This is a genomic window from Micromonospora sp. NPDC050980, from assembly GCF_040653835.1.
Lineage (GTDB): Bacteria > Actinomycetota > Actinomycetes > Mycobacteriales > Micromonosporaceae > Micromonospora.
The window spans coordinates 1-112,224 of record NZ_JBFAGS010000001.1 but is presented as its reverse complement, the minus strand read 5'-3'; the positions used below and the strand labels follow the sequence as shown (position 1 = coordinate 112,224).

Here is a 112,224-nt window from a genome sequence, read left to right as displayed (position 1 = left end):
GGGCCGGCCCGCTTGCCGCGGATGCTCTCGGCCGCGTCGATCAGCAGGGTCCGCACCGCGGCATGGCCCCGCGGCGGCGGTGCGGGCGCCGGACCGGCCAGCTCGTCCAGCTCCGCGCCCAGGGCCGCCACCCGCCGCTCGGCGCGGTCGGTGAGGCCGTCGATGACGTACGTGCGGACCTGCGTGCTGGGGTTCAGCCCGCGTTCCAGGCCGAGGATCCGGCCGGCCGCAACGTTCGTGGTCAGGAAGTTGAGCACGTCCACCACCGCGCCGGGGTGGCGGGTGCCGCGGAAGCCGGCCCAGAACATCGACGCCCGCGGCCACTGGGCGGCCGGCGTGCCGGGAAACGCGACGGCGCCCAGCTCGTCGTCGGTCAGGCGTTGCAGCTCCGGCAACTGGTGTGACCAGGCGAAGGAGGCCGCGGTGTGCCCGGTGACCACGAGTTGGCGGGCCAGCTCGCCGGTGTCCGCCTGCTCCACCAGGGCGGCGCTCGGGGTGGCCCCGTCGAAGCGGGCGACCTCCCAGAACTCGAGCCAGGCGAGCAGCTCGGCGGAGCTGAAGCCGAGCTGCCGTCCCTGGTACAACTCCCGGCCCTGGCCGCGCAGCCAGAGCCAGAGCGCCCGGTAGTCGCCGGAGGGGTCCATGGTGCCGGCCACCCGGTAGCCGGAGGCCCGGGTGACGCGGCCGGCCCAGCGGGCGTACTCCTTCCAGGACCAGCCGGTGCGCGGCTCGGGTTGGCCCAGCCGGCGCAGCAGGTCCCGGTTGAAGACCAGCGCCGCGTTGGTCTGCGCGGCGGGCACCGCAACGGTCCGCTCGTCCACCCGGCCGTAGCGGGCCAGTTGCGGCGGCAGGTCGGCCAGGTCGAGCCGGTCGTCGGCGGTGTAGCGGGTGAGGTCGAGCAGGATCTCCCGGCGGTCGTACTCGGTCAGCAGGGTGTCGTCGATCTGGAACAGGTCCGGCACGTTGCCGCCGGTGGCCTGGGTGGCGAGGCGGTCGTAGTAGCCGGCCAGCCCCTGCCAGGTGATCCGGAAGCTGACCCGGGGGTTCTGCTGGGTGTAGAGACGCAGCGCCTGCTCGGTGGCCTGGGCGCGGCGGTTGCCGCCCCACCAGAACACCGACAGCTCGATCGGGCCGTCGTCCGCCCCGCCGTCGTCCGCCGCCGGGCGGCAACCGGCCAGCCCGCCGGCGAGCAGCGGCAGGCCGGTGAGCGCGCCGAGGAACCGTCGCCGGTCGAGGCCGGGACGGGGTACGGGCCGCTGAGCGCGCACGCTTCTCTCCGATGCTGGGCTGGACGGATCATTCCACCGGCCCCGGCCGGGGGTGTCAACGGCAGGTGGGACGGCCGGCGGGCGCACCGAATGGCGGATCCCGGTCATGGTGTACTTACCGCCGTGGAACTTCTGCACTCGGGCAAGGTCCGGGACGTCTACGCCGACGGCGCGGACCTGATCCTGGTCGCCTCCGACCGCGTCTCCATCTACGACGTGGTGCTGCCGACCCCGGTCCCGGACAAGGGCCGCCTGCTCACCGCGCTCTCGCTGTGGTGGTTCGAGCAGTTGTCGGACCTGGTGCCGAACCACGTCGTCTCCGCCACGGACGTGCCGGCGGAGTTCGCCGGCCGGGCGATCCGGTGCCGGCGGTTGGAGATGGTGCCGGTCGAGTGCGTGGCCCGGGGCTACCTGGCCGGCGGTGGCCTCGCGGAGTACGAGCGCACCGGCTCGGTCTCCGGCGTGCCGCTCCCCCGGGGGCTGGTGGAGGCGTCGATCCTGCCCGAGCCGATCTTCACCCCGTCGACCAAGGCGCCGAAGGGCGAGCACGACGAGCCGATCACCTACGACCAGGTGGTCGACAAGGTCGGCCCGGAGACGGCGGAGCGGCTGCGGGAGATCACCATCGACGTCTACCGGCGAGGCGCGGAGATCGCCGCCGACCGGGGCATCCTGATCGCCGACACCAAGCTGGAGCTGGGCTGGACGCCGGAGGGCACGCTGGTCCTCGGCGACGAGCTGCTCACCTCCGACTCGTCCCGGTTCTGGCCGGCCGAGTCCTACCAGCCCGGCCGCGCCCAGTTCTCCTTCGACAAGCAGTACGTGCGGGACTGGGCCGTGGAGAGCGGCTGGGACAAGCGTCCGCCGGCGCCGGAGGTGCCGGCAGAGGTGATCGAGGCGACTCGGGCGCGCTACGTCGAGGCGTACGAGAAGTTGACCGGCAACCGCTGGGACTGACCGCGACACCGCCATCCGGCCGTACCTGCTGTGAACACTGCCTCCACCCCCGGTGGCGCGTGTCGAGCCGGTCCGGCAACGGCGGCGACACCTGCGTCGAGGTGGCCGACAACCTGCCCGGCCGGGTGCTGGTGCGCGACTCCAAGGACCGCTCCGGCGGCACCCTCGGCTTCGCCCCGGCCGTCTGGCGGGCCTTCGTCGCGCAGGTCAAGGTCGTCTAGTCTCGTCGGCATGGCGACGAGGCTCGTGCAGATCAACATGAAGGCCCGCGACGATGCCGCGCTCGGCGACTTCTGGGCGAAGGTGCTGGGCTGGGGGATCTCCAGCGAGGGGCCGGGCGTGACCAACCTCGAACCCGAGGGCTTCGTCTATCCCAACCCGGTCGCCGTCTGCGTCGACCTCGTCGTCTCCACCGAACCCAAGGTGGGCAAGAACCGGGTGCACGTCGACCTGGCCACCACGTCGGCGGAGCATCAGGCGGAGCTGGTCGCGCGGCTGACCGAGTGGGGCGCGACGCCCGCCGACATCGGCCAGGGCGACGTCCCGTGGACGGTGCTGGCCGACCCGGAGGGCAACGAGTTCTGCGTGCTGGAGCCGCGCCCGATCTACCGGGACACCGGCGTGATGGCGGCGGTCGTCGTCGACTGCGCGGACCCGCGCGAGATGGCCCGCTTCTGGGGCGAGGCGACGGACTGGACCGTGCACGAGGTGACCGACCGGCACGCGAGGCTGCGGTCCGCCCAGGGCGTCGGCCCCTACCTGGAGTTCGTCCGCACCTCCGAGCCGAAGACCGGGTGGAACCGGGTCCACCTCGACGTCCGCCCCTACCCGGGCGGCGAGCTGGCGGCCGAGGCGGCCCGCCTGGAGACGCTCGGCGCCACCCGCGTCGATCTGGGTGGCAGCGCTGTGCCGTGGACGGTCATGGCCGATCCCGAGGGCAACGAGTTCTGCGTGCTCACCCCCGCCTGACCGTCCGGGGAGGGGATCAGTCCTCCCAGTTCAAGGTGCGCTGCACGGCCTTGTGCCACTGGCGCAGCTCGCGGCGGCGGTGGGCCGGGTCCATCGCCGGCTCCCACTGCGCGTCGGAGCGCCACTTGTCCCGCAGCGTGGACAGGTCGGGCCAGAAGCCGACCGCCAGGCCGGCCGCGTACGCGGCGCCGAGGCAGGTGGTCTCGGTGATCCGGGAGCGCACCACCGGCACGTCGAGCACGTCGGCGAGGAACTGCATCAGCAGCGCGTTGCCGGTCATCCCGCCGTCCACCCGCAGCCGGCGCAACGCCACGTCGGAGTCGGCGTTCATCGCGTCGACCACCTCGCGGGTCTGGAACGCGGACGCCTCCAGCACCGCCCGGGCCAGGTGCCCCTTGGTGATGTAGCCGGTCAGGCCGGCGATCACACCCCGGGCGTCGCTGCGCCAGTGCGGCGCGAACAGGCCGGAGAAGGCCGGCACCACGTAGCAGCCGCCGTTGTCGTCGACGGTGCGGGCCAGTTCTTCGACCTCCGGGGCGGTGGAGATCAGGCCGAGGTTGTCGCGCAGCCACTGCACCAGCGAGCCGGTGACCGCTATCGCGCCCTCCAGCGCGTACGTGGCCGGCTGCCCCTCGATCCGGTAGGCCACGGTGGTGAGCAGGCCGTGCCGCGACGGCACCGGGCTCGCGCCGGTGTTGAGCAGCAGGAAGCTGCCGGTGCCGTAGGTGCACTTGGCCTCGCCGGGCCGGAAGCAGGTCTGCCCGAACAGCGCGGCCTGCTGGTCGCCGAGCGCGCTGGCCACCGGCACCCCGGCGAGGACACCCCCGGCGGTGCCGTAGACCTCGGCCGAGCAGCGGATCTCGGGCAGCATCGCGGCCGGGACGCGCAGCGCGTCGAGCAGCTCCGGCGCCCAGTCGAGGGTTTCCAGGTCCATCAGCAGGGTGCGGCTGGCGTTCGTCACGTCGGTGACGTGCCGCCCGGTCAGCTTCCAGATGAGCCAACTGTCCATGGTGCCGAACAGCACCTCGCCCCGCTCGGCCCGCTCGCGCAGCCCGTCGACGTGGTCGAGCAGCCAGCGCAGCTTCGGCCCGGCGAAGTAGGTGGCCAGGGTCAGGCCGGTGCGGGCCCGCAGCCGGTCGGCGTCGTACGTCTCGGCCAGCTCCCGCAGCAGCGGGCCGGTGCGGGTGTCCTGCCAGACGATGGCGTTGGCCACCGGCCGGCCGGTGGCCCGGTCCCAGACCACAGTGGTCTCCCGCTGGTTGGTGATGCCCACCGCGGCGATCCGCTCCGGGCCGATGTCGGCGTTCGCCATCGCCTCGCGCACCACGTGCTCGACGTTCGTCCAGATCTCCTCCGCGTCGTGCTCGACCCAGCCGGGGCGCGGGAAGATCTGCCGGTGCTCGCGCTGGGCCACCGCGACGATCTCGCCGGCACGGTCGAAGACGAGGCACCGCGAGGAGGTGGTGCCCTGGTCGATGGCGGCGACGAACTCTCCGGTCACGCAGGCACCGTACCCGCCGGGCGCGTCCCCCGTCTCCCACCGGCCGGCCCGTACGATCAACAGACGTGCGTGACATTGCCGTGTTCAGCGGGACCGCCCACCCGGACCTCGCCGCCGAGATCTGCGCCCACCTCGCCGTTCCGCTGCACCCGGTGCGGGTGTCCCGGTTCGCCAACGACTGCCTTGAGGTGCAGTTGCAGGCGAACTGCCGGGAGCGGGACGTCTTCCTCATCCAGCCGCTGGTGCCGCCGGTGCAGGAGCACCTGGTCGAGCTGCTGCTCATGATCGACGCCGCCCGGGGCGCCTCGGCCGCCCGGATCACCGTGGTGCTGCCGCACTACGCGTACGCCCGGTCGGACAAGAAGGACGCGCCGCGGATCTCCATCGGCGGTCGACTCGTCGCCGACCTGCTCACCTCGGCCGGCGCGCACCGGGTGCTGGCGATGACGCTGCACTCCCCGCAGGTGCACGGCTTCTTCAGCGTCCCGGTCGACCACCTGCACGCGCTGCGCGAGCTGGCCGCCCACTTCAAGGGCTACGACCTGGGCAACACGGTGGTCGTCTCGCCGGACCTGGGCAACGCCAAGGAAGCCGCGGCGTTCGCCCGGATGCTCGGCACCCCGGTGGCGGCCGGCGCGAAACAGCGGTTCAGCGACGACCGGGTGCAGATCAGCACCATCATCGGGGACGTGGCGGACCGGGACGTGATCGTGCTGGACGACGAGATCGCCAAGGGCAGCACGGTGGTCGAGCTGATCTCGCACCTGCGCCAGCGGCAGGTCCGCTCGATCCGGCTGGCGTGCACGCACGGGCTCTTCTCCAGCGGCGCGCTGGAGCGGTTGAGCGCGCAGGACGGCGTGTTGGAGATCGTCTGCACCAACACGGTGCCGATCCCGGCGGCGAAGCGGGTGCCGAAGTTGCAAGTGCTCTCCGTGGCGCCGGCCCTGGCCGAGGCGATGCGCCGGATCCACAACGGCGAGTCGGTGAGCGCGCTGTTCGGCTGAGCGCCGGGCCGCGGGGCGTCAGCCGTCCAGCGGGCGGCCGGCGGGCCGCCGGGCGCTCAACGCCGCGGTGATCCGGACGACCGTGCCGGCGTCGCCGGTCTCGACCTCCATCGTGTCGCTCAGCTCCCGGGCCAGCCACAGGCCCCAGCCGCCAGCGGTCTCCGGGGCCGGCCGGCCGCGGTCGCGCAGCCGCCGTGCGCTGATCCCCGGCCCGTGGTCGGCGACCTCGCAGACCACGTCGCCGCCGCGCCGCCAGAGCCGCAGCCGACCCTGCCCGCCGCCGTGCCGGACCGCGTTGGTGATCAGCTCGTTGACCGCCAGCACGAAGTCGTCCAGCCGCTGGCCGGCCAGCCCCACCGCGTGCGCGCAGGAGGTGACCGAGTGCCGCAGCTCGGTCACCTGGGCCTGGTCGAAGGCCTCGGCGATCAGGAGGGAAGGTTCGATGGGCACAACCGTACGCGGTGCGGGGAGTTCTGCGTTGGTCATGGCCCCGTCCCGGCCTCGGCTCTCGACAACTTTCGCGGCTTTTCCACCGTACGTCAGGGTTTCCGGGACCGCACCCGGCGGCCCCGGCGTGACGGGCTGTGGCAGGGTGACGCCCATGCCGTCGACCTCCGGCCTGGAAGGCCCCTTCTGGCGGTCCATCGCGGTGTTCCGGTTCGCCTCGCTCGGGTACGTCGGGGTGCTCGTGCTGCGCGACGGCGGCGAGTACGCGCACCCGGTGGCGGCCGGCGGCGTCCTGCTGGGCATGCTGGCCTGGAGCGGGGTGACGGCGGCTGGTTACCGCCGTCCGGCCGGGCGGCGCTGGCCGCTGCTCCTGGCCGACCTCGGCGTGGTGCTGGCGATCATCCTGGTCACCCCGTGGGTGGTCGGCCGCCCGGCGCTCGCCGCCGGCGTGCCGGTCCTGACCTCGGCCTGGCTGGCCGGGCCGGTGCTGGCCTGGGCGGTCTCCGGCGGTCGGCGGCGCGGCACGGTCGCCGCGCTGGTGCTCGGCGGCGCCGACCTGGCCACCCGGGACCCGATCAACCCGTCCGCGTTCACCGGCGCGATCCTGCTGCTGCTCGCCGGCCTGGTGGTCGGGCACGTGGCCCGGCTGGCCGTCGAGGCGGAGGCCCGGTTGCAGCGGGCGGTGGAGCTGGAGGCCGCCACCCGGGAGCGGGAACGACTGGCCCGGGACATCCACGACTCGGTGCTCCAGGTGCTCGCGCTGGTCCGGCGGCGCGGCGCGGACCTGGACGGCGAGGCGGCCGAGCTGGCCCGCCTCGCCGGGGAGCAGGAGGCCGCGTTGCGGTCGCTGATCGGCCGGGTGGACGCCGAGCCGGAGCGGTCCGGCGCCGACCGGGACCTGCGCGACCTGCTCGACCGCTACGCCTCGACGGCGGTGCAGGTGGCCGCGCCGGCCACCCCGGTGCCGCTGCCCGCCCGGGCGGCCGGCGAGTTGGCCGCGGCGGTCGGCGCGGCGCTGGACAACGTGACCCGGCACGCCGGCGGGCGGGCCTGGGTGCTGATCGAGGACGAGGAGGAGACGGTGACCGTCTCGGTACGCGACGAGGGGCCGGGGATCCCGGACGGGCGGCTCGCGGAGGCCGCGGCGCAGGGCCGGCTCGGGGTGGCCCAGTCCATCCGGGGCCGGGTGGCGGACCTGGGCGGCGAGGTGCGGATCGTCTCCACCCCGGGCACCGGGACCGAGATCGAGCTGACCGTGCCGAGGAGCCGGCGGCGGTGAGCATCCGGGTGATGGTGGTCGACGACCACCCGATGTGGCGCGAGGGCGTGGCCCGGGACCTCACCGAGGCCGGCCTCGACGTGGTGGCGACCAGCGGCGAGGGCCGGCAGGCGGTCCGGGTGGCCGCGGCGGCCCGTCCCGACCTGGTCGTGCTCGACCTGCAACTGCCGGACGTCTCCGGCGTCGAGGTGGTCCGGGGGCTGCGCGCCGCGCTGCCCGAGGTGCGGGTGCTCATGCTCTCGGCCAGTGGCGAGCCGCAGAGCGTGCTGGACGCGGTCAAAGCCGGCGCCACCGGCTACCTGGTCAAGTCCGCCGCCCCGGCCGAGTTCCTCGACGCGGTCCGGCGCACCGCGGCCGGCGAGCCGGTGTTCACGCCGGGACTCGCCGGGCTGGTGCTGGGCGAATATCGCCGGCTGGCCGCCGCGCCGCCGGCCCCGCACGACGACGCGCCCCGGCTCACCGACCGGGAGACCGAGGTGCTGCGGTTGGTCGCCAAGGGGCTGTCCTACAAGCAGATCGCCGAGCGGCTCCGGCTGTCCCACCGGACCGTGCAGAACCACGTGCAGAACACCCTGGGCAAGCTGCAGTTGCACAACCGGGTCGAGCTGACCCGGTACGCCATCGAGCGGGGCCTGGACGAGTGAGTCAGCGCGCCTCGGGCGGCTGGGTCTCGTGCACCGCCAACTCCTCGGCGGCGGCTCCGCCCCCGGCGGCGCCCGCATCGTAGGCGACGTTGTCCGTCTCCTGGTCGGTGTGCGCGCCCTCGTCCGGTTCGACCAGCCGGCCCACCTCGTGGTCGGCGACGGTGCCGAGTTGGCCGTGGTCGTAGATCGAGACCGGGGAGTGCGGGTCGGACGTCGGCCCGGGGTCGATCACGTCCGCGTCGAGTTGGGCCTGCGCGGCGGCCTCCTCGCTGTCCGCCTCGGCCGCGATCGCCGGGTCGACGGTGCCGGCGAGCGGATCGTCCGCGGGGCGCTCGTACTGCTCGCGGTCGAGCTTGTAGTCGAGCGACTCGCCGTCGAGCTGCTCCTCGGCCGTGGTGCCGTACCCGTCGACGGCGACCGGCGTGCGGTCGCCGGGAATCTGGGCCGGCTCCGGGCCGTCCGCCTCGCGCCCGGTCAGCACGTCGTCGTTGGCGGTCGAGTCGTCGTCGGCGGTGTCGGGCAGACCCTCCGCCTCGGGGTCGGACACGGGGGTGGGGTACTCGTCGTCGCGCATGCCGATGAACTACCCACTGCCCTTGCCGCATTAACCGCGAGCGGCAGGATAGATCGGGAGGAAAGCGGCGAAATCCCGGCTCAGTTGCGGAAGGCGGTCTCGTCCTCGGCGTACAGCACGCACCAGACCACCTTGCCGTCGGGCAGCGACGTGCTGCCCCAGCGTCGGGCCACGGTGTCGATGAGCAACAGCCCACGGCCGCCGACCGAGTCGACCGGGGCCGGCCCGGCGTACGCCGGCCGCCCGGCGGCGTGATCGCGCACGGCCGCGTGCAGGGCGTCGCCGCGCGGCGCGAGCCGGAGCGTCATCGAGGTCACCGCGTGCGCGACCACGTTGTTGACCATCTCGGTCACCGCGATGCGGGCGGGCTCGACCAGCTCCGGCAGGCCCCAACGGGCGCATCCCTCGGCGATCAGCGACCGGGCCTCGCGCGCGGCCTCCACCACCGGGGGCAGCTCGGCCTCGATCAGCTCGGGCGGCGCCTCCGCCGGTCGGGGCGCCGGCGTGCCCGCCGGGTCGAACCGCAGCTCGGCGGCCGGCCAGTCGGCGACCTCGCGGCGGATGTCGTCGAGCGCGTCGCGGGCGGCCGGCTCGTGGATGCGCACCCCGGACAGGTCGACGAGCACCGGGCCCGGCCGCTGCCAGAGGTGGGCGAGCAGCGCGCCGCGCACGGCCCCGGACCCGGCCCGGTCGAGCACACCTGTCAACCTGACCGTCGCGGAGGATTCGTCGGTCTCGACCAGGCAACGCGCGTACGTCGGCATGATCGTCCCATTGTGCACGCCGACTGCGGCGCGCGCATCGGTCCGGTCGGCGGGACTCATGACCGGGTCCCCCGCGAGCGCCGGTTGATCGCCGCGACGGTGCCGACCGCGGTGCCGGCGGCGGCCAGCCCGAAGGCGGCCCCCAGCCGCAGCAACTGGCCGCGCCGGCCGGACCAGCCGTCGGTCCGCGCTCCCGTCGAGTCGGGCGTGAAGACGTTGCCGGTGGCGTCCAGGCGGACGCCGGGGCCGAACTGGGTCCGCGCGGTGTACCAGCCGAGGGTCCGCTCGGCCAGCGCCGGGGCGAGCCGCCACTGGAGGCCCATCAGCCGGGCCGCGCCGCCCGCGTACGCCTCGCGTCGCGGCCGGCGCAGCAGCCGGACCATCGTCTCGGCCACCATCTCCGGCGGGTAGACCGGGGGCGGCGGGGTCAGCTCCCGCCCGGTGTGGTTGGCCGCGTGCCGGAAGAACGGGGTGTCGATGCTGGCCGGCAGCACGGTGCAGAGCGAGATGTTCCGGCGGCCGGTCACCCGCAGTTCCTGTCGCAGCGTGTCGGTCAGCCCACGGATCGCGTGCTTGGTGGCGTTGTACGCCGACTGGTACGGCATCGCCACCTCGGCCAGCACGGACGCATTGTTGATCAGCACGCCGCCGCCGGCGGCGGTGAGCCACGGCAGCGCGGCCCGGGTCCCGTGCACGGTGCCGAGCAGGTTCACCTCGACCACCCGGCGGAACTCGGCGACCGGGATCTCGTCGAACAACCCCACCGTGCCGACGGCCGCGTTGTTGATCCAGGCGTCGATCCGGCCGAACTCGTCCGCCGCCCGGGCCGCGAGCAGTTCCACCGCGTCCGGATCGGTCACGTCGGTGGGCACCACGAGGGCCTGCCCGCCCCGTTCCCGGCAGCGCTCGGCGACGCGCTGCAACGCCGCCTCGCTCCGGGCGGCCAGCACCACCGTGACCCCCCGGCCGGCCAGCGCATATGCGGTGGCCGCGCCGATGCCGCTGGAGGCGCCGGTGATGACGACGGTGGCGTCGGGGAGACCGCGGGTGAGTGCCATCACCCGGCGGTACCCCGGGTCCGGCCGGTCATGCCGGCGCGACCGCACTGATCGGGTTCGGTCGCACCCGCTGTCCCGTGAACGGGACGGCGGTCCCGAGGGCGATCTGCCAGGTTTGGGGCCGGTGACCTCAGGTTAATGGGACGCTCTACCGGGACACCCAGCTACCGAGCAACGCATGGAGGTGCACCATGCGCGTCGGCCTTGTTTGCGCGCACGCCGGCTCGTCCACCGACGGTCCCACCGTCGGGACTCAGGAGCACGTTGCGCGCGTGGCGGCTGAACTCGCCGCCCGGGGTCACGAGGTCCGCGTGTACGAGCGCCGCGACGCGGCCGCCCAGCCCGCCCTGATCGAGCAGGACGGCTACCGCCTGGAGCGGGTGCCGGTCGGCCCGCCCGACCCGCTGCCCACCGGCGAACTGGTGCCCTACGTGGCCGAGTTCGGCCGCTGGCTGGCCGGCGAATGGGCCGGCGAATGGGCGCCCGAGGTGGTGCACGGGCACTACTGGGTGGGCGGGCTGGCCGCCGCGCACGCGGTCCGCGCCACCGACATCCCGGTCGTGCAGACCTTCCACTCGCTCGGCGTCGAGCAACTGCGCCACCTCGGCCGCGGTTACGCCGGGCCGGGCCAGCGGATCCCGCTGGAACGGGCGCTGACCCGCGCCGTGGACGTCGCGGTCGCCCAGTGCAACGACGAGGTCGACGAACTGACTCGGATGGGCCTGCAACGGACCTCGGTGGCGATGGTGCCGACCGGGGTGGACACCGCCTATTTCCACCCGGACGGCGAGGCGGCCCCCCGCGACCAACGCCCGCGGATCCTCTCCGTGGGCGGGCTCGCCCCCGGGCACGGGCAGGACGACCTGATCCGGGCGATGCGCCTGGTCGGCGACGCGGAGCTGGTGATCGCCGGTGGCCCGCCGGTCGAGCGACTCGCCGGGCACGCGGAGGCCCGCCGGCTGCGCGAGCTGGCCGAGCGGGCCGGGGTCGCGGAACGGATCCACCTCGTCGGCGCGGTGCCGCACGACCAGATGGCCACCTGGTACCGCTCGGCGGACGTGGTCGCCTGCACCCCGCACTACTCCTCCGCCGGCCGGGTCTCCCTGGAGGCGATGGCCTGCGGCGTGCCGGTGGTCGGCTACGCCATGGGCGGCATCGCCGACGCGGTGGTCGACGAGGTGACCGGCAAGCTGGTGCCGCCCGGTGACGTGCGCACGCTCGGGGTCACCCTGCGCCGGATGCTCACCGACAACGCCGGCCGGTTCGCGTACGGGCACGCGGCGGTGGACCGGGTGCGGTGCAGCTACACCTGGGAGCGGACCGCCGCCGCCCTGGAGCGGCTCTACGAGCGGGTGATCGGCCGCCGCCGCCCGGCCATGCCGGAGCCGACACCGCCGGCCATGCCGGGAGAGCCGACAGCGCCCGCCGAGGCGGTCGTGGTCTCCGAACGCGGGCCGGTCGAGGCGGCCTGAGCCGGCACCACCCCGACGCCGATCATCGCCGGCTCGCGGTCCGCGGCCCGCACGTGGTGGTGCTGTGGCTCGGCGTACCGGGTCAGGCCCACCACGGCCGCGAGCGTGACCAGGAAGCCGAGCCCGGCCAGCCACTCCCGGCCGGGCCAGATCTTGTCGTTGAGCAGCAGCAACCCGACGACCGCGGCGGGCACCGCGCCGGCCGCGTCCATCGCGGCCACCGCCGCCGTGGTCGACCCGCGCTGCATGGCCAGGCCGAGCAGCAACTGACCGACCACCGAGTGGACGATCAGCAGGTAGAGCAGCGGATCCTGGGCGAACGCCTCCGCCGACCCGGCGGAGGCGAGCGGGCGGGCCGCCACCGCCGCGGCGGAGAACGCCATCCCGGCCAGCGACCCGAGAACCACCGACCCGAGCGCGCCGTGCAACCGGGCGGCGAAGAAGCCCGACCCGGCGATCAGGCCGAGCGCCGCCACCAGGCCGACCAGCCCGGCGGTGCCGAGCTGCCGCGACGGCGCCGGCTCGGCCGACAGCACCAGCGCGGTGATCCCGCCGAACAGCAGCACCAACAGCACCACCTCGGCGGCCGGCAGGCGCCACTTGAGCACCAGCACGCCCAACACGGCGGTCACCCCGAGCCCGGCCGCCACGGACGCCTGGACCAGGAACAGCGGCAGGTCCCGGCGGGCCAGGAACGCCAGCACGAAGCCGACGACCTGGCAGGCCAACCCGATCAGGTACGTCCGGTGGCCGGCCAGCCGCAGCAGCAGCCCCGGGTCGAACGTGTGGTGCACAGTGGTCCGCGCGGCGGCCACCGACTGCAGGAGGTTGGCGAAGCCGTACGCGACGATCATCGCCGCCAGGAAGCACCAACCGGAGGAGACCACCTGGCGAGGATAGAGGCTCCGGCCCGCTCAGCGCTCGGCCGGCCGGCCGAGCCGGCCCAGGATGTCCTGGTGCAGCGGGCCGTTGCTGGCCACGGCGCTGATGTCGGCGGAGTCGGCGCCGGCCGGCGCGGGCCGCCCGGCCAGGTCGGTGAACCGGCCACCGGCCTCGGTGACGATCGGCACCAGCGCGGCGACGTCCCACAGCGACAGCTCCGGCTCCACCATCACGTCCACCGCCCCCTCGGCCAGCAGCATGTAACCGTAGAAGTCGCCGTACGCCCGGCTGCGCCAGGTGTCCCGCATGAGCTGGAGCATCGCATCCAGCCGACCGGCCTGTTCCCAACCGGTCAGCGAGGAGTAGCAGACGCTCGCGTCGGCCAGCGCCGCGACCCCCGACACCCGGATCGGCGTGCCGTCGGCCGGGCCGGCGCCGGCGAACGCGCCCGCGCCGAGCGCGCCCCACCAGCGCCGGCCCAGCGCCGGCGCGGAGACCAAGCCGAGCACCGGCCGGTCGTGCTCCAGCAGCGCGATCAGCGTGGCCCACACCGGTACGCCCCGGACGAAGTTCTTCGTGCCGTCGATCGGGTCGACCACCCAGCGCCGCCCGTCCGGACCGGCCGGGGGCTGCTCGCCGTACTCCTCGCCGAGCAGGCCGTCGGCGGGACGGTGCGCGGCCAGCAGCGCGCGGATCTCCCGCTCGACCGCGGTGTCCGCGTCGGAGACCGGTGTGAGGTCCGGCTTCGACTCCACCCGCAGGTCGAGCGCGCGGAACCGGGCCGACGAGACGGCGTCCGCGGCGTCGGCGAGCAGGTGGGCGAGGGCGAGGTCGTCGGCGTACCCGGTCATGGCCGACACGCTAGCGCCGAGCCGGCGGCCGGCGGCGGCGGGTGCCCGCCGGCCCGCCGGTCAGGACCCGGCGAGCGGGTCGCCCGGGTTGCGCTCGGGTTCGCGGGCGTCCCCCTCGCCGCTGCGGGAGGCCAGCAGCCGACGGTACGAGGCGAGCCGGCGCGGATCGGCCCGGCCGGCCGCCACCCAGGCGTCCAGCGCGCAGGTCGTCTCGTCGGCGGTGTGCGGACAGTTGGCCGGGCAGTCGACGGTGGCCTCTACTAGGTCCGGGAAGCCGTGCAGCAGGCTCTCCGCGGAGACGTGCGCCAGCCCGAAGCTGCGCACGCCGGGGGTGTCGACGATCCAGCCCGGGTCCGCGCCGCCGTCCGGACCGGGTGGCGGGGGAAGTCGCAGCGCCACCGCGCTGGTCGAGGTGTGCCGGCCCCGGCCGATGGCGCTGACCGTGCCCACCGCCCGCTCCGCCTCCGGGACCAGGCGGTTGACGAGCGTCGACTTGCCGACGCCGGAGTGACCGACCAGCACCGAGACGCGGCCGGCGAGCAGCGTGCGCAGCTCGGCCAGCTCGGAGCCCGGCCGGATCAGCACGTACGGCAGCTCCAGCTCGGTGTAGTAGCCGAGCACCTCCTGCGGGCCGGCCAGGTCGGCCTTGGTGAGGCAGAGCAGCGGCTCGATGTCGGCGTCGTACGCGGCCACCAGGCAGCGGTCGATGAACCCGGTGCGCGGCGGCGGGTCGGCCAGCGCGCTGACGATCACCAGTTGGTCGGCGTTCGCCACCACCACCCGCTCCAGCCGGCCCTCGGCGGTGGTGTCGTCGTCGTCGGCGGTGCGCCGCAGCACGGAGGTGCGCTCGGCGATCCGCACGATGCGGGCCAGCGCGCCGGGCGCGCCGGAGACGTCACCGACCAGACCCACCCGGTCGCCCACCACCACCGACTTGCGGCCCAGTTCGCGGGCGCGCATCGCGGTGACGACCGGGTCGTCCAGGCCCGCGTCGGGTCGGACGCAGGTGTAGCGGCCTCGGTCCACCGCGACCACGAAGCCGTCGACCGCGTCGGCGTGCCGGGGTCGGGTGCGGGTACGGGGGCGCGACGACCGGCCTGGACGCACCCGGACGTCGTCCTCGTCGTAGTCGCGCCGCCTGGTCGCCAGGGCGTACCTCCGCTGTCAGTTCTTGCCGGTCACCACTGCCGACCATAGTGCCGGGAACTCCGGCATGGTCTTGGAGGTGCACGTCACGTCGTCGACCTCGATGCCGGGGACGGCCAGCCCGGTGACCGCCGCGGCGTGCGCCATCCGGTGGTCGGCGTACGTCCGGAAGGTCCCGCCGCGCAGCGGGCGTGGCCGGATCTCCAGGCCGTCGCGGCTCTCGGTGATGTCGGCGCCCAGCGCGGTGAACTCCTTGGCCAGCGCGGCGACCCGGTCGGTCTCGTGACCCCGGATGTGACCGATCCCGGTCAGCCGGGACGGCGTGTCGGCCAGCAGGGTGAGCGCGGTCAGCACCGGGGTCAGCTCGCCGACGTCGGAGAGGTCGGCGTCCAGCCCGCGCACCGCGCCGGTGCCCCGCACGCGCAGCCCGTCGGTGCCGAGCGTCACCTCGCCGCCCATCCGGTGCAGCAGCTCGCGCAGCCGCTCCACCGGTTGAAGGCTGCTGCGTGACCAGCCCTGGAGGGTGACCTCACCGCCGGTGACCAGGGCGGCGGCGAAGAACGGCGCGGCGCCGGAGAGGTCCGGTTCGATCTCCCAGCCGCGCCCGGTGAGGGGGCCGGGCTCGACCGCCCAGGCGTCGGGGGTGGTGTCGTCCACCGCCGCCCCGGCGGCGCGCAGCATCTGCACGGTCATCCGCACGTGCGGCGCGGACGGCACCGGCGGACCCTGGTGCCGGACCACCACACCCCGGTCGAAGCGGGGCCCGGCCAGCAGCAGCCCGGAGACGAGCTGGCTGGACGCGGAGGCGTCGATGACGACCTCGCCGCCGGTCACCCGCCCGGCGCCCTGCACGACGAGCGGCAGGCTGCCGGCCGGCGGGGCGTCGATGCGTACGCCGAGCGCGCGCAGCGCGCCGATCAGCGGGCCGAGCGGGCGGGTGCGGGCGTGCGGGTCGCCGTCGAACGTGACCCGCCCGGCGGCCAGCCCGGCCACCGGGGGCAGGAAGCGCATCACGGTGCCGGCCAGGCCGACGTCGACGTGCGCCGGGCCGACCGGCGGGTGCGGCCGGACCAGCCAGCGGTCGTCGTCGGAGATCGACATGTGCGAGCCCAGCTCACGCAGGCCGCCGGCCATCAGCTCGGTGTCCCGGGCGCGCAGTGGCCGGTCGAGCGTCGACGGCCCACTGGCCAGCGCGGCGAGCACCAGGGCCCGGGCGGTCATCGACTTGGAGCCGGGCAGGCGCAGCGTCGCGGCGACCGGGTCGCTCGCGGTCGGCGCGGTCCACGGCTGCGGCGGGCGCGTAGCGGTCAGATTCCCCACGCTCACATTCTGCCAACCGGCGAAGGTGATGGGACCGGTCATCTGGCCTGCTCCCGGTGGGCGGGACAGCCGAAGGGCCCCGGTGGGGCTAGCGTGGGCGCCATGTGCGGGAGGTACGCGACGACCCGGAGCGCGGGCGACCTGAGCGCGTTGTTCGAGTCGGCCGACCCGGCCGGCGAGGTCGGGCCCGACTTCAACGTCGCGCCGACGGATCCCGCGCCGCTGGTCCGGCTCTCGCCTGAGGGGCGCCGGTTGCTGTCCCTCGGCCGCTGGGGGTTGCTCCCACCCTGGTCCCGCGGCGCGAGCGGCGCCGCCCGGATGATCAACGCACGGGCCGAGACGGTCGCCACCAGCCGGGCGTACGCCCCGTCGTTCGCCCGCCGCCGCTGCCTGGTCCCGGCCGACGGGTGGTACGAGTGGGTCCGTCGGCCCGACGGCGGCCGGCAGCCCTACTTCATGACCCCGCGCGACGGTTCGGTGCTGGCCTTCGCGGGCATCTGGTCGGTCTGGGAGGCCGCCGGGTCGGCCCGGCTCACGTTCAGCGTGCTGACCACCGCGGCGCTCGGCGAGCTGGCCGAGGTGCACGACCGGATGCCGCTGCTGCTGCCCCCGGAGCGCTGGGCCTCCTGGCTCGGCCCGACCGACGAGCCCGCCGCGTTGCTCGTCCCGCCCGACGCCGGGCAGCTCGCCGGGTTGGAGATCCGGCCGGTGTCGCCGGCGGTGGGCGACGTCCGCAACGACGGGCCGGAGCTGATCGCCCGGGTGGTTCCGGCGGGCGTGGCCGCCGACTCCGCGCCGACGCTGTTCTGATCACGCTCAGCACATTGTCGAGTGCTGATTTGCCGGGGTTGCGCCTGAAACGTCGCCCGGCCGTTTAGTCATCTTTACCGAACCCTCTTGTCCCGGCGGACGCGAGTGCGATAGAACACAGCGCCGGTGGTGGGGTCCGTTCGCACGGGGCGAATGACACTCATCGATCTTTGAGCAAGATCTTCGCCGGTCCCACGGGGGAGGTGGGTGTATTGACACGGGCACGCATGCCGCGCCCGCACGAGGTGGCCGCGGCGCGGCGCGATCCGCGACTGCTGCGGGCCTTGCGCGAACGGCGCCAGGACGAGGCGTGGCGCACCAGGGGAACCTGCCAGAGCGTCGATCCGGAGACGTTCTTCCCGGCGCCCAACGAGCCGGCCGACGCGGCGGTGGCGCTCTGCCGCACCTGCGACGTCCAGGGCTCCTGTCTGGCCTGGGCGCTGGAGGTGGGCGACTGCCACGGCGTCTGGGGCGCCACCACCCCGCGAGAACGCCGGGCCATGCTGGTCGCCTGGCGCAGCGAGGTGCAACCCGACCCGGACGCGGTCGACGAGCCGGGTCCGCCGGTGCGCGACCGGCTGCTCACCCTGGTGCCGTTGAGCTGACGCCGCCGCCGGCGGCCCGGTCGGCCGGGCTGCGGGCCGGCCGGTCCGCGCTGAACCGTCGGGGCGGTGGCGGTGCCGGGCCGTCGCGGCGGTTCGGGCGTCTCCTGTGCCGGGCCGTCGGGCGTCTCCTGTGCCGGGCCGTACGCGGCGATGGGGTGTCTCCGCGCCGGGTCGACCGGCGGTTGGCGCGTTCGCAGGTCCGGCCGTCGCCGGGCGCTCCGCCGTGCGCAGAATGGGCCGGTGGCGCACGACGACGAGATCGACACACCGCGCGGGCCGGCCCGGGTCCGGCTCGACCCACCGACCGCTGCCGGGGGCACCGTGCTGGTGCTGGGGCACGGCGCGGGCGGTGACGTCGACGCACCTGATCTGGTGGCGGTCCGTGACGCGGTCCGCGGCGCCGGGGCGGGGGTGGCGTTGGTGACCCAGCCCTACCGGGTCGCCGGTCGGCGCGCGCCCGCGCCCGCCGGGCATCTCGACGAAGCCTGGACGGCGGTGCTGGCCGAGCTGCGTCGGCGGCTGCCGGACGTCACCCGCTGGGTGGTCGGTGGCCGGTCCAGTGGCGCTCGGGTGGCCTGCCGGACCGCCGGTGCCGTCGGGGCGGTGGGCGTGGTGGCGTTGGCGTTCCCGCTGCACCCGCCCGGGCGGCCGGAGCGCTCGCGGGCCGACGAGTTGGGCACCGGCCTGCCGACGCTCGTGGTCAACGGCGACCGGGATCCGTTCGGAGTGCCCGGGCCCGGGCCCGGCGTCGAGGTGGTGGTCCGGCCGGGGGAGCGGCACGACCTGCGCAGGGATCCGGCCGGCACGGCGGAGGTGGTGCTGGAGTGGCTCGCGGCCCGTGGCTGGCTGGTGTGACCCCGGTCGCTCGGGCGGCGGCTGCGCGGGCCGGCGCGTGCCCGGCGCCGGGGCCGGCCACCCGGCGGTGCGCGCCGGCCGGGAGCGGCGCCGGGCCTGGCACCCGCGCCCGGCGGGCCCGCGTGACCGTCCCCGGTGGGCGGTCGTTGCACCGGTTGGCGCCGGCCCGCCCGCACGGGCGCGATCGGCGTCACCTCCCAGGCCCTTCCTGGTCCCAGCGTCGGTCGCGGCCGAGGCTGGGGCCGGGATCGGGATCGTCTGCCGGCCCTATCAAGATCTTCCTTGTTGGCCGCGGCCCGGTCCCGGCGGTCCTGCCGGGAGCGAGGCGGAATGCCGAGGGCCGGGGACCGCGTTGACCCCCTTTGGAACGACATTGCCAGCGTGAGGGGGGTGACCGGTGCCGATCGAGACACGGAGCCGGGAGCGGGACGAACGGGACGAACGGCAGCTCCGACGGCTGCTCGACGCGCCGGAGTGGCCCGCGGCGGCGTCGGCCGTGGTGAGCACCGGCACACACGCGGGAAGTGAATCTGCCGGCAGTCGGGTACGCGTATCCTCGGCGGGAAAGCATCCGACGCGAGGGGATGTGCGGTTGACCACCGAGAAGACGGACGAGCGCAGGGCCCGCTTCGAGCGGGACGCGATGCCCTTCGTCGACCAGCTCTACGCTGCCGGGCTGCGGATGACCCGCAACCCGGCGGATGCCGAGGACCTGGTCCAGGAGACCTACCTGAAGGCGTACGCCGCCTTCCACCAGTTCGAGCAGGGCACCAACCTGAAGGCCTGGTTGTACCGGATCCTGACCAACACCTACATCAACTCCTACCGGAAGCGGCAGCGCCAGCCGGTTCAGGCGCCGACCGACGAGATCACCGACTGGCAGCTCGCCGAGGCGGAGTCGCACACGTCCAGCGGTCTGCGTTCGGCCGAGACCGAGGCGCTCGACCGGCTGCCGGACAGCGACGTCAAGGAGGCCCTCCAGCAGCTGCCGGAGGAGTTCCGCCTGGCGGTCTACCTGACCGATGTCGAGGGCTTCTCCTACAAGGAGGTCGCCGACATCATGGGCACGCCGATCGGCACCGTGATGTCCCGCCTGCACCGCGGCCGACGCAATCTGCGCAAGCTCCTGGAGCGATACGCGGCGGAGCGCGGGTTCAGCGCCGCGCCGTCGAAGGGTTCGACCGCCGCCGCCGGCCGGGAGGTGTGACCGTGAGCTGTGGACGACCGCACGAGACGGACTGCCGCGAGGTGCTCGCCGAGGTCTACCTCTACCTCGACCTGGAGTGCGCCGAGGAGCGTCGGGTGCTGATCCGGCACCACCTGGACGAGTGCGGGCCGTGCCTGCGCGAGTACGGCATCGAGCAGGAGGTCAAGGCGCTTGTCGCCCGGTGCTGTGGCAACGAGGCGGCACCCGAGAAGCTGCGCGAGCGGCTGCGGCTGCGGCTGACCGAGCTGGTGGTCTTCGAGCCCAGCGAGTCCCGCGAGCTGGCCGACTGACGTCGCCGACCGAACACACACCGGTGGCCCGGGTCCGCGTGGACCCGGGCCACCGGTGTCCCGGCCGCGCGGCCGGGGTTCGCTGATCGGTGATCAGGAGTTGGGGCGCTTGCCGTGGTTGGCGGCGCTCTTCTTCCGGGCCTTCTTCTTCCGGGCCTTCTTCGCCATGCTCTGCCTCCTTGTGCTGGTCACGGTCCGGCCGCGGGCGAGCGCGGCGGAGGTCGCGTGCGGCCGGCGGATCGCCGGGCGCCGACCCGCACGATGCTAGTGCCGCCGGTCGCGCGCCGGGCGCGGTGGGGCGTGGCGGGCCGGTGGTCAGCGGGCCGGCGTGACCGGGGTCATGGTTGGATACGTTCGCAGGACCGTCGGACTTGAGGGAGGGCCGGGAGATGGCCGAGGAGATCCGCGCCGAGATGGTGGCGAACGTCTGGAAGGTCGTCGCGTCGGCCGGGGACACCGTGTCCGAGGGCGACACGCTGGTGATCCTGGAGTCGATGAAGATGGAGATCCCGGTGGTCGCCGAGTCCGACGGCGTGGTGCAGCAGGTGGCGGTGAACGAGGGCGACGTGGTGCAGGACGGCGACCTGATCGCGGTGATCGGTTGACCGGCGCGCTCGTCCGCCGCGCCCAGTCGGCGGACTTCCCGGCGGTGGCCCGGCTGACGGTCGCCGCGTACGAGGCGGACGGCCAGCTCAAGGCCGAGACCGGGTACGCGGCGGTGCTCGCCGACGTGCCCGGTCGGGCTCACACCGGTGAGGTGCTGGTCGCCGTGGACGAGGCCACCGGCGCGGTCCTCGGCGCGGTGACGTTCGTGCTGCCGGGCACCCCGTTCGCGGAGCTGGCCGAGCCCGGTGAGGCCGAGTTCCGGATGCTGGCGGTCGACCCGGCCGCGCAGGGCCGGGGCGCGGGCGCGGCGCTGGCCGAGGCGTGCGTGGCGCGTGCCGCCGAGCTGGGTTGCACGGCGGTGGTGATCTGCGTACGTGCCGGCATGTCGGCGCGCGCGCGGCGCCTCTACGACCGGCTCGGGTTCGTCCGCGCGCCGGCGAAGGACTGGGTCCCGGCGCCCGGCGTCGAGCTGCTCGGCCTGCGTCTGGACCTGACCGCCGCGCGCTGAGCCCCGCCGCTCCGCCGCCTGCTCACTGGCCGATCTTCGCGAGCAGCTCGTCGGCCACCTCAAGGGCGATCTTCTTGCGTTCCTCGTCGGTGACGTCGGGGGCGCGCACCGCGAACCAGCTGCTGTGCACCGCGAACAGGGTGAGCGCGGCGCGTAGCTGGGCGGCCGGGGAGTCGTCGCCGCGGCACAGCTCGCCGGCCAGCCGCATCATCCGGTCGCGCATCTGCTGGCCGGCGGTGAGGCTCTTCAGCACGGTCTGGTTCTGTTCGAAGAACCGCATCACCTTGGGCAGCTCGCCGGCGAACATGGCATCCGCGTAGCGGCCGATGAGCGTACGCCGGGTCGCCAGCGTGGCCGGCTGGTCGGCGGCCCAGGCGATCAGCTCGTCCATCCGGCGCAGCCGGTCGTCGACGAAGCTGGTGACGATCTCGTCCTTGCTCTTGAAGTGGTAGTAGAGCGCCGCCTTGGTCACGTTGAGTCGCTCGGCGATCTCGCGGAGCGAGGTCTTCTCGTACCCCTGCTCGGTGAAGAGCTCCAGCGCGACGGCCTGGATCCGTTGCCGCGTGCCGCCTGTGCTCTCGCTCACCCGACCGACACCTTCCCATCAGCTTGACGTTGTCCCGCACCGAGCTTACCGTGCGGCTGGTAAGTTAACTAGCCGGGCGGCAAGTAAGTCGATCACCGATCTGCGGGGGAGCCTACCCATGAGTCAACCAGCCCCGGTCACCGCGAGACCGAACGTCCGCGTCGTCCTGTTCGGCCTGATGATCGCGATGATGCTCGCGATGCTCGACAATATGATCGTCAGCACCGCGCTGCCGCGCATCGTCTTCGAGTTCGGCGGCGCCGACCACTTCACCTGGGTGGTCACCGCGTACGTGCTGGGCACCACGGTGTCCACCCCGATCTGGGGCAAGCTCGGTGACCTCTACGGCCGCAAGGCGGTCTTCCTCACCGCGGTGGTCGTCTTCCTCGTCGGCTCCGCGCTCTGCGGCATGTCCGGCTCCGGCGTCTTCGGCGGCACCGACAGCGGCATGACGGAGCTGATCGCGTTCCGGGCGGTCCAGGGCCTCGGCGCCGGCGGCCTGATGGTCGGCGTCATGGCGATCATCGGTGACCTGGTCCCGCCCCGCGAGCGGGGCCGCTACCAGGGCATGATCGCCGGCATCATGGCCATCGCCATGGTGGCCGGCCCGCTGGTCGGCGGCTTCATCACCGATCACCTCTCCTGGCGCTGGGCGTTCTACGTCAACCTGCCGCTCGGCGGCGTGGCGCTGCTGGTCCTCGCCACCACCATGCACCTGCCGAAGTACCGCACCGAGCACAAGATCGATTGGCTGGGTGCGGCGCTGCTCTCCGTCGGCATCACCGCGATCGTGCTGGTCACCACCTGGGGCGGCAACGAGTACGCCTGGGCCTCGGCGCAGATCCTCGGCCTGGCCGTGCTGGCGGCGGTCGCGCTCGCGGCGTTCGCGCTCGTGGAGCGGCGGGTGCCCGAGCCGATCCTGCCGCTGGGCCTGTTCGCCAACCGCAACTTCGCGCTCATCTCGGTGATCGGCTTCCTGCTCGGCTTCGCCATGTTCGGGGCGATGAACTTCCTGCCGCTCTACCAGCAGACCGTGCAGGGCGCCTCGGCCACCAACAGCGGCCTGCTGCTGCTTCCGCTGATGTTCGGCATGCTCGTGGTCTCGCTCGTGGTCGGCCGGACGATCACCAAGACCGGTCGCTACCGCGCCTTCCCGATCGTCGGCGGCGTGGTGATGGCGCTCGGCATGGGCCTGCTCAGCCTGCTCGACCTGGGCACCAGCAAGGTGCAGTCCTCGCTCTACATGGTGGTGCTCGGCGTCGGCATGGGCTTCCTCATGCAGACCTCGATGCTGATCGCGCAGAACAGCGTCGAGCAGAAGGACCTGGGCGCGGCGAGCGGCGCGGCCACCTTCTTCCGGTCCATCGGCGGCTCGTTCGGGGTCTCGCTCTTCGGCGCCATCTTCGCGAACCGGCTGGCCGACTCGCCGGCCGGCCCCGCGTTCGCCGGCAAGGGCGGCGGCGAGGGCGGGGCGATGGACCTGGAGAAGCTCAAGGAGCTCACCGGCCCGGCGCGGGAGCTGGTCCTCGGCGCGCTCGCCGACGCCATCTCGCACGTGTTCCTGTGGGCGGTCTTCTTCACCGTGGCGGTTCCGGTGCTCGCCTGGTTCATCAAGGAGGTGCCGCTGCGCGCGACGAACGACGTCCCGCCCGCCGGCGCCACCCCGGAGGACGAGGCCGAGGTCGCGCTCGGCAAGGCCCCGGTCTGAGGTGTAAGGAAGGGGCCCCGGTTAACGCCTGGCGTTGTACCGGGGCCCCTTCTTAACGGCCCACCCGGCGCGCTCAGGCGCGGCGGAAGAGGGCGGTGAGGCGTCGCCACAGCCGGCGCAGCGGGCCGCTGCCGGCCTCGGCGATCACCGCGTCGGCGGTGGCCCGGGCGGTCCCGTCGAGGGCCGGGGTGGCCCGGGCCAGGTGCGCCAACGACACCGCCGGCGGGTTCCGGCGGGTGGGGCCGGCCGCCGCTGCGCTGAGCCGCCCGGCCACCAGGGCGGCCACGTCGGCGCGTGCCGTGGGGTCCACCCAGGCGGCGGTGACCAGGGCGAACAGTGCCGCCTCGCCGATCGGCCCGGGCTCGCCGCCGGCCAGGTCCCGCAGCACCCGGTGGCGGGTCGACTCCGCCCACGGTTCGTCGGTGCGATGGTGCAGCAGGCCGAGACAGGCCCAGACCTGCGCGGAGCGCGCCCAGAGCGCGGGATCCTGCTCGCCGAGTACCCGGCCAAGCGCGGTGGGTGGCGCATCCGGCGGGTACGCCAGCAGCCCCAGCAGGTCGGCCAGGTCCAGCGTGGCCAGTCCGACCGCGGCGTCGTAGGCGGCCGGTGGGTGCGACCAGGCCGGGTGGGTCAGCCGCTGGAGCCGCCGCGCCGCGTTCGCCGACGGGTGCGTCACGTCGGCGGGCGGCGCGGGGGCGGGATCCGGGCCGCCGGGGGTGACCTGGCCCAGCCACGGGCGTCCGCGGCAGCACTCGGCGAGGTCGCCGTGCTCGTGCGAGTCGTCCGGGTGGTCGCGGACGAAGTCGGCGAGCGCCACCAGGTGGTCCACGTCGCCGTCGCGCTGGAAGCGCAGCCGGTGCGCGGTGTGCACGGCGCAGTCGAACGTCGGGTCCTTCGCCAGCGCCCGGTCGACCCAGCCCAGCGCCGCGTCGAGGCGGCCGTGATCGGCAAGCGTGCCGGCGATGTCCGCGTACACCGCCAGGTCGTCCGGGTCGAGCGCGACCGCGCGTTCCAGCGCGGCGAGCGCGTCGTCGGTGCGGCCGGCGCTGCGGTACGCGTACCCGAGCCACACCTCGCCGAGCTTGGTGGGCTCCGCGCGTACCCCCCGGGTGGCCCAGGCGACCGCGAGGGCGACCTCGCCGAGTCGCCGGGCCAGCGCGGACGCCGCGCCCAGCAGCAGCGGGTGGCTGGGATGCACGGTGATCGCGTTGCGGGCCAGGGTGAGGTAGGGCAGCAGTGGCTCGCGCAGCCGGCGCGGGACGGGGTCGGGCGTGACCGCGCAGACCTGCATGAGGATCCGGGCGGTGCGCTCCGGGTCGAGCCGCTCGGGCAGGTCGGCGGCGGTGACCCAGGGCACGGCGGCCCATGGCGCCCCGGGCGCGTAGCCGGTGGCGGCGGCCAGCAGGTCGAGCCCTTCGGCGGGGCGGCCGGCGGCGGCGAGCAGGTGTGCCCGGGCCACCACGGCGCCGACGAAGGCGTGCTGGCCGAGGGGGAACAGGTCCAGGTCGCCGCCGCTGGCCGCGGCCAGGCGGGCGAGTGTCTCGTGCGCCTCGGGCAGCGTGGGGGAGCGCACCAGCGCGGCGGCGACGTGGTCGGCGGCGTGCCGGAGGTCACCCTCGCCCAGCGCCAGCCGGGCCAGCGCGAGTTCCTCCTCCGCGGAGAGCGCGGCGTCGTCCTCGGGCACGTCGTCCTTCCGTCGTCGGGGTCGGTCGGCCGGGCCAGCGTAGGGGATCTTGCCGCCAGATGGTGATCCACTGCGCAATGCTGTTCGTTGCTTTGCTCGTCTCGGCCAAAACGTGCAAGACTGAGCATCGATCGCGCGGCAATCGCGCAGAAGGGGGTGCTCGGTGACGCGTCCAGGGGCCGGCATGGCAGCCGACATCGACGAGCAGCCGGCGGGCTACGAACGGCTGCTCACCACCGAGCCCGCCGCCGCGATCGCCCGGGTCGCGGCGGCCGTCGCGCGGCGGCGACCCCGCCACGTGGTCTTCACCGCGCGGGGAACCTCCGACCACGCCGCGCTCTACGCCGCCTACCTCACCGAGATCCGCCTCGGGCTGCCCGCCGGGCTGGCCTCGCCCAGCGCGATCACCGTCTTCGGCGCCCGGCCCGACCTGTCCGACGCGCTCGTCGTCGGCGTCAGCCAGAGCGGCGGCTCACCCGACCTGGCCGAGGTGCTCCGGGTGGCCCGCGCCTCCGGCGCGCTCACCCTCGCGGTCACCAACAACCCCGACTCGCCACTTGTCGAGACCGCCGAACTCAGCGTGGACGTGGCCGCCGGCCACGAACGCGCGGTCGCCGCCACCAAGACCTACACCGCCGAGCTGCTCGCGCTGCTGATGCTGATCGAGGGGGTACGCGCCGGCGACGGGGTGCTGCCCGCCGAGGAACTGGCCGCCCTGGCCCGGCTGCCCGAGCTGGCCGCGCGGACCCTCGCCGACGACACCCCGGCCCGGCTCGCCCCGCGCTACCGCTTCGCCGCCCAACTCGTCACCACCGGCCGGGGCTACGCGTACCCGACCGCCCGGGAGGCGGCGCTGAAGCTGATGGAGACGTCCTACCTGCCGGCGCTCGCCTTCTCCGGCGCCGACCTGCTGCACGGCCCGCTCGCCATGACCGACCCGGACGTGCCGGTGCTCGCCGTGGTCGGCTCCGGCCCCGGCGGCGAGTCGATGCGCGAGGTGCTGCCCCGGCTCGGCGAACGCCGGGCCGACGTGGTGGTGGTCGGCTCCGCCGACGTCGGCACGACCCGGATGGCGGTGCCGGAGGTCGACGAGCGCTACGCGCCGCTGCTCGACATCCTGCCGCTGCAACGGCTCGCGCTGGCCCTGGCGCTGGCCCGGGGCGAGGACCCGGACTCGCCCCGCGGGTTGAAGAAGGTCACCGCGACGATGTGAGCCCGGCGTGGCACGCTGTGGGGCGTGTCCACCCTCCGTGACCTCGCCGAGGAGCACACCACGCTCCGGCCGGCGGACATCGACCACCTGCACCGCATCGCCGGTGACTGGCAGCTGCTGTCCGACCTGTCCTTCGCCGACCTGCTGCTCTGGGTGCCGGTGGACGGCGACGGCACTTTCCTCTGCGTCGCCCAGGTGCGCCCGACCACCGCCCCGACCGCCTACCTCGACGACCAGGTCGGCCGGATCGTCGGCGGCCCCGAGGTGGCGCACCTGGAGGTCGCCCACCGGCAGGGCCGGATCTGGCGGGAGGGTGACCCGGTCTGGTACGGCGACGTGCCCGCCCGGCACGAGGCCATCCCGGTGCGCCTGCGCACCGGCGACGGCGAGAGCGGCCAGGTGATCGCCGTGGTGGGGCGGGACACCAACCTCTCCACCGCGCGTACCCCGAGCCAGCTCGAACTGAACTACCTGACCACCGCCGACGACCTGGCCCAGATGATCGCCGACGGGACGTTCCCGCCGCCGCGGCACCCGGGCGAGACCACCTCGGCGCCCCGGGTCGGCGACGGCCTGGTGCGGCTGGACGCCAACGGCAAGGTCACCTACGCCAGCCCGAACGCGCAGTCCGCGTACCGCCGGCTCGGCTTCGCCTCCCACCTGGTCGGCGAGGACCTGGCCAAACTGCACCGCCGGCTGGCCGGCGACCCCCTCGAAGGCACCGACGCGGGCAACGCGGTCCTCGCCGCGCTGCGCGGTGAGGCCCCGCCCCGGCGGGAGGTCGACGCCCGGGGCGCCACCATGCTCACCCGGGCCCTGCCGCTGATGCCCGCCGGCGTGCCGATCGGCGCGCTGGTGCTGGTCCGCGACATCACCGAGGTACGCCGCCGGGACCGCGCCCTGATCACCAAGGACGCCACCATCCGGGAGATCCACCACCGGGTGAAGAACAACTTGCAGACCGTCGCCGCGCTGCTGCGCCTACAGGCCCGCCGGGTCGCCATGCCGGAGGCCCGGGTCGCGCTGGAGGAGTCGGTACGCCGGGTCGCCTCGATCGCGCTGGTGCACGAGACGCTCTCCATGTCCAGCGACGAGGCGGTGGAGTTCGACGGCATCGTCGACCGGGTGGCCAGCGCCGCGACCGAGGTGGCCGCCACCGAGCTGACCGTCGGCATGCGCCGCACGGGCAGCTTCGGCGTCCTGCCCGCCGAGATCGCCACCTCGCTGGTGATGGTGCTCAACGAGTTGCTGCTCAACGCCGTCGAACACGGTTTCCCCGCGGTCGACGAGGAGAGCGAACCCGCGCCGGCCGACGCGCCCCGACCCGAGGTGGTGGTCTCGGTGCACCGGCACCGCAAGCAACTGCACGTCTCGGTCGCCGACAACGGCCGCGGCCTGCCCGGGCAGTTCGACGCCGAACGCGGCGGCAACCTCGGGCTCCAGATCGTCCGGGCCCTGGTCACCGGCGAGCTGCGCGGCACCATCGAGCTGCGCAACGGCGCGGCCGGCGGCACCGAGGCGGTCCTCGTCGTGCCGCTGGCCCGGGGCACCACCGACCGCTTGTCGGGCTGACCCCCGGCCGGCGGCCGTCCGGTCGAGCCCGGCCGGTCACCGGACGAGCAGCGCCACCGTGAGACCCGGGCGGGGCCAGACCTGGCGGACCGTGAAACCGTCGCGCAGCGCCTCGCCCTTCGCGCCGGGCACCGCCGCCAGGGGGTCGGTCCGGCGGCCGGTGACGACGAGCCAGACCCGGTCCACTCCGGCCAGGCAGCGGGCCGGTTCGCCGCACTCGACGGCCCAGAGGCTCGCGTCCGCCCGCTGGTCACGGACCACAAGCACGTCGCGCGGCAGCCCCGACCCCAGGTGGTACGCGAGACCGAGGTCGGGAAAGAGCCAGCCGTCCCGGGGCGAGTAGACGACCGCGTCGCCCGGCCGCTGCCCGGCGGCGATGATGCCGGCCGCGCCCGCGTAGTCGACCGGCGCGGTGCGGGGCCACTCGTGGGTCCGGCGCAGCGCCGCCTGGTCGGGTAGTCCGAGCAGCCCGGCCAGGGCCACCACGACCAGCGCCGGCCCGAGTCGTACCCGGGCCAGGGCCACGCCGGCCAGCAGGCAGGCGAACGGCACGGTGAAGACCAGGTAGCGGGTCACCCACAGCGGGACCACCGTGCCGGCGGCGAAGAGCAGCAGCACCGGCAGCAGCACCGCCGCTCCCGGCAGTAGCGCCCGCCGGCCGAGCCGGACCACGCCGAGCGCGGCGAGCCCCAGGAGGAACCCGCCCACGACCGCGCTCTGCGCCAGCCCACCGGGCAGCGACGCCAGATCCGGCAGGCGGGCCGGGTCCACCCAGTCGAGCTGCCGGCCGCGCTGGCCCCGGGCGATCACCGCCAGCGGGGTGACGAGTACGACGGCCGGCACCAGCGCCACGAGCCACCGCGCGAGCATCCGCCCGCCGGGCACCCGTCTCCCCGAGCCGTCTTGAGCCCCGCCGGCCACGTGCCCCGGTTCCGCGCGCGGCTCGCCACTCGTGCCGTGCCGTGACACCCATGGCGTTCCACTCGCGGTCGATGTCGCCGGTGAGTGGAACGCTGCGGGTGTCTCGGGGGCGCCGTGACACCCATGGCGTTCCACTCGCGGCCGATGTCCGGGGTGGGTGGAATGCTGTGGGTGTCTGCGGCCGGGCGAGGTCGCGTCGGGTGGGTCCGGTCGGGAGCTGGCGGGTGGGGTGAGGCCGGCGGCGGGTGGGGTGAGGCCGGCGGCGGGTGGGTCGAGGCCGGCGGCGGCCGGGCCGCGCACGGCGGTCAGCAGCACCGCCACGGCGTGCGCGGTGAGCAGGGTAAGCGCGATCAGGTGGAGCAGCACGAGGGCGGCGACCGCGAGCGCGTACCCGGTCCAGCGCCACCGGGACGGCCGGCGCAGGGCCTCGACCAGTAGCAGCGTGGCGACCACGGCGAGCAGCGTCGCGAGCGCGTACGGGCGGGCCTCCTGGCCGTACCGCGAAGTGGTCGGCAGCACCACGAACAGCAGCCCGGCCAGCAGGCCGGCCCGGTCACCGGCAAGGCGCGCGCCGAGCCGGGCGGTCAGCGCGGCGGCGGACGCCATGGCCAGCGCGGAGGGCAGCCGCAGCGCGGTGGGTGAAGTGCCGGCCAGCGCGGTCCACCCGTGCATGAGCAGGTAGTACGGCCCGGTGGCGGCGTCGATGGTGCGGGTCAGCCGGACCAGGTCCGGCAGCGGGCGGGTCGCGGCGCTCCAGGTCGCCAGCTCGTCCCGCCACGGCTGTGCGTGCCCAATCCCGGCCAGCGTGACCACCAGCGCCAATAGGCCGGGGACCGCCCACACCGCCCGGCCCCGGACCCGAGGCGGCGCAGGCTCGGTAGGCGCGCTCACACCCCGCAGCCTCACACGCCACCCCCACCCTCCCACCCCCCTCCACGAATCTTCCCCATCCCCGCTCTCGCTCTCGCCCCGACGACGGGGGTTGATCAAGGAGTTCGCGTCGGCGGTGGCGCTCTCGATGACGCAAACTCCTTGATCACGGCCGTGGCAGCCGCGGCGAGAGTGAGAATGGGACAGGTCACAAAAGGTGGACGCGCGTGGATGGGCGTCGATCTGGGTGGGGCCCGTGATGTGGGATCACAGCGCCGGTCGGTGGCCGGAGACCACGTGGTGTGGCAGCATGAGGCACATGACCGCCGCTGTCGTCCGCCGCTTCGTGGCCCGTCGCCACGTCGACTACGGCCGCGTGCGCAGCGCGATCTGTCCGGCCCACTGACGACGCCCGACCCATCTGTCTCGGGCGCGTATCCGCGCCGGCCGTCATCGACACCGCCGTCCACGGCCCGTGAAGGGCCGGCCGTCGCGTCCGCGCTCCCAGGCACCGCAGCAGACAACGGAGGACGCCGCGATGGCGGTCAGCAGCACCCCGACCCACTCGGACCACCCGGCTCCCGCCGCCCGGGCGCCCCGCCGGCCGCGTGGCGAAGGCCAGTGGGCGCTCGGGCACCGCGAGCCGCTCAACCCCAACGAGCGGATCAAGAAGGACGACGACCCGCTGAACGTGCGGGACCGGATCGAGAACATCTACGCCCACCGGGGCTTCGCCTCGATCGACCCGCAGGACCTGCGCGGCCGGTTCCGCTGGTGGGGCCTCTACACCCAGCGCAAGGCCGGCATCGACGGCGGGCGCACCGCCGTGCTGGAGCCGCACGAGCTGGAGGACGAGTTCTTCATGCTCCGGGTGCGGGTGGACGGCGGCCAGCTCAGCTTGGCGCAGCTCCGGGTGATCGCGGAGATCTCCCGGGAGTTCGCCCGGGACACCGCCGACATCACCGACCGGCAGAACATCCAATACCACTGGATCCGGGTCGAGGACATGCCGGAGATCTGGCGCCGGCTGGAGGCGGTCGGCCTGCAGACCACCGAGGCGTGCGGCGACTGCCCCCGGATCGTGCTCGGCAGCCCGGTGGCCGGGGTGGCCCGGGACGAACTGCTCGACCCCACGCCCGCGATCGACGAGATCGTCCGCCGGTACGTCGGCGACAAGCAGTTCTCCAACCTGCCCCGCAAGTTCAAGACCTCGATCTCGTGGCTGGTCGACACGCCGTACGAGGCGAACGACATCTCGTTCCTCGGCGTGGACCACCCGGAGCACGGGCCGGGCTTCGACGTGTGGGTCGGCGGCGGCCTCTCCACCAACCCGATGCTGGCCAAGCGGCTCGGCGTCTGGGTGCCGCTGCACGAGGTGCCGGACGTGTGGGCGGGGGTGGTCGGCATCTTCCGCGACTACGGCTACCGCCGCCTGCGCAACCGGGCCCGGCTGAAGTTCCTGGTGGCCGACTGGGGCGTGGAGCGCTTCCGCGAGGTGCTGGAGAAGGACTACCTGGGTCGGGCCCTGCTCGACGGTCCGGCCGCGGAGCTGCCGGCGAAGCCGGTCGACCACATCGGCGTGCACCCGCAGCGCGACGGCGCCAGCTACGTGGGCGCGGCCCCGGTGGTGGGCCGGGTCTCCGGCACCCAGCTCGCCGCGCTCGCCGACGTGGTCGAGGCGCACGGCAGCGACCGGGTGCGGCTCACCCCGTACCAGAAGCTGCTGGTGCTGGACGTGGCGCCGGAGCGGACCGAGGAGCTGGTGACCGCGCTGCGCGGGATCGGCCTGGAGGCCCGGCCGTCGGCCTGGCGGCGCGGCACCATGGCCTGCACCGGCATCGAGTTCTGCAAGCTGGCCATCGTCGAGACGAAGCGGCGCGGCGAGGAGCTGGTGGCCCGGCTGGAGGAGCGGCTGCGCGACTTCGACGCGGACATCTCCATCCACCTCAACGGCTGCCCGAACGCCTGCGCCCGCACCCAGGTCGCGGACATCGGGCTCAAGGGCCAGCTCGTGGTCGGCCCGGACGGCCGGCAGGTCGAGGGGTTCCAGGTGCACCTCGGCGGCGGCCTCGGCATGGCCGCCGGGCAGACCGCCGGCTTCGGCCGCAAGCTGCGCGGTCTGAAGACCACCTCCGACGAACTTCCGGAGTACGTGGAGCGGCTGGCCCGGCGCTACCTGGCCGGCCGGACCGACGGCGAGCGCTTCGCCAACTGGGTGATCAGGGTCGACGAGGAGGAGCTTCGATGAGTGACGCTCGGTCTGCGCCTCTCTACTGCCCCTACTGCGGCGAGGAGGACCTGCGACCGCACGAGGCCGGGCACGGCGCCTGGGAGTGCCACGCCTGCGCGCGCGTCTTCGCGGTGAGGTTCACCGGCCTGTTGAGCCGGGCGGTGAACCGGTGACCGGCCTGCTCTCCGCCGCCGGTCTGGGCCTGGTCGGCGCCGGCGCGACCGCCGAGGCGGACCCGGCCCGGCGCAGCCCGGAGGAGTTGCGCGCGCTGGCCGAGGAGGCCGGGCGGGAGCTGGCGGGCGCGCCCGCGCTGGAGATCGCCCGCTGGGCGGCGCAGACGTTCGGCGACCGGTTCTGCGTGACCAGCTCGATGGCCGACGGCGTGGTGGCGCACCTGGTCTCCCGGGTCGCCCCCGGCGTGGACGTGGTGTTCCTGGACACCGGCCTGCACTTCCCGGAGACGCTGCGGGTCCGGGACGAGGTGGCCCGGCGGATGCCGGTGCGGGTCCGCTCGATCCGCCCCCGGATGACCGTGGGCCAGCAGGACGGCCAGTACGGCCCCCGCCTGTTCAACCGCTCCCCGGACGACTGCTGCCAACTGCGCAAGGTGGAGCCGTTGGAGCGGGCGCTCGCCGGGTACGACGCCTGGGCCGCCGGGCTGCGCCGGGACGAGTCGCCGACCCGGGCCAACACGCCTGTGGTCGGGTTCGACCCGCGCCGCGGCAAGGTGAAGGTGAACCCGATCGCGGCCTGGACGCAGCGCGAGGTGGACGCGTACGTGGCCCGCTACGACATCCCGGTCAACGAGCTGTTCGCCAAGGGCTACGGCTCGATCGGCTGCTGGCCGTGCACCCGCCGCACGAAGGCGGGGGAGGACCCGCGTGCGGGGCGGTGGGCGATGTTCGAGAAGACCGAGTGCGGGCTGCACACCTGACGGGTGCGCCACCGGTGGTGCTGGTGGCGCACGGCAGTCGTGACCCGCGCGCGGCGGACGCGACCCGGGCGCTGGCGCGGGCGGTGGCGGTCGCCTGGCCGGGCCGACCGGTGCTGCCGAGCTGGCTCGACCACACCGATCCCGGGCCGGGCGAGGTGCTGCGGCGGCTCGCGGGCGAGGGGCACTCCCGGGTGGTGCTGGTGCCGTTGCTGTTGACCGCCGCGTACCACCGGAAGGTGGACATCCCGGCGGCGGTGGCGGCGGCCGGCGCGCACCTCGACGTGCGGGTGACCGACGTGCTCGGGCCGACCGGCGGCGTGGTCGACGGCCGGTTGCTGGCCGCGCTGCGGCGCCGGCTGGCCGAGGCGGCCGGCGCGGACGCGGACGCGGTGGTGCTGGCCGCGGCCGGCACCCGCGACCCCGGCGCGCGTGCCTCGGTGGGCCGGGTCGCCGCAGCGCTCGGCGCCGAGTTGGGCGTGCGCTGCCGGGTCTCGTACGCCTCGGCGGCGCCCCCGGAGGTCGGCGGCGCGGTGGCGCGGCTGCGTGCGGCGGGCGCCCGCCGGGTCGCGGTGGCGGCCTACTTCCTGGCCCCGGGCCGGTTCCACGACGGGGTACGCGCGGCGGCCCGCGCGGCCGGGGCGGTGGCGGTCGCCGACCCGCTCGACGATCTGCCGGAGCTGGCCGACCTGGTGCGGCGTCGGGTGACGGCGGCTGCGGGCTGACCGGCCCGGACCGCAGAACGCCCCGGCCGGGAACCCGGCCGGGGCGTTCGCGTGTGATGTGGGTCAGGCGGAGTGAGCGCGCAGCACCCGGAGACCGCCGCGGCGCTTCACCGCGCGGCGTTCCTCCTCGCTCATCCCGCCCCAGACGCCGGCGTCCTGACCGGACTCCAGCGCCCACTGCAGGCACTGGTCGGTCACGGGGCAGCGCCGGCAGACGGCCTTCGCCTGCTCCACCTGCAGGAGGGCCGGACCGGACGTCCCGATCGGGAAGAACAGCTCCGGGTCCTCGTCGCGGCAGACCGAATCGTGGCGCCAGTCCATGGCGGCAACACTCCTCATTCTTAGTGGATGGCCAGATAACGCTTTGTTGCTATTCCTATATGCGTCCGCATTGCCGATCGGTGACGGTCAGCATCCGTCAATTCGGCGCTGCGTGAGCAGGCTGCGGGCCCCGGGACCTGCTGGAACAGCTCAACCGGACGAGCATATCCAGGCAATGTCCCGGTAACACGAGTTCGCTTGTGAATACTTTCACGAACTACAGCGATGTCAAGGGTGACGCTCGGAAAACTCCGAACAGTGAGCGGGCTCACCACCCATTTGTCCCGGTTTACGAGGGCTCTCGTTACCCGGCGTGCCACAGTCGAGGATCAATATAGTACGGTCTGCGTGACGTTGCTGACATTTCCGGCACCCTTCCTCGGCGTGGCGGCCACCTCACCCCTGCGCGGTGGGGGGCCCGCGTCAACCGACGGGGATACCCGAGACCTAGCAGATTACTCTCAGTGCGGCCGGCACGGAGGTGAATCTGACTTTTTCCCGTTCGCCGAGATAGTCGCCGTCGAGCTGGAACGGCAGCGGGCGCGTCGTGACCAGCGTGAACTCCGCCAGGTCGTGCAACCGGAGCACCTGCTTGCCATGTGGATCGGGCTGCCGGGAGAAGAACTGGGTCACCGTCCGTGCGGTGCTGGCCACCCTGAGCTGACGGATGGCGAGCACGTCGAGCCCGAGATCGAACGACGCCTCCGGATTCGGGTTGATCTCGCGGTCGCCGAGATAGGTCCACGGCGCGGTGTTCTGGATGATGGCGGTCGCCAACTCCGTCGCCGGCGCCTCACCCGGGCGCTCCAACGTGATCGACGGGTGCCGGCGGTCCGAGCCGACGAAGTACTGGCTCGCCGTCGAGCGGAAGTAGAGCGCCGGGGTGGACACGCGCCCCCGCTTGCGGGACTGCTCCACCCGGCGGATGACCGCCGCGTCGAGGCCGAAGCCCGCGCAGAACGTGAAGTAGCGGTCGTCCGCGCGGCCCAGCCCGATCGTGCGGGACCGACCCAGCCGCAACCCCTCCAGGATCATGCTGGTGCCGTCCGGCCACTCCCGGGGCAGGCCGAGGGCGCGGGCGAAGACGTTCGTCGAGCCGCCCGGCACGGTGGCCAGCGCCGGCAGCCGCTCGGCCGAGGTCGGCCCGGTGCGGAACGTCGGCGGCTCCGCCGCCATCAACCCGTTGACCACCTCGTTGACCGTGCCGTCGCCGCCGAGCGTGACCACCAGGTCGACGCCCTCCTGGGCGGCCTCCCGGGCCAGATCCATCGCGTGGCCCCGTCGGCGGGTGTAGCGCACCGACAGGTCGACCTCGCTGCGCAGAGCCCGGACCAGCACGTCCCGGCTGCGCTCGCTGGTGGTGGTGGCCTTCGGATTGACTACCAGGACGGCCCGCATGGGCGGCACATTACCGCGCCTACCCACCGGTATCGTGACGGCCGTGACGATCGACTCCGACCCGGTGCCCGGCCCGCTCCGCGCGGCGGTGCTCCTGCTGCGCGCCGAGGCGGTGGCGCTCGGGCTGGTCGCGGTGTGGCTGATCTGGTCCGACCTCACCGCCCGCACCACCGACCTGACCTCGGCGCTGCTGGTGACCGCGTTCGCGGTCGCCGGGGCGGTCGCGCTCTGGGCGCTCGGCGGCGCGCTGTCCCGGCGGCGGGCGGGCGCCCGCGCGCCGGCCATCGTGCTTCAGCTCATGCTGCTGCCGATCGGGTGGTACATGATCCAGGGCGGGATGGCCTGGCTCGGGCTGCCGCTGATGGCGCTCGGGCTCGGCGTCGCCGGGCTGCTGGTCAGCGGCCCGACCAACCGGGCGCTCGGCTTCGGCGACCCGGCCGGTCACTAGCCACCGGCTCTCCCGCCGGACGGGTCAGAAGACGCTGGAACGGCGGGTCAGCAGCGAGATGGTGGCCCGGCCGTCGGCCGCCCGGGCGCCCGCCGAGGTGGTCAGCGCGGTGAGCACCTTCCAGGCGAAGGACGACTCGGACGGCAGCGTCGCCCCCCGCACCGTCGGCACGGTCACCTCGACGGTGAGCGCGTCCTCGGTGACCGCGAAGCGGCACTCCAACTCGGCGTCGCGGGTGGCGATGGCGAGCAGCATGGCGCACGCCTCGTCGACCGCGATGCGCAGATCCTCGATCTCGTCGAGGGCGAACTGGAGCCGGGCCGCGAGCCCGGCCGTGGCGGTGCGGAGCACGCCGAGGTAACCACCGTCGGCGGGCACGGTGAGGTGCACGACGTCGTCATCCGTCGTCGGCTGCCCGGTCAGTTGAGTCACGCCTCATCCCCCCGGTGCGGGACTCTACCCGGTCAGGCGGCCGGGTGGGTGGGTGCGGGCGTCGCCCGCGCGGCGAGGTCGCGCAACGCGGCCCCGGCCAGCCGGTACGGCGTCCACTCGTCCATCGCCCTGGCGCCGATCGCGGCGTAGAACCGGGCCGCCGGATTCCAATTGATCATCCACCACTCGAGCCGCTGGTAGCCGCGCTCGACGCAGATCGCGGCCAGGGCGGCCAACAGCAGCCGGCCGACGCCGGTGCCCCGGGCGTCCGGCCGGACGTAGAGGTCCTCCAGGTAGATGCCGTGCACGCCGGCCCAGGTGGAGAAGTTGAGGAACCAGAGCGCGAAGCCCACCGGCTCGTCCGAGGCGTCCACCGCGACGTGCCCGAACAACGCCGGGGCGCTGCCGAACAGCGCCGCGTGGAGTTGCTCCGCGGTGAGGTGGCACTGCTCCGGCGCGCGTTCGTAGTCGGCGAGTTCGTGCACCATGGCGACGACGGCCGGCACGTCCTCGGGACGTACCGGCCGGATCGTCGGTGCCGTGGCCGGCGTGGTCACGCCTGCTTGGTCTCCCAGAAGATCTTGGAGATCTCGTCGATCTTGGAGAGCAGCTCGTCGGCCTTCGCCGGGTCGGTGCCGCCCTTGGCGCCGGCCGCCCCGGCCAGCTTGGTGGCCTCGTTGAAGAGCTGGTGCAGGTGCGGGTACTTCTCGAAGTGCTGCGGCTTGAAGTAGTCGGTCCAGAGCACCCACAGGTGGTGCTTGACCAGCTCGGCCCGCTGCTCCTTGATCAGGATGGCGCGGGTGCGGAACTCCGGGTCGGTGTTCGCCTGGTACTTCTCGCAGATCATTTTGACCGACTCGGCCTCGATCCGGGCCTGAGCCGGATCGTAGACGCCGCAGGGCAGGTCACAGTGGGCGCTGGCGGTCGTACGGGGCATGAGGATGCGAGGAAGGCGCATCAGGGTCCTCCACGGGATGTTTGCGATGATCCAAGACGACACTACTCCTGGAGATGCTTTCCAGCGGGCGGGAGGTGAAACCCGTGCTGCCCGTCCTGATAACCGGTCCCTCCATGTCGCCGACGCTGCGCCACGGCGACGCGGTGCTGGTCCGCACCGGTGGCCGCCCGATCCGCCCCGGCGACGTGGTGATCGCGGTCTTCCGCAGCCGGCCCGACCTGCTCGTGGTCAAACGCGCGGTCGAGCCGCGCGACGGCGGCTGGTGGCTGCGCGGCGACAACGACCTGGTCACCGACGACTCCCGGGCGTACGGGGTGGCCGACGTGCGCGGCCGGGTGGTGGCCCGCTGGTGGCCGCGCCCCGGCCGGATCAGGGGCGGACAGGGGTAGTCATGGATATGACCCCGCTCACATCCTGGGAGCCGGTGCGTGACTATGCTCGGAAAGTGCCCGGGTGACCCCCCGCACCGCCGCCCCGCCGGTCGCTGACCTCCGCTGACCGCGCCGGCCGGTCCGTCTGCTCGACAGATCCTGGAGTCACCATGTCTGCGTCCACCCCGGACCCCGCCGATCCCGTCTTCCGACTGCACGTCGGCGGCAAAATGGCCGTCGCCTCCACCGTGCCGCTGACCAGCCGGGAGGACCTCTCCCTCGCGTACACCCCGGGGGTGGCCCGGGTCTGCGAGGCGATCGCCGCCGACCCCGACCTCGCCGACACCTACACCTGGGTGTCGCACACCGTCGCCGTGGTCACCGACGGCTCCGCCGTGCTCGGCCTCGGCAACATCGGCCCGCGTGCCGCGCTGCCCGTGATGGAGGGCAAGGCGGTGCTGTTCAAGCAGTTCGCCGGCGTGGACGCGGTGCCGGTCTGCCTGGACACCCAGGACGTCGACGAGATCGTCGCCACGGTCCGGGCGCTCGCGCCCTCGTTCGGCGGCATCAACCTGGAGGACATCAGCGCCCCGCGCTGCTTCGAGGTGGAACGCCGGCTGGACGAGGCGCTGGACATCCCCGTCTTCCACGATGACCAGCACGGCACCGCGATCGTGGTGCTGGCCGCGCTGCGCAACGCGGCGGCGCTGCTCAACCGCAAGCTCGGCGACCTGCGGGTGGCGGTCAGCGGCGCCGGCGCGGCCGGGGTGGCGGTCACCAAGATGCTGATCGCCGGCGGCGTCGACCCGGCCCGGGTGGTGGTCTGCGACTCCCGCGGCATCATCGGCCGGCACCGCGAACTCACCGGCACCAAGGCCGAACTCGCCGACCTCACCAACGCCGACGGCCGCCAGGGTGACGTCACCGAGGCGCTGCGCGACGCGGACGTGCTGGTCGGCGTCTCCGGCGGCCAGATCCCCGAGGCGGCGGTGGCCGGCATGGCCCCCGGCGGCATCGTCTTCGCGCTGGCCAACCCCACCCCGGAGGTGCACCCCGAGGTGGCCGCCCGGCACGTCGCGGTGGTCGCCACCGGGCGCAGCGACTATCCCAACCAGATCAACAACGTGCTCGCCTTCCCGGGCGTGTTCCGCGGCGCGCTGGACGCCGGCGCCACCCGGATCACCGAGGCGATGAAGGTGGCCGCCGCCGACGCCATCGCCGGCGTGGTGGCCGAGTCGCTCACCGCGGACGCGATCGTGCCGTCCCCGCTCGACCCGCGCGTCGCCCCGGCCGTCGCCGAAGCGGTCGCCGAAGCCGCCCGCCGCGACGGCGTCGCCCGCCGCTGAGGTGTAAGGAGGGGCCCCTTCTTAACGCCTGCGGTAGAGGCGGGGCCCCTTCTTAACGGCCGCTCAGCTTGTTACCGTGCGGATCATGCGTGCCGCCTATGCCTCGGCCTTCGACGCCGACAACCCGCTCGCCGCGCTCACCGTCGGCGACCGTCCCGAGCCGACCCACCCGCAGGACGACTGGGTGACCGTGCGGGTGCGGGCCAGCTCGCTCAACCACCACGACCTCTGGTCGCTGCGCGGCGTCGGCCTGACCGCCGACCAACTCCCGATGATCCTGGGCTGCGACGCGGTCGGCACCGACCCGGACGGCAACGAGATGGTCATCTACCCGGTGGTGCCCACCCCGGGCGACCCGCGCGGGGTCTCCATCCTCTCCGAGCGCTTCCCGGGCACGTTCGCCGAGCTGGTCGCCGTACCCCGGATGAACCTGCTGCCGCTGCCCGACGGCCTGTCGGCGACCGACGCGGCGTGCCTGCCCACGGCCTGGCTGACCGCGTGGCGGATGCTCACCACCCGGGGCCGGGTCGCCGACGGCGAGTCGGTGCTGGTCCAGGGCGCCGGGGGCGGCGTGGCCACCGCGGCGGTCGCGCTCGGCGTCGCGCTCGGCAAGCGGGTGTACGCGACCAGCCGCGACGCCGCCAAGCGGGAGCGGATCGCCGAGCTGGGCGCTACCGCGCTGGAGCCCGGCGCCCGGCTGCCGGAACGGGTCGACGTGGTGATCGAGACGGTCGGTGCCGCCACGTTCGAGCACTCGCTGAAGTCGGCCGCCCCGATGGCCCGGATCGTGGTCTCCGGCGCCACCGCCGGGCACGAGCCCACCGTCAACCTGCGCCGCGTCTTCGCCATGCAGCTGGAGATCCTCGGCACCTCCATGGGCACCCCGGGCGAGCTGGCCGAGCTGCTCGCGTTCTGCGCCGAGCGCGGGGTCCGCCCGGTGGTGGACCGGGTGGTGCCGTTCGGGGAGATCGAGGAGGCGTTCGCCCGGCTGCACTCCGGCGAGGTCTTCGGCAAGGTGGTCGTCGACCACACCGCGTGAGCCAGTCGGCATGGTGAGAAAGGGCCCCTTCTCTACCGCAGGCGTTAACAGGGGGCCCCTCCTTACAACCGGTCGTCGAGGGTGGCGAGGTTGTCGCGAGATGCGTCCGTAGGGAGGCGCTTCTTCGCGGCGGGGTCGCCGTAGAGCGTCCAGCGGAGGAACTCGACTGTGGTGTCGGCGACCACCCGCAGCGCCTTCCCGTCGCCGAGCAACGCCCGGCCGTGGTCGCCCTTCGGGAGGCTGAGCATCGCCTTCGGCCACGGCACCGCGTCGAACACGGCCCGGCCGGCGGCGTAGGACACCACCTCGTCCGCCTCGCCGTGCACGAACAGCTGCGGCGCGGCGGCGCCGGCGAACGCGGTGCCCACGCCGAGCGCCGTGCCGGCGAACACGATCCCGGCGTCCAGCCGCTCGTCCCGGCCGGTGGTGAACAGCCCGATGGTGGTCACGCCCCCGGCGCTGTGCCCGGTCGCGGCCACCCGCTCCGGATCCAACCGGCCGCGCAGCGGGTCGCCGGCGGTCTCGCCGAGCGCGAGCACCCGGGTCAACACGTACGACACGTCGGCCGGCTGGTTGAGCACGTCCAACGGGTTGCCGTCGCCACCCCGTCCGGTGTGCGGGAAGCGCGGCGCGGCGACCACGAACCCGGCCGCCGCCCAGCGGGTCAGCAGCGCCTGATAGTCCTCCGGCCGGGCGTCCAGGCCGTGGCTGAACAGCACCACCGGGAACCGTCCGGCGGCCACCGGCGCGGACCGCTCGGCCGTGCCGCCGGCCGCGCCCGTCGCCGGGTACCAGAGCGTTACCGGCAGCGGGCGGTCGCCGTCGCGGTTCAGCTTCACCTGGCGTACGCCGACCGCGAAGCTCTTCGTGGGCGCCGTGCCGGCAGCGACCCGGGGGGCGGGCGTGGTGGCCCGCGGTGGGGCGTCGGCGGCGGGCCGCCCGGCCGGGGCGGCCGGCTCCGAGCAGCCGGCCGCCGCGGAGCCGACCAGTGCGGCGCTGACCAGGGCGACGAAACGACGGCGCATGAACCCGATTGTGCCTCGCGCCGTTAAGGCGGGGCCCCCTCTTAACGCCTGTGGTAGAGAAGGGGCCCCTTCTCACACGCGGTGCGAGCGGTGGGGCGCTCAGCTCGGCGTGCGGCGGGCGACCGAGGCCCGCAGGCGGGTCAGGTCGGTGGCGTCCTTGGCGCGGCGGGGACGCTCCGGCATCCAGACCGGGAACATCTCCTTGAACTCGATCTGCGCGGTGACACTGATCACCGGGGCGGTGAACGAGCCGACCCGGCCGGGCGGCGCGTCCAGCATCCCGTGCGGCAGGGGTGTGCCCGCCCACGGCCCGGCGCCGACCACCACGCGTCCGGTCGCGTCCCGATCGAGGTAGGCGAAGCTCATCTCCACGTCGCCGCGAAACAGGTCGAGCTGCTTGGCGGCCGGCATCCGCGGGTCGGGGCGCCAACCCTGGCTGCCGAGCCGGGCCGCCAGCCGGTCGGCGTCACGCCGCCAGCAGTACCAGTCGACGTCGACGTGCGGGCGGCTCACCGCGCCGAGGTGGAAGTCCATCGCCCAGCCGCCGCGCAGCCAGACCTCGATCCCGGCCGCCCCGGCCAGGTCGACGACGTCTCGAATCGCACCCAGTTGCCGCTGCGCCAGCTCGTCCACCGCGCAACGCTACCGCCGATCGTAAGGAGGGGCCCCCGCTTAACGCCTGCGGTAGAGCAGGGGCCCCCGCTTAACACTCCGAGCGGCGGGCGGCGGGCGGCGGGTGGCGGGTGGCGGGTGGCGGGCGGCGGGTGCGGTTCAGGCGGGGAAGGAGCGGGTGGTGAAGGTGGTGACACCGGGCGTGGTGGCGTCGGCGGGGAGGCGACGCAGTGCTGCCCGGTCGGCGTAGAGCGCCCAGCGGAGGAAGTCGGTGGTGGTGGCGAGCACCGGGGCGAATCCGGGGCGGCCCGGGTTGAGGTACTCGCCGTGGCCCTGCCGGAGCAGGCTGAGGAAGGCGGCCGGCCCGAGGCACCGGGCGTACGCGGCCCGGCCGATCGAGTGCGGGACGATCCGGTCGGCGGTGCCGTGCACGAACAGCACCGGCGCGAGCGGTCGGACCGGGCCGACCGCCGGCCGGCCACCGGCGAGCACGATGGCCGCCCGCAGCGGGACCGGTGGTGCGGACGCGAACATGCCGAGGGTGGTGTGGCCGCCGGCCGAGTGCCCGGTGGCGGCGAGCCGGTCCATGGCCAGGTGCGCGCCGAGCGGATCACCGGCGCGGGTGCTCAGGCGGACGAGGTGGCGGACCAGCCGCCAGGCGTCGGCCGGCTGGTTGCGGACGTCGTCGCGGGAGAAGTTCCGGGCCCGCCGGTTGGTACGCGGATAGGTGGGCGCGACCACCACCAGGCCGGCCGCCGCCCAGCGGGTGGTCAGTGCGGCGTGCAGCGCGGGCAGGCTGCGCAGTCCGTGGCTGTGCACGACCACCGGGAACCGCCCGGTGGCCACCGGCGCTCCGGGCCACACCCGCGGCCCGGTCCGCGTAGCGGGGCTCGGCGTGACGGCCGGTCGGCGACCCGGCCCGGACCGGTCCGGGGAGGGTGCCGTGGCCGAGGGGCCGTCGGCGATCGGGCCAGGGGAGGGTGCCGCGTCCGAGGGGCCGTCGGCGATCGGGCCGGGGGAGGTCGTGCGGTCCACCGGATACCAGACGGTGACCGGCAGGGGCCGGGGGCCGTCCGGGTCGACGGTGAATTCCCGCACGCCCACCGCGTAGGGGCGCTCCGGCGCGGCCCGTTCCGCGGCCGGGGCCGGGTCGGAGGCGGCGACGGCCGGCCCACACCCGGCCAGCAGCACCGTCATCAGCGCGGCCACCAGCCGCTGCCCCGTCACCCCGGCACGACGGGCAGCCGACCGGGCCGCCCGCGCCCGCCGTCCGGGCCGGCTGCTCCCACCACCCGGCCGGGCGGAACCTCCACCGGCCGGCCGAGTCTGCCCGAGCCGGTCGCCCGGCGGCGGGGGCACCGGCCCGGCGGGGCACGCGGGTCCGGCCGGCTTCGCTAGGGTCACGCGCATGACTGAGAACTACACCGACCCGAGCGGCAACACAGCGCAGTTCCGTGCCTTCGTCGACGCGCCCGAGCCGGCCACGGCGGCGTCGTCCGCCCCGTCCCGACTGCCGCTGATCATCGGCGTCGCCGTGGCCGCCGTGGTGGTCGTCGTGCTGGCCGCCTGGCTCGCCCTGGGCTGAGCCCGCCCGCGCGACGCCGACCGGCAGTCAGGCGAGCACCTCGCGGGTCTCCCGGGCGATCTCCCGCTCCTCGTCGGTGCCGATCACCAGCACCGCGACCTCCGCGCCCTCCGGGGAGACGACCCGGTCCCCCGCGCCGTCGTTGCGGGTCGGGTCGACGGCGATGCCGAGCCGGTCCAGGCCGGCCAGCGACGCCGACCGGACCGCCGCGGCGTGCTCGCCGACCCCGGCGGTGAAGGCGATCGTGTCGACCCGCCCGAGCAGCGCGTAGTACGCGCCCACGTAGCCGGTGATCCGGCGGCAGTAGACGTCGAACGCCAGCGCCGCCGCCGGGTCACCGGTGTCCCGGCGGGCCAGCACCTCCCGCATGTCGTTGGCTCCGGTGAGCCCGAGCAGGCCGCTGCGGTGGTTGAGCAGGTCGTCGATCTCGTCCACACCCATCCCGCCCGCGCGGCGCAGGTGGAAGATGATCGTCGGGTCGAGGTCGCCGCTGCGGGTGCCCATCACCAGGCCCTCCAGCGGGGACATGCCCATCGAGGTGGCGACGCTCCGGCCGCCGGCCACCGCGCAGGCGCTCGCCCCGTTGCCCAGGTGCAGCGTGATGCTGTTCAGCTCGGCGTACGGCCGGCCCAGCAGTTCGGCGGCCCGCCGCGAGACGTACGAGTGCGAGGTGCCGTGAAAGCCGTACCTGCGGACGTCGTAACGCTCGGCGGTGGCCCGGTCGATGGCGTAGGTGGCGGCGGCGTCGGGCAGCGTGTGGTGGAACGCGGTGTCGAAGACCGCCACCTGCGGGGTTTCCGGCAGCGCCTCCCGGGCCACCCGGATGCCGGCGAGGTTGGCCGGATTGTGCAGCGGGGCGAGCGGCACGAGGTCCTCGATCGCGCTGACCACCGCGTCGTCGATCAGCACCGGGGCGCTGAACCGTCGCCCGCCGTGCACCACCCGGTGCCCGACGCCGGCCAGCCCGGTGCGGTCGAGCCGGTCGATGATCTCCCGGACCGCGCTCTCGTGGTCGGCCGGCCCGCCGCCCGGCTCGCCGACGCGCTCCACGGTGCCCTTGTCGAGGACGTCGTCGCCGTCGTAGAGCCGGTACTTGACCGACGAGGATCCGCTGTTGAGGACCAGGATGCGGCTCATCGGGGCGCCTCCGCGGCGGCCTGGATGGCGGTGATCGCCACCGTGTTGACGATGTCCGGCACGGTCGCGCCCCTCGACAGGTCGTTGACCGGCCGACGCAGGCCCTGCATGACCGGGCCGACCGCGACCGCGCCGGCGGAACGCTGCACCGCCTTGTAGGTGTTGTTGCCGGTGTTCAGATCCGGGAAGATGAACACGGTGGCCCGACCCGCCACCGGGCTGTCCGGCAGCTTGGTGGTCGCGACCTGCGGGTCGATCGCCGCGTCGTACTGGATCGGGCCTTCGACCAGCAGCTCCGGCCGGCGTTCCCGGACCAGCTTGGTTGCCGCCGCGACCTTCTCCACGTCCGCGCCGGCGCCGGAGCTGCCGGTCGAGTAGGACAGCATCGCCACCCGGGGCTCGATGCCGAACCGGGCCGCGGTGTCGGCCGACGAGATGGCGATGTCGGCGAGCTGGGCGGCGTCCGGGTCCGGGTTGACCGCGCAGTCGCCGTAGACCAGCACCCGATCGGCGAGCAGCATGAAGAAGACGCTCGACGCGACCGAGACACCGGGCACGGTACGGATGATCTCGAAGGCGGGGCGGATGGTGGCGGCCGTGGTGTGGGTGGCCCCGGAGACCATCCCGTCGGCGCGTCCGGCCTGCACCATCATGGTGCCGAAGTAGTTGGGCTGCGCCACCACGTCGTACGCCAGCTCCGGCGTCACGCCCCGGTGCGCGCGCAGCTTCGCGTACGCCTCGGCGAACTCGTCCCGCCACTCGCTGGCCGCCGGGTCGACCACCTGCGCGTCGCCGACGTCGACGCCCAGCTCGCGGGTCCGCCGGGCGATCTCGTCCGGCCGGCCGAGCAGGGTCAACTCGGCGACGCCCCGGCGCAGCAGCACCTCCGCCGCGCGCAGGATCCGCTCCTCGGTGCCCTCGGGCAGCACCAGCCGGCGACGGTGGGCCCGGGCCCGGTCGATCAGGTCGTTCTCGAACATCAGCGGGGTGACCCGCGCGGAGCGGGTGACCCGTAGCCGGCGGGCCAGGTCGTCGGTGTCGACGCATCGCTCGAACGCGCCCAGCGCGGCCTCCACCTTGCGCGGGTTGGCGGTGCTCGGCCGCCCTTCGATCCGGCTGGACGCCTCGACCGTGTCGTAGCTGTCGCTGGTCACCGACAGCACGGCCAGCCCGGTGTTCATCCGCTCGACCAGCCGCATCGCCCGCGGGTCGGGCTGTTCGCCGAGCGTGAGCACCAGCCCGGCCAGCGAGACCTGCCCGGCCACGTGCGCGGCGCCGGCGGCCACCAGCAGGTCGGCCCGGTCACCGGGGGTGATCACCAGCGCCCCGTCGGTGAGGTGGTCCAGCAGGATCGGCACGTGCGCGGCGCCGACCACGTAGTCGAGCACGTCGCGGTCGAGCGCGGCCTGGTCGCCGGCGAGCCGGGTGGCGCCGAGCGCCGCCGCGACCTCGGCCACCGTCGGTGCCGACACGGTCGGCACCTCCGGGATCGCGTACGCGGGGACCGGCAGCTCGGGCGGCGCCGTCGGCTCGGGCACCCGGTTGGCGACCACCGCGACCACCGTCGCGCCCAGGTCGGCCAGATCGTGGTACGCGCCACGTATCGCCGCCACGATCGCCTGGGGTGGCTGCCCGAACCCGTCCACCACGGGCACCACGACGCTGCCGAACTCGGTCGCGAGGCGGGCGTTGAAGGCCAGCTCGCGGGGGCCGGCGCCGTCGCCGTCGGCGAAGTCGCTGCCCACCACCACGACGGCGGGGCAGCGTCGCTCCACCTCCCGGTAGCGGGCCACGATCCGCGAGATCAGCTCCTCCCGCCGGCCGTTCGCGACCAGCTCGGTGGCTTCGGCGTACGTCGCGCCGTGCAGCTCGTCGACCGGCAGCTCGACCCGGTAGCGCCCGGTGAGCAGGGCCAGGATCGGGTCGGTGCCGTCGCCGGCGACCAGGGGCCGGAACGCGGCGATCCGGCCGACCTGCCGGGACAGCAGCTCGGCCAGCCCGAGTGCCAGTGTCGACTTCCCCCCGCCCGACCCCACGCTGGTCAGGTACACGCTGCGCGCCACGCCCTCACGCTACAAGATCGCCCATACCGCCGCCCGGGTCCTTGGGCCCGGGCCCTCTCTCGTGCCGATCTTGCGGTCGCGGCCCTCGCGCGCCGGAACTGCGACCCGTATCGGGCGGTGGCGAGGTTGGGCGTCGAGGTCTACTCGTCGTCCGGGTCGTCGAGGCGGGCCAGCCAGGTGGCGAACCGCTCGACCGGGGTCTCGAACTCCGGGTTCAGGTCGACGAAGTCGCGCAGGCGCTCGCCCAGCCACTCCAGGCTGACCTGCTCGTCGCCCCGGCGCTCGACGAGTTCCTCGATGCCACGGTCGGTGAAGTACACGGTCGTCCTCTCGTCGGACGGCAGCGGCCCGTCCCGGCGCCGGGACGGGCCGCTGCCGGCGGTGTCACGGGCGGGGGAGAGCCGCCTCGATCAGCGCGTTCTGCTCGACCTCGTGCATCTTCGCCGAGCCGACCGCCGGGGCGGCGGCGGCCGGGCGGGAGATGCGGCGCAGTCGCACCTCGGGCAGGTGCTCCAGCAGGTTGAGCGCGACGAACGACCAGGCGCCCTGGTTGGCCGGCTCCTCCTGGACCCAGGCGAAGTCCTCGGCGTTCGGGTACTGCGCCAGCGCGGCGCGGACCTCGTCCACCGGCAGCGGGTAGAGCTGCTCCATCCGGAGGATCACGGTGTCGGTGACGCCCCGCTCCTGCCGGGCCTGGAACAGGTCGTAGTAGACCTTGCCCGAGCAGAGCAGCACCCGCTTCACCTGCTCCGGCGCCGGGGCGCCGGTGTCGGCCAGCACGGGCTGGAAGGTGCCCGTGGTGAAGTCCTCCACCGACGACACGCAGAGCTTGTGTCGCAGCAGCGACTTCGGCGTGAACACCACCAGCGGCTTGCGCTTGGGCGACAGCGCCTGGCGGCGCAGCAGGTGGAAGTAGTTCGCCGGGGTGGTCGGGATGGCCACCCGCATGTTGTCCTCGGCACACTGCTGGAGGAACCGCTCCGGGCGGCCGGAGGTGTGGTCCGGCCCCTGGCCCTCGTGGCCGTGCGGCAGCAGCAGGGTGACCGCCGAGCGCTGGCCCCACTTCACCTCGCCGGAGGAGATGAACTCGTCGATCACCGACTGGGCGCCGTTGACGAAGTCACCGAACTGGGCCTCCCAGGCCACCAGCGCGTTGACGTTCTCCACCGAGTAGCCGTACTCGAAGCCCATGGCGGCGTACTCGGAGAGCAGCGAGTCGTGGACGAAGAAGCGGGACCGCTCGCCGTCGGCGGTGAACGTCTTCAGCGGCAGGTAGTCGTCGCCGGTGCGGGCGTCGACGACCGAGGCGTGCCGTTGGACGAACGTGCCGCGCCGCGAGTCCTGCCCGGCGAGCCGGACGGTGACCCCGTCGTGCAGCAGCGCGCCGAACGCGATGATCTCGCCGAAGCCCCAGTCGATGTTGCCCTCGACGGACATCTTCCGGCGCCGCTCCAGCAGCTGCTGGATGCGCTTGTGCGGGGTGAAGCCCTCGGGCAGGTTGACGTGCGCCTCGCCGATCGCCTTGACCACCGAGGCGTCGGTGGCGGTGTCGACCTGCGGCTCCGGCTCGTCCGCCCGCTTCGGGCGGCCGAGCTGGCGCGGTGTGGTGGCCGCGTCGCGGGTCGCCTTGAAGACGCGTTCGAGCTGGGCCTGGTAGTCGCGCAGCAACTCCTCGGCGTCCTCCACGGTGATGTCACCGCGCCCGATCAGCTCCTCGGTGTAGAGCTTGCGGACCGACCGCTTCGAGTCAATGATCTTGTACATCTGGGGGTTGGACATGGACGGGTCGTCGCCCTCGTTGTGCCCGCGCCGGCGGTAGCAGACCAGGTCGATCACGACGTCCTTGTTGAACGCCTGACGGTATTCGAACGCGAGCCGCGCCACCCGGACCACGGCCTCCGGGTCGTCGCCGTTCACGTGGAAGATCGGGGCCTGGATCATCCGGGCCACGTCGGTGCTGTAGAGGCTGGACCGGCTGTATTCCGGGGCGGTGGTGAAACCGACCTGGTTGTTGACCACCACGTGCACGGTGCCGCCGGTGCGGTAGCCGCGCAGCTGGGACAGGTTGAGCGTCTCGGCGACCACGCCCTGCCCGGCGAAGGCGGCGTCACCGTGCACCGCCAGCGGCAGCACGGTGTAGCCCTCCAGCTTGAGGTCGATCCGGTCCTGCTTGGCCCGGACGATGCCCTCCAGCACCGGGTCGACTGCCTCCAGGTGCGACGGGTTCGCCACCACCGACACCTTGACCGCGTGCTCGCCGTCCGGCGTGGTGAACTTGCCATTCTGGCCGAGGTGGTATTTCACGTCGCCGGAGCCCTGGGTGGACCGCGGGTCGAGGTGCCCCTCGAACTCGGAGAAGATCTTCTCGTACGGCTTGCCGACGATGTTGGCCAGCACGTTGAGCCGGCCGCGGTGGGCCATGCCGATGACGACCTCGTCCAGCCCGGCCTCGGCGGAGGACTCCAGCACCTCGCCGAGCAGCGGGATCAGCGACTCGCCGCCCTCCAGCGAGAAACGCTTCTGGCCCACATATTTGGTCTGCAGGAACGTCTCGAACGCCTCGGCGGCGTTGAGGCGGTTGAGCACGTGCTTCTGCTCGTCGGTGTCGGGCTTCTCGTACTTGCGCTCCACCCGCTCCTGGATCCAGCGCCGCTCCTCCGGGTCCTGGATGTGCATGTACTCGATGCCGACCCGCCGGCAGTAGGAGTCGCGCAGCACACCGAGGATCGACCGCAGCTTCATCCGCTGCTGACCGGCGAAGCCGTTGACCGGGAAGACCCGGTCCAGGTCCCACAGGGTCAGCCCGTGCTGGAGCACGTCCAGGTCGGGGTGCTTGCGGATCTTGAACTCGAGCGGGTCGGTGTCGGCCATCAGGTGACCGCGCACCCGGTAGGCGTGGATCAGCTCGTGCACCCGCGCGGTCTTGTTGATCTGGCCTTCGCTGTCGACGGCCACGTCACGCATCCAGCGCACCGGCTCGTACGGGATGCGCAGCGAGGTGAAGATCTCGTCGTAGAAACCGCGCTCGCCGAGCATCAGCTCGTGCATCACCTTGAGGAACTCGCCGGACTGGGCGCCCTGGATGATCCGGTGGTCGTAGGTGCTGGTCAGCGTGATCACCTTGCTGACCGCGTTCTCGGCCAGGGTGGCCTCGCTCATGCCCTGGTAGGGGGCCGGGTATTCCATCGCCCCGACGCCGATGATGGCGCTCTGCCCCTGCATCAGGCGCGGGATCGAGTGCACCGTGCCGATGCCGCCCGGGTTGGTCAGCGAGATGGTGGTGCCGGAGTAGTCCTCCATGGTCAGCTCGTTGCGGCGGGCGCGCCGGACCACGTCCTCGTACGCCTGCCAGAACTGCCGGAAGTCCATCTGCTCGCAGGCCTTGATGGACGGCACGACCAGGTTGCGGGAGCCGTCCGGCTTGGTCAGGTCGATGGCGATGCCCAGGTTGACGTGCTCGGGGCGGAGCATCGCCGGCTTGCCGTCGACCTCGGCGAAGGAGTTGTTCATCTCCGGGTGCTCGATCAGCGCCCGGACCATCGCGTAGCCGATCAGGTGGGTGAAGCTGACCTTGCCGCCCCGGCCCCGGGCCAGGTGGTTGTTGATCACGATGCGGTTGTCGACCAGCAGCTTCGCCGGGACCGCGCGCACGCTGGTGGCGGTCGGCACGGCGAGTGAGGCGTCCATGTTCTGAACGATCTTGGCGGCCACGCCGCGTAGCGGGGTGGTGCCGGCGGCGCTCGCGGCCGGCGCCTTCGCGGCCGGTTTGGCCGGGGCGGCCTTCTTCGCCGGGGCCGGCTCGGCCGTCTTCGCCGCCGGCCTGGCGGCGGGCTTCTCGGCCGGCTTGGCCGGCGCGGCCTTGGCGGGGGCCGGCTTCTCGGTGGCGGTGGCCACCGCCTCCTGCTGCTCGGCGGGCTCCGGCCGGGCGGCCGGCGGGGCCGCCTGCTCCGGACGCGGGGTCGCGGCGCCGGGCGCCGGCCGGTAGTCGGCGAAGAAGTCGTGCCAGGCCGAGTCGACGCTCGATGGGTCGGCGAGGTAGCGCTGGTACATCTCCTCGACGATCCACTCGTTCGGGCCGAAACCCGCCAGTGGGTTCTCCTGCGATGTCTGCTGGGTCGACACGGCCGCTAATCGCCTCTTTCACGCGGTTGTGAATGTCACGCGGTGGGTCCCGCGCCCGGTTCGCCTGGGCACAGGAGACGGATCCCAGGCTACGCCGTGCGATTGCCACAGGCATTCTCGCCTCCGGCTGGTGGCCCGTTTCACAGAAGATGCCAGAACTTCGGCAAACGCTGCCTGTCGCGCCGACTCCTGCTAGCCCGACGGCCGACTCCGGCGGAACGACGACGGGCCCCGGTCGGTGACGCAGGGTCACCGGCCCGGGGCCCGGTCGGGTGTGGCTCAGGAGATGTCGCGCCGCCGGATGGTCAGCACGCCGATCACGCCGGTCACCACCGCGTAGCCGATCAGCACCGCGGCGCCGGCCCACTGCGGTGGGTTCCCCGGGATGTCGGTGTCGCCGCCCACCATCAGACTGGACGCCAGCGACGGCACCAGAAGCTGAAGCTTGCTGATCCAGTCGCCGAACCGCTCCGCCAGCAGGCCGATCGCGATCGCCGCGCCGATGGTGCCGCCCAGGTAGAGCAGGATGCCGGTCACGGTCGCGCCGATCTGGCTGCGGATCAGCACGCCGAGGCCGACGCCGAGCACCGACCAGAGCAGATAGGCCAGCCCGTTGAGCGCTATCGCACGCCAGACCACGCCGCTGCCGAGCTGCGGGTCGACGTCCACCGCGTTCAGGATCAACGGTGCGAAGATCAGGTTGAGCGCCGTGGTGACGATCCAGAAGAGCAGCGCCAGCACGCCGGCCGCGGCCAGCTTGGCCAGCATCACCGCGGTGCGGTGCGGCGCGGTGAGGAACGTGGTGGTCACCGTCTGGTGGAAGAACTCGCTCGTCACCACCACGATGCCGAGCAGCATCACGATGAGCAGGCCGAAGAACTGACCGTTGGTGTAGAGGTTGGCGGCCAGGTTGTCGGCCGCCGCGGCCGCCTGGAGCTGGTCGGCCTGGTCACCCGACACCTCGCCCAGGTTGCCGCCGGCCAGGGCGTCGGTCTGGAGATAGTTGAAGAACAGCGCGAGCCCCCACAGCGGGAGGGTGATCAGCCCGAAGATCCACCAGGTGCTGGTGGTGCGGATCTTGAGCAGTTCGGATCGGACCAGCGTCATCGGATCTCCGCCTTTCCGGCCGTCAGCTCCAGGAAGACCCCTTCGAGGTCGGGACGTTCCGTGGTCAGCTCGTGCAGCTCGACCTTCGCGGCCAGCGCGAGCCGGCCCACGGTCGGCGCGTCCACGCCGCTGACCAGCAGCGCTCCGTGCGGGTCGGCGTCGACCGTGGCGGACTGCTCGCGCAGCGCCGCGGCCAGCTCGTCCGCCTGCGGGGTACGCACCCGCACCCGGGCGCCGTGCGTCATCGAGCCCATCACCTGCTCGACCGGCCCCTGCCGGACCAGCTTGCCGGCCGCGATGATCACCACGTCGTCGGCGAGCAGCTGCATCTCGGAGAGCAGGTGGCTGGAGACCAGCACCGTCCGGCCCTCGGCGGCCAGGCCCTTGAGGAAGCCCCGCATCCAGCGGATGCCCTCCGGGTCCAGGCCGTTGGCCGGCTCGTCCAGGATCAGCACCTGTGGGTTGCCGAGCATCGCGGCGGCGATCCCCAGGCGCTGCTTCATGCCCAGCGAGTAGCCCTTGAACTTGCGCTTCGCCGCCGGCGAGAGCCCGACCAGGGCCAGCGCCTCGTCCGCGCGCTCCTTCGGCAGCCCGGCCGCCGCGCAGATCACCCGCAGGTGGTTGATCCCGGTGCGGCCCTTGTGCGCGCTGGACGCCTCCAGCACCGCGCCCACCGTCCGCAGCGGGTCGGTCAGGTCGGCGTACCGGTGGCCGCCGATGGTGGCCGTGCCGGCGGTCGGCGTGACCAGGTTGAGCAGCATGCGCAGCGTGGTCGTCTTACCGGCGCCGTTCGGGCCGAGGAAGCCGGTGACCCGGCCCGGCTCGACGGTGAACGACAGATTGTCGACCGCGCGGACGTTCTTGTATTGCTTGGTCAAGCCGGACACGATGATCTGGCCGGTCCCGGCACTGGGGCGTGGCTGCCCGTCGGACATCATTCTCCTCTCCTGCCCCGGCGGGCTCGACGCACGCCGGTGGGACGCCGTTGCGGGGGCGCCCCGCACAGCCTGACAACCTGGCGCAAGGGGGTCAATCAGGCGGGGTGCGTACGCGCCTTCCTCCTCAAGGAGGAGATCACCCGGCCGGCAGCGCGACCCAGGTGGCACGGGCCCGACCCAACAGCGCGCCGTCCGGCCCGTACAGGCTGGTGTGCACCTCGGCGCGGCGCCCCTCGCGGCGCACCGCGACGCCCGTCACCACGCACGCGTCGCCGGGCCGCGGCAGCGCGGTGACCTGCGCGGCGATCCGGCCCAGGACGTACGGCCGGCCGGCGGAGAGCACCGCCCAGCCGCCGGGGCAGTCCAGCGCCGCCCAGACCGTGGCGGGCACCACCTCGGCCGGGGCGTGGAACGGCGCCGCGGTCCGCCCGTCCGGCAGCCGGCCGGGGAAGATCCGCAATCCGTCCGGGCGGTCCGGGCCGCAGACGTAGCAGCCGGGGAACGGGTGGTCCACCAGCCCCGGGTACGCCCGCGCGGCGTCCTCGGCCGTCGCCGGGTCCACCGGCGGCACCACCGCGTCGACCGGCTCGACGCGGCGCACCTCGGCGACCAGCCGGCCCTGCGGGTCGCGTACCTCGCCGTCGGCGGCGGCCAGCGGGGTGTCCAGCGGCGGCGGCCGGCGCAGCGTCACCTCCACCGGCCCCCGGTCGTCGACGAGCGCGGCGAAGATCCCGGCGCTCCAGCCGCCGTTGCCGGAGCCGTCCGGTCCGTGGAATCGGGCCTCGACCAGCACGCGCACCTCCGGGTTCACCGCCGCCGGCGCCGTCGCCGGTGGTCGCCCGGCAGCCTCGCACACGTGCCGTTCGCGCTCCGCACGCCGCCGCCGACGGGCGTTCACCGGATCGACACCCCTCACCCCGGGTACGGCAACCCGAGGCACCTACACAGGACCCATGGCCGTTCTGCACGCCGCTGGCGCACCCATCACGACCAGCGGTTACACCCTGCTGATCGCCGACGACCCGACACTGGTCGCGGCCGCGCAACGCCTGCGCCACGAGGTCTTCGCCGGAGAACTCGGCGCCACCCTGCCGCCCGGTGCCGCCGGGCTCGACACCGACGAGTTCGACGCGCACTGCGACCACCTGGTGGTGCGCTGCGAGGGCACCGGCGAGGTGGTCGGCACCTACCGGCTGCTGCCGCCCGGCCGCACCGACCGGCGGTACGCCGACGGCGAGTTCGACCTGGGCGCGCTGGCCCCGCTCCGCGACGACCTCGTCGAGGCCGGCCGGTCCTGCGTGCACCCGGACCACCGCACCGGCGCCGTGATCAACCTGATGTGGGCCGGCATCTGCCGCTACCTGCACCTGCGCGGCTCCCGCTGGCTCGGCGGCTGCGCCTCGGTGCCGGTCGCCGACGGCGGGGTCGCCGCCGCCGAGGTGTGGGCGCAGGTCACCGACCGGCACCTCGCTCCGCCGCCGCTGCGGGTGACCCCGCGCCGGCCCTGGTTCGCCGAGGCGCCGGTCGCCGCCGCCGGCGCCCCGCTCACCCCGGCCGAGCGCCGGGCGCTCGTCCCGCCGCTGCTCCGCGGCTACCTGCGGCTCGGCGCCTGGGTCGCCGGCGAGCCGGCGTACGACCCGGAGTTCGGCTGCGCGGACTTCTACGTGCTGTTCTCGCTGGACCGGATGAATCCGCGCCACCTGCGGCACTTCCTCGGCGAGGTGGGACCGTGACGCTGCTCGTGGATGCCGCTCAGCCGGGTCTGGACGGCGGGCGTCCGGCCGGCGACGGTCTGTGGCGGCCCGCCTCCGGCTGCGGGCCGGACTGTCTGCCGCCACCGGCCGCGCCGGACGTGTCGGCGCTGCGCCGGGCCGGCCGGCTGCTCGGCGTACTCGGGATGCTGGTGGTGGGGGCCGGTCTGGCCGCGCTGCTGCCGGTGTTGCCGGCGGCCGACCGGCGGGCCGCGTTGCGTGGTTGGGCCCGTGCGACGCTGCGCGCCCTCGGCGTGCGGCTGGCGGTCCGGGGCCGGCCGCCGCGTCGCCGCGCGCTGCTGGTCGCCAACCACGTCTCCTGGCTGGACGTGCTCGCGGTGCTCGCCGTGTCGCCGGCCCGGATGCTGGCCAAGCGGGAGGTCCGGAGTTGGCCGGTGATGGGCGCGCTGGCCGCGGCGGCCGGCACCGTCTTCGTGGACCGGTCCCGGCCGCGTGAGCTGCCGGCGACGGTCGCCCGGGTGGCCGAGGCGCTGCGCGCCGGGCATCCGGTGGCGGTGTTCCCGGAGGGGACGACGTGGTGCGGCGCGACGGCCGGCTGCCGTCCCGGTCGCGGCTTCCGCCCGGCGATGTTCGAGGCCGCGGTGACGGCCGGCGCGCCGGTGGTGCCGCTGAGCGTCGCCTACCGCTACGCGGGCGACCCCAGCACGCTGCCCGCCTTCCTCGGCGCGGAGACGCTCTGGGCGTCGGCGCGCCGGGTGCTCGCCGCCCGCGACCTGACCGTCACGGTGACCGTGGCCGCCGCGCTGCATCCGGCCGACGGGGCGGACCGCCGGCTGCTGGCCCGCGCCGCCGAAGCCGTGATCCACTGCTCCCCACCCCGCCGCTCCCCGGCCCCGGCGGGCTCCCCGGCTCCTGCCGTCTCCCCGGCCCCGGCAGTCTGCTCGGCTCCGGTGGGCGCCGTGGCCCCGGCGGTGTCCCCGGTTCCGCCTCCGGGCGCGGCGCAGCCCGGGGTCGCAGCCTCGCCGCTGTCCGGCCCCGCCCCGACCACACCGGCCCTCGACCTGGCCGCCTGACCAATCCCAGTCCCCGCTCGCGCCCATGCGACAGCCCACCGAGATCTGACCGGTGAACAGGCCCTTCCGTAGTGGCTGGACGCCAGTTCGGCGAAGTGGTGGTGTCCGGTCGGAGGGGATGCCGCCACGTCACCATCATGGGACGGTTCCGCGTCGGGATCTCCGTGCTTCCCGGCAGGTGGAGCCGGCGGTTCGCCCAGTCTCCGGTGATCACCCAGGTAATGACGCGACACAGTCTTGTTCAGTCGCGATGTATCGCGTTATGCTCCTCCCGTTGATCGACGTGTCGGGGGGGCACGTCGCCGAGGGGAGGACGCCATGGCGAGCTGGACAGTCGACGGCCCGCAGCGGGTCACGCTGGACGAGCCGGTCACCCGGCTGGACGTCCGGTTGGTCAGCGGCCGGCTCAACGTGGTCGGCACCGACGGCCCGGCCCGGGTCGACGTCACCCGGATCAGCCGCCGGCCGCTCCTGGTCGAGCTGCGCGACGGGCGACTGAGCGTCCGACACGAGCGGCTTCCCCGCTGGCCCGGCGTGCTCTGGTGGCTCGGTCAGCTCCGCCGCCGGTTCCGCGCCGAGGTGTCGATCGCCGTGCCGGCGCAGGCACTGGCCGAACTGCACCTGACCGACGGCGCGCTGGTCGCCTCCGGGCTACGCCGCGACACCCGGGTCGACGTCACCTCCGGTCAGGTCACCCTGATGGGGCTGCGGGGCCGCACCACCGCCAAGGTCGTCTCCGGCCCGGTGGAGGCGCTCGGCATCGGCGGGGACCTCGACCTGGAGACCGTCTCCGGTGAGCTGGTCCTGGCCGACAGCGCGCCCGATCGGGTCCGAGCCCACGCGATCTCCGGCTCGATCACCTGCGACCTGGACAACCCGCGGGGCAGCGAGATCCGGCTCAGCGCCATCTCCGGCAGCATCACCGTGCGGGTCCGCGCGGACAGCGACCTCAGCGTGCACCTGCACACCACCTCCGGCCGGATCACCAGCGGTTTCCCGCAGATCTGCGGCGGCCAGCACGGCTTCGGCGCGGTCAAGGACAGCCACGGGGTGCTCGGTGGGGGCACCGGTAAGCTCTGGGCGTCCGCGACGTCCGGCAGCATCGCGCTGCTGGCCCGCCCGGTCACCGACGCCGACGACCCGGAGGACCTGCCGTGACCGCCGTGTTCAGCCACGGGCGGCTCCGGCTCTATCTGCTCAAGCTCCTCGACGACGGGCCGAAGCACGGCTACGAGCTGATCCGCCTGCTGGAGGAACGCTTCCTCGGGCTCTACGCGCCAAGCGCCGGCACCATCTATCCCCGGCTGCAACGACTTGAGGTGGAGGAGCTGGTCACCCACACCGCGGCCGGCGGGCGCAAGGTCTACGAGATCACCGAGGCCGGGCGCGCCGAGCTGCGGCAGCGCGCCGACGAGCTGGCCACCCTGGAGGCCGACATCAGCGCCTCCGTCGAGGATCTCGCCGCGCTGGCCGGTGAGATCCGCACCGAGGTACGTGGCTCCGCGCGCGACCTGAAACGTGAGCTGCGCGAGGTGACCCGGCAGACCCGGCAGAACCGGTGGACGCCGCCACCGTCGCCGACCGTGCGGCCCGGGGGCGCCGCCGAGTCGCCGCTGCTGGCCGAGTTCGACAGTCGGCTGGCCGCGTTCACCGTCGAGGTCGGCGCGCTGGTGCGGGCCGGTCGGCTCAGCGACAACCAGCTGCGCACCGCGATCCGGCTGCTCGACGGCGCGCTCGACGGGCTGCGGCGACTGCTCCGCTGATCTCACAGGTTGTTTCCAGGTTCTGCCCAGCGCGACCGCAGCCGGAACACGGATGATGGGAGCCATGGCGGCTACCCAGACCGAGGCCCGACTGCTCGTCGTCGAGGACGATCCCAACATCCTCGAACTGCTCTCCGCGAGCCTGCGCTTCGCGGGCTTCGACGTGGCCACCGCGACCAGCGGCAGCGCTGCGCTGCACGCCGCCAAGGACCACCGGCCCGACCTGGTCGTGCTCGACGTGATGCTGCCCGACCTCGACGGCTTCGAGGTCATCCGGATGCTCCGCGAGGGCGGCACCCGTACCCCGGTGGTGTTCCTGACCGCGCGGGACGCCACCGACGACAAGATCCGGGGGCTGACCCTGGGCGGCGACGACTACGTCACCAAGCCGTTCAGCCTGGAGGAGCTGACCGCCCGGATCCGGGCGGTGCTGCGGCGCACCGCGACCGGCGAGCAGGCCCCGTCCCGGCTCACGTTCGCCGACCTGGAGCTGGACGAGGAGACCCACGAGGTGCACCGGGCCGGGCAGCGGGTGCAGCTCTCGCCGACCGAGTTCAAGCTGCTGCGCTATCTGATGCTCAACGCCAACCGGGTGCTCAGCAAGGCGCAGATCCTCGACCACGTCTGGAACTACGACTTCCGCGGCGACGACAACATCGTCGAGTCCTACATCTCCTACCTGCGGCGCAAGGTCGACAACACCCAGCCCCGGCTCATCCACACCCTGCGCGGGGTCGGGTACGTGCTGCGCAAGCCGGCGGCGTGAACGCCGTCCACGACGCGAAGGGCTGGGTGCGCGCGGTTCCGCTGCGGCTGAAGCTGGTCACCGCGGTGCTCGCGCTGGTGGCGGGCGCCCTGCTCGTCATCAGCGTCTCCACCGCCTACTTCCTGCACAACTATCTGGTGGGCCGGATCGACGGTGAACTCGACGACCAGCTCAACCGCGGGGTGACGGTGAGCGAGAAGAGCTCGACCACGCTGCCGACCGACTACATGGTGGCGTTGTGGAACAGCTCCGTCCAGCGGGGCGCCGCGCTCCGCGACCAGACGTTGCAGGAACAGGACCTGCCGGCCGGTATCGATGAGCAGTCCTGGTACGACGAGCACGCCAACGGCGAGGCATTCACCGAGGAGGGTGCCGACAAGAGGGTTCGCTGGCGGCTGATGGTCCGGCAGGACAGCGCGGACTCCTACCGGGTCATCGGGCAGAACCTCACCGACGTCGACCTCTCCGTGCGACAACTGCTCTGGATCGACCTGTTGGTGGGTGGCGCGGTGCTGATCATCCTGGCGTCGGTCGGCGCGGGCATCGTGCGTACCAGTCTCAAACCGCTGGTGGAGATCGAGCGGACCGCGGCGGCCATCGCCGGCGGCGACCTGACCCGGCGGGTGCCCGACCCGGAGGAGGGGCGGCCGTGCCCGACCTCCGAGCTGGGCCGGCTCTCCCGGGCGTTGAACGCGATGCTGGCGCAGATCGAGGCCGCGTTCACCGCGCGGGCCGCCTCCGAGGCGGCGGCGCGCAGCGCGGAGATGGGCGCCCGGGACGCCGCCGCGCACGCGCAGGCGTCGGAAACGCGGGCCCGCCGCTCGGAGGAGCGGATGCGGCAGTTCATCGCGGACGCCTCACACGAGCTGCGGACGCCGCTGACCACGATCCGCGGCTTCGCCGAGCTGTACCGGCAGGGCGCGGTGCGGGCCCCGGAGCAGACCGCCGACCTGCTGCGCCGCATCGAGGACGAGGCGTCCCGGATGGGGCTGCTGGTCGAGGACCTGCTGCTGCTCGCGCGGATGGACCGGGAACGGCCGATCACGTTGGCTCCGGTGGAGTTGCCGGTGTTGGCGTCGGACGCGGTGCAGGCGGCCCGGGTGGTCGACCCGGACCGGCGGATCGAGCTGGAGCGGGAACCGGGCGCGGGCCCGCTGGTGGTGCTCGGTGACGACGCCCGACTGCGGCAGGTGATCGGCAACCTGATGACCAACGCGCTCACGCACACCCCGTCGGACGCCGCGGTGACGCTGCGGTTGCGCGCGGAGCCAGGGCGCCTCGCCGTGGTGGAGGTGGCGGACACCGGCCCCGGCCTGAGCCCGGAGCAGGCCGAGCGGGTCTTCGAGCGGTTCTACCGGGTGGACGCCGCCCGTACCCGCCGGGCCGGCGGGCCGACCAGCACCGGTCTCGGTCTGGCCATCGTCGCCGCGCTGGTGGCGGCGCACCACGGCACGGTGGAGGCGGTCCAGACGCCGGGTGGCGGGGCCACGTTCCGGGTGAAGCTGCCGCTGCTGCCCGAGGCGTCCGAGCCGGGCGAGTGACTTACAGAAAACATTCAGGCGGATTCCAGGCTGGTGACAGTGCCACGGGGAAAGCTGTAGCCATGACCGACCACGAGACCGAGCCGCAGCGGTCGCCGGCCCCCGCCGACGCCGAGCCGTCGCACCACACCGCCGAGCTGCCCCGCGCCCAGAGCGGGACATCGGACTCCACTCCGGCCGCCGCGTCGGTTCCGGCCGACTCCCCGGCCGCCGGGACCACCGCCCACGCCGACACCCCCGCCAGCCCGTACGCGCCGACGTCGAGCGCGCCGGCCAGCCCGTACGGCCCGCCGGCCGCGACCCCGGCCAGCCCGTACGCCGCCCCGCAGCACCCGGCGGCCGGGCAGCAGCAGCCGCACCCCTGGTACGGGGGACAGCAGCACGGCGGCTGGGCCCAGCAGGGCGGTGCCGGCTACCCGGCGCAGCCGGTCGGCGGGCCGGTGCCGACCTACCAGGCGCAGCCCGGGCACCAGCCCTACCCGCAGCACCAGCACCAGGCCGGGCAGCCGGTTCCGCCGTGGGGCCCGCAGCAGCCGGCCCGGCCGAGCCGGGCCGGCAAGTTCGTCGGCGCTGGCGCGCTGGCGTTGGCCCTGATGTTCGGTTCGGGCGTGGCCGGGGGCGCGTTGGCGCTGGCTCTCGACGGCGGCGGCGGGACCACCCGCACCTACTCCGCCGCTCCGGTGATCAACAGCGCCGATCTTCCCAAGATCGCGGCTGCCGTCCAGGACAGCATCGTCACGATCATGACGGACAGCGGTGAGGGCTCCGGGGTGATCCTCAGCGCCGACGGGTTCGTGCTGACCAACAACCACGTGGTCGCCTCCGCCAGTGGCGACACGGTGAAGGTGGTCTTCGCCGACGGCAAGACCGCCTCGGCCAAGATCGTCGGAACCGATCCGAAGACCGACCTCGCGGTGGTCCGGGCCAGCGGCGTGAGCGGCCTGAAGGCGGCGAAGTTCGGCGACAGCGACAGCATGCAGGTCGGCGACCAGGTGCTGGCGCTGGGCAGCCCGCTCGGGCTGCAGGGTTCGGTGACCGCCGGCATCCTCAGCGCCCGCGACCGCACCATCTCCGCCGGCGAGGGTGGCCAGCAGCAGAGCCCGCAGGGGGCCAGCTCGATCTCCGGCCTGTTGCAGACCGACGCCCCGATCAACCCGGGCAACTCCGGCGGCGCGCTGGTCAACACCCGGGGTGAGGTGATCGGTATCAACACCGCGATCGCCACCGCCGGGCAGGGCAGCAACGGCAACATCGGCGTCGGCTTCGCCATCCCGAGCAACAAGGCCAAGGACGTGGCCGGGAAGCTCCAGCGTGGCGAGAAGGTCAGCCACCCGTCGCTCGGGGTCAGCGTGAACACCGCCGAGGACGGCGGTGCGCTGGTCGCCGCGGTCACCCCGGGCAGTCCCGCCGAGTCCGCCGGGCTCCAGCGGGGCGACGTGATCACCAAGTTCGGCGACACCGTGATCAACGAATCCAACGACCTGGTGGGCGCGGTGCAGGCCGGCAAGGTCGGCGACCGGGTCGAGATCCAGTTCAAGCGAAACGGATCCGACGAGAAGGCAACCGTGACGCTCGCCGAGACGTCATAGTCCTCAAGACCTGCCTCCCTCCCGGGCGGCGGGCGACGGAGCCAAGGGGGTTGGCTCCGTCGTCCGCCGCTCTCCTCGTCTCTCACCCGATGCGGGTGAGACCGGCCCGCGCCGCCGTTTACCTGATGCCGCCCCGGGAACCCGTCGCCGATCGGGTACGCCGGGGACGAGCGGGGAGGGACTCGTGGCCGTGAACCAGCCGCCGTCGGAGCGCGTGCGGGCCGGGCCCCTCCGGATCGCGATGGTGGTCCCGCCCTGGCTGTCCGTGCCGCCGCCCGGCTACGGCGGACTGGAGACCCTGGTGGCCGGGCTGGTCGACGCGCTGATCGACCGCGGGCACGCGGTGACGCTGTTCGGCGCCGGCTCGGAACACGGCACGGCCGCCGACTTCGTCTCCACCTGCACCGAGCTGCAGTACGACCGGATGGGCGAGTCCCTGCCCGAGCTGGCCCACCTGGCGCACGTCGACCGGCTGGTCGACCCGGCGGACTTCGACCTGGTGCACGACCACAGCACCATCGGCCCGCTGATGGCCGGCCGACGCCGCGTCCCCACCGTCGCCACCGTGCACGGCAACCCGGTCGGCGAGTACGGCACGGTGCTGAGCAGCACCGACCGGGGGGTCGGCCTGATCGCGATCTCGCACGCCCAGCGCCGGGCCAACCCCGGCCTGCCCTGGGTCGGCACGGTGCACAACGCGATGCCGCTGCGGGACGTCCCGCGCAAGCGGGCGCCGGGGACCGGGCCGGTGCTCTGGCTGGCCCGGTTCAGCCCGGACAAGGGCCCCGACGTGGCGATCCGGGCCTGTCGGGCGGCCGGGTTGGCGCTCACCCTGGCGGGCAAGTGCAACGAGCCGGCCGAGCGCCGCTATCTCGAACAGGTGGTGGAGCCGATGCTCGGCGACGACGTCAGCCTGGTGGTGAACGCGGACCGCGAAGTCGTGCTGCGGTTGCTGCTCGACGCCCGCTGCCTGGTCATGCCGATCCAGTGGGCCGAGCCGTTCGGCATGGTGATGGTGGAGGCCATGGCGACCGGCACGCCGGTGGTGGCGTTGCGCCGCGGGGCGGTGCCGGAGCTGGTCCGGCCCGGTGTCACCGGGCTGGTCTGCGACCACGCCGAGGAGTTGCCGGCGGCGCTGCGCGCGGCGGCCGACCTGGACCCGGCCGCCTGCGTCGCGCACGTCGCGCAGAACTTCTCGGTGGAGCGGATGGCCGCCGACCACGAGGCGGTCTACCGAGGTTTTCTGGCCGGGCGGGCCACTGCGGCGGGGCCCCGGGAAGTCGCCCCGCTCGTCGCCGGCTGACCGCTCAGGTGCGGCCGGCCACCAGTTCCGCCGCGGCGGCATCGAGCTGTCGCGCGTATCCGGGGGTGATGCTGCCCTCGCGCCGACGCTCGACGATCTTGCCGCGGAGCCGTTCCACGGCGGCGGTCACCGCTCCCTCGCCGCTCGCGGCCACCGCGTTGCGCAGCAGGTTGCGCAGATCCACCCCGACGTCCTCGCGGATCTGACCGTCCGCCAGCCCGGCCTCGATCAGCCCGTCCACCCGCTCGGCCGGGTCGCCGGCCGGCACGATCGGCGCGGCGGCGGTGGTGGGCTCGCCGGTCGGCTCGGTCGGCGCCGTGGTGGTCGGGCCGTCCGTCGGGGACGGCACGCCGGTGGACGCCGGCACCGGCCCGACGGTGGGCAGCACCCGCGGCTCGGCCGTCCGGTCCGGGATCAGCGCCGGCACCAGCAGCGCGGCGGCGGCGACCAGCACCAGGCCGGCGCCGGTGAGCACCAGCACCCGCCGCCGCGTCGGCGCGGCCGAGGGCGGCGCGGCAGGCGGCGGCGCCGACGGCGCCGGCCGGGTCGGCGCGGACGTCAGTGCGGGCAGCGTCATCGTCGGCGCGAGCATGGTGGTCGCCTGGGGGTCGGCGGGCAGCAACTGGTCGCGCAGCACGGCCGCCACCCGGTGCGCGGTGGGCCGCTGCCGCGGGTCGCGGGCCAGGCAGCGCAGGCAGATGTCCGCGACCGGCCGGGGCAGCCCCGGTACGCCGTCGAGCGTGGGCGGCGCGCTCTGCGTCAGCGCGGTGCTGAGCTGCTCCCAGGTGTCCGCCGGGTACGGCGGTTGGCCGGTCAACGTCTCGAAGAGGAGCACGCCCAGCGAGTAGACGTCGGTGGCCGGTTGGGCCGGCGCGCCGTCCAGCCGCTCCGGCGCCACGTACGCCGGGGTGCCGAACGTGCCGCCGTCCTCGTCCTCGTCCGGCGCGCCGACCCGGGTGGCGATGCCGAAGTCGAGCACCTTCGCCCCGATCCCGGTCATCATCACATTGGCCGGGGTGACGTCCCGGTGCACGATGCCGAGCCGGTGCGCCGCGGCCAGCGCCTCGGCCACCTGGGCGCCCGTCTCCACCGCCGCCGGCCAGGGCAGCGGGCCCTCGGTCAGCCGGTGTTCCAGTTCCTCGCCGCTGAGCAGCTCCATCACCACGAACGAAGTGATGGAGCCGTCCGGGGCCACCGTCTCGCCGTAGTCGTGCACGGCGGTGACGTGGGGATGGTCGAGCTGGGCGGCCGAGCGGGCCTCCTCGCGCACCATGTCGCGGAACCGGGCGTCGGCGGCGAGCGAGGCGGCGAGGACCTTCACCGCCACCACCCGGTCGAGGACCTCGTCGCGGGCCCGCCAGATCACCGACATGCCGCCGGCGCCGATCCGGTCGATGAGCCGGTAGCGCCGGGCCAGCAGGCGGCCGGCCTGGAGTGTCGCCATCACCTCGCACCTGCCCTGCGCTCGGGAGCGCTATCAGGTTGCGGGAATGTGTCTGACCTGTCAACGGCCGTCCGATCCCGGTGGCGCTGCGCGCCGTCGCGATGGCGTGGCGTGACCGCCCGGTCGGCCCCGGGCGCGGGCGGCCGGCCGGCGGGCCCCGTGCCAGGATGAACGGCATGGCAGGCGGTCCGGTGGCGTTCGTGCTCGGTGGCGGGGGAGTGCTGGGCGCGGTCGAGGTGGGCATGCTGCGGGCCCTGTTCCGCGCCCGCGTCCGCCCCGACCTGGTGCTCGGCACGTCGATCGGCGCGGTCAACGGCGCCCTGGTCGCCGCCGACCCGACCGAGGCGGTCACCGACCGGCTGGTCCGGCTGTGGGCCTCCCCGGAGGCGAGCGAGGTGTACGGCGACTCGGTCGCCCGGCAGTTGCGCCGGTTCGCCGCGCGTACCCACCTGCACTCGCCGCGCCCGCTGCGTCGGCTGCTGGAGAGCGAGCTGGGCGAGGCGACCACCTTCGACGACCTGGCCGTGCCGTTCCGGTGCTGCGCCGCGAACATCGAGCGCGCCGCCGAACACTGGTTCTCCGCCGGGCCGCTGGTGCCGGCGGTGCTCGCGTCCGCCTCGGTGCCCGGGCTGCTGCCGCCCGCCCGGATCGCCGGCCAGCACTACATCGACGGCGGGGTGGTCAACTCCATCCCGGTCGGCGAGGCGGTGGCGGCCGGGGCGACGCAGATCTTCGTCCTCCAGGTGGGCCGGATCGAGCGCGAGCTGAGCCCGCCGCGCCGGCCCTGGGAGATCGCCCAGGTCGCGTTCGAGATCGCCCGGCGGCACCGGTTCGCCCGCGAGATGGCGGCGCTGCCCGACGGCGTCGAGGTGCACGTGCTGCCGACCGGCGGGCTGGATCCGCGCGACGACAGCCCCTGGGCATATCGGGACATGGCGGCGGTGGGGCGGCGGATCAGCCGGGCATACACTGCCTCCCGCCGCTACCTGGACACCGCGCTGGACCGTTGATGCCGCTGCCACCCCGCTGGCTGCGCCGGCTCCTGCTCGCGCCGGCCGTCGTGCTGCTCGCCGCCGCCGTGGTGCTCACGCTGCCCGGCTGGGCGTTGCTGGCGCTGGCCGCGTCGCCGCTGGTACCGGGGCGGCTGCGCCCGCTGCGGCTGCTCTGGATCGGCGCCGTCTACCTGGTCTGGGACGCCGCCGCCCTGCTCGCCCTCTTCCTGCTCTGGGTGGCCTCCGGGTTCGGTCGCCACAAGCGGTCGCCGGCGTTCCAGCGGGCCCACTACGTGGTCGCCGGCCGGTTCCTGCGGGTGCTGTTCTGGCAGGCCCGGTGGACGCTGCGGCTGAGCATCGACGTGGTGGGCACCGACCCGGACACCGCGCTGCCCGGCCGACCCGAGCTGGTGCTCTGCCGGCACGCCGGGCCGGGCGACTCGTTCATCCTGATCCACGCGCTGGTGAACTGGTTCCATCGGGAGCCCCGCATCGTGCTCAAGGAGAGCCTGCAGTGGGACCCGGCCATCGACGTGCTGCTCAACCGGCTGCCCAACCGGTTCATCGCGCCCGGCCCGGACGGCCGTGACTCGGCGTTGCGGCAGATCGGGCACCTGGCCACCGGCCTGGACGACGACGACGCCTTCGTGATCTTCCCGGAGGGCGGCAACTTCACCCCGTCGCGCCGGTTGCGCGCGATCGCCCGCCTGCGCGGCCTCGGCCTGGAGCGGATGGCGCTGCGCGCCGAGCGGATGCAGCACGTGCTCGCGCCGCAGCCGGGCGGGCTGCTCACCGCGCTCGACGCCGCGCCGGACGCCGGGGTGATCTTCGTGGCGCACACCGGCCTGGACCAGATGCTGACGGTCGCGGACGTGTGGCGTGAGCTGCCGATGGACAAGCGGATCGTGATGCGGTTCTGGTCGGTGCCGCCGGAGGAGATCCCGGCCGGCGAGCAGGAGCGCATCGACTGGCTGTTCGACTGGTGGGCGCGGATCGACAGGTGGGTCGCGGCGAACCGGGACGGCCGGGCCGACGCCTGAACGGCTTTCCCGGCCGGTTCCGGCACGGCGGCCCGACCGCCGCGTAGGGTGCGCTGGTGGAGCAGATCTGCGTGGTGACGACGGTGGTGGACGCCCGCCGGGTGGCGGACGTGTTGGCGGCCGCGGCCGTCGCCGGCCGCCTGGCGGCGTGTGCCCAGGTCGGCGGGCCGGTGGACAGCACCTACTGGTGGCAGTCGGCGATCCAGACCACCGCCGAGTGGTGGGTGCGGTTCAAGACCACGCCGGACCGGGTGGACGCGCTCGTCGACCAGCTCCGCGCCAACCACCCGTACGAGGTGCCGGAGATCCTGGTCAGCCGGGAGGACAGCGGCAACCCCGACTACACGGCCTGGGTGCGCGAGCACACCCGACCCTAGGTACGCCTACTCTGTCCGGCCACCGCGCCGTCGGTGAGGCTGGCGGGGTGGAGAACACCGGCTATCCCTGCCCCGGTTGCGGCGCACCGGCCGACCTCGTCGGCGGCTGTCGCGCCTGCGGTCGCCCGCCCTACCCGCCCGCCGCCGAGGTGGTGCGGCTGGACCGGGAGATCGCCGCGCTGACCCCGCGGGTGGACACGGCCCGGCTCGCGTACCAGGAGCTGGCGGGCCGGCTGTCCTCGGTCCGGCAGCGGCGGGCGGAGCTGGCCGCCCGGATCCGGCTGGAGATCCCCGCCCCACGCCCGACCGCCGCTGCGTCGCCGGTGCGGCTGGCGCCGCCCGCCGTCGTCCCGGTGCGCCCCGGCGGCGCGGAAACCTCCACCCGGGCGGTGCAGGGTCTGCTCTTCGTCCTCGGTGGACTGCTGCTCGGCACCGCCGCGGTGGTGTTCACCGCGGTCGCTTGGGCCGCGTTCGGGGTGGCCGGCCGGGCGCTGATCCTGCTCGCCGGCACCGTGCTGGCGCTCGCCGCGCCGCTGCCGGCCCGGGCGCGCGGCCTGCGTGGCACCGCCGAGACGATCGCCGCGGTGGGGCTGCTCCTGGTGCTGCTGGACGGGTACGCGGCCTGGTCGGTGGACCTGTTCGGGGTGGCCGGCTGGCCGGGCAGCCGATATGCGGCACTGGTGGCGGCCGGGACCGCGGTGGTGGCGGCCGGCTACGCGCGGTTGAGCCGGCTCACCGCGCCGTGGTTCGCGGCGTGGTTGGCGGCGCAACCGGTGCTGCCGCTGGCCGCGGTGGCGGCCCGGCCGACGGCGGCCGGTTGGGCGCTGGTCCTGACCGCGCTGGCGCTGGGCGACCTCGTGGTGGTGGTCGTCCTGCGGCGCCGGGTGACCGGCGGCGCGTCGCGAGGGGGCGACGCGCCGCCGGTGGCGGCCGGCCCGGCGGCGCGGGCCGGGGTGGTGCTCGGCTGGCTCGGGCACGGCGTGGCGTTGACGCTGGCGGTCGGCTGCGCGCTGGTGCCGCTCGCCGTGGGCCGTGCCGCCGGTACTGCGCTGCTGGCCGGTGGCCCGCTGCTGGTGGTGGCGTCGGCCCTGGTGGCGGGCGCGTTCGCGGCCGGCGGTCCGGTGCTGCGCGCGGAGGCCACCGGGCTGCTGGTGCCGGTGCTCGCCGCCGCGGCGGTGCGACCGGTCGCCGCCGAGCGTCCCGGCCTGCTGCTGATCGCGGCCGGGCTGGTGGTGGCGGCGCTGGCCGGTGCGGTCCGCGCGGTGCCGGCCCGGCTGCGGACCGGGCCCCGGCTGGGTGCCCTCACCGTGGCGGCCGGCCTGGGGGCGGTCGCCGTGGTGCTGACCGGGCTGGTCGCCGCCGCCACCGCGAGCGCCGCGTTCCCGGCCTGGCAGGGCGGCCGGGTCGTGCCGGCCCCGTCCTGGGGCTGGCAGTTACCGGCGGCGCTGCTGCTGGTGGCGGTGGCGGTGGCGCTCTTGGCCCCCCGGGGCAGCCGACCGCTGGTGGGGGTGCTGGCGGCCGGGCTGATCGCCCTCGCCGCGCCGGCCGTGCTGGCCACGCCCTGGCCGGCGGTGCTTGTCGCCGACCTCGCGGTGGCCGTCGCGTTGCTGCTGGTCGCCGTGCTCCGGCCCGGCCGGAGCACGGTGGCGGTCGCCGCGTCGACCGCCGCGCTGCTGCTCGGGCACGCGCTGCTGGTCGGCTGTGCCGCGCCGGCCGGGGCGACGGCCGTGCTCGCGGTGACGGCGGGGCTCGGCGTGACGGTGGCCGCGCTGGGCCGGCGCGGGTCCGGGGCGCAGCCGGTCGTCGCCGGGCTCGCCCTGGCCGGGGCGCTGCTCGCCGTGCCGGCGGCGGTGGCCGTCGCGTTGTTCGGGCTGGGCGCGCCCCCGTGGTGGCAGTTACGGGGCGGGACCGCCGCCGTCGTGCTGCCGGTGGTCGCCGTCCTCGCGGTCCGTCGCGGGTGGCCCGACCTGGCCGGGTACGCCTCGGCGGGGCTCGCGGTGGCGCTCGTCGGGATCGGCGTCGGGCCGCTGGTCGCCTCCGGCGGGGAGCCGGTGGGGCCCTACGCCGTGGCGGGAGCGCTGCTGGCGCTCGGGTCCGGCGGTGGGGCCCGCCCGGTGGTCGCCCCTCGGGTGGTCGGCGTCGCGCTGGCCGGGCTGGCGTTGCTGGCCGCCGCCCCGGCCGCGCTGGCGGTGCTCGGTGGCCTGCCGGTCCGGCCCTGGTCGGGAGCGCCCACCGGGACGGCGGTCCCGGTGGGGGCGGGTCGCGCCGGGCTGGTGCTGCTGCTCCTGGGCGTCGTCGCGGCGGCGTACGCCCGGTCGACGGCTGACCCGGCCCAGGGTGGGGCGGAGCGCCGGCGGTGGCCGGTGCTGGCCGCGCTGCCCTTCGTGGGCGTGGCGCTGCCGGTGCTGCTCGCGGCGGCCGGCGCGCCCTGGCCGGTGGTGCCGACGGTGGCGTTCGGGATCGGGCTCGCCGCGCTGCTGACGGTTGCCGTGGCCGGCGCGCATCCGGTGCTCGCCACGGTGCCGGGCACGCCTGCGGTCGGGGTGGCCGGCGCGCGTCCAGGCGGCTCGCCGGGTGTGCGTGCGGGCGGGGTGCCGGTGGAGCGTGCCCGCGGGGTGCCGGGTGTGCGTGCGGTGGCGGTGCTGGTGCCGCTGGGGGCGGTGCTCGGCGGGTTCGGGTTCGGCGGGCTGCTCGGCACCCGGGCCGGGACGCTCGTCGGGTTGGGGGCGTTGGTCATGGCCGGCGTCGTGGTGGGTGCGGCCGGCCGGCCCGCCGCGGTCCGGCTCGCCGGCTGGCTGGGCGCGGTGTCGGCGGCCACCGGTTTCGCGGTCACCGCGCCGCTGGCCGCCGGCCTGCCGCTGCGTACCGCCGCGTTCGCGGTCCTGGCCGTCGCGGCGGTGACGCTGCACGCGGCCCCGGTGTTGCGGTCCGTCCCCCGCTTCGTTGATCGTGGACTTGTGGTCGTTCCCAAGAAGGGCGACCCCGACAACCTGGGCGGCGCCGCAACTTCAAGATCGACGAAGCGCGCGGCCCCGGCGGTGGTGGAGGGGGTCGCGCAGGGGGTGGCGGTGCTGGCGGTGCTGCTCGCCGGTGGGGCGCTGCGGTATGCGGCGGCGGTCTGCGCGCTGTGGGGCGTGGCCGTGGCGGTCCCGGTGGTGCGCCGGGGCGAGACGGCGGCCAGGCGTCGAGGGCTGGCGGCGGTCGCGGCGGGCAGCGAGTTGCTGGGCGGTTGGCTGCTGCTGGCCGCCGGTGGCGTGGCGGTCCTGGAGGCGTACACGGTGCCGGCGGCGCTGCTCGCCCTCGGTGCCGGCCTGCTGGCACTGCGGCGGCGACCGGAACTGACAAGCTGGCTGGCTCTCGGACCGGGGCTGGGCGCGGCGCTGCTGCCCAGCCTGGTCTCGGTGCTGGCCGCGCCGGACCCGCAGCCGCTGCGGCGGCTGGCGCTCGGCGCGGTGGCGCTCGGCGTCGTGTGCGGCGGGGCGGTCCGGCGCTGGCAGGCACCGGTGGTGCTGGGCACGGCGACGTTGGTGCCGTTGGCGCTGCACGAGCTGGCCCGGGGGTGGGACCTGCTGCCCCGGTGGATCTTCCTCGGACTGGGCGGGCTGCTGCTGATCGGCCTAGCGGCCACGTACGAGCGGCGTCGACGCGACCTGGCCCGGCTGCGCGCGGCGGTCACCCGGCTGAGCTGACCGGTTCGGATCATCTGCGGCGCCCTCACCGAACGTGGTGAGGAAATTTCGCTGCGCCAAAAATTGATCGACGGCAACTGTTGTTTTGGTGCATCGAAGGTTGTTAGATTCTGCGCGGCACCCACGGGGGGGCGCTGAACCGACTCATTCCAGAGCCTTGGTCGCGGTGTCTGGCGCGCAGATGCGCGCGGATTCTCCATCTCGCGGCGTTACGAGCGGCACGTCACGCGTTGGCGTCGTGGGCGTAGCTCTCGGTCCCGGCGCCGCTGCCGGTCTTGGTCAGCAACGTGGTCACCCGGACCGTCGGGGGCGTCACCACCAATTTCACGTACGACAAGAACCGGCTGACCACCGCCACCACGAGCGGGGCGTCCGCGTCCTACGCCTACGACCCCTACGGTCGGTTGAAGACGGTCACCGCGGCCGGCACCACTGTGGAGAGCTACACGTACGACGGGTTCGACCACGTGGTCAGCAACACCAAGAACCCGGGTAGCAAGACCACGACCTACAAGTACGACCCGTTGGACCGGCAGGTCGAGCGGACGTACGGCGGCAAGACCACCACGTACGCCTATCTGGGACTGACCGGGGACATCTCCGCCGAGCTTGAGGGCACCAAGGTCGTCAAGTCCTACCAGCGGGGTCCCGGCGGTGACCTGTTGTCCCAGGTCAAGACCAACACCGACAACAGCCAGGAGGACTCGTACGCGGGGTACGACGGCTCCTCCGACATCGGGCAGATCACCGACGACAAGGGCGATGGGCGGGCCACGTACGGCTACACCGCGTACGGCAAGAACGACGCCGGTCAGTTCACCGGGGTGGACAAGCCGGACGCGGGCAACCCGGAGAACCCGGACAAGGTCCCGTACAACTCGTACCGGTTCCAGTCCAAGCGGTTCGACCAGTCCACCGGCGACTACGACATGGGCTTCCGCGACTACGACCCGGGGATCAACCAGTTCCTGTCCCGGGACTCGTACAACGGGGCGCTGGACGACCTGGGGCTGGCTGTCGACCCGTACACGGGCAACCGGTACGCGTTCGCCGGCGGTAACCCGATCAGCAACGTGGAGTTGGACGGCCACAACTGGCTCTCGGACGCCGCCGACGCGGTCGGTGACTTCGTCAAGGACGCGGCCTCGGCGATCGGCTCGGACGCGAAGGGGGCTGCCGAGGGCATCGCGCAGATCGGTTACGACACCGCGGTCGGCGGCAACCCGCTGGTCGACAAGGACACCAGCGAGGCGGCCAAGAGCCGGGGCAACGCCCGCGGCGACGCGCTGAAGAAGACGCTGAGCAACCCCGGCCAGGCCGTCCAGGACTGGGCGGACGGGCTGACCAACGACGTCAAGTCGGGGCATCCCGGCAAGGCGGCCGGTCACCTGCTGTTCGACGCGTTCAGCATCGCGGCCGGTGGTGGCGGTGGCGGCGCGGCGAAGGGCGCTGCCCGGGCCGGCGCGGGTGACGTCGCCAAGGGCGGCGTACGTACCGGAGCGGCCGACGCCGGCAAGGGTGGTGCTCGGACCGGTGGCGGTGGCTCGCGGGCCGGCGGGAACTGCCTGGACAACAGTTTCGTGCCGGGCACGCAGGTGTTGATGGCCGACGGCAGCACCAAGGCGATCGAGGATGTGGCCCTGGACGACCTGGTGCTGGCCAGCTCCCCGGAGACGGGGGAGACCGAGGCCAGGCCGGTCAGCCGCTTGATCAACGGTGAGGGCCAGCGGGACCTCGTGGCCGTAACGGTGGACGTGGACGGTGCCGCCGGCGACGAGACCGCCGACATCACCGCGACCGCGGGACACCCGTTCTGGGTGGACGACGAGCAGCGGTACATCGAGGCCGGGAAGCTGCTCGGCGGCGACCAGGTGATCACCGACGACGGCCGTGAGCTGAGGGTGGTGGCTACGCGCCAGTGGACCGAGCAAGCCACGGTCTACAACCTCACCGTCGAGGACATCCACACGTACTATGTCCTCGCCGGGGCCGCGCCGGTCCTCGTACACAACTGCGGCAATCGCCCCTACGTGAACCCGAAGGGAAATTGGACCAATGACCTCTACACCGTTCGTGGGAATGCGATGAAGCCGCATACGAACGGGAGTACGGCCTCCGGCAAGAGTCAGTTCTTGTTCAATGTCGAGGCGGAAAAGGTGACGCTGGATGCAGCCGCCCATGCTGACGCCCAAGGTCTTTGGCAGGGGAACAAGGCTCGGGTCTACGTTGAAAATGGCCCGGTTGGCGTAGTTGGGCGGACCGGTGAGCTGACGAACTGGCTAAGAGTGACCCGAGAGGGAAGGATGGTTCACTCGTGGCCGATCGGACCTCCTAGCGGTCGGTGAGGTGGTGAAGTCGATGGAGTTCCTTGATGGATGGCTGCACGGCCGCAACCTGAAGGGCTTCCTCGCCGCACTTTCGGATGTCGTGGGGTATCACTTCGGAAATCTGGACTGGGATGCGGTCGAAGCGGGACTGGAATCCGGGTCGGACGACGGTGAATGGTTCACTTATCCATTGGTCGGGCGAGTAGAGGTTGAGATCTCCATCTCGCGCACCCTGGAGGAGGGTGACTGTGGCGTCAAAGTATTCCTGCCGGCTGGTGAACCGTGTCTTCGCGAGCAGGTGCAGGTGGCGTGGTCGATCTTCAACCGTTTCGACGTCTCGCCGCATGTCGACCTCGTCGACTGACGTCGAGACGCTGCAAGGCGGCGATAGCCAAACGTTTGTCAGCTGACTCCGGCTTGCAGATTTGCTGAAGGCGATACATCCAGGTATGTCGAGTCCACTTCTCGAAGACACCCCTGACATGCGCAGCTTTGTCGGCGACCGCTACTTCGCCTGAGGAGTAGCTCACGCACAACTCGTTGCAGCGGCGGACGGGCCTGCCAGAGGCAGACCGTCCGCCGCTGCCTGTTGCGGGTAGGAAGGGGCTGCCTCCTACCGTGGTGGTGGTATTACGCTGGTCGACAAGGAGACCAGTGAGGGCCCCGACGGCACGGCGCTGGCCGGATCCAACTCCGCAGCCGGTGAGACGTACAGGGTGCAGATTGGCCGTCAGTATCAAGATGAAGGCGGGAATTTGTTCCATGCTCAATCTCATAATCCGAACAGCCCCAACTGCAATCCTGGCGCAGCCAATGCAACGCACATCCCTTGGTCCAGCCAGTTCCCGGGGCTGTGATGGCTGTCGGCGCTGAGGACCTGATTCGACTACTTAGGCTCATCACCTCAGTTCATGCAGGGGCGCGGGAAGTCGGCGCGGAAAATACGAGCGACTGGGCGGCCGTATTCGACCGCGAAGAAGCTGAATCGGTCGCACTCGCGCTGGCCAATATTGCATGCGATTCTCGGGATCTCGGACGTTCACACATTGCGCGCCGGTTTGGTAAATTCGCTTCATCAACTGATTGGCGACAAACTGAGTGAAGAGCAGTCGTCTTACCTGGATGAGCTGGTACTCGGAACAGGTAGGTTGACTGACCCGCCGGCATAGCGGCCACGAAAAGTGCGGTTTCGATCCGGGGTGGACGGCGATGACAGCGCCGCCCACCCCGGACGAGAGCATGGCGAGGCCTTACCAACCATCGGGATCTGCTGCCAGCGTGTGGGGCGGCGGATCAGTGAGGTAGATGAGGAGCGGGATGTGGTCGATGACAGCGGCGTGACCACCATCGCCTGGCCTGGCCGCAGAGCCGACATCATCACCGCTTTAGCACTCCTCGCGACCCTGCGCCCGCACGCCCTGACATCGTGGCCAGGCCTGACCGAAGCCGTGCACTGGCTCCTCGATGACACCTTCTGGGACCAGTGCCGACCCCACGGCGACATCGGCACCATTCTCGCCAGCGCCGAAGAGGCCGACGCGATCACCGCAACGCTCGGCCCGTTGTCGGTCATCCTTGACGAACTCGGACCCGCCGCAGCCGACGACGACTACCTCACCCACCCCGGATGGCGCGAGGTCACCCACGCGGCAATCCACGCTCACCAACTCATGACTGGCCAGACGCCGACCCAACCCGAACGCTGAACAACGAGCAGAGACTCACGCTCGACACCACGCCACGGGCCGTGACGGGATGCGCTGGCTCCCTGTACGAAACGGGAGCCTGCGGGTCGCTCAGGGCGTCGCTGCCACCGGTCCGTCGGCCCGGGCTGCGGGGGTCGGGCGGCGGGTCAGCACCCGCGGTCCGGCCTCGGTGACCGCGACCGTGTGTTCGGAGTGGGCGGTGCGGGAGCCGTCGGCGGAGCGGATGGTCCAGCCGTCGTCGTCGACCCGGATCTTGTCGGTGCTGCGGCACAACCAGGGCTCGATGGCGATGGTGAGGCCGGGAGACAGCTTCATGCCCCGGTGCGGGCGACCGCTGTTGGCGACGTGCGGGGCCTCGTGCATGGTGCGGCCGATGCCGTGGCCGCCGAACTCGCCGTTGACGCGGTAGCCGTAGGAGTGGGCGACCTCGCCGATCGCGGCGGAGACGTCGCCGAGCCGCCCGCCGGGCTGGACGGCGGCGATGCCGGCCTCCAGCGCGACCTCGGTCGCCTCGATCAGCTTCAGGTCGGCCGGGTCGGGGGTGCCCACGACGAAGGAGAGCGCCGAGTCGGCGGCCCAACCGTCGATGGTGACCGCCATGTCGATGCTGAGCAGGTCGCCGTCGCGCAGCACGTAGTCGTGCGGCAGGCCGTGCAGCACTGCGTCGTTGACCGACAGGCAGAGCACGTTGCGGAACGGGCCCCGGCCGAACGAGGGGGAGTAGTCCCAGTAGCAGGATTCGGCGCCGCGTTCGGCGATCCGGCGGCGGGCGTGGTGCTCGATGTCCATCAGGTTGACGCCGACCGCGGCGACGCCGCTCAGCTCGGCGAGCAGTTCACCGACGAACTGGCCGGTCACCGCCATCCGGTCGATCTCGGTGGTGGACTTGAGCTCAATCACGGTATTTTTATACCACGCGCGATCGAGGCGCTTCCGGAGGGACTATCCTGCTGCCATGGTTCGCCAGCCACTGACGCCCGAGCAGGTCGCCGCGGGCCGGCGTCTCGGTGCCGCGCTGCGGTCCGCCCGGGCCGGCCGCAGCCTGGTCGAGGTGGCGCTGGCGGCCGGCATCTCACCGGAGACGCTGCGCAAGATCGAGGCGGGTCGACTGCCCGCGCCGGCGTTCGGCACCGTGGTCGGCCTCAGCCGGGCCCTCGACGTCCCCCTCGCCGACCTGGCCGACGTCTGGCTCACCGACCTGCCCGCCCGCCAGGCATCCTGACGGCGAGGTAGGGCCAGCACCACCTCCGATCCGGGGGCTGGCGGGATTACTATGCGCTATCTATTTCCCCAAGATTGGTGACGGAGAGTCGCCTACCGGAGTGCGGCTCGCGGCACCGGGGGGCGAAACCGGATGAGTTCTTCGACGTCGACGGCGCCGGACGCCCGGCGGGGCAGCGACTACGCGCGCCTGTCCCGCCGGGTCGCCGAGGCGGGACTGTTCGACCGGCGACCCGGCCGCTACGCGGTCCGCATGGCGCTCACGCTCGGCGCCTTCCTGGCCGGCTGGGCGCTGGTGGTGGCCGTCGGCGACTCCTGGTGGCAGCTCCCGCTGGCGGCCGTGATGGCGGTGGCCACCACCCAGGTCGCGTTCCTCGGGCACGACGCCGGGCACCGGCAGATGTTCCGCCGGCGCGGGCCGAGCGAGGCGGCCGGCCTGGTCGCCGGCAACCTGGCCGTGGGGCTCAGCTACGGCTGGTGGGTGGACAAGCACAACCGGCACCACGCCAACCCGAACCACGCCGACGAGGACCCGGACGTCGGCGCGGGCGCGCTGGTCTGGACGTACGAGCAGGCGCTGGCGACCCGCGGCCTGAGCCGGTGGATGGCCCGCCGGCAGGCGTGGCTGTTCTTCCCGCTGTTGCTGCTCGAAGGGTTGGCGCTGCACGTGGCGAGCGTCCGGGCGCTGACCGACCGGGAGCCGGACGGCGGGTGGCGCGTCCCGATGCGGCACCGGGCCGTGGAGGCGCTGCTGCTCGCGGTGCACGGCGTCGGCTACGTCGGCCTGCTCCTGGCGGTGATGTCACCGGGTAAGGCGCTGCTCTTCGCCGCCGTGCACCAGGGACTCTGGGGCCTCTACATGGGCTGCGCGTTCGCCCCGAACCACAAGGGCATGCCGATGCCCACCGCCGACGACCAGCTCGACCACCTGCGCAAGCAGGTGCTCACCGCCCGCAACGTGCGCGGCGGGCGCTTCGTCGACCTGGCGCTGGGCGGCCTGAACTACCAGATCGAGCACCACCTCTTCCCAAACCTGCCGCGCGCCAACCTGCGTCGGGCCCGGCCGCTGGTCCGGGCGTACTGCGCCGAGCAGGGCATCCCGTACGCGGAGACCGGGCTGGTCGAGTCGTACCGGCAGGGTCTGGCGCACCTGCACGACGTGGGGCGACCGCTGCGCGCGGGGTGAGCGCGGCGGGCGGGCGGTAGGGTCGTCGCATGGTGGACGGGCGCGACACGGTGCGGAGCGCGGCATGAGATTCGAGATCAGCAAGGTGCTGGACGCGATCGAGGGGCGGGTCAGCACCGACCCGTCGCTGGCGCGGGCCGTGGTCGACCTGGCCGAGGTGATCCGGTGGCAGAACCTCGACGGTGGGCGGCCGGCCAGCCTGTTGCGGCTCGGGATGGTGATCGACGCGCTGTCCCGGCAGATCGGTGAGGACAGTGTCCAGGTCTACGCGATCGTGCACCGGGCGCTGCTGTCCGACGCCGACCTGACCTCGAACGAGCGGATGGTGGTCCGCCGCTGGGCCGACGACGGCCTGGTCGAGGTGCTCGACCAACCCGGTGACCGGATGCTGGAGGTGGCCGACCTGCTCGGCCTGCCGGTGCTCACCCGGGCCCGGCTCGACGGTCTGATCGGCCGGTACCCGTGGATCGGCCAGGCCGGCCGGGCGCTCGCCCCGGTGCCCGGCGCCGGCGGGCCGGTCTTCATCGCGCACGTCGGCGGCGGCCAGGATCCGGCCACCGGCAGCCGCTCGCCGGCCGGGGTCAAGCTGCTCTCCCGGCAGTGGCATTGTCCGGAACCGGGTTGCGCGCTGTTCGGCGGCGGTGGGGGCGGCGGCGCGTTCGCCGACCTGGCCGCCGTCGACCGGGCCCCGTCCGAACAGCCGCCGCCCACGCTGCGGACCGGCGCGCCGACCTGCCCCCGGCACGGCGCGCGCCTCTCCGACGCCGGTCCACGCCCGCGCAGCGAGGTGCTGGCGGTGCGGATCGGCGGGCTGGTGCGGCAACGGTTCGTGCTCACCGAGACGGACCCGGTGGCGGTCGGCCGGGCCCCGGACGCGCCGGGTGGGGTGCAGCTCGGCCAGTGGCTCAACGACGAGGCCCGGCGGTGGATCAGCCGCAGCCACGTCCGCTTCGACCTGGGGCGCGCGGGCGAGGTGGTGGTCACCGACACCAGCACCAACGGCTCCGGCGTACGGCCGGGCGGGTCGATGGTCGAGGCGGAGCGTATCCCGCTGCCGCCGCAGCAGTCCCGGACGCTCGGCGAGGGGGACCTGATCGAGCTGTACCCGGGCGTGCAGGTCGGCCGGGCCGCCGAGACGGCAAGCGACGCGACGTACACCCCGAACTCGGTGATGGCCGAGGCGCCGACCATGGCGATGCGGCTGCCGCGTCCCTGACCCACGCGCGAAAGGGCGCCGGGACCGTCGTGGTCCCGGCGCCCTTTACTCGGGTACGGGGGGTCAGCCGGCCAGCACGGCGGCGAGCTGCGCCACCGCGTGGTCGATCTCGTCCTCGGTGATCACCAGCGGCGGGGCGAGCCGGATGGTCGAGCCGTGGGTGTCCTTGGCCAGCACCCCCCGCTCCATCAGCCGCTCGCACGCCTGCCGGCCGCTCATCAGCGCCGGGTCGATGTCGACGCCGGCCCAGAGGCCACGGACCCGGACCGCGACGAGACCCTTGCCGAGCAGCGCCTCCAGGCCGGCCCTCAGTCGCTCGCCCAGCTCGGCCGAGCGGCGCTGGAACTCGCCGGTGGCGAGCAGCCGGACCACCTCGGTCGCGACGGCGCAGGCCAGCGGGTTGCCGCCGAACGTCGAGCCGTGCTGGCCCGGCTTGAGCACCCCGAGCACGTCGGCGTTGGCGGCCACCGCGGAGACCGGCACGATGCCGCCACCGAGCGCCTTGCCCAGCAGGTACATGTCCGGGACGACGCCCTCCAGGTCGCAGGCGAACGTCGCGCCGGTGCGGCCCAGGCCGGACTGGATCTCGTCGGCGACGAACAGCACGTTGCGCTCGGTGCACAGTTCGCGGACCCCCGGCAGGTAGCCCTCCGGCGGCACCACGACGCCCTGCTCGCCCTGGATCGGCTCCAGCAGCACCGCCACCGTGTTCTCGTCGATCGCCGCGTCCAGCGCGGCCAGGTCGCCGTAGGGGACCACGGTGAAGCCCGGCGTGTAAGGCCCGAAGTCGGCGCGCGCGTCCTCATCCGTGGAGAAGCTGACGATCGTGGTCGTACGGCCGTGGAAGTTGCCCTCCGCCACCACGATGTTCGCCTGGCCCGGGGCGACACCCTTGACCTGGTAACCCCACTTGCGGGCGACCTTGATGCCGGTCTCCACCGCCTCCGCGCCGGTGTTCATCGGCAGCACCAGCTCCTTGCCGCAGAGCGCGGCGAGCTCCCGGCAGAAGTCGGCGAACTGGTCGTGGATGAACGCGCGGCTGGTCAGCGTGAGCCGGTCGAGCTGCGCGTGCGCGGCCTCGATCAACCGCGGGTGCCGGTGACCGAAGTTCAGCGCCGAGTAGCCGGCCAGGCAGTCCAGGTAGCGGCGGCCGTCCACGTCGGTCAGCCAGGCGCCCTCGGCCGACGAGATCACCACGGGCAGCGGGTGGTAGTTGTGCGCCGTGTGGCGCTCCGCGTCCCGGACCGCGGAGGGCGTCCGCAGCATGTCGTCGATGATCACTTGATCGCCTTTCCCTGACGGAGTCGCAACGTGCAGCACTTCGGTCCGCCGCCGGCCTTGCGCAGCTCGGACAGGTCGATCCCGATGGTCTCGTAGCCCCGGTCGCGCAGCTTCGCGGACAGGTCGGTGGCCTGCGCCGGCAGCACCACGTGCCGGCCGTCGCTGACCGCGTTCAGGCCCAGCACCTCGGCGTCGGCAAGGGTGGCGTGGATCGCGTCCGGGAAGAGCCGGCGCAGCACCGCCCGGCTGCCCGGGGAGAACGCCTCCGGCAGGTAGGCCACGGTCCGCTCGTCGAGCACGGTGAGCGCGGTGTCCAGGTGGTAGAAGCGAGGGTCCACCAGCTGCATGGTGACCACCGGATAGCCGAAGACCTCCTGGAGCTGCGCGTGCGAGGCGTGCGCGGTGCGGAACCCGGTGCCGGCGAGCAGGTGGTCGCCGACCAGCAGGACGTCGCCCTCACCCTCGTTGACGTGCTTCGGGTCGTACATCTCGAAGCCGGCGGCCTCGAACCAGGCCCGGTAGGCGGGGGCCTCGTCGGCGCGCTGCGGGTCGCGGAACTGCACCGCCATCGCCTTGTCGTCGATCACCGTGCCGCCGTTGGCCGCGAAGACCATGTCCGGCAGGCCGGCGACCGGGTCGATCAGCTCGACGGAGTGGCCCAGGTCGAGGTAGGTCTGGTGGAGCTGCTCCCACTGCCGGATCGCCAGGTCGGGGTCGACGGGGGCGGTGGGGTCCATCCACGGGTTGATCGCGTAGTCGACGGCGAAGTACGTCGGCCGGCACATCAGAAAGCGCTGGCGGGTGGCGTCCATCGTCATGTGGTGCTCCCATAGTCGGGCGCGCCCGGCCACGGTCGGCCCACGGGCTGGCGCCGTGGTCCAACCGTATGCGGCCCGGGGCGTCGACTTCCACCGTGGGAAGTTGCGTCGACCGGCCGATCGTTGCGTCTGAAGACCTCGGCCCGGCCGATCATTGCGTCCATGCGCTCTTGGTGCGGTTCGGCCCCTCTGGGGGTCGTTCCATACCAGGATCTCAGCTGGCTCGGCTCGTGCGCCGGCCGGCCGGCTCCGGAAACACTTCGGGGGCGGCGATCCGCCGCCCCCGAAAGAGGTGTTGCCCAGCCGGTGAACCACCGGTGCTGCCCGGTGAACCACCGGAGCTGATCGGGCTGCCGGTCGCTGCCGGCGGTGCGAACAGTGCCCGTCAGAAGCGATCGACAAACTGTGAATCAAGCCACTCGCGGAACCGGCCCACCCACTCGCCGTCCGCGGTCGGCCAGTCGAACTGGCCGGTCATCGCCACCACGCCGAGCACCACGGCGGCCAGACCGACCGCGATGCCGATCAGCGCGTCGGTCTTGCCGGCCACGTGCCGGCGCCGGGTGGCGTTCAGGCCGAGCACGGCGAGCACCGCGCCGACCGCGCCGAGCCCGATGCCGTAGCCGGCCAGCGTGCCGGAGAGCACGAAGAGCGCGCCGACGACGGAGACGACCAGGCCGAGCGTGGCGAGCAGGCTGGCTCGCGGCTTCTTCGTCAGCGCCGGGTCGAGTTCCCGGTCCGGGCGGCCGTCGCCGTCGAGGTCGACGGTCCGGTCCGCGTGACCGTCCCGGTCGAGGCTGACGGTCCGGGCCGCGTGAGGGTCCCGGTCGAGGTCGGTGGCGCGGTCCGGTCGGCCGTCCCGGTCGAGGTCGACCGGGTGCTCCCGGGTGGGCTCCGGGTCGGCGGTCCGCGTGTTCCGGCCTTCCGGCCGGCTGGTCGCCGCCCGTGCCGACGCGGCCCGCTGCGCCGCCCGCCGCTCCGCCTCGCCGGTCCGCGGCACGGTCTCGACGTGCCCGTCGTCGACCGGCTCGGCCCCGCCGACCCGATCGCCCGCCGGAACTCGCCCGGCGTCGGTGACCCGACCCGCCTCGCCGGTCCGCCCGGTGTCGGCGGCGCGCTCCGCCTCGGTGGCGCTCGCGCCGCTGCGGTAGGTGGTGTGCGCCGCGTCTCGGTCGGTCAGCACCGGCTCGCCGGCCGTCCCGTCCGCCACGGTGTTCTCGTCGCGGGCGTCCACGACGCCGTCGCCGTTGACATCGTCACTACGCGCCGGAGACTTCCGGCGGGACAAGATGTTCATGTTGGTACCTCCTGATGCAGGCGCGGAGGCCGCGCATGACAGATACGAGGTACCCAGGCGTGCGGAAATCGACACCCGGCGACGCGAGCCGGCCCGCCCCGACCGGCGTCGCGCCGGCGGCCGGGCCGGCCCGCGTCGTGCGGCGGCCCGCTCGTCAGGACCGGGTGCGCGACCACTGCTGGTTGGTGCCGCCGCCGCAGGAGTACTGCTGGACGTCCGCGCCGTCACCGGTGGCGGCGTTGACCACGTCCAGGCACTTGCCGCTGTGCCGGGCCCGCAGCTGGAACCAGCCGCCGGTCGCCGCCCACTGCCACTGCTGGTTGGCGCCGGTGCCGCAGGTGTACTGGATGATGTTGGCGCCATCGGCGGTGGACGCGTTGGCGACGTCGAGACACTTGCCGCTGGTGGCGTTCACCAGGCGGAACCAGCCGCCGCCGGCGTCCTGGAAATCCCACCGCTGGTTCCCGCCGCCGTTCCAGGCCCACTGCTTGACCTCGGCGTTGTTCGCCGTGGAGTTGCCGATCACGTCCAGCACCCGGCCGCTGTGCCGGGCCGTGACGCGGTACCAGGCGGGCGAGTTGCCGGTGACCGTCCCGGCGGCCGTGTCGATGGTGACCGACGGATACCAGGTCAGGCTCATGCTCGTGCTGGTCGGGAAGCTGATCGGCAGCCACACGTACTGCGAGTCGTTGACCGGCCCGCCCCAGGCGCCCGCCCACCGGTCACCCAGGTAGAGGTAGCTGGTGGTGGAGGCGCCCTGGATCGGCAGCACGAACGCCGGCTGGGAGTTGAAGGTGGTGCCGTTGCCCACGTCGGTCCAGCCGCTCCACGGTCCGGACATGCTCGACGCGGTGGCGTACCGCGCCTGGTTCGGGCTCCAGCCCGTCGCCCCCGAGGTCAGCAGGAAATATGTGCTGCCCCGCTTGAACATCGCCGGCGCCTCTCGGGTCGCGCCGGCCCAGAAGTTGCCCACCAGGCCGGCCACGTTCAGGTAGTCCGAGGTGAGCCGGTAGATGTGCAGGTCGCGGTTCTCGTTGGCGGCCGAGATCATGTACGCGGTGCCGTTGTCGTTGTAGAGCGTGATGTCCCGGGACATGTGCTGCCCGAGCGGCCGGAAGCTGCCGTGGTAGGTGTAGGCGCCGTCCACCGTGGTCGACGAGGCGACGGCGGTCCGCGCCTCGGTGTAGTCGGACCCGTTCTCCTTGTGCATCCACATCACGAACCGGCCGGTGCCGGCGTTGTAGATGACCTTCGGCCGCTCGATGTTGGCGCCCCGCAGCTCGGCGGCCGACGACGGGGTGAGCACATCGTTGCGGAACTCCCAGGTGCGCAGATCCGTCGAGCGGTAGACGGAGACCGCCCGGAACGTGTTGTCCGGGTTGCGGTTCTCCCCGAACCAGTAGTAGTAGTTGTCGACCTTGAGGATGCCGCCGCCGTGGGCGTGCACGACGCCGCCGTCGGTGGCGGTGAACTGCGTGCCGTTGGGGACGGTCACCGGCGCCGCCAGCGCGCCCGTCACCGGCCAGAGCGCCGCCGCGACGGCGACGGCGAGCGCCGCCCCGGCGGCCAGGAGCGGTCGCCTCATCCGCCTCATCCCGGTCACCGCCCGCAGCTCGGCGTGATGCCGCCGGGCGTTTCGCCGGCGGCCACGAGCAGGCCGAACGTCGTGGAGCCGCCCGGGGCCAGCGTCCCGTTCCAGGAGGCGTTGCGGACCGCGACGTCCGGGCCGGCGCCCTCCGCCACCCCGCCCCAGACCGACTGGACGCGCTCGTCACCCGACCACCGCCAGGAGACCAGCCAGCCCGCGACCGGCTCGGTGCCCTCGTTACGCACGGTGACCGTGGCGACGAAGCCGCCGGGCCAACTGCTGTCGATCGTGGTCGTCGCGGCGCAGGTCGACAGCGTCCGCGCCGGGCCGCCGATGAGGTACGGATACCGTGACCCGTGGGCGTCGCTGAACCGGAACCAGTAGGCGGTGCCGGGGGTCAGTCCGTCGATGGTCACCGTCCCGAAGCGCTCCGGCCCGGTGACGGCCTCGGCCACCGGGTCGCCCCACCCGGCGGCGTCCTCCCGGCTGGTGAAGAGGCTGACCACCATCGGCGGGTCGTATCCGCAGGGCGGGCTGAGCAGCATCGAGTAGGTGACGGTGAGGCTGGTGGGGGTGGCCGCGGTGACCTGGCCGCTGACCGGGAGCGCCGGCGGGCACACCAGCGTGGGCGTGGGCGTGGGCGTTGCCGTCACGGCGGGGGACCGGACGGCGCCGGGCGGGGCGGCCAAGCCGGTCAGGGTGAGGGCGGCGGTCAGCGCCGCGCCGAGCGTACGAAACATGTGTGCTCCTGAGCTGCGGGCACCGCGGTGTCGTCGGCGCCGGACCGGGACCGTGCCGTCGCCGTCCCGCGATCAGCCGGCCGACCGCGCCGCGGGTTCCGGGGCGCTACGGCGGCGCGACGGAGTGCCGGAGAAGGCTGCCCAGCGCCGCTCTCCTGCGGGATCGAGCGGCTCGCACCGGCTCCCGAGCGCGAGTGGAGATAGTCTGGCATTCGACGACCATCGATTCAACGGCGTCCCGCGACGCGGTCGGAGCGGCTGGCTACCCTTGTTACCCGTGCCAGAGGGACACACCATCCACCGCCTAGCGGCCCGCCACGCCGAGCTGTTCGCCGGCGACAAGGTGCACGCGGCGAGCCCGCAGGGGCGCTTCGCCGAGGGTGCCGCGCGGCTCACCGGCACGGTCCTGGACGGCACCGAGGCGTACGGCAAGCACCTGCTGCACCACTACGCCGGCGAGCTGGCCCTGCACATCCACCTCGGGCTGTACGGCAAGGTCACCGACGGGTCCGGGGAGCCGCCCGACCCGATCGGCCAGGTGCGGCTGCGCCTGCACAGCGACCGCAACTGGTTGGAGCTGCGCGGCCCCACCGCGTGCGAGCTGCTCACCCCGCCCGAGGTGGCGGCGCTGCGCGGCCGGCTCGGCCCCGACCCGCTGCGCGCCGACGCCGACCCGGACTCCGCGTACGCGCGGATCCGGCGCAGCCCCACCCCGCTCGCCGCGCTGCTGCTGGACCAGTCCGTGGTGGCCGGCACCGGGTTGATCTTCGTGACGGAGGCGCTGTTCCGGGCCGGGCTGCCGCCGCTGCGGCCCGGCCGGGAGCTGACCCCGCCGGGCTGGACGGAACTCTGGGCGGACCTGGTGGCGCTGATGACCCGGGCGGTCGAGCGGGGCCGGATCGACACCGTGCGCGACGCGGACCTGCCCGAGGTGACCGGCCGGGCGCCCCGGGTCGACCGGCACGGCGGCGAGGTGTACGTCTACCGCCGACCCGGCGCACCGTGTCACGTCTGCGGGAGCGAGGTGAGCCGGGGCGTGCTGGCCGGGCGCAACCTCTACTGGTGCCCCACCTGCCAGGCCGGCTGAGTCACGTCTCGTCGAGCAGCCAACGGGCTGCCTCGATGTTGCCGGGGAAGACCGCGTCGCCGCCGATGCTCCAGGCCAGGGTCTGCCCGAGCGCCCAGCCGCGCACCCGTTCCCGGTCCAGGTGCAGCCCGGCGCTGAGCCGGTCGAGCCGGTGCCGCACCGCCGCCGGGGAATGGCCCAGCTCCGCGCCGCGGACCAGCGGCACCACCGCGAACTCGCGCTCGCCGACCAGCGGCTTCGGGTCGATGACCAGCCACGGCTCGCGTTCGGCGGCCAGCACGTTGCCGGCGTGCAGGTCCTGGTTGACCAGCACCTGCTCGCCCTGGCTCGGCGCGAGGTCGGCGAGCACGCCGAGCGCCGCGTCGAGCAGCCGCCGCTCGTACGGGCGGTTGGCCCGTCGCCAGTTGCCCGGCATCCGCTCCGCCCAACCGGCCGCCTCCTCGGCGAGCGGCGTGAACGGCGGCCCGGCCGGCACCCCGAGCCGGGGCAGCAGGGTGAGCGCGGCGTCGAGCGCGGGGTCGGCCGGCAGCGTGTGCAACGGCGTACCGGGGTCGCAGCGTTCGACGAGCAACGCGCGGTGCCCGGCGTCGTGGGCGAGCAGCCGGATCGCGCCCCGCCCGGCCCAGTGCGCCAGGGCGGTCGCCTCGTGGACGCTGTCGTCGTCGGGGTACTGCACCTTCAGCACCGCCCGCGTCCCGTCCGGCAGCTCCGCCGGCAGGGCCAGCGAGGCGAACGCGTAGGCGAACGGCGGGCCGAACGCGGTCAGCTCCCACCGCGCCACGCATTCCGCCAGCCGATCGGGTAACTCCGCCCGCCATGCCTGCCCGACCGGCGTCCGCTCGGTCCACCGCAACCCCGCCGGAATCTCCCACCGCACCCGCCCATCCTGCCCGTACCCGACGGTGCTCGGGGACCCGTGCAACCCGAACGGGCGGGGCGTCGTCTGGAAGAGCGAGCCCCCAGGAGGTAGCCGCATGTCCGAGACGGCGGACCAGGAATACGTGGCATACGTGACCGCGCGGCTGCCGGCGCTGCGCCGGCTGGCGTACGCGTTGTGCGGTGACGCCGACCAGGCCGACGACCTCGTGCAGGAGACCGCGACCCGGCTCTACCCGCGCTGGTCGCGACTCGGCGAGGTGGAACGGCTGGACGCGTACGTCCGGACGGTGCTGGTGCGGTTGTTCCTCGACAGCCGCCGGCGCGGCTGGTGGCGGGTCCACCTGTTCGGTGGGCCGCCGGACGTCCGCAGCACGGAGGACCGGGGCGTCGAGGACCGGACCGTGCTGCGGGCCGCCCTCGACCGGGTGCCACCCCGCCAGCGGGCGGTGCTGGTGCTGCGTTTCCTGCACGACCTCCCGGTCGAGGAGGTGGCCCGCACGCTGGGTTGTTCGGCCGGCACGGTGAAGAGCCAGACCTCGCACGGTCTGGCGGCGATGCGACGACTGCTCGGCGATCGGGAGCTGGCCGGTCGGATCGGAGGGGAGCGGTGACCATGACGATCGACGAGAAGCACGTCGCCGACCTGCTGCGGCAACTGGAGGACGAGCCGGACCGGCCCTCCCGGATCGACCTGGCACGGGCGATCCGGGAGGCCCGTCGCCGGAGGCGGAACCGGCGGGCGGGGGCGGCCGGCGCAGCCGCGCTCGGGGTACTGGCGTTCGCGGCCCTCCCGGTGGCACTGCACCCGCGGCAGAGCGTCGAACCGCCGGAACGGGCGGTGGTGAGCGGTGCCCCGACTCCCGGCCCGGCCAGCCCGTCTCCGCGACCTCCGGTCTGCAAGGGCGAGTATCTGCCCGTACCCGTGAAGGGTCGGAGCCTGGTCACCGGTGGCGACCCCAGCGGCCGATGGTTGGCGGGGCGCCTGTATCCCGGCGGGATGAGCCACCCGATCGTGCTCTGGCACGACGGCAAGCCCGAAAAGGTCACGCTGCCCGGCAGCGACCAACGGATGCTCGACGTCAACCGCGACGGCCTCGCGGTGGGGGAGACCTTCGTCGGCAACCGGTCGCAGGCATGGTCGGTGCGGGCCGGGCGGGCGAGCCGGCTGCCGGTCGACGGCGGGGCAGGCGCGACGGCGGTGAACGACACCGGCCGGATCGTCGGCTTCCGCCAGGTCGGCGACCGGCAACTGCCGGTCGTCTGGAAGAGCCCACAGAGTCGGGCGGTGGACCTGCCGCTGCCCGGCCCCCGCTGGGAGGGGACGGCGGTCGGGATCGGCGAGGACGGCACCGTCGTCGGCAAGGTGGCCGACGGGCCGTCGGGTGACCTGCGGGCGGCGATCTGGCGTACGGGTTCGAGCCGCCCGGAGCTGCTGCCGCTGCCCTCGCTGCCGGACGGGGTCGCGTTCCAGTTCGCCCCGGGCTCGTTGGCCGGCGACTGGGTCGTCGGAACCGCCTACCGCGAGCTCGACCCGGGTCGGGCCCGCACCGGGTGGCAGCTTTACCCGACGCGCATCAACATCCGCACCGGAAAGAGCGTGGTGCTGACCGATCCCTTCCACGTGGAGGTGGGGAACGACCGGGGTTGGCTGGCCGGCCAGGCGCGCGGGAAGGTGGTCGTGCTGCACACCGAGGCGGGGTTGCGCGAGCTGCCGCGACCGGGCGGTGGCGGCGCGGCGGTGGGCGCGGTGAGCAGCATGAGCGACGACGGGCACGTGCTCGGCGGCCAGCTCGACCTCGGCGACCTTCAGTTCCGGGCGGTGCGGTGGACCTGCCGCTGACGGAACTCCGCGACGGCAGGTGTTAAGCGGGGCCCCTGCTATACCGCAGGCGTTAACAGGGGGCCCCTCCTTACACCGCGAGGGCGTCGACGGCCTTGCGGGCGGCGATCAGCACCGGATCCCAGACCGGGGCGTACGGCGGCGCGTAGCCCAGGTCGAGCGCGGTCATCTCGTCCACCGTCATGCCGTTCCACAGCGCCACGGCCAACGAGTCGATCCGCTTGGCCGCCTCGGACCAGCCGACGATCTGCGCCCCCAGCAGCCGCCCGCTGGGCCGCTCGGCGATCAACTTCACGGTCATCTTCCGGGCGCCCGGGTAGTAGCCGGCCCGGTTCGTCGACTCGGCCGTCACGGTGACGAACTCGAAGCCGGCCTCGGTGGCGTCCCGCTCCCGCAGACCGGTGCGCCCCACCTCCAGCTCGCAGACCTTCGTGACGGCGGTGCCGACCACGCCGGGGAAGGTGGCGTAACCGCCGCCGATGTTGATCCCGGCGACCCGGCCCTGCTTGTTGGCGTGGGTGCCGAGCGGGATGTGCACCGGCATGCCGCTGACCCGGTGCAGGGTCTCCACGCAGTCGCCGGCCGCCCACACCCCGGCCGCCCCGGGCACCCGCATCCGGCGGTCCACCCGGATCCCGCCGGACGGCCCGATCGGCAGCCCGGCGGCCTCGGCGAGCGCGGTGTTGGGGCGTACGCCGAGGCCCAGCACCACGATGTCGGCCGGGATCGGCCCCTCGTCGGTGACCACCGCGGCGATCCGGCCGTCCCGCTCGGTGAGGCCGGTGACCGTCATGCCGGTGCGGATGCTGATGCCGATCCCGCGCATCGCCTCGGCCACCAGTTCGCCCATGTCCGGGTCGACGGTGGCCATCGGCTGGTCGGCCTGCTCGACCAGTTGGACCGAGAGCCCGCGCTGCACCAGCGCCTCGGCCATCTCCACCCCGACGTAGCCGCCGCCGACCACCACCGCGTGCCGCGGCCGGGGCTCGCGTTCCAGCCAGGCGAGCACCGCGGCGCCGTCGTCGAGCGTCTGCACGCCGAACACCCCGGCCACCTCGTCGCGCACCCAGTCCGGCTGCACCGGGGTGGCGCCGGTGGCGTATACCAGGGTGTCGAAGCCGGCGCGGACCTCGCCGCCGCCGTCCAGGTCGCGGGCGAGCACCTCACGGCGGCCGAGGTCGATGGCGGTGACCTCGTGGCGGGTCCGGACGTCGATGTCGTAATCCTCGCGGAAGGCGGCCGGGGTGCGGGCGACGAGCTGGTCGCGTTCCGGCACCAGGCCGCTGATCCAGTAGGGGATCCCGCAGGCCGAGTAGGACGTGAAGTGCCCCCGCTCGAACGCGACGATGTCCAGCTCGGCCCGGTCGCGGCGGCGCCGCGCCTGGGAGGCTGCCGACATGCCGGCGGCGTCCCCGCCGATGACGATCATCCGCTCCGTCACGCCGCTCATCCTGTCACGCCGCCCGCCCCGGCCGGGGCAGCTCAGCCACGGGTCTGCCGGGCCACGTCCGCGACCACGTCGACAAGCTTGCCGCTGCCGGCGAACACCGCCCGCTGCCGGGCCGCGCCGCTGCCGTGCCGGCGCAGCCCGCCCAACAGGTCGGTCACCCGGTCGAGGTCGCCGTGCCGGTCCAGTTCCGGGCGGAGCCGGTCGACCAGCCGGTCCAGCAGCTCCCAGGCCGGGCGCAGCTCACCGTCGGTGAGGTCGACGCCTTGGCCCTCCAACCCGTCGTGCGCGGCCCGCCAGTGCGCCGCCACCAGCAGGTGGTGGTCGGTGTTGATGGCCGGCCGGCCGGCGGCGATGTCGGCGAGCGCGGTCGCGACGAGGCCGCGCACCAGCGCGGCCACCAGCACCGCGTCGTCCACGGACGGGCAGACGTCGCCGATCCTGATCTCCACGGTCGGGTACTTGGCGGAGAGCCGGGCATACCAGTAGAGCATGCCCTCGTCGAGCATCACGCCGCTGGCGATGAGCTGGCGGATCAGCCGCTCGTAGTGCTCGTGGGACTCCAGGTAGGGGGTGGGGGCGACGGAGGGCCAGCGTTCCCACTCGACGGAGCGCCAGCTCGCGTAGCCGGTGTCCTCGCCCCGCGAGAACGGGGAGTTGACGGTGGCCGCCTGGAGGATCGGCAGCCAGGGTCGGACGTGGTTGAGCACGTGCACCCCGGTGTCCGGGTCCGGGATGCCGACGTGCACGTGCATGCCGTTGTTGCCGGGGCCGGGCACCAGCAGCCGGAACCGTTCGATCATCCGGTCGAACCGGGGCTTGTCCACCACCGGCGGGACCGGCCCGTCGACCGGGCCGGTGCCGATCGCCAGCAGCCGCACACCGGCCCGCTCGGCCGCGTCGGACAGCTCGGCGCGGAGCACGCCGAGCGAGTGCCGGATCGAGGACAGCTCCAGGCCGGGCGGGCTGCCGATCTCGATCTGGCTGGTCTGGAACTCGCGCTCCACCTGCCCGCGCAACTCGGCCGGCACCTGCTCCATCACCAGGTCGACGGCGGGCACGGCGGCACCGGTGTGCGGATCGGCGAGCAGGAACTCCTCCTCGACCCCGACCGTCAGCAGGTCCGTCCGGCCCGGCGCGGCGTCCCGTTCCCGCTCCGCCACTGAGCCACTCATGGTCACCACCGTCTCCTCGCCGACCGGTCGCGGCCTCGTGCCGCGTGGTCGAGGCCCTGTTACCCACCGTGTCGACGCCGGGAAACGCACCGGACGGCGTGTCGGCCCGATTCACCCGCCCGGCTCACCCGCCGGGAGGACCGTCGAGGGGCGGCCGGGCAAGGGAACACGGGTCTACGATGAGCCGGCCCGGCGGCCGCCGCCGGCAGCGGAGGAGGTCGCGGTGGCGTCCAACAGCACGTCGCGGACGGTGACGCGAATCCGCGCCCAGGTTCCGCGCGGCTTCGCGATCCTGCTCGCGGTGATCGCCGCGCTGTGCGCGCTCGCCGCGTTGAGCAGTGCGGTGGCCGCCGACGTGCAGCCGGTCCGCACCGCGATCGACGCGCTGCTGGTGCCGGCGCCGGCGAACCTGGCGTACGCGGTGTTCCTCGGCGCGCTGGCCGCCGCGGCCCGCCGGCGCAAGCGGCTGGCCTGGTGGGTGTTGCTGGTCTACTTCAGCCTCACGCTCGTGGTCGGGCTGGCGGCCGGCGTGCTGCTGCTGATGGTCGGCGCCAACGAGCTCAACCACGCCGCCGGCCAGCGGCTCTTCGGCACGTTGGAGACCATCGGCGTCTGGGTCGGCATCGCGTTCGCCGCCGCCGCGGTGGCGCTGCTGGTGGCCGCCCGGCGGGAGTTCTACGCCCGGGTCCGGCCCGGCAGCACCTGGCGGGCGCTGGGCGTCCTCGCCGGTCTGGTGGCCGTCTTCGTCCCCCTGGGCTACCTGCTGCTCCTGGTCGAGCCGGGTAGCCTGCACACCTGGTCGGACCGGCTCGGCTACGCGGTGGAGAAGGTCTTCGGTGGGGCCGTCACGCTGGACGTGACCCGGCGGGGGCAGGCGCCCGGCTGGGTCAACCTGCTGCTCGGCGCGTTCGGCGCGACCGCGTTCCTGACCGCCCTGTTCACCCTGGTCCGCTCGCAGCGGGCCAACGCGGTGCTGCACGCCGGTGAGGAGGAACGGATCCGGGAACTGCTGGCCCGACACGGCGAGCGGGACTCGCTCGGCTACTTCGCCACCCGGCGGGACAAGGCGGCCGTCTTCTCGGCCAGCGGCAAGGCCGCGCTCACCTACCGGGTGGTCAACGGCGTCAGCCTGGCCAGCGGCGACCCGGTGGGCGACCCGGAGGCGTGGGGTCCGGCCATCGAGGCGTGGCTGGAGCACTCCCGGGCGTACGCGTGGACGCCGGCCGTGCTCGGCGCCAGCGAGGCCGGCGCGCGGGCGTACCACCGGCACGGCCTGAAGGTGCTCCAGCTCGGCGACGAGGCGATCCTGCTGACCCGGGAGTTCGACCTGGACGGCCGGGACATGCGGCCGGTGCGCCAGGCGGTGCACCGGGTCGAGCGGGCCGGCTACACCGCGTCGGTCCGCCGGCACGCCGAGATCCCGCCGGCGGAGCTGGCCCGGCTGGCCGCGCTGGCCACCTCGTGGCGCGACACCGGGCACGAGCGGGGCTTCTCGATGGCGCTGGGCCGCCTCGGCGACCCGGCCGACGGCGACTGCGTGCTGGTCGAGGCGCGCGACAGTGCGGGCCGGGTGCGGGGGCTGCTCTCGTTCAGCCCGTGGGGCACGCGCGGGGTGTCGCTCGACCTGATGCGCCGGGACCCCACCGCCGACAACGGGGTCACCGAGTTCATGGTGGCCGCGTTGCTGGCCGCCGGCGGGCGCCTCGGCGTCGACCGGGTGTCGCTCAACTTCGCCGCGTTCCGCTCGGTGTTCGAGCAGGGCGCGCGGATCGGCGCCGGCCCGGTCATCCGCGCCTGGCGGCACACGCTGTTGTTCTTCTCCCGCTGGTGGCAGTTGGAGTCGCTCTACCTCTCCAACGCGAAGTACCAGCCGCACTGGACGCCGCGTTACCTCTGCTTCGCCGAGCGCCGGGAACTGGCCCGGGTCGGTCTCGCGGCGGCGGCCGCGGAGGGCTTCCTGGCCCTGCCCGGCGGCCGGCCCGCTCCGCTGCACGGGGTGCCGCCGGCCGGCGGCGGGGTCGGCTACGTGCCGCCGACCGCCGCCGCGGTCCGGGCCGTGCCGCCGGAGCCGCCCGCCGCGCGCCGGCCGGAGCAGATCCGGGTACGCCTGGCGAAGCTCGACCGGCTGCGGGCGGCGGGCGTCGAGGCGTACCCGGTGGGCTACCCGCGCACGGCGAGCTGCGCGGCGGTGCGCGAGCGGCACGCCGGGCTGGCCCCGGACACCGGCACCGGCGAGACGGTCGGGGTGGCCGGCCGGGTGCTGCTGGTCCGCGACCACGGCCGCCTCCTCTTCGTCACCGTGCGCGACGGCAGCGGCGACCTCCAGCTCCTGCTGGAGCACGACCTGGACCGGTGGCGGTCGACCGTCGACATCGGCGACCACGTGGGCGCGACCGGCGAGGTCTACGCGACCCGGCGCGGCGAGGTGTCGGTGCGGGTGGCGAGCTGGGAGCTGACCGCCAAGTGCCTGCGCCCGCTGCCGGGCAAGCATCACGGGCTGGCCGATCCGGAGGCGCGGGTCCGGCAGCGCTACCTCGACCTGGCGTTGGACCCGGGGGCCCGGGAGCTGCTGCGGGCACGCGGCGCGACGCTGCACAGCCTGCGCGCCGGGCTCGCCGACCGGGAGTTCCTGGAGGTGGAGACGCCGATCCTGCAGCGGGTGCACGGCGGCGCGAACGCCCGCCCGTTCGTCACCCACAGCAACGCCTACGACCTGCGGTTGAGTCTGCGCATCGCGCCGGAGTTGTATCTGAAGCGGCTCGCGGTGGGCGGCATCGAGCGGGTCTACGAGCTGGGCCGGGCGTTCCGCAACGAGGGCGTGGACGCCACCCACAACCCGGAGTTCACCGTGCTGGAGGCATACCAGGCGTACGCCGACTACCACGACATGCGCGAGCTGGCCCGGGAGCTGATCGTGGCGGCGGCGACCGCGGTGCACGGCACGCCGGTGGCGCGCCGGCCGGGCGGTGGGCTGGTCGATCTGGGCGGGGCGTGGCCGGCGGTCACGGTGCACGAGGCGATCTCGGCCGCGCTGGGCGAGGAGGTCACCGCCGACACCGAGTTGGCCGTGCTGCGTAAGCACTGCGACGCGGCCGGGGTGCCGTACGACCCGCGCTGGGCGGCCGGTGCGGTGCTGCTGGAGCTGTACGAGCGGTTGGTGGAGGCGCGCACCGAGGCGCCCACGTTCTATCTGGACTTCCCGACCGAGGTGTCGCCGCTGACCCGCCAGCACCGGTGCGACCCGCGGTTGGCCGAGCGCTGGGACCTGGTGGCGTTCGGGATGGAGCTGGGCACGGCCTACACCGAGCTGGTGGATCCGACCGAGCAGCGGCGGCGGCTGGCCGCGCAGTCGTTGCAGGCGGCCGGCGGCGACCCGGAGGCGATGGAGCTGGACGAGGACTTCCTCACCGCCCTGGAGTACGCGATGCCGCCGACCGGTGGCCTGGGGTTGGGCGTGGACCGGCTGGTCATGCTGCTGACCGGCCGCTCGATCCGGGACACGCTGCCCTTTCCGCTGGTGCGCGAGTCCTCCTGACCGGTTTCCGCCCGCCGTCCGGCCCGGTCTGACCGTCCGGCCCGGCGGGCGGTTGCTTCGCCAGCTCGGCGAGGTGGCGGGGTCGTGGCGGGGTGGATGCCGCCACCTCGCCGAGCTGGTGGTCACGGGGCTGCACGGCGTGACACGACGTTCTAGGGTGGTCGTGTGGTGGGGATGCTGGGGCTGGTGACCGGGGCTTGGGTGTATGCCCTCACCCTGTTCGCGGACCGGCCGGCCGGCTTGCTGGCCGGCGCGGCGGTGGTCGCCGCGCTGCTGCTGGCCACGGTGATCGCGCTGCGGGTTCGCGTGCTGCCCACGCCGCCGGGCTCCCGCCATGCCGCCGTGCTGCGGGCCCGGGCCCGCAACCGCCGGGTGCCCCGGCAGGTCGATCCGGACGCCCCGGGGCGCCCGCGCCCCCGGGCCCCGGGCCTGCGCCCCTCGACCGCGTAGTCACGCCGCACCGGCGACGCGCACTCCGGCCCGTGTCGGTCTCTCCGGCGGGCACTCAGGTCCGTGTCGGTTCCTCCGGCGGGCACTTCGGCCCGTGTCGGTTCCCGACGGGCACCCCGCGCAGGAGCGCGGCGGCGTCCGCCGGTCCGGCCCGCGTCCGTCTGCCTGAGAGCGGGCCGTCAGCCCGTCGGATGGCGCGCCTGAGGCCGGGGTGACGCCCGTCGGGCCTCCCAGGTGGCTCGTGGTCGCTTCCGCCGTCATCCGTCCCGCCGTGGCGCACCGTCCCGCCCGGGGCATCCGGAATCGGACCGAGGGGTCTACCCATGCTCGCCTTCGCACCCTTGCACAGTGCGGCCTCGGCCGCCGCGATCGTCGTCACGTGGCTCGCCGGCGCGCTCGTCCCGCTCACGGGCGGCACCGCGACGGCCGCCGCCATCGTCCTGTTCACCGCCGGCGTCCGGCTGCTGATCTCGCCGCTCACCGTGGCCCAAATTCGCGGGGAGCGGCGCCGGGCGGCGCTGGCGCCCGAGATCCGCGAACTCCGGCGCCGCCACGCCGACGACCCGGCCCGCCTCCAGAGCGAGCTGCTCGGGCTCTACCGACGGGCCGGGGCCAGCCCGGTCGCGGGTTGCCTACCGGCGTTGTTGCAGGCGCCGTTCTTCCTGGTCATGTACCGCGTCTTCGCCACCGGGGACGGCGCGCCGGAGCTGCTGGGTCAGCGGCTGGCCGGCGTACCGCTGGGCTGGCACCTCGGCGACGGGCTGGCCGGTGGCGTGCCGGTGGTGTTCGGGGTGCTGCTGGCCGCGCTGTTGGCGTTGGCCTGGTGGTCGTCCCGTCGGGCACGTCGGCTGGCCGCCGCCACCGGGACGGTCGAGGGCGCGCCGGTCGACGGTCCGGGCGCGGCGGTGCTCGGCCGGCTGCTGCCGCTGCTGCCGTTCGGGACCGTGCTGGTCGCCCTGGTGGTGCCGCTCGCGGCGGTGCTCTATCTGGTCACCACCACCGCGTGGACCGCACTGGAGCAGGGCCTGCTGCGCCGGCCGCAGCCGGCGGCCATCGACAAGCGTTGACAAATGCGGGGGCGGGAGCGTAGAAATCGCTCTCAGAGAGCGCTCTCCGCCCCGTCCCCGCAGAGAGGCACCCGCATGAACCCGACACCGGCGGCCCCGGCCGCCCCCACCGCCATGTCCCGCTCCCGCCGCCGGCTCGGCCTGGCCGCCGCCGTGCTGGCCGCCACCACCGCGATCGCCGGCGTCTCGATGACCGCGCAGGCAGCCGTCCCGGCACCACCCTCGGGGTGGAACCTGGTGTGGAGCGACGACTTCACCGGCGCGGCCGGCACGCTGCCCTCGTCGGCCAACTGGATCGTCGACACCGGCACCAGCTATCCGGGCGGCCCGGCCAACTGGGGCACCGGCGAGATCCAGACCTACACCTCCAGCACCGCCAACCTGGCCCAGGACGGCGGCGGCAACCTGCGCATCACCCCGCTGAAGGACGCCGCCGGCCGGTGGACCTCGGCCCGGATCGAGACGGTACGCAGCAACTTCAAGCCGCCGAGCGGCGGCGTGCTGGCGATCGAGGGCCGGATCCAGATGCCCAACGTGACCGGCGCCGCGGCGGCCGGCTACTGGCCGGCGTTCTGGGCCCTCGGCTCGCACTACCGGGGCAACTACCAGAACTGGCCGGGCATCGGCGAGTTCGACGTGATGGAGAACGTCAACGGGATCAACTCGGTCTGGGGCGTGCTGCACTGCGGCGTCGCGCCGGGCGGCCCGTGCGACGAGTTCAACGGGCGCGGCGCCTCCCGGGCCTGCCCGGGCAGCACCTGCCAGTCGGCGTTCCACACCTACCGGTTCGAGTGGGACACCTCGGTGAGCCCGCAGCAACTGCGCTGGTACGTCGACGGCCAGCTCTTCCACACCGTCACCCAGAGCCAGGTCGGTGAGCCGTACTGGGGCCAGATGACCAACCATGCCGGCTACTTCCTGCTGCTGAACGTGGCGATGGGCGGCGGCTTCCCGAACGGAGTGGCCGGCTCGGCCACGCCGACCGCGGCGACCGTGTCCGGCCGGCCCATGCTCGTCGACTACGTGGCGGTCTACTCCCGGGGTGGCGGCGGCAACCCGTCGCCGACGCCGACCACGCCGCCGCCCGGCGGGGTGCGCAACGCGTACGCCACCATCCAGGCCGAGTCGTTCAACGCGCAGAACGGCGTGCAGGTGGAGACGTGCGCCGAGGGCGGGCAGGACATCGGTTGGCTGGCCAACGGTGACTGGGCCCGCTACGACAACGTGGACTTCGGCTCGACGCCGCCGCGCGACTTCGTGGCCCGGGTCGCCTCCGGCGCGGCGGCCGGGGTGAGCGGCCTGGTCCAGGTGCGGGTGGACAGCCCGACCGCGACGCCGATCGGCAGTTTCGCGGTCGGCAACACCGGCGGCTGGCAGACCTGGCGCTCGGTGCCCGGCAACGTCGGTGCGGTGACCGGCCGGCACACCGTCTACCTGACGTTCAACAGCGGGCAGCCGGCCGACTTCGTCAACGTCAACTGGTTCACCTTCCGGCGCTGAGTCGACGCGGTCAGCGCCCGGCGGTCACCGACTGCCGGGCGCGCCGCCGGCGTACCTTCTTCACCGCCCAGCTCACGATCATCACCGCGAAGACCGCGAAGATCGCGTAGTTGAACCACTGGCTGTAGCGGTCGACGTCCTTCCAGCGCGAACCGAGCAGGAAGCCGGCGCCCACGATCACCGCGTTCCACACCCCGCTGCCCAGCGTGGTGAGCAGGATGAACTCGCCCAGCGGCATGCGGTTCGCGCCGGCCGGGACGGAAACCAGGGAGCGCACCACCGGCACCACCCGGCCGATCAGCACCGCCCACCGGCCGTGCCGCTCGAACCAGCGGTCCGCCTTCTCCAGATCGTCCAGGTCCACCAGCGGGATGTGGTCCAGCCAGCGCTTGAGCCGGTCCTCGCCGAGCGCTGCGCCCAGCCAGTAGAGCACCAGCGCGCCGAGCAGCGAACCGGCGGTCGCCGCCAGCACGATCACCACCACGTTGAACCGGCCCTCGGCGGCGAGGTAGCCCGCCATCGCCAGCACGATCTCGCTCGGGATCGGCGGAATGATGCTCTCCAGCGCCACCAGCAGCGCCACCCCGACCGCGCCCAGCGAGTCGATCACGCTCGCCACCCACCCGGTCAGCCCGGTGAACTGGTTCGGATCGACGTCTTGGGCCAAGGCCATGGGCGGTCCTTCCAGGGGTCGGAGATCAGGAGGTACTACCCGACCCGACCCGGCTCACACCCGCGGCGTGACCGGGCTAACCCTCCGGGTGCAACCCCGCGTCCGCCGGGCCCCGCCGCCACCCCGTGAAGCGGACCAGCAGGCCGCCGTGGCTCGGCGAGCAGCAGTACGGCCCGGCCGTCGCCTCGGCCGCCGGGTCGAGCGGCGCCACCCGCACCAGTCGCCAGGGCTCCTCGTCCGCCCGGGCCCGGACGGTCAACGCGTCCCCGGCCCGGCTCACCCGGACCGTCACCTCCCGCCCCGACCAGTCCGGCACCGGCGCCACCGACCAGTCGGAGAACTCGTCGGTCACCACCGCGCCGACCTGCGGCGCGCCGTCGCTCACCTCGACGCCGGCCTTGGTCCACCGCCGCTCGTCCACCCGCACCAGCACGCCGGCCTGGTCGAACTGGGCGGTGTAGTCGAGCCGGAACGACACCTCGACCGCGGTGTCCACGGCGAACGGCGCGAGCAGCGCCGAACCGTCGTCGTGCACGAAGCCGTAGCTGGTGCGCCGCCAGAAGTCGCTGCCGCCACGCGGCTCGACAAGCAGCCCGCCGTCGACGGCGTCGGCCCGCTCCGGCGGGTTCAGCCACGCACCGGCGGACCAGTCGGAAGCTCCCTCGCTCATGCGGGCACCGTAGCGGGTTTGCCGGATCGGCCGATCGGAGAAGTAGTCCCCGCATGGGTGACAGGTGGTATCAGGAGGCGGTCGTCTACTGCCTCGACGTCGACACGTACGCGGACTCCGACGGCGACGGGGTCGGTGACTTCCAGGGGTTGATCGGCCGGCTCGACTACCTGGCTCGGCTGGGGGTGACCTGCCTCTGGCTCAACCCGATCCACCCCTCGCCCAACAAGGACGACGGATACGACGCGACCGACTTCTACAACGTCGATCCGCGGCTCGGCACGCTCGGCGACTTCGCCGAGCTGCTGCACCAGGCGCAGAACCGGGGCATCCGAGTGATTATCGACTTGGTGGTCAACCACACCTCGGACCAGCACCCCTGGTTCCAGTCCGCCCGCTCCTCGCCCGACTCGCCGTACCGCGACTGGTACGTCTGGGCCGACCACGAGCCGGCCGACCGGCAGCAGGGCATGGTGTTCCCGGGCGAGCAGGAGGAGACCTGGACCTACGACCGCACCGCCAAGGCGTGGTACTACCACCGCTTCTACAAGTTCCAACCGGATCTCAACATCGAGAACCCGAAGGTCCGGGCGGAGATCAAGAAGATCACCTCGTTCTGGCTCCAGCTCGGCGTCTCCGGCTTCCGGATGGACGCCGTGCCGTTCATCATCGAGAAGACCGAACCGGGCAACCCGAACGCGGACAAGGACTTCGACTTCCTCACCGACCTGCGCCAGCACGTGCAGTGGCGGCGCGGTGACGCGGCCCTGTTGGCCGAGGCGAACGTCGAGCCGGACCAGTTGCCGGTCTACTTCGGTGACGCCGCCGGCTCGGGCAACCGGATCCACATGCTGTTCGACTTCATGCTCAACGGCCGGCTGATGCTCGCGCTCGCCCGGCAGGACCCGGAGGCGATCATCGACGCGCTGCGGGACACCCCGAAGCTGCCCACCGGCGGGCAGTGGGCCACGTTCCTGCGCAACCACGACGAGATCGACCTGTCCCGGCTCACCGCCGACCAGCGCAACGACGTGCTTGCCAAGTTCGGGCCGGACGAGAACATGCAGCTCTACGGGCGGGGCATCCGCCGCCGGCTCGCCCCGATGCTCGGCAACGACCGCCGGCACATCGAGTTGGCGTACGCGCTGCAGTTCTCGCTGCGCGGCACCCCGGTGCTGCGCTACGGCGAGGAGATCGGCATGGGGGAGGACCTGTCGCTGGACGGGCGCGACGCGATCCGTACCCCGATGCAGTGGTCCTACAAGGACAACGCCGGCTTCTCCACCGCCGAGCCGGAGAAGCTGGTCCGCCCGGTGATCGACAAGGGTGAGTTCGGCTACCAGCAGGTCAACGTCACCGCGCAGCGCAAGGACCCGCGCTCGCTGCTGGGGTGGTTCGAGCGGATGATCCGTACCCTGCGGGAGGCCCCGGAGATCGGCTCGGGCAGCACCACGCACATCGACGTGCCGGTGCCGGCCGGCGTGCTCGCGCACCGGGCCGACGGGCGGACCGGGACCATGGTCTTCCTGCACAACCTCGGCACCGAGGACGTGGAGGTCGACCTGAGCACGCTGGCCCCGGAGGCGGACCTGCCGATCGACGTGCTGACCGACCGCAACTACGAGGAGGTCGGCAAGCTCGACCGGCTCAAGCTCGCCGGCCACGGCTACCGCTGGATCCGGCTCTGTCGGGGCCGGGACCTCTGACGGCGGCGTGCGCGGGTAGGCTCCTTCGATCGACCCCAAGTTACCGGGAGGTAATCATGTCGGAGGAGCCCCGCGTCGCCATCGTGACCGGAGCCGCGCGCGGCATCGGCGCGGCCACCGCCCGCCGGCTGGCCGCCGACGGCATGGCCGTCGCCGTGGTCGACATCGACGAGTCCGCCACCAAGGAGACCGTGGACGGCATCGTGGCCGCGGGCGGCCGGGCGCTCGGCGTCGGCGCGGACGTGGCCGACCGGGCCCAGGTGGAGGCCGCCGTCGAGCGGGTCGCCGCCGAGCTGGGCGCGCCCACCGTGCTGGTCAACAACGCCGGCGTGCTCCGCGACAACCTGCTGTTCAAGATGACCGACGCCGACTGGGACACGGTCATGGGCGTGCACCTGCGCGGCGCGTTCCTGTTCAGCCAGGCCGCGCAGAAGCACATGGTCGAGCGCAAGTGGGGCCGGATCGTCAACCTCTCCAGCACCTCGGCGCTGGGCAACCGGGGGCAGGCCAACTACTCGGCCGCCAAGGCCGGCCTCCAGGGCTTCACCAAGACCCTCGCGATCGAGCTGGGCCCGTACGGGGTGACCGTCAACGCGGTCGCACCGGGCTTCATCGTCACCGACATGACCGCGGCCACGGCGGCCCGGATGAAGGTCGACTTCGACGCGCTCCAGCAGCACGCCGCCGCCGAGATCCCGGTGCGCCGCACCGGCCGTCCGGAGGACGTCGCGCACACCATCTCGTTCCTGGCCGGCGAGGGCGCATCCTTCGTCTCCGGCCAGGTCATCTACGTAGCCGGCGGCCCCAAGGACTGACCCCCACCCCCACCCCCACCCCCACCCCCCCCCGCCGGGATGGCCCCTCTTTCACGGAAAGAGGGGCCATTTCCCGTTCCATGGCCACTATTTCCGCGAAAGAGGCGGGGTGCGGGGGTGGGGGGTGGGGGTGGGGGTGGGGGGTTAGTTTGGGGAGGGGCGGCGGGTGCGGTGGAGCCAGAGCAGGCCGAGTGCGGGCAGCACCAGGGGGATGTAGCCGTAGCCGCTGCCGAAGTCGGACCAGACCGTCTCGTCCGGGAACAGCTCCGGGTCGGCGATGCTCAACACGCCCACCGCCAGCACCCCGACCAACTCCACCGAGCAGCACGCCAGCGCCACCCGGCGGCCGGCGTGCCCGGCCCGGGCCAGCCCGACCGCCGCCACGATGTAGATCAGCGCGGCCAGCGCGGAGAGCAGGTACGCCACCGGAGCCTCGTCGAACTTCGTGGCGATCTGCAACCCGGCCCGCGAGGTCGCCGCGATGGCGAACAGAATGTAGACCGCGATCAACAGCCGGCCCGGGCCCCGGTTGGTGGCACGCTCCCGCGTATCGGCCTCAGCCACCGACGACCTCCCAGGTCTGCTGCAACCGCACCACCACGACCGGTGTGACCAGGCAGATCGCGCAGACGATGGCCGAGCCCCACCGGGTCGGCTCCATCCGGGCCAGCACCCAGGCCAGCGGCGGCAGGCAGACCAGCGTCACCAGGTAGCCGAAGAACGCCCCCGGCTCGCCTGGCCGGTCGCCGCCGCCGAGCGCGACCAGCGCCACCACGGTCAGCGCCAGCAGCGCCACCTCCAGCACGGCCAGGCCGGCGAACTGGACCCGGTCCGGCGGGCGGTGGCGTACCGCCGCCACCAGGGCCCAGAGCGCGACCGCCAGCGAGAGCACGATCGCGAGCGTGGCGAGGAACCCGTCCACCGGCGAGCCGGTCGCCGCCGCGCTGGTCATCGACGCAGTGTCGTTCACCGACCCAGCCTACTAAGCCGTGTAGTAGCGGCTCTCCGGCCGGGTCGGGGCGCGCCGGGTGGGCCGGGCGACTAGCGTGGATCACGGTCCCGGCGTACGCCGGCGGCCCACGACGACGGCAGGGGGTCGCGGTGCGGTTCGGGTTGTTCGGCACCGGTCACTGGGCGGCGGAAACGCACGCCGCCGCCATCGACGCGCACCCGCGGGCCCGGCTGGTCGGCGTGTGGGGGCGGAACCCGGCGAAGGCGGAGGCGCTGGCCCAACGGCACGGCGTACCGGCGTTCACCGAGGTCGACGCGTTGCTCGACGCGGCCGACGCGGTCGCCGTGGCGCTCCCACCGGACGTGCAGGCCGACATCGCCGTCCGGGCCGCCACCGCAGGGCGGCACCTGCTGTTGGACAAGCCGCTGGCGCTCGGCCTGGCCGACGCCGACCGGGTGGCTCACGCGGTCCAGGCGTCCGGGGTGGCCTCGATCGTCTTCTTCACCCAACGCTTCCACCCGAACGTCACGGGGTTCCTCGCCTCGACCGCGGCGGCCGGTGGCTGGCAGCACGCCCGGGCCACCATGTTCGCCTCGATCTACCAGCCCGGCAATCCGTACGGCGACTCCCAGTGGCGGCGCGACCGGGGCGCGCTCTGGGACATCGGCCCGCACGCGCTGTCGCTGATCCTGCCGGTGCTCGGCCGAGTCACCCGCGTCGCCGCGATGGACGGGCCGAGCGGCCTGGTGCACCTGCTGCTCACCCACGACGGCGGCGCGACCAGTTCGCTCTCGCTCACCCTCGACGCGCCGGCCGAGGCGGTCACCCGCGACTTCGTCTTCTTCGGCGAGAACGGCACCGAGACCGCGCCGCCCGGCGACGGCAGCGTGCTGCAGGCGTTCGGCGCCGCGCTGGACCAACTGCTGGAAGAAGTGGACGCCGGCACCCGCGACCACCGCTGCGACGTCCGGTTCGGCCGCGAGGTGGTGGCGGTGCTGGACGCCGCCGAAACCGCCCGGGCGCAGGGACGCACGGTCGGGCTGTAGGAAATCCCGTCGCGGGCGCGGCGGTACGCCGCTAGTCTGGCCGGCATGTTCACGCATGCCCTGATCGACGTGGCCGTCGCGCCGGCCGCGCGAGGGCTCCTCTTGGTCGCCCGCCCGCGGGTCCGGCGCCCGGCCCTGGCCGGCCGGGACGCTGACCGCCGCGCCTGATCCGACCACCGGCCCCGAGCCCTACCGGCTCAACCGCCCGCAACCCACGCCACCTCCGGTGGCCGCCACTTCTCCATGGTGGGGGTATCGGGCCGGGTCGTGACGCCACCTCCCCGAGGTGGGGGTATCGGGTGCGCCCGGACCCCGCCATTCCCCCGGGAAGTGGCGCGGTGGTCCGACCGGTCAGCGTCCCGACCACCATCCAGGGCCGTCCGAGTCCCGATCCGCTCGGACCGCCTGCCCACCGACCCACACTGCCCGTCGAGCCCGTCGAGCCCGTCGAGCCCGTCGAGCCCGTCGAGCCCGTCGAGCCCGGCGACGCCCTGCCGGGGTGCCGCCGAGATGGGCGCCGGTGTGGACACCACGCAGCGGTCCGTACCCGTCGCCGTCCGGCGACAGACAGGACGAACCCATGGCGCCCCGCCGACACCGTGACACCGTACGCGACCGGTCCCGTCGCGTACTGTCCCAGAATTTCCTCGCCGACCCGGCGGCCGTCGCCCGGATGGTCTCCGCCGCCCGGCCCGGCCCGGACGACCTGCTGATCGAGGTGGGCGCCGGGCGCGGCCGACTGACCCGGCCGCTCGCCGCGCGCTGCGGCCGGCTGATCGCGTACGAGATCGATCCGGCCGTGCTGCCGGACCTGGCCGCGGCCTGCGCACCGCTGCCGCACGTCGAGGTGCGGGCGGCCGACTTCCTGGCCGCGCACCCGCCCGGAGAGCCGTTCTCGGTGGCCGGCAACATCCCGTGGTCGCTGACCGCCGCGGTGGTCCGGTGGTGCCTGGCCGCGCCGGGACTGCGCGCGGCGACGCTGCTCACCCAGCTCGACTACGCCCGTAAACGCGCCGGTGACCGCGGCCGGTGGAGCCGGCTCACGGTGCTCACCTGGCCGCACCATCACTGGCGGCTGGCCGGCCGGGTGTCCCGGGAGTCGTTCCGGCCGGTGCCGGCCGTCGACGGCGGCATCCTGCGCGTGGAGCGCCGGGCCGTGCCGCTGCTGGCGCCGGACGCGCTGCCCACGTACCGCAGGATGGTGGAGCTGGGCTTCGGCGGCGTCGGCGGCTCGCTCGCGGCCTCGCTGCGTGCCGTCCACCCGGGCCGGCGGGTCGACGGCGCGTTGCGCGCCGCCCGGATCGCGCCGGACACCCCGGTCGGGCTGGTCTGGCCCGAGCAGTGGCTGGTGCTGTTCCGCCTACTGCACGCCCACCGCTGAGCGAAGGGCGGGCCCCGCACCCGTGGGGCCCGCTCAGTCGGGCAGGGCGACCAGCGCCTCGCCCAGCTCGGCCGGGGTGTCGAACTCCTCGGCCGGCAACGTGCGGAGCACCTGGAGCGCCTCGGTGCTGGCGCCGTTCTCCTGACCCCAGCGGACCAGATCCTCCCGGGAGACCGGGTAGTCGAGCCCGGTCAGGAACTCCCGCAACTGCGCGCCGGTGACGGTCATGCCGCGCGGCTACCCCCTGCGCGGAAGCCCATGCCCGAGCCCGCCGTCCGGCCGACGGTTTGCCCCGCCGGGGCCCGGGTAGCCGCGCACATGCTGGTACAGCGGCTCGGCGCGCCGAGCGACTTCGACCCGCTGCTGGAACGCGTCCGGGACGCCCGCGTCGTGATGATCGGCGAGGCGACGCACGGCAGCTACGACTACTACCGGCTGCGGGAGCAGTTGACCCGCCGGCTCATCGCCGAGCAGGGATTCGACTTCGTCGCGGTGGAGGGGGACTGGCCGGACTGCGACCGGGTGCACCGTTCCGTGGTGCATGCGCCGGGTGGGCTGGCCGATCCGCTCGTCGCGCTGGAACGGTTCGAACGCTGGCCGACCTGGATGTGGGCGAACGCCGAGGTGGCCCGGTTCTGCCGGTGGCTGCGGGCCTGGAACCTGGAGCGCGCCGAGGGTGCACGGGCCGGCTTCCACGGCCTCGACGTCTACTCGCTGTGGGAGTCGATGCAGGCCATCTTCGACTATCTGGGCGAGGAGGATCCGGCCTCGCTGGAGGCGGCCCAGGAGGCGTACCGCTGCTTCGAGCCGTACGGCAAACAGGTCGAGGAGTACGGGACGGCCAGCCGGTTCGTCTCCGCCCGGTGCGAGGAGGAGGTGGTGCGGCTGTTGGCGCGTACCCGGGAACAGGCCGCCGCGGACGGCCCGGACCGCTTCGCGGCCTGGCAGAACGCGGAGGTGGTGGCCGGCGCGGAGCGGTACTACCGGGCGATGGTCGGCGGCGGACCGGAGTCGTGGAACGTCCGCGACGTGCACATGGCCGACACGCTGGACCGGTTGCTGGACCGCTACGGGCCGGACGCGCGGGGCGTCGTGTGGGCGCACAACACGCACGTCGGCGACGCGCGGGCCACCGAGATGGCAGCGGACGGCATGGTCAATATCGGGCAGCTCGCCCGGGAACGGCACGGCCGGGACGCGGTGGCGCTGATCGGCTTCGGGAGCTGGCGGGGCAGCGTGATCGCCGCGCCGCGCTGGGGCTCGCCGGCGGAGACCATGGTGGTGCCGCCGGCCCGAGCGGGGTCGGTCGAGCAGCGGCTGCACGAGCTGATGCCGGACCGGGCGGTGCTGGTGTTCGGCGGCCCGGACGAACCGGACTGGGTGACCGGCGAGGCTGACCACCGGGCCGTCGGCGTGGTGTACGACCCGAGCTTCGAGTCCTGGGGCAACTACGTGCCGACCCGGCTGGGGGAGCGGTACGACGCGTTCGTCTGGTGCGACGAGACGACCGCCCTGCACCCGTTGCCCGCGCTGGTCACTCCCGGCGAGATGGAGACGTACCCGGCCGGGGTGTGATGTTAAAAGGGGCCCCCTGCTATACGCCAGGCGTTAACCGGGGGCCCCTCCTTTCACTTCACCTCGGCGGGCTCGCGGGTGGCGAGGTGGGCGCGGAGGCCCTCGCCCTCGACGTCCACGTTGGGCAGGATCTTGTTCAGCCAGCGCGGGAGCCACCAGGCGGCGTTGTTCAGCAGGGACATCACCGCCGGCACGATGGTCATCCGGACCACGAACGCGTCGATGGCGACACCGATCGCGAGCGCGAAGCCCATCGACTTGATGATCGGGTCGTCCAGGAAGACGAAGCCGCCGAACACCGAGATCATGATGAGCGCCGCGGCGGTGACCACCCGGGCGCCGTGCCCCATGCCGTTGATGGTGGCCTGGCGGGCGGTGTCACCGTGCACGTAGTCCTCCCGCATCCGGGAGACCAGGAAGACCTCGTAGTCCATGGCCAGGCCGAACAGGATGCCGATGAGCAGGATCGGCAGGAAGCTGACCAGCGGCGCCGGCGTGTCCACGCCGAGCAGGCCGGCCAGGTGGCCCTGCTGGAACACCGCCACCGTGATGCCGAACGTGGCCGCCACGGTGAGCAGGAAACCGAGCGCCGCCTTGACCGGCACCAGGATCGACCGGAACACCAGCATCAGCAGCAGCACGGACAGGCCGACCACCAGCAGCAGGTAGACCGGGAGCGCGGCGGAGAGCTTCTCCGACACGTCGATGCCGATCGCGGTGACGCCGGTGAGCAGCACCTCGGCGTTGCCGATGCCGCCGACCTGCCGGCGGATGTCGTGCACCAGCTCCTCGGTCTTCTCGTCGGTCGGCCCGGTCTTCGGAATCACGCCGAGCAGCGCGGTGCGGCCGGACGGGTCGAGTTGCGGCGGGGCCACCGCCAGCACCCCGTCGGTCTTCTGGATCAGCGACGCGACCTGCGGCACGGCGGCCTGGGTGGCCTGCGGCGAGTCGGCGGTGACCACGACCGCGAGCCGACCGGTGAAACCGGGGCCGAAGCCCTCCCGGATCAGGTCGTTGCTGACCCGGGCCGGGGTGCCCTCGGCGGCGGTGGAGGCGTCCGGCAGCGCCAGGCGCATGTCCTGGGACGGGACCGCGAGCAGGCCGAGGCCGAGCAGCCCGACCAGGATCACCGGGATGCGGAACCGGGTCACCCAGTGCGCCCAGCGGAACCCGAAGCCGGAGCGGTCCTCCGAGCCGATGCCCGGGTCCGCGACGGCCTCCTGGTTGCGCAGTTTGCGCGGCAGCACCTTACGGCCGGCGAAGCCGAGCAGCGCCGGGGCCAGCGTGATCGCGACCAGCACGGCCACGGTGACGGTGCCGGCGGCGGCCAGGCCCATCACGGTGAGGAACGGGATGCCCACCACGGCCAGGCCGGCCAGCGCCACCACCACTGTCGCGCCGGCGAAGACCACGGCGGAGCCGGCGGTGCCGACCGCCCGGCCGACCGCCTCCTCCGGGGAGAGCCCGTCGAGGAGGTTCTGCCGATGCCGGGAGGTGATGAACAGCGAGTAGTCGATGCCGACCGCGAGGCCGAGCATCAGCGCCAGGATCGGCGCGGTGCTGGTCAGCTCGACCGCGCCGCTGAGCGCGAACAGGCCGGCCATGCCGACGCCGACGCCGATCAGCGCGTTCAGCATGGTCATTCCGGCGGCCACCAGGGAACCGAACGTGATGACCAGGACGATCGCCGCGACCAGCACACCGAGCGCCTCGGTCGAGCCGACCTCCGGCTCGCCGTTGAGCACCTCGCCGCCGGGGGCGATCTGCCAGCCCTGCGCCTCGGCCTGCGCACCGACCTTCTCGTACGCGTCGCGCTGCTCGTCGGTCACGTCGTCGGCGCGGCCGTCGAACTGCACCTGGATCAGCGCGTACCGGCCGTCCGGGGTGATCGCCTGCGCCTGGTAGGGGTCGATCGCGCCGACCACGCCGGGCAGGGTCGCCGCCTCCTGGGTGACCTGCTTGACCAGCGCCTGACCGGCGGGCGAGGTGAGCGCGCCGTCCTGCGGCGCCTTGACGGCGATGGTGCCGGTGGCGCCGCTGGCCGCCGGGAACCGGTCGGCGAGCAGGTCGATCGCCTTCTGCGACTCGGTGCCGGGCATGGTGAAGTTGCTCGCCGTCGGGCCGCGCAGCGTGGCCGCGGCCAGACCGAGACCGACGAGTACGACGAGCCAGACGACGGCGACGATTCGCCGTCGGCGCAGGGATGCCCGGCCGAGCCGGTACAGCAGGGTCGCCATGGACCTTCCTTCGTCCTCGGGGTTTGCGACAGTGTGATCAGGTGGTGGGTTCGAGCGCGCGGTGCGCCACGGCGAGCAGCGCGGGTCGTAGCTCCTCGTCGGGGATGTCCAGGAACTCGCCGCACGTCTCGGCGATGCCGGCCAGCACGACGAGCGCGGCGATGCGGGCCGCCGGCCGGTCGGAGAAGCCGGCGAAGGCGGCGATCAGCCGTTCGGAGATCTGTTGGATGTGCGCGAACGCCGGCTGTTGGAGCAGGTCGGGAAACTCGCCCCGGAGCAGCGCGATCTCCCGGCGGAACCGGACCGCCAGGTCGACGAAGCCTTCGGCGGCGACCCGCTGCGCCTCGGCGCCGGTGAGGTCGGCGAGTCGGGCGTCGAGTTCCTCCAGCACCGCGATGGCGGGTGCCATCAGCTCGCAGAGCAGGGTGTCCTTGCTGGCGAAGTGGTAGAGCACGGTGGCCTTGGAGCAGCCCACCTCCCGGGCGATGTCCTGGAGGGAGGTGCCCTTGTAGCCGGTGACGGCGAACCGACGGGCCGCGGCGGTGAGCAGCTCGTCGTGGGTGGCCGGGGTAGCGCGCGCCATGCCCTCCAGCATGCCTGACCGATCGGTCAGCACCTGACCGATCGGTCAGCAGGATTGCGTGGGCTTCGCCACAGGGTGCTCCCGGTCGTACGCCGCCCGAGCCGCGCTGATCGAGTCGCGGTGCCGCTCGGCCCAGCGGGTGAGCGCGACCAGCGACTCGTACAGCTCCTGGGCCATCGGGGTGACGGTGTATTCCACCCGCGGCGGCACGCAGGCGTGCACGTGCCGAACCAACAGGCCGTCGCGCTCCAGGTTGCGCAGGGTCAACGTGAGCATCCGCCGGCTGATCCCCTCCACCCGGCGCTCCAGCTCGGTGAAGCGGACCGGACCGGCCGAGGCGGCGATGAGGATGCCGATGCTCCACTTGCCGCCGACCCGGTCCAACGCCTCCCGCACCGTGCAGGCGGTCCGGTCGGCCGGAGCGGGCGCGCACCTGTCGTCCTGGAAACCCACCGCGCCTCCCTACCGCCCGGCCCCGACGTGGCCCCGGCGAACATAACGCGCCCACGGCGCCGACGGGGTGCCGGGTGCCGCCGTCCCGGGCGCCCGGGCGGGGCCGTCCGTCGTGTCGGGGTTGCCGGGGCGGGCGCGGCCCGGGAAGGTGGGCGGATGGGCGCCGCTGACGAGACCCGCGACGGGGTGTCGCTGACCAACCTGGACCAGCCGCTGTTCGACTCCGCCGGGGCGACCAAACGGGACCTGGTCGACTACCTCGACGCGGTGCACGGCCGGATCCTGCCGGAGCTGCGCGACCGGCCGCTGTCGGTGCTGCGGGTGCGGCCCGGCCAGGAACCGTTCATGCAGAAGAACCTGCCGAAGTACACGCCGGACTGGGTGCGCCGCGCCGAGGTCTGGGCCGAGGCGTCGCGCCGGCGCATCTCGTACGCGCTCTGCGACGACCGGCGCACGCTGCTCTGGTTCGCCAACCAGCGCGCGGTGGAGTACCACGCCCCACTGGCCCACGCCGGACAGGCCGAGCACCCGACCCACCTCGTGCTCGACCTGGACCCGCCGGAGGGCGACTCGTTCGGCGCGGCGGTGCGGGTCGCGCTGCTGGTGCGGCAGGCGCTCGCCGACGCCGGGCTGGCCGGCGCGGTCAAGACCAGCGGGGCGAAGGGCCTGCACGTGATCGTCCCGGTGCAGCCGGCGACCACGGCGGAGGAGGCCGCCGCCGCGACCCGGGCGCTCGCCGCCCGCGCCGAACGGCTCGACCCGGCGCTGGCCACCACCGCGTTCATCGTGGCCGACCGGGGTGGCCGGGTCTTCGTCGACTCGACCCGGGCGTACGGGGCGACAGTGGTGGCCGCGTACAGCCCCCGGATCCGGCCGGGCACGCCGGTGTCGTACCCGGTGGGCTGGGCGGATCTGGAGTCGGCGACCCCGGCCGACTTCACCGTGCGGACGGCGCCCGCGCTGCTCGGCGAGCGGGACCCGTGGGCGGAGGCGCTGCCCGCCCCGCAGTCGCTGCCGGCGGAACTGGTCGACGAGGGACGGGGCATCCCGGTGGCCCGGGTCCAGGCCATGCACGAGGGCAAGCGCCGGGCGAGGGCGCGGCGCGAGGCCGGGTGAGCCGACGCGAAAGCCCGGGCGCCGACGTCTTCTGGTGCCCCCCATCTCTTACTGTCAACTGCGCGATCGGCGATAGCCTGCGAACGCAATCCATACCGAAAAAATCAATACCAGTCCAAGGGCTGCAGGCAGGAACAGCTGCTCGGGCCCCTCATTCGACTTGTAGCCCTGGACGACACTGACCATGCCTAGTAGTAGCCCAAGATAGGCGATTGTGGGTCCCGCGTCGAGCGCCGCCTCAACCCCAGGGGAAACATTGCCGTGGTGACTCCTCCGGCTGGGCGAAAATATCGAAATAAAGGCAGTGATAAAAATGGAAAAGAACCAGAATGTATAGTATGTTGCAACAAATTCGTACCCGGCGGCCACGATTCTGTCGTTGCGATCCAGGGCGGATGAGATTTCATGGTCGGTAGTTAATTCCGGCGGAGTTGTCAAGACGCTTCCTGCCATGATCAAGCTGAACCCGATCACGGTTACACTCGCATAAAGATGCCAAGCTCTCCGCTTGCGTAGGACGTAGATCTCGAAGGGTATCGAAAGCAGCGCGAAGAAGAAGACAAAAAAGGCGGATATGCCCAGCGTGGCTTGGCTGGCCCAAGTCTGCCAGCCTCGGTCCAGGTCATGCATAATTTGCCCGAAGCGAGTTGCCCAGGAAAAGATGATGGCGACCGTGGCGAGGGCAGCCAGTATCCGGAAGAGCACCCAAAACTTCACTTACCCTCCTGTGTCAATGGTGGGACACCACGCCGATTCAACTCTCACGCCGCAACATGATTGCGGCGATCGGCCACCCTAGAGTGGATCGGTGTGAACCTACGCCAATGGGATGCGGGTAATCAACCATTACCGCCAGATCCCGCCTATCTTCCTGCCGCACAGAGCTGCAGATCCCGGTTTGTCCACTGCGGGGCGGCGCGCGCCCGGCGCGATCTTCACTGATGCTCTGACGACGAGCTGGGCGTCCAACACTGCCTTTGCGACAGCCGCCAACGGGAACTTCTCGCGGAGGCGCACTCTATGTGCCGAGGCTGCGAGTGTGAAGCCGGATGTCAAAGTGGTGCGGTGTCTGTCCACCGTCGCCGCCCGCATCGTCGCCCGCGCTGTGGCGCTGCGCCAGGTCGCGGCGACGCTGCCCAAGCCCGACGAGCAGACCCGCGAGGTCGCCCCGGTCGCCGATGTGCTCGGCGAACTGCGGCAGCGCATCGAGAGAGCGCTCGGGCGCGGCTGAGGCGGGCCGCCAGGTCCCGTGGCGCGCATGTGGCACAGACGTCGCCACGGGCCGGTGACAGCCGGACACACGATGAAAGCCCCTGACCGCTTTTCGCCCGGTCAGGGGCCTGCTCGTGCTGGTCAGCTCAGGTGCCCCGGCAGGGCACCACAAACATCGGAACCGGCCCTGAACAGCACAAACGACTACGTCGTGGTTATCGACGGGCGCTGGGCGCTGCCAACGTCATCAGCCAGGCTGCTGCCGACGCCACGGGCAAGGCCCCTGTCGTTCCGAGGCAGCGCCAGCCTGAACGCGAAACAGAAGGGGCGGACGCGTTGGCGTCCGCCCCTGTCGGTCAAACCCGTTCCATGTTCTAGGTGCCCCCGGCAGGATTCGAACCTGCGCCCCCGCCTCCGGAGGGCGGTGCTCTATCCCCTGAGCTACGGGGGCTCAGCGACCCGAGAAGAGTAGCAAACCCCTTCCCGGATCACCGAATCGGTATCGCCCGGGGAGTCGATCTTCACCGGTCACGCCGCGGCGACGGCGCGACCGCAGCTCGGCAGCGGATGCAGCGCGATGCGCCGGGGCAGCCGACGGGGCCACTCGTTGCGCGGCCAGGAGCCGTCCACGATCAGGTGCACGGCGCGTTCCTCGGCGCCGCTGAGCCGCAGCACGAAGTCCCGGGGCAGCGGCGGGTCCACCGACGGTGTGGTGACCATGAACCGCACCCGGCCCCGTGCGGAGACCGCCGAGACCACGTCGGCGGCCGGCATGGTGCCGCGCAGCCGCACCCGGCCGATCCAGTAGACCTCCGCGGCGTGCTCCTGCGCGGCCCGGGTGATCGCGGGGTACTCGCTGCGCACCCACCGCTCGACCGCGCCGACGCAGAGGCCGCAGGCCCGCTCGCGCGGCTCGCGCGGCCCGAGCCCCCAGGCCCGCAGGTACGCCCCGACGGTGCCGGCGTCCAGGGCCAGCGCGAACCGGCGCTCGATGAGCGTGGTCAGGCTCTGCCGCGTCCAGAGTTCCTCGTCGATCCCGAACCCGTCCGGGTGGACGCCCCGCAGCACGTCGATGAGTTCGAGTTCCTGTTCGCGGCTGAGCGTTCCCGGCTCGCCCTGCCGCAGTCCGCGACGGACGGCTGCCACCGCTCCGTCACCGCCGATGGTGTGGCGTCGGCACCAGCTGGTCACCGACCGCCCTGCGTCTCTGAGTGCAACCCCCACGTCCTGCGCAACGAGCCCGAACCATAACCGGTCACGATATGTATAGAGAAACTTCTCAGAGCGCCGCAATGGCTCGTTAACCCCAAACCGTTACAAAGCCGCATATCGGACAACAGTGCCGGTCCCGCCTGCCGTTGCGGGCTCGGGCGGGGCGTCGTGATGCCCGCTGCGGGCCTAGACACCCACCACGTTCCACTCGCGGGCTCGTCGGGTGGGGGGTGGAACGCCATGGGTGTCTGTGCGGGCCTGAGACACCCCTGGCGTTCCACTTGCGGGCTCGGTGGGCGGGGGGTGGAACGCCATGGGTGTCTGTGCGGGCCTGAGACACCCCTGGCGTTCCACTTGCGGGCTCGGTGGGCGGGGGGTGGAACGTGGTGGGTGTCTGGGCGGCCCCGAGACACCCATAGCGCTCCACTCGCGCGGTCGGCGGGCGACGGGTGGAACGTGGTGGGTGCGGGGCGTGGGGCATCCGTGGTGCTTCAGGGTTGAGTGGCGGTCTGCGTAGGTGCGGGCGGGCGGTGGTGTCGTGCTGGATGGTCCGGGGCGGGGTGGGATGTCCGGTTCGGCGGTGGT

The 112,224-nt window shown here is 73.6% G+C and carries 107 protein-coding genes, 1 tRNA gene and 1 pseudogene (1 of these 109 only partly in view); 60 read left to right on the top strand and 49 right to left on the bottom strand.

Annotated elements, in window-relative coordinates:
* Nucleotides 1-1,268, bottom strand: partial view of an extracellular solute-binding protein gene (locus AB0H28_RS00545; RefSeq protein ID WP_358032176.1) — the 5' portion only. 58 nt of this gene lie to the left of the window's left edge; the window shows 1,268 of its 1,326 coding nt (coding positions 1-1,268); the start codon lies at nt 1,266-1,268; the stop codon falls past the left edge of the window.
* Between the two features lie 123 nt (nt 1,269-1,391).
* On the opposite strand from AB0H28_RS00545, the gene AB0H28_RS00540 reads away from it, so the two are divergent.
* Genes AB0H28_RS00540 through AB0H28_RS00530 form a run of 3 tightly spaced genes read left to right on the top strand, consistent with a single transcriptional unit; the run spans nt 1,392 to nt 3,194 of the window.
* Nucleotides 1,392-2,225 carry a phosphoribosylaminoimidazolesuccinocarboxamide synthase gene (locus AB0H28_RS00540; protein WP_358032174.1) on the top strand — a complete coding sequence of 278 codons (834 nt, stop codon included), beginning with the start codon at nt 1,392-1,394 and terminating at the stop codon, nt 2,223-2,225.
* Nucleotides 2,226-2,284: 59 nt separating this feature from the next.
* A complete protein-coding gene (locus AB0H28_RS00535; protein ID WP_358032171.1) occupies nt 2,285-2,446 on the top strand; it encodes a DUF397 domain-containing protein in 162 nt (53 codons plus the stop codon).
* Nucleotides 2,447-2,456: 10 nt separating this feature from the next.
* The gene (locus AB0H28_RS00530) at nt 2,457-3,194 is read left to right on the top strand and encodes a VOC family protein (protein ID WP_358032168.1); all 738 of its coding nucleotides are present in this window, start codon (nt 2,457-2,459) and stop codon (nt 3,192-3,194) included.
* 16 nt (nt 3,195-3,210) lie between these two features.
* Here the strand turns inward: AB0H28_RS00530 and glpK are convergent, their stop codons facing one another.
* On the bottom strand, nt 3,211-4,695 hold the full coding sequence (gene glpK, locus AB0H28_RS00525; protein WP_358032166.1) for a glycerol kinase GlpK: 1,485 nt from the start codon (nt 4,693-4,695) through the stop codon (nt 3,211-3,213).
* A 65-nt stretch (nt 4,696-4,760) separates the two neighbouring features.
* On the opposite strand from glpK, the gene AB0H28_RS00520 reads away from it, so the two are divergent.
* The gene (locus AB0H28_RS00520) at nt 4,761-5,699 is read left to right on the top strand and encodes a ribose-phosphate pyrophosphokinase (RefSeq protein WP_358032163.1); all 939 of its coding nucleotides are present in this window, start codon (nt 4,761-4,763) and stop codon (nt 5,697-5,699) included.
* An 18-nt stretch (nt 5,700-5,717) separates the two neighbouring features.
* Here AB0H28_RS00520 and AB0H28_RS00515 read toward each other — a convergent pair whose 3' ends face one another.
* Nucleotides 5,718-6,185 carry an ATP-binding protein gene (locus tag AB0H28_RS00515; protein WP_358032159.1) on the bottom strand — a complete coding sequence of 156 codons (468 nt, stop codon included), beginning with the start codon at nt 6,183-6,185 and terminating at the stop codon, nt 5,718-5,720.
* 115 nt (nt 6,186-6,300) lie between these two features.
* On the opposite strand from AB0H28_RS00515, the gene AB0H28_RS00510 reads away from it, so the two are divergent.
* Together AB0H28_RS00510 and AB0H28_RS00505 are read left to right on the top strand one after the other, a co-directional pair.
* Entirely contained in the window at nt 6,301-7,425 is a 1,125-nt protein-coding gene (locus tag AB0H28_RS00510) for a DUF5931 domain-containing protein (protein WP_358032156.1), read from the top strand.
* An 11-nt stretch (nt 7,426-7,436) separates the two neighbouring features.
* Nucleotides 7,437-8,069 carry a response regulator transcription factor gene (locus AB0H28_RS00505; RefSeq protein ID WP_358033795.1) on the top strand — a complete coding sequence of 211 codons (633 nt, stop codon included), beginning with the start codon at nt 7,437-7,439 and terminating at the stop codon, nt 8,067-8,069.
* A 1-nt stretch (nt 8,070) separates the two neighbouring features.
* On the opposite strand, the gene AB0H28_RS00500 is transcribed toward AB0H28_RS00505, so the two are convergent.
* From AB0H28_RS00500 to AB0H28_RS00490, 3 genes are all read right to left on the bottom strand, one after another.
* Complete coding sequence (locus AB0H28_RS00500; RefSeq protein ID WP_358032153.1) at nt 8,071-8,643, bottom strand: DUF5709 domain-containing protein; 573 nt, start codon at nt 8,641-8,643, stop codon at nt 8,071-8,073.
* Nucleotides 8,644-8,723: 80 nt separating this feature from the next.
* The gene (locus AB0H28_RS00495) at nt 8,724-9,467 is read right to left on the bottom strand and encodes an ATP-binding protein (RefSeq protein ID WP_358032151.1); all 744 of its coding nucleotides are present in this window, start codon (nt 9,465-9,467) and stop codon (nt 8,724-8,726) included.
* Nucleotides 9,464-10,465, bottom strand: a complete 1,002-nt coding sequence (locus tag AB0H28_RS00490) for an SDR family oxidoreductase (RefSeq protein WP_358032148.1) — start codon at nt 10,463-10,465, stop codon at nt 9,464-9,466. The genes AB0H28_RS00495 and AB0H28_RS00490 overlap by 4 nt, the downstream gene beginning before the upstream one ends.
* Nucleotides 10,466-10,656: 191 nt before the next feature.
* On the opposite strand from AB0H28_RS00490, the gene AB0H28_RS00485 reads away from it, so the two are divergent.
* Entirely contained in the window at nt 10,657-11,937 is a 1,281-nt protein-coding gene (locus AB0H28_RS00485) for a glycosyltransferase (protein ID WP_358032146.1), read from the top strand.
* A gap of 59 nt (nt 11,938-11,996) precedes the next feature.
* On the opposite strand, the pseudogene AB0H28_RS00480 reads toward AB0H28_RS00485, so the two are convergent.
* The 4 genes and pseudogenes from AB0H28_RS00480 to aroA all read right to left on the bottom strand — a co-directional run.
* Nucleotides 11,997-12,791: pseudogene (locus tag AB0H28_RS00480) on the bottom strand (hypothetical protein); the annotation flags it as partial.
* 60 nt (nt 12,792-12,851) lie between these two features.
* Entirely contained in the window at nt 12,852-13,670 is an 819-nt protein-coding gene (hisN, locus tag AB0H28_RS00475) for a histidinol-phosphatase (protein WP_358032143.1), read from the bottom strand.
* Between the two features lie 60 nt (nt 13,671-13,730).
* Nucleotides 13,731-14,630: a ribosome small subunit-dependent GTPase A gene (rsgA, locus tag AB0H28_RS00470; protein ID WP_358033792.1), complete on the bottom strand. Its 900-nt coding sequence runs from the start codon at nt 14,628-14,630 to the stop codon at nt 13,731-13,733.
* 204 nt (nt 14,631-14,834) lie between these two features.
* Nucleotides 14,835-16,136, bottom strand: coding sequence for a 3-phosphoshikimate 1-carboxyvinyltransferase (aroA, locus tag AB0H28_RS00465; RefSeq protein ID WP_358033788.1), 1,302 nt, complete (start codon nt 16,134-16,136; stop codon nt 14,835-14,837).
* 102 nt (nt 16,137-16,238) lie between these two features.
* Between aroA and AB0H28_RS00460 the strand changes: the two genes are divergently transcribed.
* The 7 genes from AB0H28_RS00460 to AB0H28_RS00430 all read left to right on the top strand — a co-directional run bounded on the left by AB0H28_RS00460 (nt 16,239) and on the right by AB0H28_RS00430 (nt 21,017).
* On the top strand, nt 16,239-16,946 hold the full coding sequence (locus AB0H28_RS00460) for an SOS response-associated peptidase (RefSeq protein WP_358032140.1): 708 nt from the start codon (nt 16,239-16,241) through the stop codon (nt 16,944-16,946).
* 212 nt (nt 16,947-17,158) lie between these two features.
* On the top strand, nt 17,159-17,551 hold the full coding sequence (locus AB0H28_RS00455; protein WP_343445303.1) for a WhiB family transcriptional regulator: 393 nt from the start codon (nt 17,159-17,161) through the stop codon (nt 17,549-17,551).
* 240 nt (nt 17,552-17,791) lie between these two features.
* Nucleotides 17,792-18,406, top strand: coding sequence for an alpha/beta family hydrolase (locus AB0H28_RS00450; protein WP_358032136.1), 615 nt, complete (start codon nt 17,792-17,794; stop codon nt 18,404-18,406).
* 397 nt (nt 18,407-18,803) lie between these two features.
* Complete coding sequence (locus AB0H28_RS00445; RefSeq protein ID WP_358032133.1) at nt 18,804-19,613, top strand: sigma-70 family RNA polymerase sigma factor; 810 nt, start codon at nt 18,804-18,806, stop codon at nt 19,611-19,613.
* A gap of 2 nt (nt 19,614-19,615) precedes the next feature.
* Complete coding sequence (gene rsrA / locus AB0H28_RS00440) at nt 19,616-19,903, top strand: mycothiol system anti-sigma-R factor (protein WP_358032131.1); 288 nt, start codon at nt 19,616-19,618, stop codon at nt 19,901-19,903.
* A 389-nt stretch (nt 19,904-20,292) separates the two neighbouring features.
* Nucleotides 20,293-20,508, top strand: a complete 216-nt coding sequence (locus tag AB0H28_RS00435; protein ID WP_282284555.1) for a biotin/lipoyl-binding carrier protein — start codon at nt 20,293-20,295, stop codon at nt 20,506-20,508.
* Complete coding sequence (locus tag AB0H28_RS00430; protein WP_358032129.1) at nt 20,505-21,017, top strand: GNAT family N-acetyltransferase; 513 nt, start codon at nt 20,505-20,507, stop codon at nt 21,015-21,017. The genes AB0H28_RS00435 and AB0H28_RS00430 overlap by 4 nt, the downstream gene beginning before the upstream one ends.
* Nucleotides 21,018-21,039: 22 nt before the next feature.
* Here AB0H28_RS00430 and AB0H28_RS00425 read toward each other — a convergent pair whose 3' ends face one another.
* Nucleotides 21,040-21,603 carry a helix-turn-helix domain-containing protein gene (locus AB0H28_RS00425; protein ID WP_358032126.1) on the bottom strand — a complete coding sequence of 188 codons (564 nt, stop codon included), beginning with the start codon at nt 21,601-21,603 and terminating at the stop codon, nt 21,040-21,042.
* Nucleotides 21,604-21,721: 118 nt separating this feature from the next.
* Here AB0H28_RS00425 and AB0H28_RS00420 point away from each other — a divergent pair, with 118 nt between their 5' ends.
* Entirely contained in the window at nt 21,722-23,311 is a 1,590-nt protein-coding gene (locus AB0H28_RS00420) for an MDR family MFS transporter (RefSeq protein WP_358032123.1), read from the top strand.
* Between the two features lie 73 nt (nt 23,312-23,384).
* On the opposite strand, the gene AB0H28_RS00415 is transcribed toward AB0H28_RS00420, so the two are convergent.
* Entirely contained in the window at nt 23,385-24,995 is a 1,611-nt protein-coding gene (locus tag AB0H28_RS00415) for a tetratricopeptide repeat protein (RefSeq protein ID WP_358032120.1), read from the bottom strand.
* A gap of 184 nt (nt 24,996-25,179) precedes the next feature.
* Here AB0H28_RS00415 and AB0H28_RS00410 point away from each other — a divergent pair, with 184 nt between their 5' ends.
* Together AB0H28_RS00410 and AB0H28_RS00405 are read left to right on the top strand one after the other, a co-directional pair.
* Complete coding sequence (locus AB0H28_RS00410) at nt 25,180-26,208, top strand: SIS domain-containing protein (RefSeq protein ID WP_358032117.1); 1,029 nt, start codon at nt 25,180-25,182, stop codon at nt 26,206-26,208.
* Between the two features lie 24 nt (nt 26,209-26,232).
* Nucleotides 26,233-27,780 carry a histidine kinase N-terminal domain-containing protein gene (locus AB0H28_RS00405; protein WP_358032115.1) on the top strand — a complete coding sequence of 516 codons (1,548 nt, stop codon included), beginning with the start codon at nt 26,233-26,235 and terminating at the stop codon, nt 27,778-27,780.
* A 36-nt stretch (nt 27,781-27,816) separates the two neighbouring features.
* Here AB0H28_RS00405 and AB0H28_RS00400 read toward each other — a convergent pair whose 3' ends face one another.
* Nucleotides 27,817-29,592: a glycosyltransferase family 39 protein gene (locus tag AB0H28_RS00400; protein WP_358032111.1), complete on the bottom strand. Its 1,776-nt coding sequence runs from the start codon at nt 29,590-29,592 to the stop codon at nt 27,817-27,819.
* Nucleotides 29,593-30,109: 517 nt separating this feature from the next.
* On the opposite strand from AB0H28_RS00400, the gene AB0H28_RS00395 reads away from it, so the two are divergent.
* Genes AB0H28_RS00395 through AB0H28_RS00380 form a run of 4 tightly spaced genes read left to right on the top strand, consistent with a single transcriptional unit; the run spans nt 30,110 to nt 33,457 of the window.
* Nucleotides 30,110-31,819, top strand: a complete 1,710-nt coding sequence (locus tag AB0H28_RS00395) for a nitrite/sulfite reductase (protein WP_358032108.1) — start codon at nt 30,110-30,112, stop codon at nt 31,817-31,819.
* Nucleotides 31,816-31,974, top strand: coding sequence for a hypothetical protein (locus AB0H28_RS00390; RefSeq protein WP_358032105.1), 159 nt, complete (start codon nt 31,816-31,818; stop codon nt 31,972-31,974). The genes AB0H28_RS00395 and AB0H28_RS00390 overlap by 4 nt, the downstream gene beginning before the upstream one ends.
* Nucleotides 31,971-32,735 carry a phosphoadenylyl-sulfate reductase gene (locus AB0H28_RS00385; protein ID WP_358032103.1) on the top strand — a complete coding sequence of 255 codons (765 nt, stop codon included), beginning with the start codon at nt 31,971-31,973 and terminating at the stop codon, nt 32,733-32,735. The genes AB0H28_RS00390 and AB0H28_RS00385 overlap by 4 nt, the downstream gene beginning before the upstream one ends.
* Complete coding sequence (locus AB0H28_RS00380; protein WP_358032100.1) at nt 32,717-33,457, top strand: CbiX/SirB N-terminal domain-containing protein; 741 nt, start codon at nt 32,717-32,719, stop codon at nt 33,455-33,457. Before AB0H28_RS00385 ends, AB0H28_RS00380 begins: the two co-directional genes overlap by 19 nt.
* Nucleotides 33,458-33,520: 63 nt before the next feature.
* On the opposite strand, the gene AB0H28_RS00375 is transcribed toward AB0H28_RS00380, so the two are convergent.
* Together AB0H28_RS00375 and AB0H28_RS00370 are read right to left on the bottom strand one after the other, a co-directional pair.
* The gene (locus AB0H28_RS00375) at nt 33,521-33,778 is read right to left on the bottom strand and encodes a WhiB family transcriptional regulator (protein WP_013288358.1); all 258 of its coding nucleotides are present in this window, start codon (nt 33,776-33,778) and stop codon (nt 33,521-33,523) included.
* Nucleotides 33,779-34,225: 447 nt separating this feature from the next.
* On the bottom strand, nt 34,226-35,176 hold the full coding sequence (locus tag AB0H28_RS00370; protein ID WP_358032098.1) for a diacylglycerol kinase family protein: 951 nt from the start codon (nt 35,174-35,176) through the stop codon (nt 34,226-34,228).
* A 43-nt stretch (nt 35,177-35,219) separates the two neighbouring features.
* Between AB0H28_RS00370 and AB0H28_RS00365 the strand changes: the two genes are divergently transcribed.
* Nucleotides 35,220-35,624: a hypothetical protein gene (locus tag AB0H28_RS00365; protein ID WP_358032096.1), complete on the top strand. Its 405-nt coding sequence runs from the start codon at nt 35,220-35,222 to the stop codon at nt 35,622-35,624.
* Between the two features lie 24 nt (nt 35,625-35,648).
* Here AB0H28_RS00365 and AB0H28_RS00360 read toward each other — a convergent pair whose 3' ends face one another.
* Genes AB0H28_RS00360 through sodN form a run of 3 tightly spaced genes read right to left on the bottom strand, consistent with a single transcriptional unit; the run spans nt 35,649 to nt 37,014 of the window.
* Entirely contained in the window at nt 35,649-36,056 is a 408-nt protein-coding gene (locus AB0H28_RS00360; RefSeq protein ID WP_181570114.1) for an ATP-binding protein, read from the bottom strand.
* 32 nt (nt 36,057-36,088) lie between these two features.
* Complete coding sequence (locus tag AB0H28_RS00355; protein WP_358032093.1) at nt 36,089-36,613, bottom strand: GNAT family N-acetyltransferase; 525 nt, start codon at nt 36,611-36,613, stop codon at nt 36,089-36,091.
* A complete protein-coding gene (sodN, locus tag AB0H28_RS00350) occupies nt 36,610-37,014 on the bottom strand; it encodes a superoxide dismutase, Ni (RefSeq protein ID WP_358032091.1) in 405 nt (134 codons plus the stop codon). Before sodN ends, AB0H28_RS00355 begins: the two co-directional genes overlap by 4 nt.
* Nucleotides 37,015-37,067: 53 nt before the next feature.
* On the opposite strand from sodN, the gene AB0H28_RS00345 reads away from it, so the two are divergent.
* The 3 genes from AB0H28_RS00345 to AB0H28_RS00335 all read left to right on the top strand — a co-directional run bounded on the left by AB0H28_RS00345 (nt 37,068) and on the right by AB0H28_RS00335 (nt 39,770).
* Nucleotides 37,068-37,403, top strand: a complete 336-nt coding sequence (locus AB0H28_RS00345; RefSeq protein ID WP_358032089.1) for a S26 family signal peptidase — start codon at nt 37,068-37,070, stop codon at nt 37,401-37,403.
* A 152-nt stretch (nt 37,404-37,555) separates the two neighbouring features.
* Entirely contained in the window at nt 37,556-38,731 is a 1,176-nt protein-coding gene (locus AB0H28_RS00340; RefSeq protein WP_358032086.1) for an NADP-dependent malic enzyme, read from the top strand.
* 76 nt (nt 38,732-38,807) lie between these two features.
* Entirely contained in the window at nt 38,808-39,770 is a 963-nt protein-coding gene (locus tag AB0H28_RS00335; protein ID WP_358032083.1) for a zinc-binding dehydrogenase, read from the top strand.
* A gap of 62 nt (nt 39,771-39,832) precedes the next feature.
* Here the strand turns inward: AB0H28_RS00335 and AB0H28_RS00330 are convergent, their stop codons facing one another.
* From AB0H28_RS00330 to AB0H28_RS00320, 3 genes are all read right to left on the bottom strand, one after another.
* Nucleotides 39,833-40,795 carry a chlorophyllase gene (locus AB0H28_RS00330; protein ID WP_358032081.1) on the bottom strand — a complete coding sequence of 321 codons (963 nt, stop codon included), beginning with the start codon at nt 40,793-40,795 and terminating at the stop codon, nt 39,833-39,835.
* Nucleotides 40,796-40,894: 99 nt separating this feature from the next.
* Complete coding sequence (locus AB0H28_RS00325; RefSeq protein ID WP_358032078.1) at nt 40,895-41,428, bottom strand: aminoglycoside adenylyltransferase; 534 nt, start codon at nt 41,426-41,428, stop codon at nt 40,895-40,897.
* 138 nt (nt 41,429-41,566) lie between these two features.
* Entirely contained in the window at nt 41,567-42,634 is a 1,068-nt protein-coding gene (locus tag AB0H28_RS00320) for an alpha/beta hydrolase (protein WP_358032075.1), read from the bottom strand.
* A 181-nt stretch (nt 42,635-42,815) separates the two neighbouring features.
* Between AB0H28_RS00320 and AB0H28_RS00315 the strand changes: the two genes are divergently transcribed.
* Nucleotides 42,816-42,992 carry a hypothetical protein gene (locus tag AB0H28_RS00315; protein WP_358032072.1) on the top strand — a complete coding sequence of 59 codons (177 nt, stop codon included), beginning with the start codon at nt 42,816-42,818 and terminating at the stop codon, nt 42,990-42,992.
* Between the two features lie 27 nt (nt 42,993-43,019).
* Here AB0H28_RS00315 and AB0H28_RS00310 read toward each other — a convergent pair whose 3' ends face one another.
* The 7 genes from AB0H28_RS00310 to AB0H28_RS00280 all read right to left on the bottom strand — a co-directional run bounded on the left by AB0H28_RS00310 (nt 43,020) and on the right by AB0H28_RS00280 (nt 53,152).
* Nucleotides 43,020-44,129, bottom strand: a complete 1,110-nt coding sequence (locus AB0H28_RS00310; protein WP_358032069.1) for an acetate kinase — start codon at nt 44,127-44,129, stop codon at nt 43,020-43,022.
* Nucleotides 44,126-46,192 (bottom strand): phosphate acetyltransferase, encoded by a 2,067-nt coding sequence (gene pta, locus AB0H28_RS00305; protein ID WP_358032066.1) that lies wholly within the window; start codon nt 46,190-46,192, stop codon nt 44,126-44,128. Before pta ends, AB0H28_RS00310 begins: the two co-directional genes overlap by 4 nt.
* 140 nt (nt 46,193-46,332) lie before the next feature.
* A complete protein-coding gene (locus tag AB0H28_RS00300; RefSeq protein WP_357106644.1) occupies nt 46,333-46,512 on the bottom strand; it encodes a DUF6104 family protein in 180 nt (59 codons plus the stop codon).
* Nucleotides 46,513-46,576: 64 nt separating this feature from the next.
* The gene (locus AB0H28_RS00295; RefSeq protein ID WP_358032063.1) at nt 46,577-50,314 is read right to left on the bottom strand and encodes a multifunctional oxoglutarate decarboxylase/oxoglutarate dehydrogenase thiamine pyrophosphate-binding subunit/dihydrolipoyllysine-residue succinyltransferase subunit; all 3,738 of its coding nucleotides are present in this window, start codon (nt 50,312-50,314) and stop codon (nt 46,577-46,579) included.
* 279 nt (nt 50,315-50,593) lie between these two features.
* A complete protein-coding gene (locus AB0H28_RS00290) occupies nt 50,594-51,421 on the bottom strand; it encodes an ABC transporter permease (protein WP_358032060.1) in 828 nt (275 codons plus the stop codon).
* Nucleotides 51,418-52,356 (bottom strand): ABC transporter ATP-binding protein, encoded by a 939-nt coding sequence (locus AB0H28_RS00285; protein WP_358032056.1) that lies wholly within the window; start codon nt 52,354-52,356, stop codon nt 51,418-51,420. The genes AB0H28_RS00290 and AB0H28_RS00285 overlap by 4 nt, the downstream gene beginning before the upstream one ends.
* A 139-nt stretch (nt 52,357-52,495) precedes the next feature.
* Nucleotides 52,496-53,152: a hypothetical protein gene (locus tag AB0H28_RS00280; protein ID WP_358033785.1), complete on the bottom strand. Its 657-nt coding sequence runs from the start codon at nt 53,150-53,152 to the stop codon at nt 52,496-52,498.
* Nucleotides 53,153-53,312: 160 nt separating this feature from the next.
* Between AB0H28_RS00280 and AB0H28_RS00275 the strand changes: the two genes are divergently transcribed.
* From AB0H28_RS00275 to AB0H28_RS00240, 8 genes are all read left to right on the top strand, one after another.
* On the top strand, nt 53,313-54,092 hold the full coding sequence (locus tag AB0H28_RS00275) for a GNAT family N-acyltransferase (protein ID WP_358032052.1): 780 nt from the start codon (nt 53,313-53,315) through the stop codon (nt 54,090-54,092).
* Nucleotides 54,093-54,094: 2 nt separating this feature from the next.
* The gene (locus AB0H28_RS00270; RefSeq protein WP_358033781.1) at nt 54,095-55,144 is read left to right on the top strand and encodes a lysophospholipid acyltransferase family protein; all 1,050 of its coding nucleotides are present in this window, start codon (nt 54,095-54,097) and stop codon (nt 55,142-55,144) included.
* 318 nt (nt 55,145-55,462) lie between these two features.
* A complete protein-coding gene (locus AB0H28_RS00265; RefSeq protein WP_358032049.1) occupies nt 55,463-56,302 on the top strand; it encodes a DUF4097 family beta strand repeat-containing protein in 840 nt (279 codons plus the stop codon).
* Entirely contained in the window at nt 56,299-56,907 is a 609-nt protein-coding gene (locus AB0H28_RS00260) for a PadR family transcriptional regulator (RefSeq protein ID WP_358032046.1), read from the top strand. The genes AB0H28_RS00265 and AB0H28_RS00260 overlap by 4 nt, the downstream gene beginning before the upstream one ends.
* A gap of 64 nt (nt 56,908-56,971) precedes the next feature.
* Nucleotides 56,972-57,673 carry a response regulator transcription factor gene (locus AB0H28_RS00255; protein ID WP_091068807.1) on the top strand — a complete coding sequence of 234 codons (702 nt, stop codon included), beginning with the start codon at nt 56,972-56,974 and terminating at the stop codon, nt 57,671-57,673.
* Nucleotides 57,670-59,214, top strand: coding sequence for an ATP-binding protein (locus tag AB0H28_RS00250; RefSeq protein ID WP_358032043.1), 1,545 nt, complete (start codon nt 57,670-57,672; stop codon nt 59,212-59,214). Before AB0H28_RS00255 ends, AB0H28_RS00250 begins: the two co-directional genes overlap by 4 nt.
* Nucleotides 59,215-59,276: 62 nt before the next feature.
* Nucleotides 59,277-60,803 carry a trypsin-like peptidase domain-containing protein gene (locus tag AB0H28_RS00245; RefSeq protein ID WP_358032040.1) on the top strand — a complete coding sequence of 509 codons (1,527 nt, stop codon included), beginning with the start codon at nt 59,277-59,279 and terminating at the stop codon, nt 60,801-60,803.
* Between the two features lie 241 nt (nt 60,804-61,044).
* On the top strand, nt 61,045-62,106 hold the full coding sequence (locus AB0H28_RS00240; RefSeq protein ID WP_358033778.1) for a glycosyltransferase family 4 protein: 1,062 nt from the start codon (nt 61,045-61,047) through the stop codon (nt 62,104-62,106).
* Between the two features lie 4 nt (nt 62,107-62,110).
* Here the strand turns inward: AB0H28_RS00240 and AB0H28_RS00235 are convergent, their stop codons facing one another.
* A complete protein-coding gene (locus AB0H28_RS00235) occupies nt 62,111-63,550 on the bottom strand; it encodes a serine/threonine-protein kinase (RefSeq protein ID WP_358032038.1) in 1,440 nt (479 codons plus the stop codon).
* 176 nt (nt 63,551-63,726) lie between these two features.
* Here AB0H28_RS00235 and AB0H28_RS00230 point away from each other — a divergent pair, with 176 nt between their 5' ends.
* The 8 genes from AB0H28_RS00230 to AB0H28_RS00195 all read left to right on the top strand — a co-directional run bounded on the left by AB0H28_RS00230 (nt 63,727) and on the right by AB0H28_RS00195 (nt 73,681).
* Complete coding sequence (locus AB0H28_RS00230; protein ID WP_358032035.1) at nt 63,727-64,560, top strand: patatin-like phospholipase family protein; 834 nt, start codon at nt 63,727-63,729, stop codon at nt 64,558-64,560.
* Nucleotides 64,560-65,582: a 1-acyl-sn-glycerol-3-phosphate acyltransferase gene (locus AB0H28_RS00225; RefSeq protein ID WP_358032033.1), complete on the top strand. Its 1,023-nt coding sequence runs from the start codon at nt 64,560-64,562 to the stop codon at nt 65,580-65,582. Before AB0H28_RS00230 ends, AB0H28_RS00225 begins: the two co-directional genes overlap by 1 nt.
* A 56-nt stretch (nt 65,583-65,638) precedes the next feature.
* Complete coding sequence (gene cutA, locus AB0H28_RS00220; RefSeq protein WP_358032031.1) at nt 65,639-65,959, top strand: divalent-cation tolerance protein CutA; 321 nt, start codon at nt 65,639-65,641, stop codon at nt 65,957-65,959.
* Between the two features lie 47 nt (nt 65,960-66,006).
* A complete protein-coding gene (locus AB0H28_RS00215) occupies nt 66,007-69,648 on the top strand; it encodes a hypothetical protein (protein WP_358032028.1) in 3,642 nt (1,213 codons plus the stop codon).
* Between the two features lie 275 nt (nt 69,649-69,923).
* Entirely contained in the window at nt 69,924-71,993 is a 2,070-nt protein-coding gene (locus tag AB0H28_RS00210) for a polymorphic toxin-type HINT domain-containing protein (RefSeq protein WP_358032026.1), read from the top strand.
* Between the two features lie 13 nt (nt 71,994-72,006).
* Nucleotides 72,007-72,339: a hypothetical protein gene (locus tag AB0H28_RS00205; protein WP_358032023.1), complete on the top strand. Its 333-nt coding sequence runs from the start codon at nt 72,007-72,009 to the stop codon at nt 72,337-72,339.
* Between the two features lie 265 nt (nt 72,340-72,604).
* Nucleotides 72,605-72,832, top strand: coding sequence for a polymorphic toxin type 30 domain-containing protein (locus tag AB0H28_RS00200; RefSeq protein ID WP_358033775.1), 228 nt, complete (start codon nt 72,605-72,607; stop codon nt 72,830-72,832).
* A gap of 462 nt (nt 72,833-73,294) precedes the next feature.
* Nucleotides 73,295-73,681 carry a hypothetical protein gene (locus AB0H28_RS00195; RefSeq protein WP_358032019.1) on the top strand — a complete coding sequence of 129 codons (387 nt, stop codon included), beginning with the start codon at nt 73,295-73,297 and terminating at the stop codon, nt 73,679-73,681.
* Between the two features lie 90 nt (nt 73,682-73,771).
* Here the strand turns inward: AB0H28_RS00195 and map are convergent, their stop codons facing one another.
* Nucleotides 73,772-74,581 (bottom strand): type I methionyl aminopeptidase, encoded by an 810-nt coding sequence (gene map, locus AB0H28_RS00190; RefSeq protein WP_358032016.1) that lies wholly within the window; start codon nt 74,579-74,581, stop codon nt 73,772-73,774.
* Nucleotides 74,582-74,636: 55 nt separating this feature from the next.
* Here map and AB0H28_RS00185 point away from each other — a divergent pair, with 55 nt between their 5' ends.
* The 3 genes from AB0H28_RS00185 to AB0H28_RS00175 all read left to right on the top strand — a co-directional run bounded on the left by AB0H28_RS00185 (nt 74,637) and on the right by AB0H28_RS00175 (nt 77,304).
* Entirely contained in the window at nt 74,637-74,903 is a 267-nt protein-coding gene (locus AB0H28_RS00185; protein WP_358032014.1) for a helix-turn-helix transcriptional regulator, read from the top strand.
* Between the two features lie 132 nt (nt 74,904-75,035).
* Complete coding sequence (locus AB0H28_RS00180) at nt 75,036-76,088, top strand: acyl-CoA desaturase (RefSeq protein WP_358032011.1); 1,053 nt, start codon at nt 75,036-75,038, stop codon at nt 76,086-76,088.
* A 64-nt stretch (nt 76,089-76,152) separates the two neighbouring features.
* Complete coding sequence (locus tag AB0H28_RS00175) at nt 76,153-77,304, top strand: FHA domain-containing protein (protein ID WP_358032009.1); 1,152 nt, start codon at nt 76,153-76,155, stop codon at nt 77,302-77,304.
* Between the two features lie 63 nt (nt 77,305-77,367).
* Here the strand turns inward: AB0H28_RS00175 and rocD are convergent, their stop codons facing one another.
* The 5 genes from rocD to AB0H28_RS00150 form a co-directional block, all read right to left on the bottom strand.
* Nucleotides 77,368-78,582 carry an ornithine--oxo-acid transaminase gene (gene rocD / locus AB0H28_RS00170; protein WP_358033772.1) on the bottom strand — a complete coding sequence of 405 codons (1,215 nt, stop codon included), beginning with the start codon at nt 78,580-78,582 and terminating at the stop codon, nt 77,368-77,370.
* Nucleotides 78,582-79,397, bottom strand: a complete 816-nt coding sequence (gene ddaH / locus AB0H28_RS00165) for a dimethylargininase (RefSeq protein ID WP_358033769.1) — start codon at nt 79,395-79,397, stop codon at nt 78,582-78,584. The genes rocD and ddaH overlap by 1 nt, the downstream gene beginning before the upstream one ends.
* Before the next feature lie 391 nt (nt 79,398-79,788).
* On the bottom strand, nt 79,789-80,700 hold the full coding sequence (locus AB0H28_RS00160; protein ID WP_358032006.1) for a thrombospondin: 912 nt from the start codon (nt 80,698-80,700) through the stop codon (nt 79,789-79,791).
* Nucleotides 80,701-80,854: 154 nt separating this feature from the next.
* Nucleotides 80,855-82,294: an RICIN domain-containing protein gene (locus AB0H28_RS00155; protein WP_358032003.1), complete on the bottom strand. Its 1,440-nt coding sequence runs from the start codon at nt 82,292-82,294 to the stop codon at nt 80,855-80,857.
* Between the two features lie 5 nt (nt 82,295-82,299).
* Nucleotides 82,300-83,028 carry a cellulose binding domain-containing protein gene (locus tag AB0H28_RS00150; RefSeq protein WP_358032001.1) on the bottom strand — a complete coding sequence of 243 codons (729 nt, stop codon included), beginning with the start codon at nt 83,026-83,028 and terminating at the stop codon, nt 82,300-82,302.
* Between the two features lie 277 nt (nt 83,029-83,305).
* Between AB0H28_RS00150 and AB0H28_RS00145 the strand changes: the two genes are divergently transcribed.
* Nucleotides 83,306-84,115 carry a DNA-formamidopyrimidine glycosylase family protein gene (locus tag AB0H28_RS00145; RefSeq protein ID WP_358031999.1) on the top strand — a complete coding sequence of 270 codons (810 nt, stop codon included), beginning with the start codon at nt 83,306-83,308 and terminating at the stop codon, nt 84,113-84,115.
* Between the two features lies 1 nt (nt 84,116).
* On the opposite strand, the gene AB0H28_RS00140 is transcribed toward AB0H28_RS00145, so the two are convergent.
* The gene (locus tag AB0H28_RS00140) at nt 84,117-84,992 is read right to left on the bottom strand and encodes an aminoglycoside phosphotransferase family protein (RefSeq protein WP_358031996.1); all 876 of its coding nucleotides are present in this window, start codon (nt 84,990-84,992) and stop codon (nt 84,117-84,119) included.
* 97 nt (nt 84,993-85,089) lie between these two features.
* On the opposite strand from AB0H28_RS00140, the gene AB0H28_RS00135 reads away from it, so the two are divergent.
* Together AB0H28_RS00135 and AB0H28_RS00130 are read left to right on the top strand one after the other, a co-directional pair.
* The gene (locus AB0H28_RS00135) at nt 85,090-85,605 is read left to right on the top strand and encodes a SigE family RNA polymerase sigma factor (RefSeq protein ID WP_358031994.1); all 516 of its coding nucleotides are present in this window, start codon (nt 85,090-85,092) and stop codon (nt 85,603-85,605) included.
* Nucleotides 85,606-85,607: 2 nt separating this feature from the next.
* Nucleotides 85,608-86,834: a hypothetical protein gene (locus AB0H28_RS00130; RefSeq protein ID WP_358031991.1), complete on the top strand. Its 1,227-nt coding sequence runs from the start codon at nt 85,608-85,610 to the stop codon at nt 86,832-86,834.
* A 70-nt stretch (nt 86,835-86,904) separates the two neighbouring features.
* Here AB0H28_RS00130 and AB0H28_RS00125 read toward each other — a convergent pair whose 3' ends face one another.
* Entirely contained in the window at nt 86,905-88,275 is a 1,371-nt protein-coding gene (locus AB0H28_RS00125) for an FAD-dependent oxidoreductase (RefSeq protein WP_358031989.1), read from the bottom strand.
* Between the two features lie 41 nt (nt 88,276-88,316).
* Nucleotides 88,317-89,465, bottom strand: coding sequence for a glutamate--cysteine ligase (locus AB0H28_RS00120; RefSeq protein ID WP_358031987.1), 1,149 nt, complete (start codon nt 89,463-89,465; stop codon nt 88,317-88,319).
* A gap of 214 nt (nt 89,466-89,679) precedes the next feature.
* On the opposite strand from AB0H28_RS00120, the gene lysX reads away from it, so the two are divergent.
* The 4 genes from lysX to AB0H28_RS00100 all read left to right on the top strand — a co-directional run bounded on the left by lysX (nt 89,680) and on the right by AB0H28_RS00100 (nt 96,008).
* Complete coding sequence (gene lysX / locus AB0H28_RS00115) at nt 89,680-92,991, top strand: bifunctional lysylphosphatidylglycerol synthetase/lysine--tRNA ligase LysX (RefSeq protein WP_358031983.1); 3,312 nt, start codon at nt 89,680-89,682, stop codon at nt 92,989-92,991.
* Between the two features lie 186 nt (nt 92,992-93,177).
* The gene (locus tag AB0H28_RS00110; RefSeq protein WP_358031980.1) at nt 93,178-93,441 is read left to right on the top strand and encodes a DUF6412 domain-containing protein; all 264 of its coding nucleotides are present in this window, start codon (nt 93,178-93,180) and stop codon (nt 93,439-93,441) included.
* A gap of 323 nt (nt 93,442-93,764) precedes the next feature.
* A complete protein-coding gene (locus tag AB0H28_RS00105; RefSeq protein WP_358031978.1) occupies nt 93,765-94,508 on the top strand; it encodes a membrane protein insertase YidC in 744 nt (247 codons plus the stop codon).
* A gap of 114 nt (nt 94,509-94,622) precedes the next feature.
* A complete protein-coding gene (locus tag AB0H28_RS00100) occupies nt 94,623-96,008 on the top strand; it encodes a carbohydrate-binding protein (RefSeq protein WP_358033766.1) in 1,386 nt (461 codons plus the stop codon).
* A gap of 10 nt (nt 96,009-96,018) precedes the next feature.
* Here the strand turns inward: AB0H28_RS00100 and AB0H28_RS00095 are convergent, their stop codons facing one another.
* Nucleotides 96,019-96,681, bottom strand: a complete 663-nt coding sequence (locus AB0H28_RS00095; RefSeq protein WP_358031975.1) for a DedA family protein — start codon at nt 96,679-96,681, stop codon at nt 96,019-96,021.
* 76 nt (nt 96,682-96,757) lie between these two features.
* A complete protein-coding gene (locus tag AB0H28_RS00090; protein WP_358031972.1) occupies nt 96,758-97,351 on the bottom strand; it encodes a DUF1349 domain-containing protein in 594 nt (197 codons plus the stop codon).
* Nucleotides 97,352-97,404: 53 nt separating this feature from the next.
* On the opposite strand from AB0H28_RS00090, the gene AB0H28_RS00085 reads away from it, so the two are divergent.
* Nucleotides 97,405-99,057, top strand: a complete 1,653-nt coding sequence (locus AB0H28_RS00085; RefSeq protein ID WP_358031969.1) for an alpha-amylase family protein — start codon at nt 97,405-97,407, stop codon at nt 99,055-99,057.
* A gap of 56 nt (nt 99,058-99,113) precedes the next feature.
* Nucleotides 99,114-99,872 (top strand): 3-oxoacyl-ACP reductase FabG, encoded by a 759-nt coding sequence (gene fabG / locus AB0H28_RS00080; protein WP_358031966.1) that lies wholly within the window; start codon nt 99,114-99,116, stop codon nt 99,870-99,872.
* A 144-nt stretch (nt 99,873-100,016) separates the two neighbouring features.
* Here the strand turns inward: fabG and AB0H28_RS00075 are convergent, their stop codons facing one another.
* Nucleotides 100,017-100,436, bottom strand: coding sequence for a hypothetical protein (locus AB0H28_RS00075; RefSeq protein ID WP_358031963.1), 420 nt, complete (start codon nt 100,434-100,436; stop codon nt 100,017-100,019).
* A complete protein-coding gene (locus tag AB0H28_RS00070) occupies nt 100,429-100,824 on the bottom strand; it encodes a hypothetical protein (protein ID WP_358033763.1) in 396 nt (131 codons plus the stop codon). Before AB0H28_RS00070 ends, AB0H28_RS00075 begins: the two co-directional genes overlap by 8 nt.
* Nucleotides 100,825-100,973: 149 nt before the next feature.
* On the opposite strand from AB0H28_RS00070, the gene AB0H28_RS00065 reads away from it, so the two are divergent.
* The 3 genes from AB0H28_RS00065 to erm all read left to right on the top strand — a co-directional run bounded on the left by AB0H28_RS00065 (nt 100,974) and on the right by erm (nt 103,251).
* Nucleotides 100,974-101,870 (top strand): Gfo/Idh/MocA family oxidoreductase, encoded by an 897-nt coding sequence (locus tag AB0H28_RS00065; protein WP_358031960.1) that lies wholly within the window; start codon nt 100,974-100,976, stop codon nt 101,868-101,870.
* A gap of 45 nt (nt 101,871-101,915) precedes the next feature.
* Nucleotides 101,916-102,038, top strand: a complete 123-nt coding sequence (locus AB0H28_RS00060) for a hypothetical protein (protein WP_358031957.1) — start codon at nt 101,916-101,918, stop codon at nt 102,036-102,038.
* A gap of 412 nt (nt 102,039-102,450) precedes the next feature.
* Complete coding sequence (gene erm, locus AB0H28_RS00055; protein WP_358031954.1) at nt 102,451-103,251, top strand: ErmE/ErmH/ErmO/ErmR family 23S rRNA (adenine(2058)-N(6))-methyltransferase; 801 nt, start codon at nt 102,451-102,453, stop codon at nt 103,249-103,251.
* A 33-nt stretch (nt 103,252-103,284) separates the two neighbouring features.
* Here erm and AB0H28_RS00050 read toward each other — a convergent pair whose 3' ends face one another.
* Nucleotides 103,285-103,479 (bottom strand): DUF2795 domain-containing protein, encoded by a 195-nt coding sequence (locus AB0H28_RS00050; RefSeq protein ID WP_358031951.1) that lies wholly within the window; start codon nt 103,477-103,479, stop codon nt 103,285-103,287.
* A gap of 90 nt (nt 103,480-103,569) precedes the next feature.
* Between AB0H28_RS00050 and AB0H28_RS00045 the strand changes: the two genes are divergently transcribed.
* Nucleotides 103,570-104,826 carry an erythromycin esterase family protein gene (locus AB0H28_RS00045; protein WP_358031948.1) on the top strand — a complete coding sequence of 419 codons (1,257 nt, stop codon included), beginning with the start codon at nt 103,570-103,572 and terminating at the stop codon, nt 104,824-104,826.
* A 53-nt stretch (nt 104,827-104,879) separates the two neighbouring features.
* Here AB0H28_RS00045 and AB0H28_RS00040 read toward each other — a convergent pair whose 3' ends face one another.
* The 3 genes from AB0H28_RS00040 to AB0H28_RS00030 are packed head-to-tail and all read right to left on the bottom strand — an operon-like array spanning nt 104,880 to nt 108,099.
* Nucleotides 104,880-107,063: an MMPL family transporter gene (locus tag AB0H28_RS00040; RefSeq protein WP_358031945.1), complete on the bottom strand. Its 2,184-nt coding sequence runs from the start codon at nt 107,061-107,063 to the stop codon at nt 104,880-104,882.
* Nucleotides 107,064-107,100: 37 nt separating this feature from the next.
* Complete coding sequence (locus tag AB0H28_RS00035) at nt 107,101-107,646, bottom strand: TetR family transcriptional regulator (RefSeq protein WP_358031943.1); 546 nt, start codon at nt 107,644-107,646, stop codon at nt 107,101-107,103.
* A gap of 45 nt (nt 107,647-107,691) precedes the next feature.
* Nucleotides 107,692-108,099 (bottom strand): helix-turn-helix domain-containing protein, encoded by a 408-nt coding sequence (locus AB0H28_RS00030; RefSeq protein WP_358031941.1) that lies wholly within the window; start codon nt 108,097-108,099, stop codon nt 107,692-107,694.
* A 156-nt stretch (nt 108,100-108,255) separates the two neighbouring features.
* On the opposite strand from AB0H28_RS00030, the gene ligD reads away from it, so the two are divergent.
* Complete coding sequence (gene ligD, locus AB0H28_RS00025; protein ID WP_358031937.1) at nt 108,256-109,215, top strand: non-homologous end-joining DNA ligase; 960 nt, start codon at nt 108,256-108,258, stop codon at nt 109,213-109,215.
* Nucleotides 109,216-109,269: 54 nt separating this feature from the next.
* Here the strand turns inward: ligD and AB0H28_RS00020 are convergent, their stop codons facing one another.
* Complete coding sequence (locus tag AB0H28_RS00020; RefSeq protein ID WP_358031934.1) at nt 109,270-109,932, bottom strand: hypothetical protein; 663 nt, start codon at nt 109,930-109,932, stop codon at nt 109,270-109,272.
* A gap of 322 nt (nt 109,933-110,254) precedes the next feature.
* Here AB0H28_RS00020 and AB0H28_RS00015 point away from each other — a divergent pair, with 322 nt between their 5' ends.
* The gene (locus AB0H28_RS00015) at nt 110,255-110,446 is read left to right on the top strand and encodes a hypothetical protein (protein ID WP_358033889.1); all 192 of its coding nucleotides are present in this window, start codon (nt 110,255-110,257) and stop codon (nt 110,444-110,446) included.
* A gap of 360 nt (nt 110,447-110,806) precedes the next feature.
* On the opposite strand, the gene AB0H28_RS00010 is transcribed toward AB0H28_RS00015, so the two are convergent.
* Together AB0H28_RS00010 and AB0H28_RS00005 are read right to left on the bottom strand one after the other, a co-directional pair.
* Nucleotides 110,807-110,878: transfer RNA gene (locus AB0H28_RS00010), tRNA-Arg, on the bottom strand.
* A gap of 77 nt (nt 110,879-110,955) precedes the next feature.
* Nucleotides 110,956-111,651 (bottom strand): winged helix-turn-helix domain-containing protein, encoded by a 696-nt coding sequence (locus AB0H28_RS00005; protein ID WP_358031932.1) that lies wholly within the window; start codon nt 111,649-111,651, stop codon nt 110,956-110,958.
* Nucleotides 111,652-112,224 lie beyond the last annotated feature (573 nt).

What these genes read in the sequence shown, in the direction of transcription:
- AB0H28_RS00530 (WP_358032168.1), top strand. Translation starts at nt 2,457, where the DNA reads ATGGCGACGAGGCTCGTGCAGATCAACATGAAGGCCCGCGACGATGCC.
- AB0H28_RS00515 (WP_358032159.1), bottom strand. Translation starts at nt 6,185, where the DNA reads ATGACCAACGCAGAACTCCCCGCACCGCGTACGGTTGTGCCCATCGAA.
- AB0H28_RS00510 (WP_358032156.1), top strand. Translation starts at nt 6,301, where the DNA reads ATGCCGTCGACCTCCGGCCTGGAAGGCCCCTTCTGGCGGTCCATCGCG.
- AB0H28_RS00505 (WP_358033795.1), top strand. Translation starts at nt 7,437, where the DNA reads ATGGTGGTCGACGACCACCCGATGTGGCGCGAGGGCGTGGCCCGGGAC.
- AB0H28_RS00500 (WP_358032153.1), bottom strand. Translation starts at nt 8,643, where the DNA reads ATGCGCGACGACGAGTACCCCACCCCCGTGTCCGACCCCGAGGCGGAG.
- AB0H28_RS00495 (WP_358032151.1), bottom strand. Translation starts at nt 9,467, where the DNA reads ATGAGTCCCGCCGACCGGACCGATGCGCGCGCCGCAGTCGGCGTGCAC.
- AB0H28_RS00490 (WP_358032148.1), bottom strand. Translation starts at nt 10,465, where the DNA reads ATGGCACTCACCCGCGGTCTCCCCGACGCCACCGTCGTCATCACCGGC.
- AB0H28_RS00485 (WP_358032146.1), top strand. Translation starts at nt 10,657, where the DNA reads ATGCGCGTCGGCCTTGTTTGCGCGCACGCCGGCTCGTCCACCGACGGT.
- hisN (WP_358032143.1), bottom strand. Translation starts at nt 13,670, where the DNA reads ATGACCGGGTACGCCGACGACCTCGCCCTCGCCCACCTGCTCGCCGAC.
- rsgA (WP_358033792.1), bottom strand. Translation starts at nt 14,630, where the DNA reads ATGCGCGCCCGCGAACTGGGCCGCAAGTCGGTGGTGGTGGGCGACCGG.
- AB0H28_RS00460 (WP_358032140.1), top strand. Translation starts at nt 16,239, where the DNA reads ATGTGCGGGAGGTACGCGACGACCCGGAGCGCGGGCGACCTGAGCGCG.
- AB0H28_RS00435 (WP_282284555.1), top strand. Translation starts at nt 20,293, where the DNA reads ATGGCCGAGGAGATCCGCGCCGAGATGGTGGCGAACGTCTGGAAGGTC.
- AB0H28_RS00420 (WP_358032123.1), top strand. Translation starts at nt 21,722, where the DNA reads ATGAGTCAACCAGCCCCGGTCACCGCGAGACCGAACGTCCGCGTCGTC.
- AB0H28_RS00410 (WP_358032117.1), top strand. Translation starts at nt 25,180, where the DNA reads ATGGCAGCCGACATCGACGAGCAGCCGGCGGGCTACGAACGGCTGCTC.
- AB0H28_RS00395 (WP_358032108.1), top strand. Translation starts at nt 30,110, where the DNA reads ATGGCGGTCAGCAGCACCCCGACCCACTCGGACCACCCGGCTCCCGCC.
- AB0H28_RS00390 (WP_358032105.1), top strand. Translation starts at nt 31,816, where the DNA reads ATGAGTGACGCTCGGTCTGCGCCTCTCTACTGCCCCTACTGCGGCGAG.
- AB0H28_RS00375 (WP_013288358.1), bottom strand. Translation starts at nt 33,778, where the DNA reads ATGGACTGGCGCCACGATTCGGTCTGCCGCGACGAGGACCCGGAGCTG.
- AB0H28_RS00370 (WP_358032098.1), bottom strand. Translation starts at nt 35,176, where the DNA reads ATGCGGGCCGTCCTGGTAGTCAATCCGAAGGCCACCACCACCAGCGAG.
- sodN (WP_358032091.1), bottom strand. Translation starts at nt 37,014, where the DNA reads ATGCGCCTTCCTCGCATCCTCATGCCCCGTACGACCGCCAGCGCCCAC.
- AB0H28_RS00345 (WP_358032089.1), top strand. Translation starts at nt 37,068, where the DNA reads ATGCTTTCCAGCGGGCGGGAGGTGAAACCCGTGCTGCCCGTCCTGATA.
- AB0H28_RS00340 (WP_358032086.1), top strand. Translation starts at nt 37,556, where the DNA reads ATGTCTGCGTCCACCCCGGACCCCGCCGATCCCGTCTTCCGACTGCAC.
- AB0H28_RS00330 (WP_358032081.1), bottom strand. Translation starts at nt 40,795, where the DNA reads ATGCGCCGTCGTTTCGTCGCCCTGGTCAGCGCCGCACTGGTCGGCTCC.
- AB0H28_RS00315 (WP_358032072.1), top strand. Translation starts at nt 42,816, where the DNA reads ATGACTGAGAACTACACCGACCCGAGCGGCAACACAGCGCAGTTCCGT.
- AB0H28_RS00310 (WP_358032069.1), bottom strand. Translation starts at nt 44,129, where the DNA reads ATGAGCCGCATCCTGGTCCTCAACAGCGGATCCTCGTCGGTCAAGTAC.
- AB0H28_RS00290 (WP_358032060.1), bottom strand. Translation starts at nt 51,421, where the DNA reads ATGACGCTGGTCCGATCCGAACTGCTCAAGATCCGCACCACCAGCACC.
- AB0H28_RS00285 (WP_358032056.1), bottom strand. Translation starts at nt 52,356, where the DNA reads ATGTCCGACGGGCAGCCACGCCCCAGTGCCGGGACCGGCCAGATCATC.
- AB0H28_RS00275 (WP_358032052.1), top strand. Translation starts at nt 53,313, where the DNA reads ATGGCCGTTCTGCACGCCGCTGGCGCACCCATCACGACCAGCGGTTAC.
- AB0H28_RS00265 (WP_358032049.1), top strand. Translation starts at nt 55,463, where the DNA reads ATGGCGAGCTGGACAGTCGACGGCCCGCAGCGGGTCACGCTGGACGAG.
- AB0H28_RS00255 (WP_091068807.1), top strand. Translation starts at nt 56,972, where the DNA reads ATGGCGGCTACCCAGACCGAGGCCCGACTGCTCGTCGTCGAGGACGAT.
- AB0H28_RS00245 (WP_358032040.1), top strand. Translation starts at nt 59,277, where the DNA reads ATGACCGACCACGAGACCGAGCCGCAGCGGTCGCCGGCCCCCGCCGAC.
- AB0H28_RS00240 (WP_358033778.1), top strand. Translation starts at nt 61,045, where the DNA reads ATGGTGGTCCCGCCCTGGCTGTCCGTGCCGCCGCCCGGCTACGGCGGA.
- AB0H28_RS00235 (WP_358032038.1), bottom strand. Translation starts at nt 63,550, where the DNA reads ATGGCGACACTCCAGGCCGGCCGCCTGCTGGCCCGGCGCTACCGGCTC.
- AB0H28_RS00230 (WP_358032035.1), top strand. Translation starts at nt 63,727, where the DNA reads ATGGCAGGCGGTCCGGTGGCGTTCGTGCTCGGTGGCGGGGGAGTGCTG.
- AB0H28_RS00225 (WP_358032033.1), top strand. Translation starts at nt 64,560, where the DNA reads ATGCCGCTGCCACCCCGCTGGCTGCGCCGGCTCCTGCTCGCGCCGGCC.
- AB0H28_RS00205 (WP_358032023.1), top strand. Translation starts at nt 72,007, where the DNA reads ATGGAGTTCCTTGATGGATGGCTGCACGGCCGCAACCTGAAGGGCTTC.
- AB0H28_RS00185 (WP_358032014.1), top strand. Translation starts at nt 74,637, where the DNA reads ATGGTTCGCCAGCCACTGACGCCCGAGCAGGTCGCCGCGGGCCGGCGT.
- AB0H28_RS00180 (WP_358032011.1), top strand. Translation starts at nt 75,036, where the DNA reads ATGAGTTCTTCGACGTCGACGGCGCCGGACGCCCGGCGGGGCAGCGAC.
- AB0H28_RS00175 (WP_358032009.1), top strand. Translation starts at nt 76,153, where the DNA reads ATGAGATTCGAGATCAGCAAGGTGCTGGACGCGATCGAGGGGCGGGTC.
- ddaH (WP_358033769.1), bottom strand. Translation starts at nt 79,397, where the DNA reads ATGGACGCCACCCGCCAGCGCTTTCTGATGTGCCGGCCGACGTACTTC.
- AB0H28_RS00160 (WP_358032006.1), bottom strand. Translation starts at nt 80,700, where the DNA reads ATGAACATCTTGTCCCGCCGGAAGTCTCCGGCGCGTAGTGACGATGTC.
- AB0H28_RS00155 (WP_358032003.1), bottom strand. Translation starts at nt 82,294, where the DNA reads ATGAGGCGGATGAGGCGACCGCTCCTGGCCGCCGGGGCGGCGCTCGCC.
- AB0H28_RS00150 (WP_358032001.1), bottom strand. Translation starts at nt 83,028, where the DNA reads ATGTTTCGTACGCTCGGCGCGGCGCTGACCGCCGCCCTCACCCTGACC.
- AB0H28_RS00135 (WP_358031994.1), top strand. Translation starts at nt 85,090, where the DNA reads ATGTCCGAGACGGCGGACCAGGAATACGTGGCATACGTGACCGCGCGG.
- AB0H28_RS00130 (WP_358031991.1), top strand. Translation starts at nt 85,608, where the DNA reads ATGACGATCGACGAGAAGCACGTCGCCGACCTGCTGCGGCAACTGGAG.
- AB0H28_RS00105 (WP_358031978.1), top strand. Translation starts at nt 93,765, where the DNA reads ATGCTCGCCTTCGCACCCTTGCACAGTGCGGCCTCGGCCGCCGCGATC.
- AB0H28_RS00100 (WP_358033766.1), top strand. Translation starts at nt 94,623, where the DNA reads ATGTCCCGCTCCCGCCGCCGGCTCGGCCTGGCCGCCGCCGTGCTGGCC.
- AB0H28_RS00095 (WP_358031975.1), bottom strand. Translation starts at nt 96,681, where the DNA reads ATGGCCTTGGCCCAAGACGTCGATCCGAACCAGTTCACCGGGCTGACC.
- AB0H28_RS00090 (WP_358031972.1), bottom strand. Translation starts at nt 97,351, where the DNA reads ATGAGCGAGGGAGCTTCCGACTGGTCCGCCGGTGCGTGGCTGAACCCG.
- AB0H28_RS00085 (WP_358031969.1), top strand. Translation starts at nt 97,405, where the DNA reads ATGGGTGACAGGTGGTATCAGGAGGCGGTCGTCTACTGCCTCGACGTC.
- fabG (WP_358031966.1), top strand. Translation starts at nt 99,114, where the DNA reads ATGTCGGAGGAGCCCCGCGTCGCCATCGTGACCGGAGCCGCGCGCGGC.
- AB0H28_RS00070 (WP_358033763.1), bottom strand. Translation starts at nt 100,824, where the DNA reads ATGACCAGCGCGGCGGCGACCGGCTCGCCGGTGGACGGGTTCCTCGCC.
- AB0H28_RS00060 (WP_358031957.1), top strand. Translation starts at nt 101,916, where the DNA reads ATGTTCACGCATGCCCTGATCGACGTGGCCGTCGCGCCGGCCGCGCGA.
- erm (WP_358031954.1), top strand. Translation starts at nt 102,451, where the DNA reads ATGGCGCCCCGCCGACACCGTGACACCGTACGCGACCGGTCCCGTCGC.
- AB0H28_RS00050 (WP_358031951.1), bottom strand. Translation starts at nt 103,479, where the DNA reads ATGACCGTCACCGGCGCGCAGTTGCGGGAGTTCCTGACCGGGCTCGAC.
- AB0H28_RS00045 (WP_358031948.1), top strand. Translation starts at nt 103,570, where the DNA reads ATGCTGGTACAGCGGCTCGGCGCGCCGAGCGACTTCGACCCGCTGCTG.
- AB0H28_RS00040 (WP_358031945.1), bottom strand. Translation starts at nt 107,063, where the DNA reads ATGGCGACCCTGCTGTACCGGCTCGGCCGGGCATCCCTGCGCCGACGG.
- AB0H28_RS00035 (WP_358031943.1), bottom strand. Translation starts at nt 107,646, where the DNA reads ATGGCGCGCGCTACCCCGGCCACCCACGACGAGCTGCTCACCGCCGCG.
- ligD (WP_358031937.1), top strand. Translation starts at nt 108,256, where the DNA reads ATGGGCGCCGCTGACGAGACCCGCGACGGGGTGTCGCTGACCAACCTG.